The sequence below is a fragment of the Paenibacillus urinalis genome, from assembly GCF_028747985.1.
In the GTDB taxonomy this organism is placed as follows: domain Bacteria; phylum Bacillota; class Bacilli; order Paenibacillales; family Paenibacillaceae; genus Paenibacillus; species Paenibacillus urinalis.
The window spans coordinates 1,956,271-2,071,613 of the sequence record NZ_CP118108.1 but is presented as its reverse complement, the minus strand read 5'-3'; the positions used below and the strand labels follow the sequence as shown (position 1 = coordinate 2,071,613).

The window sequence follows — 115,343 nt, the reverse complement described above, 5'->3', positions numbered from 1 at the left end:
TAAGCTCTAACGGATTTAAGCTGACTTGACTTACTGATGGTGACATGCACAAACACCGCACCCTGCCCATCTGCAATGGACTGCGTTAATACAGACGCTTGAAATTCATCAAGTGATAACGCTGCTCCACTCGAAGATGCATCTGCACTGCTGATCTCTGATGCAGCATCAGACATACTTGCTTCTCCGCTTTCAATCGCCTGCAGCTTATCTACAATCGCGGACACGTCAGCCTTGCCTTCTCCACCTGCCATAATATCCTGAACCATGGACTCGAGTGCATCTAAGCTCTGGAACAGAACATCAAATATTGGCTCCTGCATCGTCAGCTTCTCGTTGCGGACCAGATCCAGTACATTTTCCATCTTATGAGTTAATGAGGCGAGATCCTCGAATCCCATTGTCGCAGCCATTCCTTTAAGTGTGTGGGCCGATCGAAAAATCACCTGAACGATGCTGATGTCCTCCGGATTATTTTCCAATTCGAGCATCTTTTCGTTCAATGATTGGAGATGATCATTAGACTCATCAATGAACATGGATAAATATTGATTCATATCCACTTTGTATTCCCTCCTTTTATGAATTAACCGTTTCTAGTCACCGCTTTAACCAGTCTATCGGCCAGCTCCTCAAGCGGGAGCAGCTGATTAACACAACCCAGCTCTGCTGCAGCACGCGGCATCCCGTATACGACGCAGGTCTCCTCATTCTCCGCAAAAGTAGAAGTAACGCCTGCTTCGTAGAGTCGTTTCATCATTCTTGCTCCATCACTGCCCATTCCCGTCAAGATGGCTATATGCCTTTCGAGAGCAACATAGGGGAGTAAAGATTCAAATAACGTATCGACTGAAGGCCTGTGTCCATTCACGGGGTCCTCGCTGCCAAGTACGATCTCATATTCCGCATTATGATTCTCCCTAACTCTCATATGATAGCCGCCTGGAGCGATATAAGCGGTTCCCGCCTTCAAACGCATTCCATGAGCCGCTTCAACCACATGAATCTCACTGAAGGAATCAAGCCGGGCTGCCAGCGATCTGGTGAAATCCGGCGGCATGTGCTGAACGATGACAATCGGAGCCTCAAAATCCCCGGGAAAATGAGACAGCAGCGTCTTTAGTGCACGTGGTCCCCCGGTCGAGCAGCCGACAGCTACCAATTTGCTGAACGTACCAGAAGATTGCAATGCTCCGGCTTTCTTAGATTTCTTCGTCTCGGCTGCTATAACAGGAGATAAGGCTTCCTGTTCTGTTTTAATTACATGGGATGGCCGTTTGGCAGATTCCCTCTCTGTCTTGCTTACTTTTGGACTTGCTTTCTTCTCTGTTTCTTTTTTGGCTGTCTCTAATTCTTGTGCCAGTCTCTGGGTAATGGACTTGATGTCATCCAGCTTGGTCTTCGCCGATCTCGGAGCAGGGATATTCTTGCTCGTTGTCTCTGGAGGCGCAGATTTAGGCTCTTGATCGATCGTCTTCTCAGGCAGTTTATGGTGGACAGCGGCATTTTCTCTATTCTTTTTCCTGGCAGATGAATCCGAAGCCTCAGAGGGTGGAGCCATCGCTGCTGCAGCCTCATCCTTCTCTGCAGCTCTTCGTGCTCTACGCTCCATCATCTGTACGGCTTCCTTCATCTGGTTACGAAGCTCAGCCCCCACCTCATAAATGTCCTGACGAAATTGAATGGAAGGCTTACGTATAAAATCAAACGCACCGGCTTCCAGCGCCTTGATGGTTTCTTTGAGACCGGTCTCATTAATGCCTGACAGCATGATAATCGGAATCGGCTGCTCGGCCATAATGATCTTCAAGGCATCCAGCCCGTTTAATTCCGGCATTTCAACATCCATCGTAATTAAATCAGGCCGGATTCTTCTGGCTTTCTCAACAGCTTCCACACCTGTCGCAGCCGTATCTGCTACTCGAAAAGAGGGATCCTGCTGAATTAAATCGGTTATAATCTTTCTCATAAATGCTGAATCATCAACCACTAGTACCTGATAGACTGACATGTAAGACACCTCTAAAGTAATTTCATCTTGTTTATTGGGCCGTTTTCCTCAGCCACTTGGCAACAAATCCTCTTAAGCCCTGCCCACCGTTCGATATCGTTCTGCCCATCTCCGTGTAGTTCAGCGAGATTCGTTCCATATCCTTAGCAGCTGTGCAGTTCGGATACAGGGTAGTAAATGGAGTTTGCTTCTTAACCGCACGCATCACATGACTATCCTCAGTGATATACCCGAGCAACGGAATATCAGCCCCCAAAAATCGTTTAGCAACCAGCTGTATCTTTGAGCTGACCTGGTCGGCCTCGCGCTTGTTCTCAGCCCGATTGACGATGATGCCGAATGGGCTGTGACCGTTAATTTTGTGCATCATTTTGATGAGTGCATAAGCATCCGTGATCGCCGTGGGCTCCGGGGTCGTCACAACAATACATTCATCTGCAGCCGCGATAAAGCTTCTGTTCTCCAGTGACAATCCCGCACCGGTATCAAAGAAAATATAGTCCATTTCCGAAGCCAGGCTCTCCAAATCAGTGGTGAATGCATCAATATCCTGTTCCGTTAGAGACAGAAGTTCTACGAATCCGGATCCTCCTGCGATATACGGAAGCCCCATCGGTCCGAGCTGTATAATCTCTGAGATCCTTTTCTCCCTAGTCAGCACATGATATAGACTGAATTTGGAGGAGACCCCCATGAGCACATCTATATTGGCCATTCCCATATCAGCGTCGAATACGAGTACCTTTTTACCGGCAGCATGAATTTTTAATGCAAGGTTTAAAGTGAAATTGGATTTCCCTACTCCACCCTTGCCGCTTGCTACCGCAATCAATTTAGCCTGTTTCTTAGCTGCTGGCTTCTTAACGCGGTTCTCTTCCGTAATCTTCGGAATGGGCCTTGCTGCCATCAGTTCTCTGAGAGATGCTGCCTGATCACTCATTCTCATCACTTCCCATTATGCAATCTGAAAGCGTCTTGGCATCCGGCACCATAAGATCGTCTGGCACATTCTGGCCATCCGCTATGTAAGACAGCGTCACAGGGTAACGATATAGAACATTGATGATGGAACCTAGACTGTCCGTTTCATCCATCTTGGTAAAAATGACTTTGGACAGGCCATATTTGGTGAAATGGTCCAAAATGACGAGCATGTCCTCTGTCTTCGAGGTGAGGCTCAGTACTAGCATCATCTCGCTGTTGGGTTCATCGAGAAGCAGGCTGTTCAGTTCGGATACCAGCATTTCATTACGGTAGTTACGTCCTGCGGTATCCATAAAAATAAGATCGCAATCTGCAAGGCGTTCTAGGGCACGCTTGGTATCAGCCGGTGACTGAACCACTTCAAGCGGAACTCCCAGAATTGCGGCATAGGTTCTCAGCTGTTCAACAGCAGAGATCCGGTACGTATCCGCAGTAACAAACCCGACCTTGCGCTTGTACTTAAACATTTGCTCAGCAGCCAGCTTGGCAATGGTCGTCGTCTTACCCACACCCGTAGGTCCCGCAACATAAACAATACGTGTGTCCTGCGCAATGCCAGCATCTATTCGCTCCACAAGGAACTCTCTTATCTCTTCCTTTACCAATGCGAAGCCGCTCTGCTCAGTCTGTTCTGACCACTGCTCCTGTGCTGCATCAATCCATTTGATCCATAATTCATCGATGACTCCCTGCTGAACCAGTCTCGTACGAGCCTCATTCAGATTACCCGGCAGCATGGCTTCATAGGCATCTCGCTTAGCAAAGGAAGTCATCATCTGCTTCAACTGCTGTATTTCAGTTAGCAGAGCTTGATCGGTAGAAGCGGAAAAATCCGCCCCTTCCGGGTGCGGCTCCTGAACAGGGATTGATGAAAGGACTGATGAACGTGGTCCTCTGTAGGACGGATTCTCTTGCTTCACATCCTCCTGTTTTTCCTTGGCCGCTGCTTGTTCTCCGTTATTCATACCATCTGCCACTTTGCGGTAAGCATCTGGGGCCATTGCTCTTGGTATGGGTCTTGGCTGAGCCTGAGCGGCCGGGGGACTTGCTTGCAGATTTACTGCTGACACTGAAGCTGCCGGCTCCTCAACCGCCGCTACAACCTCTATCTTTTGCTTGCGGAACAGTCCGGCAAAGCCGCCTGTCTTGATCGATTTGGTCGATAAGATGACTGCATCCGATCCCAGCTCACTGCGAATCAGGCTCATGGCCTCGGGCATGGTATCCACTATATATTTTTTCACTCTCATAGATTAACCACCCCGATACTTTGAATTTCAACATTAGGCTCCAGTTCGCTGTAGGATAACACCGGTATATCCTGCATCGTTCTTTCGATCAATTGCCGCAAATACATCCGGATTGTCGGTGAAGTAAGCACAATCGGTTGTTGACCCGTCTGAATCAATCGATTCACTTGCTCCATCAGCTTCTGATACAGCGTCTGACTGGATACCGGATCAAGCGCCAGATAGCTCCCTTGCTCCGTCTGCTGGACACTCTCGGCGATCTTTTTCTCCAGATTCGGTCCAACCGTAATAACCCGCATCGTCTCCCCTTTTTGGGTATACTGCTGTGTAATCTGTCTGGATAGAGCTTGTCTGACATACTCCGTAAGTACATCCGGATCCTTCGTATAGGTACCGTAATCTGCGAGCGTTTCAAAGATCGTCACCATATCTCGAATCGAGATTTTCTCACGCAGAAGTTTAGCCAATACTTTTTGAACATCTCCAATGGATAGAACAGATGGAATCAGCTCATCAACCAGTGCAGGATAATTCTCTTTCAAGTTATCCACAAGAGCCTTTGTTTCCTGACGACCCAGGAGCTCATGTGCATGCTTCTTAATCATTTCGGTCAAATGCGTTGCCACAACCGAAGGTGGATCTACAACGGTATAGCCGGACAATTCCGCCCGATCCTTGGTTGCTTCATCGATCCATAACGCGGGAAGGCCAAAAGCAGGCTCGGTTGTTTCAATCCCGGTTATAGAATCGTCATCATATCCGGGACTCATCGCCAGATAGTGATTGAGCAGAAGCTCGCCGCTCCCGACGATATTTCCTTTAATCTTGATCACATATTCACTTGGTCTTAATTGAATATTGTCTCTTATCCGAATCACTGGAACGACGAGTCCCAGCTCAAGAGCACATTGTCTTCGAATCATGATGATACGATCGAGCAAATCTCCACCCTGTCCTGTATCTGCTAAAGGAATGAGTCCATATCCAAATTCGAATTCGATCGGATCCACTTGCAGCAGGTTAATTACACTTTCCGGACTACGCACCTCTTCAATCTGCTGCTCTTCTTCCATCTGTTCATCACTAATCTGCTGTTTGTTCAAATTCTGCTGCATCTTCCAGCCTGCGAAGAAGAGAATTAACGCAAGCGGCAGTGTCGTAATCAACTCAATGGGTGTGAAGAACCCTAGAAATGCTACTGTCGCTCCTACAATATAGAGAAGCTTCGGATAGGAGAATAGCTGGGATGTAATATCGTCCGCCATTGTACCGTCAGAAGCTGCACGCGTAACGATAATCCCGGATGCGGTAGAGATGAGCAGTGCAGGGATCTGGCTGACCAATCCATCTCCAATCGTTAACAGTGAGTAAGTCGACAACGCATCAGCAAAGCTCATACCCATCATTACCATACCGATAATAAATCCGCCGACAAGGTTGATCAGCAGGATAACAATACTGGCAATCGCGTCTCCCTTAACAAACTTACTCGCACCATCCATCGCACCGTAAAAGTCCGCTTCGCGTTCAATTTTACTTCGGCGATCTTTTGCTTGATGCTCATTAATAAGTCCTGCGTTGAGATCCGCATCTATACTCATTTGCTTCCCGGGCATTGCGTCGAGCGTAAACCGAGCTCCGACCTCTGCTACGCGTTCCGAACCTTTCGTAATGACAATAAATTGAACGACGACCAGGATCAGAAACACGATAAAACCAATAACCGGCTGACCACCAGAGATCCAGCTTCCGAAAGTGGCCACAACCTGACCCGCATAAGCATCCTGTAAAATGTGCTTTGTCGTTGCAAGGTTAAGTGCTACACGAAATAGAGTCGTCACAAGCAGCAAGGAAGGGAATATGGAGAATTCCAGAGCTTCCTTCGTATTCATCGCTACCAGCAAAATAACCAAGGCTATAGCGATGTTGATAACCAATAATGCATCAAGTAGTCCAACAGGAATAGGGAGAATCATCATTAGCACGATGCCGATGATCCCGATCAGGATTGATAGGTCTTTAATTTTCACTAGTTTCCATGCCTCCGATTCCCCTTATGATTCGATCTTCCTTTTAATTTGTAAACATAGGCTAGAATTTCAGCGACAGCCTGGAAGAGATCTGCCGGAATGGAATCCCCGATCTCAGTCCTTTGGAACAAAGCTCTGGCAAGAGGCTTGCTCTCCATAAGCGCCACTCCATGCTCTTTGGCAATCTCCCGAATACGCAGCGCCATATGATCTGCGCCTTTCGCTATAACAGTAGGAGCCTCCATTTCATTGCCATCATATTTCAAAGCGACTGCAAAGTGAGTAGGATTCGTAATGATGACGTCCGCATTGGGAACTTCCTGCATCATCCGCTGCATCGCCATGCGTCTTTGCCGTTCGCGAATTTTCGCTTTAATGAGAGGGTCTCCCTCCATCTTCTTATACTCATCCTTGATGTCCTGTTTGGACATTCTAATGTTCTTCTCATGCTCATATCTCTGATACATGTAATCGAGAATAGATAGTACAAATAAGGCTGCGCCAATATTGATTCCAAGGTCCAGCGTCATTTCCGCGGCGAATTTCAAGATCCCATCGAGTGATAACAGGCTGAGGCCGGCGAATTCATCACGTGCACCCCACAGGATGTCGTAAACCAGATAGCCAATAATGACGAGCTTAAGAACGGATTTCAAAAGTTCCACGAGGGCTCGCATGGAAAAGATGTTCTTGAAGCCTTTGATCGGATCCAGCTTGCTGAATTTGGGTGTTACCCCTTCGCCTGTCAGCAAAAATCCAACCTGAATATAATTGGCCGCAAAACCGATGATCACCGCGATGGCAAAGATCGGAGCAAGGAGGATAAGAATCTCCATTCCAAACTGCCCGAACATAACCATTACGTTCTCGCTTGTTACTTCCATATTCAGCCTGTTAACAAAGATATCCCTAAAGGCGTCTGCGATGCGTTCTTTGTAAAATTCACCAAAGATGAGCAGACACATGAAACAGGAGAGTAAAATGGCCGCTCCGGATATTTCCATACTTTTGGCCACTTGGCCCTTTTTACGAGATTCCTGACGTTTTTTCGGGGTAGCCTTCTCCGTCTTCTCCCCTGAGAACATCTGCAGGTCCAGTTTAAATCTCATTGCTGCTACTACCCCCGCCCCGCAGATTCAAGCCTTAAGCTCCCTGTTTAATCACTTCCAGTACTCCCTGCATAGCTTCAAACATGACTGCGAACAAATTTTCAAATAAATATAACAGGCCTGGTATGGTGACCAGCATCATCGCAAGTCCTACCAGAATTTTTAACGGAACACCAATGACAAACACATTGAACTGCGGCGCAGTTCTTGCCAAGAAGCCGAGACCCACATCTGTCATAAACAGAGCGACAACAAGAGGTGCTGCCAGCTGAAATGCGAGCATAAACGCCTGAGCGAAAGCGGTTATGATTAATTCCGCGATATTCCCGCTTGCCATTGCAGCAAACAGATCATTACCTACCAGCGGTACCCACTCGTAGCTGTACACAATTGCATCCAGCATTCGATGATGACCGTTCATGGTCAGAAATAACAGAACAGCAAAGGCATACTTCACATTCCCTGTCAAAGGAGCGGCTGCGCCTGTCATCGGGTCGTAGACATTCGCCATCCCAAACCCGATCTGAATATCGATAAATGCACCTGCTGTTTGTATCGCTGTAATCATGAGTAGTGCGATGTAGCCGAGCAGCAGCCCCATCAGTATTTCTTTCACAATGAGCAGAATATATTGACCATCCATCGGAATCGACTGATCTAAGCCAAATGTGAGGTACACAATAACGGTAATAAAAAAAGATATTCCGATCTTAAATACCCCTGGAACCCCTGGCGTAGAAAATATAGGTGCTGCTACAAAAAATGCTGTAATTCGACAAAAAATAAGCAGAGCGACAGAAAAACCTTGAAGCATCATCTCCATGTTGTATATGCCTACCCGATATAAGTATGAAGATTATCCAAAATGTTAAATGTGAAATCGACCATTGTTGCAAGTATCCATGGCCCAAATAACAACAGCGCCACAAGCACCGCAATAATCTTGGGAACAAAAGCCAGTGTCTGCTCTTGGATCTGTGTCGTCGCTTGAAAAATACTGATAATAAGACCTACTACAAGCCCTAATACAAGCATTGGCGCACTGATTTCCAGTGCGATAAAAATCGCTTGCCCTGCCAGTTCAATGATAAAATCGGATGTCATGGCCGCTTGCCTCCAATGTCTAGATGCGCCCTAGTTTAAGGACTGAAACTTAATAACAGAGATTTTACGACCAAATACCAGCCATCCACCAGAACAAAGAGAAGAATCTTGAAGGGCAGTGATATCATGACCGGCGGGAGCATCATCATCCCCATCGCCATAAGTACACTCGACACGACAATATCAATGACTAGAAATGGAATAAATATCATAAAGCCCATCTGAAATGCAGTTTTTAATTCACTTATGGCATAGGCCGGAACAAGTACATGTAAGGGAATATCCTCATAGGACTCGGGCTGCTCCGCTCCGGTATATTCCATAAACAGCAGCAGATCCTTCTCTCTCGTATGAGAGAACATGAATTCCTTCATCGGCTCGGCTGCCTCCTCCAGTGCTTCCGTCTGAGTAAGCTCTCCTCTCAGATAAGGCTGGAGTGCGACTTCATTCATTTGTGATATGGTTGGAGACATAATAAACAAGGTCAGAAAAAGGGCCAGTCCGACGAGCACTTGGTTCGGCGGCATTTGGTTCGTACCGAGCGACGTTCTGACAAAGCTCAGGACGATAACGATCCTAGTAAAGCTTGTCATTAATACGAGAATTGCAGGTGCAATGCTTAATACCGTAATGAGTAAAATAATAGATAATGCGCTTGTGCTCGGTTCTTCGCCTTCCGTATTCCCGAACTCGATAGAGATATCAGGGATCGGCTGTGCCGCAAAGGCCTCTGTACCATTGAATACCGTCAGGCACACCCACAACAGACATGCAACTACAATCTTCTTATTCATGAATCCCTCGACCGATCTCTAGTATCTTCTTGAAGCCAGTCTTCCATCTGTTCCTTGCGATCTGGCATTTCTTGAAGTTTCTGTTCAAACAATTGCTTAAAGTCAGCTTCATCAACTTCTTGAGACTTGGCCCGATCTCGGTTAAGCCGGGTCTTCAGATTCTCAATTGTTGAGAGGATTGATGTTGTTTCCCTTCCTTCAAGCTCAAATTGCTTCATTAGCTGACTGATCTCCTCGGGATCAGCTAAGGTATCAATAACATTGATATCCTCACCAACCCCAAGGATATATAGTTTACTGCCTATCTCAACGATTTGAATGGATTTGCTCGGTCCAAGCCCGACTCCGCCAACAATTCTCATCGCTTTCTTCTGGAAAAAGTGTTGGTTCTTACGACCCAGCCAGCGTACGAGCAGCACGATGGCTGCAATGATCGCAATAAGGACTACAATTACCCATAGCAGCTGGCCATAATAACTGGTTTCCATCGGTTTCGATTAAATACCTAACGTCTTGTTAATCGCTTCGATGACACGATCGGATTGGAACGGCTTCACGATGAAGTCCTTCGCACCAGCCTGAATGGCGTCAATAACCATTGCCTGCTGTCCCATTGCAGAACACATGATAACTTTAGCATTAGGCTCGATTTTTTTAATTTCCTTCAATGCAGCAATACCGTCCATTTCTGGCATGGTAATATCCATGGTGATCAAGTCAGGACGAAGCTCCTTATACTTTTCAATAGCTTGTGCTCCATCTTGTGCTTCTCCAACAACCTCAAACCCGTTTTTTGTCAGAATGTCTCGAATCATCATTCTCATAAATGCTGCGTCGTCCACGATTAGAATTCGATTTGCCATGTTAGTTAAAATCCTCCCCAAAAATTGTGCTTATTGTATTTTCTGTAGTCGGTCCCATTCACTGATGATATCTGTTACACGTACACCAAAGTTCTCGTCAATAACAACGACCTCGCCCTTAGCGATCAGCTTCTGGTTTACAAGAATATCTACAGGTTCACCGGCAAGCTTGTCCAGTTCAATAATCGATCCCTGAGATAGTTCCAAAATATCCTTAATTTGCTTCTGGGTCCTTCCTAATTCTACGGTGACTTTAAGCGGTATGTCCATCAATAAATTCAAATTATTGTCGCTTTGCTGCCCAAAATTTCCATTGTGGAAGTTTGCGAACTGTACAGGTTGCACATTTACACCGCGAGCGTGCATATTTCCGTAATGTTGTGGTTCGTTATATTGCATATTCGGCATTTGCTGCGGCATCTGCTGCTGCATTGGCGGCATCGGCGCTTGTCCCTGCCAAGGGTCCTGGTATGGCATGCCTGGCATCTGCATCGGTTGAGATGGTGGAGAAGGCATACTATTCGGATGCTCCTGCACCGGAGTCTGCACCGGGGGCTGCGCTGCCTGAGCCGGTGGTGCCGGTTCAGTGATCTCCTCGACCGCTGCAACAACTTCAGTGGCTGCTTCTTCCACAGGATCAGATGAACCATGGATCAGCATATGAACCATATTTTTCGCAAAATCCACTCTTAACAGCTGCATAATGTTCGAATCGATCAAATCTCCAATGAGCAGCCTGAAGGATACTTTAATCAGCGTTTCGTCCATTGGAAAATTGTTAAGTCCTTCGCCGCTGGACATATTCAAAATGTCGATGCTTGGAGGCGAAATATTTACAAAACGATTAAACAAAGTGGACATGGAGGTAGCTGAAGATCCCATCATCTGGTTCATTGCTTCCTGAACCGCACTGATATGAATTTCATTCAGTTCCTCATCCTGCGGATTCCCTTCACCGCCAAGCATCAAGTCCGCGATCACCTGCGCGTCGCGCTTTTTGATCACCAGGGAATTAATTCCTTCAAATCCATCTACGTACGTAACATGTACGGTGACATGCGGCTTGGGGAACTCCTCTTCAAACTGCGACTTGTTAATTATCGAAATTTTAGGTGTTGTTATATCTACTTTATTCCCGAGCAAGGTGGACAGTGCTGTTGCCGCACTCCCGAAAGTGATGTTACCAATTTCGCCCAGCGCATCCTGCTCCAGCGGTGTGAGATAATCGTCAACCGTCTTGATTACAGGCTCTCCGCTGGAAATGGATTCAGATTGCTTCAATAGAGCATCTATTTCTTCCTGGGACAAATAATCTTTACTCGTCAAGCTCTTCAACTCCTTCAATCAGAATCTCATCGATCTGCACGGCCACTCGATCTCTTAGTGTACCGGGACTTCCCATAAATTTAGCCCGTTCCCCCACCTTGATCGTCAGCCCTTCCTCAACCGGCTTATTTAATGTAATGACATCTCCGACATTCAAGGATAGAAACTCTGCTATGGAAATATTTGATTCACCCAGTTCTGCGATGATCGGTAATTTCGCTTTTTTAACTCTTTCTTTAATCGCTACTACTTCCTCAGGTGCTCTCGATTTTTTCTCAGAAATGAACCACTGATGCGTCGACAGCTTGGACATGATCGGTTCAACTACCACATGCGGAATACATAAGTTAATCATTCCCGTGGTGTCACCGATCTTGGTACTGAGCGAAATAAGAGCAATGGTCTCATTCGGAGAAACAATCTGCATAAACTGCGGATTCGTCTCCAGTGCTTCCATTCTTGGTGTGATATCAAGTACCGTCTTCCACGCTTCTTGCAGGCTGTCAAATGCCTTGCTGAATATTCGTTCCATAATGGTAGTTTCAATCTCAGTCATCGAGCTTGTCTTGGCTGAAGAAGTTCCAGGCCCGCCTAATAAACGATCCAGCATCGCGTATGCAACGTTGGGGTGTACTTCAAGCACCATTCTGCCTTGGAGCGGCTCCGCTTCAAAAATGTTCAAGATCGTCATCTTCGGTATGGACCTGATAAACTCGTCATAAGGAAGCTGCTCAACCTGAACAACATTAATTTGAACAAAAGTTCGTAATTGTGCTGAAAAATAAGTGGTCAGATATCTCGCAAAGTTCTCATGTATACGTGTCAAGCTTCGAATATGATCCTTCGAAAAGCGTACAGCACGTTTGAAATCGTAGGATCTAATCTTTCGCGCGGTTTCTTCCTTCTTGAGCTCTTCAGCATCCATCTCCCCAGAGGAAAGAGCAGCGAGGAGGGCATCTATCTCATTCTGTGAAAGTACATCAACCATTTATCTCACCCCCTTGCAGAAATAAAAATGAACTTACCTAAGCTGCATTACAAGCCTGCTACCACGATAGAAGTGATTTTACTTTCCGTAACTCTGCCGCTTGGCAGTTCCTTATTAATCAGCTCCGTGAGCTCACTCAGGAACAAATCACGGTTCTTGCCGGACTCAAGCTGCTCAGGCTGAGTATCAGCCAGCTTCTGCAGGATGGCTGGCTTGATCTGAATTTCCTTAATTTTCTCAAAATCTTCTTTAGCTTCCTTGGAGTTCACCTGGAATGCGAGGTTCAATTGAACAATATTCGTATATCCTGCAAGGTTGGTCTTGATGTCTGTAATTTCTGAAGTCAGCTCTACGATTTCATCTGCGGATAAATGCTTCGTCGCTGTACTTTCAGCCACTTCCTGATTTGAGCTCTCATCTGCATTTGTCCGATCTACTAACAGAACCACAGCAAGCACGATCAGGGTAATACCAAGCATGATCGTAGAAAGCCAGGGTAACATCTTTTTCATATTAGGAATCCTCCGTTTGCTGCTGCACTTTTATCGTTGCTGCATGTATGCCTATTTCACCGTTATACTCTTTGATCTTGTTAATGATTTCGTCTGCCTTTTCTAATACAATCAACCGTTTACCTGTAACGAGAGTGATGTATGTATCCGGTGTTTCTTCTACAGTTTCTACGAGCAGCGCATTTAACCACATGGATGAACCATTTAATCTCGTCACTAATATCATGGGGTTCTCCTCCCGCTTAAGTGCCTAAGGGAAGCTGTCAGCCTCCCCTAAGCTATCAAATTATTAACGCTTGAGGTTTACTACTTCAGTAAGCACTTCATCAGAGGTTGTAATAATACGTGAATTCGCTTGGAATCCGCGCTGTGCCACGATCATTTCTGTAAATTCACCCGTAAGATCGACGTTAGACATTTCCAGCTGTCCTGTAACAATCGCTCCAGTACCTGCTTCAGCATCATTGGCAGTAACGATTTCAAGTTCTCCTTCGGGATTGGCATTCAAGGTCATACGGTACAGGTTGCCTCCCATTTTCTCAAGACCGCCAGGATTGGCGACAAGTCCGATCCCCAGCTGAACATCGGCAGCTATCGTTCCATCCGCAAGCTGTGTATTAATCATGCCATCCTGACCGATTGAAAAGGCCACCACTTCAGGGTCGATCACGATTGCCGCTCCATCGGAATCAAAAACAAACAATCCGTCAGATGTCAAAAGATTTCCATTTGCATCCACATGAAAATCACCAGCACGTGTAAGATAAGGTGGTTCTTGACCATCCGTAAGACCTACCAGAAAGAATCCATTGCCTTCGAGACGCAAATCCGTAGGATTGTTTGTCGTTTGAGCTGATCCTGCAAGGTGCATTGTGTCAATTGAGCCTACACTCACCCCAAGACCTACCTGCTTCGCATTCACTCCTCCACTCTCATCCGTTGGAGCAGTTGTTCCGGAAATCGTTTGGCTCATAATATCCTTGAACATAACCCGGCTGGATTTAAATCCGGTGGTATTCACATTCGCAATATTGTTACCAATCACATCAAGCTTGGTTTGGAATCCTCTCATTCCGGACACTCCGGAATACATAGACTTCAGCATCTCGCACTACCTTTCTATTGTTCAGTTTTTTTTGCCGCTTCAGTCGGTCCACGGCATGAAGGCTCTCCGTTTAGGGCCAGCCGGTTAAGATACAATTACTGCACTGTCAATCTGAGTAAAAACATTGTCACTCATGGAATCCCCGTTCACCGCGGTTACCACTGTGCGGTTCGGCACATTCACAATAAAGGCCGTATCCTGCATCAGCACCAGTGTTTCCTTTGCTCCTTTTGCAGCTGCCTTGTCAATTGCATCACCGAGCATCATCAGCTGCTCATTCCCGAGCTCGATTCCACGCTGTGCAAGCCTTTTGGAGGCATGATGACTGAGCTTGACCCATTCCTGATTTAACAGTTCTTGAAAAGAAGTTCCTGCCGCTGAGGAGCTCGTGCTCTTCTTGTTGACATCTCGAAGGCTTCCGGGTGAAACCGGTCCTGTATACAGCTGGCCTACTCTTAAAATGTCACTCATACCTGTGTACCGGATTGATCTTCAGATGATTCTTCATCGGCGAGCTCTGCATCTGGCTGCTGCACTTCTTCTCCCTCTGCTGGTGCTGGGTCACTGATTTGTATGATGTCTGTAAGGGCTACTTCTTCATCACCGATCATTGCATACTGAATTTGATCACGAATCATGATGGACTCTACCTGTCCAGTAAGCACACCCGATTCTCCTGTTTCCGCATTTTCTCCGATCCAGCTTACATTTTTGCCAATCAATCCGGATGCTGCACCAAGAGATTGTGCCAAGCTCTCCAGCTGGCCTGAAATATTGGTTAGCTGTTCAACTGAAGTAAACTGTGCCATTTGAGCGATAAATTCTTTATCCTCCATCGGCTGCATCGGGTTCTGATTCTGCAGCTGGGTAATAAGAATTTTGAGGAATTGATCCTTGCCCATCTCCTGCGTTGATTTTCTACTGGCTGCGGCCACATTGCCCGCCGAATAGTTCGGCCATATATTCGATGTTGAGATTATGTCTGCCACTCGTTACCACCTCACTTCCTATCAAGCTTTGGCTGTAAAGCCTTGGGTACCTTCTGCTGAAGGGAAGACCTCCAGTCCTTGCTGTTCTCTCATCCATGTTCGAAGCTCATCCTGCATCTCTACCGCCTGAATGGCATCTTCATCTCTTTGCTCACGTTCCCTGGATCTCCGTTCTCCACCGGACTGTCCGTTAGAACCTCCGCCATCCTGATACATATGAGAGGATAGTGATGTGTTCTGTGTGACTTCCAGTCTTTCGACTTGGATCCCCTGAGCCTGGAGTGTGGCTCTCAGCTGAGTGATCTGCTGCTCGAGCAAATCCTTGGCCATCACCTGTTCTGTCATAAACCGGGCAACGAGTTGTCCATTCTGCATGGACAGCTGAACATCAACCTGGCCTAGATGCTCCGGCCGCAGTGAAATTACCGCTTCCGCTACGCCGTTCTGTTTAACAAACTCAAACTTCTGAATGACAAACTCAGACATATCCTTCACAAACTGCCCTGCAGGTATTGCCAGCTCAGATTTTGCAACGGGTGTTTGCACATTACCACTGCGCAGTACGAGCTGACCCGCTGTCGTAGGCTCGTTATCCTTCCCTTGTTCACCATCTGAAGTTGGTGCAGAAGAGTCCGCCTCTTCAACGATGCCGGTCTTCGAAGCTTCGGTTGGAACAACCTTAACCGCTTCCTTGTCGGTGACCTGATTGGAGTCCTCTGCGTTGCTAACGGTACTCGAGCTGTCCTCACCTGCGGCTTTGAGCAGCTGCTCCATTAATGTAGAGCTGGCATTCTGGACCACAGCATCCTTATTGGAAGGCATATTCACGACATTTGCTATTTGCTCTGTTACGACCTGTAATTTCTCTAGAGGGTCTGTATTTATATCTGCTTTTTGTAATAGATTCTTGAGAGATGTAATCAGCTCTGTATGTAGGCTCTGCTGCTCCAGTGCTTGTCCATCTGAACTCATCTTCCCGCTTGCTTCAACCACTTGCTGCAATGCCTCTTGCACCGCATATTGGATCGTGTTCGGATCATTAGCCAGGATATTGACTATTTGCTGTGAAGTAGAATCCGTTGATTCACTACCTTCCTGAGCCGCTGGGTAATATGCATTCATGAATTGCGAGAGCCAAGCATTCAAATCGGCTAATAATTCTGAATCCTCTAGCAGAAGCTCCTCTTTGGATTCTTCCAGTGCTTTGATCAGGTTCTCAATCAGCTGTTCTGCTGCTGCGAAGAGCTCTGACTCATCCAGCATTGCCAGATTCATTTCCTCCTCGGAAGCCGTAATTCCGGCTGCGGCCATGAAAGCAAACAGTCCTGCTTGATTGACGTCAGATGTGCTGCTGCCAGAAGATGAAGTGGTCCCCATCATTCCCTGAAGCTGTTCCAAAAAGGACGGCTGCGTACTCGTTCCCGTTCCGCTGCTGCTTCCTGCAAGTGTACTGCTTGTTGTTGATTCGGTAGTCTGTGTCATCGCCATTTGCGGCAAGAAAGATATCATTTCTTTTTTCACCTCCTTTCAAGTCGCAAGCTAGGCTCTATTTCCCACCCATAAGCCTATTCAGAATTTTGGCAGATGCCTCTTTATCGATACCGGACATGCTGTCTAGGAGCTCTGCTCTCTTGGCATCATCAACCGTCTTAAGGATCGTAATGGCCCGATCAGAGCTGATCTTGTTCATTTCCAGAATGAGCGCTGCACCGCTTGCAGCCGACATGGACGAGAACGTTTGAGTAAGTTCAGTCTGGTCCAGATTTCGACTATTATTGGTCTGTGTCGTCTCCGCTGCAGGCTGGCTTGCTGCGAGCTGTGATTGCAATGCCGCGATCGCCTTCACCTCTGAGGTTGTTACTTCCTTGAGAGCTGAAGTCAATTCAGCAGCAGACTGTGGATTCATTTTCTCTAGAATGCCTATCTGCTCATCCGATTTCATCTCTGACAGAAGCTGAACCTGCTCTTCTTTTGTCATACTTTGAATAATTGGTGCTGCTTTACTAGGCTTCATCTCTCCGTACATCTTGGCTAGGTCCCTGATCTCCTGCACATAAGGATCGACCTGTTCCTCGCCATCTTCCGTACTGCTATCCTTCGCTTCCTCCAACTGCTTAATTTCTTCCTCTAACTGCTTTACTTTGTCATCTTGCTGTGTCTTTTGCGCTTCTGCCTCGGCCAGACCCTGCTCAGCAGCCTCAAGATCTGCCTTCAAAGTTGCGATTGTAGCCTGGTCGCTCTCCATTTGCTGCTCCAGCTTTCTCTCTTTGACCAATTCCGGATCGAGCGCATCTTCAGGAATCCATTCTTTCACAATCGGAACTTGGCTTAAGAAAGCAAATGCCTTATTCTTGAAGTCACCGTTCAGCACGATGAGAAGCACTGTAACGAGGACAGCTGTAAATACGATCGGGATTGCGATTACAAGGAATTTTTCCCATCCACTGCTGGACTCTCGCTCCAGCTCTTCCTTATCCTTGCCTACCAAAACTCATACCTCCTCCGGCGCATTTCCTCACGTCACTGTCATTAACGTGCTTTGACTGCAAAGCGCACCGTTGCCATTTCATCCAGTTCATTTTGTTCCCGAAGGAGCATTTCCTGTTGAAAATGCATTTTCGCTTTTTCTCTTGCTTCCATCCAAACCTTCTCGTCCAGCATCTTGTCATTCAGAAAATCCTGATTCTTCTTCACGTTCACTTGTGCATAAGCCACATCGTTGTTCTTACGGCTGATACATTCATCCAGATAATGAATATATCGGTTCATTTCCTGAAGATTCGCAGCGGATAATGACTGCTGAGATGACGATGAGATGCCCTGGAGCATATTTTCTTTATCTTGAACCAGCTCCATAAGATGCTGCTCCTCTGATTTCAGCTTGCCAATTGCGGAGGACAGCAGCCATTCAGCTTGTGTTTTTTCAGTGGATTTAAGATCGACAACCTTCTGAAAATGATACGTGAATCTCATAACTTACTTGTTCATCTCCTCGAAAATTCTGTAATCAATCTCTGCATAACCTCGTCCAAATTCGTCTTCTCATCTACTTTTTGCCGAGTGAAATCCCAAATATCTCCGATTCGGTCGATAGACTCGTCAATTTCCACATTAGAGCCTTTTTGATAAGCTCCTATGTTGATTAGATCCTCCGAGTTCTTGAACACGGACATCAGTCTTTTTATATTCTCGGCAGCCTCAATCTGATCGCGTGGGGCAATGTCCTTCATCACCCGGCTTATACTTGCCAGCACATCAATGGCTGGAAAATGACCCTTGTTTGCAATGCCCCGATTGAGCACGATGTGTCCATCGAGTATTCCCCTGACGGCATCGGCAATCGGTTCGTTCATATCGTCACCATCTACCAGCACGGTATAAAAAGCAGTGATCGAGCCCGTTGGTCCTGTACCCGCTCTTTCCAGCAATTTAGGGAGACTCGCGAATACAGACGGAGTATAACCTCTCATAGCGGGCGGTTCCCCAACGGCTAGACCAACCTCCCGCTGGGCCATCGCATATCTCGTGACAGAGTCCATCATCAACATCACGTTCATGCCTCGATCTCGAAAGTACTCTGCAATGGTTGTCGCTATGAGCGCACCCTTAATTCTCACCAGTGCAGGCTGATCCGAGGTCGCAACGATGACGACAGAGCGTTCTAAGCCTTCCGGTCCCAAGTCCCGTTCAATGAAGTCGAGCACCTCACGGCCGCGTTCTCCAATCAGTGCGATGACATTCACATCGGCTGATGTATTCCTTGCGATCATCCCCATGAGCGTGCTTTTCCCTACCCCGGATCCGGCAAAAATACCTACACGCTGGCCTTTGCCAATCGTAAGCAGGCCGTCGATGGCCCGAACACCAATGCTTATCGGCTCCTGCACTCTGGGCCTGTTGAGCGGATTAATAGGCGTACTAGAGGTGGAGTAATGCTGCATTCTCGCGGGTATTAACGATCCATCCAGCGGCTGACCTAATCCATCCAGTACTTTTCCTAACAGCTCAGAACCCACCTGTACATTCAGCGGCTTCCCCGTCCCTACGACATCACATCCAGGACCGATAGATTGCAAATCTCCAAGCGGCATCAGCAGCACTTTGTTGTCTCTAAACCCGACAACCTCAGCCTTCAAAGGTGCCGATGACTGGCTGGGATAGATGAGGCATACATCCCCTATGCTGGCGTCTGGACCTTCCGACTCCACCATCAGCCCGATCACCTGCGTTACTTTTCCATTAATACGAATCGGGTCCAAATGTTTGAGCTGATCTATATATCTGTGTGAGCTAAGCACCTTCATACTGTCCTCGCTCCTCCTGATCAAGTGCGACTCGGATCAATTCCTTCTTGATCTCTGTCAATTGGGTATCTATTCTTGCATCGACACTCCCGTATGCCGAACGGATAACACAGCCTCGATCCTTGACAGAAGCGTCAGGCAATATTTTCAGCTCGGCTTGAGAATCAATCGCGAAGGACAATTCCTCTCTCGCTGCTTGAACAAAGGAGAACTGGGATGGAGCGACACATAGAGTAATGACCCCTTGCTCTCGTTTCCGAGATAGATTCTTCTTGATCAGATCGAGCATGAGATCCGTATCCTCAGTCAGCTGTCTGTCAATGATTTTCTCCGCGATTGCACTGCTGAGCTCAACGAGGAAGGGCTCTGCTTCCTGTATGATCTGCTCCTTCGCTTGGTATGCTTCATTCAGCACTGCCTGAGCTTCAAGCATCTTAATCTCCACTTGCTCCTGAAGCTCCTTCTGTGCTTTGTCACACCCTTCGTCATATCCCTGTTTAAAACCCTCAGAGCGCAGCGCCTCAACCAAATGCTCATCCTGTAATCTTTTTTCTTCCCACCAGGCCTCGATCTGAGCTCTGCTCTCCTGCAGTATCCGTTCCGCTTCTTCTGCCGCTTCACGAATCTGTCTTTCTGCAAATTCTTTCGCATTATGAAGCATTTCTTCTTTTAGTTTCAGAGTCTCCTCATCAACACTCGGCTGTTGACCGATATTAGAAGTAACATCCAAATTGTCCGTAATTTGTTCCTCCTGCTGCTTATCGCCATACTCATGAACAGATCTCAGCTGTTTGTGAGTATCCACCGGGACGTATTGGAAGGACTTGATCAAATTAGACAACGATATCATCTCCTCCGCCGCGAGCTATAATAATCTCACCGGCTTCTTCCAGTCTTCTGATCGTTGCTACAATTCGAGTCTGTGCTTCTTCCACATCACGAAGCCTTACAGGACCCATGTACTCCATCTCTTCCTTGAACGTTTCGGACATGCGTTTCGACATGTTCGTGAATATCGCCTGACGCACTTCTTCACTCGCCACTTTAAGTGCAAGCTGCAGATCAGCATTGTCGATATCACGGATAATGCGCTGAATTGAACGGTTATCCACATTCACAATGTCTTCAAATACAAACATCCGTTTCTTAATTTCTTCTGCAAGCTCTGGATCTTGAATTTCGAGAGAATCGAGAATCGTACGCTCTGTTCCCCGATCGACACCATTTAGAATCTGAACAATGGATTCAATACCGCCGGCATTCGTGTAATCCTGTGTCACGGTTGCAGACAGCTTCTGTTCCAGAACCCGTTCAACCTGTGAAATGACTTCAGGTGAAGTGCTGTCCATAACGGCAACACGTCTTGCAACATCTGCCTGCTTGTCCTGCGGAAGCGAGGACAGGATAGCTGCTGCCTGCTCAAATTGCAGATAGGACAGTACTAGCGCAATGGTTTGCGGACTCTCGTTCTGAATGAAGTTAAGAATTTGATTCGGATCCGCTTTACGAGCAAAATCAAACGGTCTGACCTGAAGTGTAGCGGTTAGACGATTGATAACCTCGAGCGCTTTTTGCGATCCAAGCGCTTTTTCCAGTATCTCTTTGGCATAATTGATCCCGCCCTGAGAGATATATTCCTGTGCCAGGCAAATTTGATGAAACTCGGACATAATCAATTCCTTTTCTCCCGAATCCACCTTACGAACATTGGCAATTTCCAGCGTCAATTGTTCGATCTCTTCATCTCTCAAATGCTTGAAGATTTGCGCAGACACTTCCGGTCCTAATGTTATAAGCAATATGGCCGCTTTCTGCCGGCCTGTTAATCCGTTCCCCTGCTTAACCAACTCGTTCACCTCTATTCATCAGCTAGCCATGTACGAAGCAGGTTAACAAATTCATCTGGTTTCTTCTTGGCGAGTGTTTCCAGCTGTTTGCGCACTTGGCTTTCATTCGTGACTGTTTCCAGATTAATGGACGGGAACTCTGTAGGAACCTGGAGCGGAATATCTTCTTCGAACTCTTCTTCCTTGTTGCGCCGTCTTCTGTATATTAAATATCCACCGCCAGCGAGCAGTAATGCAGCGGCTGCAGCCAGACCCCAGATCATGCCTGATGTGAGCTGAATTCCGGTTTGTTCCGCTTCTTGCACTTGTGCTGGTTTCTCAGTGACAGATACTCTCTGAGTCACTTGGTCTTCAGTGTATTCAACCCCTGAGTTCGACAATGAGGATCTGACAATATTTTTAAGCACCTCTCTGATCTGTTCCGTGGTGTCTGATGTTCCATCGTCTTGATCATCATTTGGACTACCAGGTGATTCAACTGCTACATTAATGGTTAAATCTTTAACAACGTATGGACTTTGCACGATCTCTTTGGCAATACGGTTTACTTCGTAATTGATGACAGAAGAACTGTCTTCACCGCTTGAAGTGGAAGCATCAGCTGCCGGGTAATTAACAACATCTTCTTCTCCGGTGCCTGCAACTCCGCCATCAGCAGCACTGCCGCCAGTATAACTGCTTTGAATATCCTGAACGCTGATTTCGATTCCCCTCATATTTTCTTCATCCACAGGAGTAACGAGATTTTGCGTTTCATTGACTTTGTCAAAGTTCAGGTTAGAAGTTACAAGCACGTCAACATTGCTGCTGCCTGTAATACCCGTCAAAAATTCTCTGACTGTTTTCTCAATGTCTTCTTCATATTGCTTCTGCAGCTGCATGTTCTCCTGTACTTCACCGAGAACACTACCACCACCGCGCTCCGTAGGAACGAGCTCCTCGCCTTGATCTGTTGAAATCGTAATATTCTCAATGGGCAGATGTGGCACAGCTGTTTTCAGCAAATTGAAATATCCGTCAACGGCCGCCTGCGAAGGCTGATACCCTGGTTGAAATTTAAGCACCGCTGACGCGGATGCACTGTCCTGAGCTGATGATGCAAACAGGCTTTCTTTGGGAAGGTTAACTAGGACTTTAGCCTCAGATATCCCCTGCATACCTAATAGCATCTGCTCGATTTCACCATTAAAAGCATTGGCATACTTCACTTGGAATTCTTTGTCCGTCATACCCATTGCTGACGAGCCCTGCTCAAAGATGTCATATCCGATCGATCCATTCTGAATCAAGCCTTGAGAGCCGACATCGACCTTTACACGAGCCGCTTGGGTACTTGGGATCGAAATTTCAGAGCCATCTGCGTTCAATTGAAAAGGAATATTGCCTGATTCTAAATAGCTGATTACTCCAGCAGAATCTACGGCATCCAGCCCCGTAAACGCAACCTCATATTCCGTCTTGGAGAACTGCATCGTCAGAACCACAATGGCAATGATCAGGAATAAGACGGTAGAAATTAACATTATTTTTTGTTTTTTCGTAAATTTATTCCAATACGCGGATACCTTGTCCTTATATTGGGCAATTCTTTCGTTCACTGTGTCACCTCATCCGAAACTTTGCTATAAACATTAACTACATTTGGATCCGCATGATTTCCTGGTAGGCCTCGATTACCTTGTTTCGAACTTGGGTTGTCAGTTGCAGACTAAGGAGAGCCTGCTGTGATGCGACCATAACCTGATCAACATTTACGTTGCCAAGTACAAACTCAGTTGACATTTCGCTTGCATGTTTTTCTTGATCTGCCACTTGAGTGATTGCATCTTCAAGGTAGGAAGAGAATTGATTGATGGTTTCTGTTGGGGTTGACTTGCCCTGTGTCATGGTAACATTAGGGGTTTGTATAGCTGATGCTTTAAACATCGTATTTTCGATCACGATTTTCCCTCCCATTATCTTCACGATTATGTATCTACATCATTTTGCTCTAGCTTATTTCTAACGTCCGATCTCCAGTGCTTTCATCACCATTGCTTTAGAAGCATTTAGTGCAGTAACGTTTGCTTCGTAGGATCTGGATGCACCTATTAAATCTACCATTTCTTTGGTTGTATCCACGTTAGGCATGTACACGTACCCTTCTGCATTTGCATCCGGATGTGTCGGATTGTATACCGGCTTCAGTGGTGCCGTGTCCTCTTCTATCGCCGCTACTTTGACTCCCTGCGCCACATTTCCACCTTGCATTTCATTATCTATCATCTGTTTGAAGCTGGGCTGATTTGATTCCAGGACGACCATTTTCCGCTTATATGGAACGGCTTCCCCATTCTCGATCCTTGCTCTCGTCGTCTCACTGTTCGCAATGTTGGAGGAAATAACATCCATGCGAAGCCGCTGAGCCGTTAGTGCAGATGCACTGATATCAAAGCTCTTACTGATGTTCACTTATGATCTATCTCCCTTCGGTTGCAGTGCGCATAATCTTGATATGTTCATTTACCAGTTGAATATAAGAGTTATACCGCAGCTGATTCTCCGCCAAAAGGCTCATTTCCTTATCCACGTCAACATTGTTGTCATTATTACTCATTGCTGTACTGTTATCGGTTGTTGTGACAGCTGCTGGAATGGAAGAACTAGGACCAATGGGTATGTGTCTCTCATTCGTACGTCTTCCAGTTAAAGTAGGTGTTCCCTGCATTTCCTGTTCAAGCAGTTGCTCAAAGTGAACCTCTGAACGTTTGAAATACGGCGTGTCACTATTCGCTATATTATTAGTAATCGCAAGTTGTCTGACGTTAGCAGCATCAACCCCTGCCTGCAATGTTCGAAAGCTTACATCATTCAGAAGATTAATCCTCATTCTCTCCCTTCCAGAATCTTTAAACTATTACCATCTGAAAAATGAGACCTAGTTCAAATTATTTCGACAAATAAATCTGAACTTCTCTCTTTTCCTAGGTCTTTAGTAGAAATAATAAGTTATTTGTCGTATATTCTAAGTTTCTTAGAGTTGGGCATTTATTACAATAAGAAAAAAGCCCTATCTTTTGCCAAAAACAAGGACTTAATATGTATAATTTTCAAAATATGTACATTCTCATGAAAATATAGTCCCATTCATAGCTCTATATTTTCATAAAATATTCTTAATTTCAGATAGGTCGATCTTAAGACTTCACTAATATCGACATGATACTTTAGGAGGAAAAAGCGCGACAAACCGCATTTATTGTCATATTTGACTTGGGGACTGGCCGGTTTTTTACCATAAAGCAAGTATAGAATTGCACTAAGATGAAAATGCGCACAAAAAAAGACTCTTCACAGAGAAAATCTCTATAAAGAGTCTTATTTCTACAAAATATACTGGCTTAGATCACGGTCTTTCGCAATTCCACCTAGCTTCTCTCTTACATATTCCGGTGTGATCGTCATTTTATCTAAGGTCAGCTCCGGCGCTTCAAAGGACAGATCCTCCAGCAGCTTCTCCAAAATTGTATGTAGACGACGAGCACCAATATTCTCCGTATTCAGGTTGACGGATTCTGCGATGTTCGCGATCTCCCGAATGGCTTCTGGAGAGAATTCAATCTCGATGTCCTCGGTCTTTAGCAGATCAACATATTGTTTGGTCAGCGCATTTTTCGGTTCCGTCAAGATAGATACAAAATCATCCAAGGATAGACTGCTGAGTTCAACCCGAATAGGGAATCGCCCTTGAAGCTCTGGAATGAGATCTGACGGCTTCGACACATGGAAAGCACCTGCAGCTATAAACAGGATATAGTCCGTCTTTACAGGCCCGTATTTGGTCATTACGGTCGATCCTTCGACGATAGGAAGAATATCCCTCTGAACACCCTCACGGGACACATCCGGCCCTGATCCTTGTCCACGGCTTGCTACCTTATCGATCTCGTCTATAAAAATAATGCCGGACTGCTCTGCACGCCGAATCGACTCCTGTGTTACATCATCCATATCGATCAGCTTGCCTGCTTCTTCCTGAATAAGTACTTTACGTGCTTCCTTGATGGGAAGCTTGCGTTTCTTAGTACGTTTCGGGAGGAAGTTGCCAAACATCTCCTGCATATTCATGCCCATTTGATCATTGCCTTGGCCTGCAAACATATCAAACATGTTAGGTGCATTATCCTCAATATCAATTTCGATCGTATCATTCTCAAGCTGACCGGCCAGCAGTTCAAATTTCACTTTACGTCTGCGTTCATTGACAGAGGCATCTTGTGCCGGATCTTCCTCTTGCTGTGGCTGCTGATGATTGCCAAACAGCATTTCGAAAGGATTTTTTTGATTCTTCGATTTGTTAGCCGACGGGACAAGGATTTGCACAATACGCTCATTCGCATTTTCCTCAGCCTTGTCTTTGACCTTTTCCGTCTTCTCCAATTTGACAATCCGGATCGAAGTTTCAATTAAGTCACGAACCATCGATTCGACGTCACGTCCGACATAACCAACCTCGGTGAATTTAGTTGCTTCCACTTTTACAAATGGAGCACCGACCAGCTTGGCAAGCCGTCTAGCGATCTCCGTCTTACCTACCCCTGTCGGTCCAATCATCAGTATATTCTTAGGTACAATTTCATCCTGGGCATCTTCCGGCAGCCTGCTTCGACGATATCTGTTACGGAGGGCAACAGCGACGGACTTCTTGGCCTGCTTCTGACCAACGATGTACTTATCCAGCTCAGCGACAATTTGTCTGGGAGTAAAAGCTTCGTTCATGATTTACATACCTCCTTTTATTCCTGTTCCTATTCAGAGTTTACAGTTCTTCAACGATAATATTACTGTTCGTAAACACACAAATCTCGGAAGCTACAACCAAAGCCTCACGAGCCATATCCTTTGCTTCAAGCTCACCCGGATGCCGCTTCAGAGCTCTTGCAGCTGCAAGAGCATAGTTGCCGCCTGAACCGATGGCCAAAATATCATCATCAGGCTCAATAATCTCCCCGCCTCCAGATATCAGCAGCATGCCTGTTTTGTCCATCACGATCATTAATGCCTCCAGCTTACGCAGCACACGATCCTGACGCCAATCCTTGGCGAGTTCTACCGCAGCTCTTTGCAGATTGCCATGATGTTCCTCAAGCTTGCCTTCAAATTTCTCAAACAGAGTGATGGCATCCGCTACAGAACCAGCAAAGCCTGCAACAACCTGTCCGCGGTACAATCTCCGAACCTTCTTCGCCGTATTTTTCATTACCACGCTTTGCCCCATTGTAACCTGTCCATCACCTGCGATGGCCGCCTTGCCATGATGACGCACAGCACAGATCGTCGTCGCATGAAATGTAGTTTCCATAAATGCTACCTCCCTTGATTCGTATATGGTAAAAACCCGGCACGTCGCTGAGAGACTTACCGGGCTTTCCTCAAGATGTCGCTATTGCACTGTGGAGAGACCTTGCTCTTGCTTGAAACGTCTTATGCTGTCTAACGCACGATTCGCCAGCGCCTCATTTTTTTCCTTCTTATTCCGAATTTTTTGCTCCAGCTTCGGCAATAGGCCAAAGTTGGCGTTCATTGGCTGGAAGTGTTTGAAATCAGCCGTCGTAATATAGTTCGCCATACTTCCTAGCGTACTGTCTACAGGCAGCGTCGTCAGATCTTTGCCCAGTGCCAGATTCGCAGCATTCATACCCGCGATCAGTCCGGAGGCAGCAGACTCTACATAGCCCTCTACACCTGTCATTTGACCAGCAAAGAACAGGTTACTCCGATTCTTAAACTGATACGTAGGCTCAAGTAATTTGGGAGAGTTAATAAAGGTATTACGATGCATAACCCCATAACGCACAAATTCTGCATTCTCAAGACCTGGGATCATACCGAATACACGCTTCTGCTCTCCCCATTTCAGATGAGTTTGGAAGCCTACCAGATTATACAGCGTTCCTGCCGCGTTATCCTGACGCAGCTGGACAACGGCATAAGGCAGCTCTCCAGTATGCGGGTTAACTAGACCGACTGGCTTCATCGGCCCGAATAGCGCCGTCTGTTTGCCGCGCTTCATCATAACCTCAATCGGCATGCAGCCCTCAAAGTAGATTTCCTTCTCAAACTCTTTAAGCTCAGCAACCTCAGCTGCGATCAGAGCATCGTAGAAACGATCAAACTCTTCTTCATTCATGGGGCAATTGAGATAAGCCGCTTCTCCCTTATCATAACGTGATGCCAGATAGACTTTGTTCATATCAATGGATTCTTTCTCTACAATCGGTGCTGCCGCATCGTAGAAATAGAAGTATTCTTCACCCATCAGATCTTTAATCTGTGAGGACAATGCAGGCGAAGTCAGAGGACCTGTTGCAATAACGACAATGCCATCCGTCGGAATCTCCTGAATCTCCTCATTCACTACCGTAATAAGCGGATGCTCATGCAGTGTATTCGTGATCTCACCGGAAAATCCATCCCGATCAACCGCCAGTGCTCCACCAGCAGGAACTGCGTTACGATCGGCGGAGCCGATCACCAGTGAATCCAACATACGCATCTCTTCTTTTAATACACCTACAGCATTCGTCAGGCCATTTGCTCGAAGTGAGTTACTGCACACCAGCTCAGCAAATTTATTCGTATGATGAGCTGGCGTTTTTACGACCGGTCTCATTTCATACAGCTTTACCGGTACCCCTCTTTGTGCAATCTGCCAAGCAGCTTCACTTCCTGCCAGTCCTGCACCAATTACTGTTACTTGTTGTTTCTCGTTCATATTTACCCCCTCGCTGCATGTATCCAGTACTCTATAGCAAGAATCCTGGATACAGAAAGCTGCAGCCCGTACTACCGGTTAATCCATTATTTTTATGATTTAAATTTCGACCGCTTCGTCCGCTTCCTCGACCGGTTCTGTATGATCGCAAGAAGTACACTGCAGTCTTGTTCCTTGCTTGTTTCGCTTCTCTACCATCAATGAATCACATTTAGGACAAGGCTTAGGTGACGGCTTATCCCAGGAGACAAAATCACATTCAGGATATCGGTCACAGCCGTAGAAAATCCGTCCTTTTTTACTGCGGCGCTCGACGACCTGTCCTTCCTTACACGTCGGGCAGGTTACCCCGATATTTTTAATAATCGGCTTGGTATTGCGGCAATCCGGGAATCCAGAGCATGCCAAAAACTTACCGAATCGGCCAAATTTATATACCATCGGTTTACCGCATTTCTCACAGATCTCATCGGAGACCTCATCCTGGATTTCGATCTCACTCATTTCTTCTTCTGCGACATGCAGGCGCTTCTCAAAGGATTTATAGAACTCAGCCAATATTTTAACCCAGTCCTCAGATCCTTCTTCAACATGGTCCAAATCCTCTTCCATATGCGCGGTAAACTCAACATCGACAATTTCAGGGAAAAATTGCTCCATCTGCTCGTTAATAAGCTCACCAAGCTCTGTCGGAATAAATTTCTTCTCTTCTATTGCGACATAACCACGTTTCTGAATCGTCTCCAGCGTTGGAGCATACGTACTCGGTCTTCCGATGCCCAGCTCTTCCATTGTCTTGACGAGTCTTGCTTCAGTATATCGTGGCGGCGGCTGTGTAAAGTGCTGCTTCGGCTCAATTTCTTTATGAATAAGCTTATCCCCGCTCTTCAGTGGAGGCAGCAGCTTCTCTTCATCCGTTGTACCATCATCGTTACCTTCGACATACACCTTCATGAAGCCATGAAAGCGGACCTTGGAGCCTGTAGCACGAAAAGAAGCGTCTCCTGCTGCGATATCAACAGACAGGGTATCAAGAATAGCTGAGGCCATCTGACTCGCCACATATCGTTCCCATATCAGCTTGTATAGACGGAATTGATCACGACTTGTAAATGCTTTCACTGAATCCGGATCTCTCAATACGGAGGTTGGCCGAATCGCCTCATGCGCTTCCTGCGCATTCGCATTTTTCTTAGTATATTGTCGGAATGATTCCGGAACGAAGGATTCGCCGTACTTACCCGTAATATATTCTTTGGCTTCTTCCTGAGCAGACTGTGCAATACGCGTAGAGTCCGTTCTCATATAAGTGATCAAACCAACTGTGCCTTCCTTGCCGAGCTCGACTCCTTCATATAGCTGCTGAGCTACAGACATCGTCTTCGCTGCACGGAAATTCAATTTACGAGCCGCTTCCTGCTGTAAAGAACTTGTTGTAAAAGGAGCCGAAGGATTGCGCGTCCGCTCTTTCTCTTTGACCTCTGTTACGACATAATCCTTATCTTTAATTTCTTTAAGTATTTCTTTCACTTGCTCTTCATTACTGAGCTCCGTCTTCTCTCCGCGAAGCTGATGGAATTTTGCCTCAAACGGACTTCCGTCAGCTTCTAGTCTCGCCGTAATGCTCCAATATTCTTCCGGAACAAATTCGTTAATTTCGTCCTCACGATCCAGAATAATTTTGACAGCTACAGACTGAACTCGACCGGCAGATAGACCCTTCTTCACCTTTTTCCATAAAAGTGGACTGATCTTGTAGCCTACAAGCCGGTCCAAAATACGTCTAGCCTGCTGTGCGTTCACAAGATCCATGTTGATCTTGCGAGGCGTCTTGAAGGCATCCTTGACTGCTTGCTTCGTTATCTCATTAAATACGACCCGGCAGCTCTCGGTTTGGTCAAGCTCCAGAGCATGAGCCAAATGCCAAGCAATGGCTTCTCCCTCACGATCGGGGTCAGCTGCCAGATATACTTTTTTCACTTTTTTAGATGCGTCCTTAAGTTCTTTTAGCACAGAACCTTTTCCGCGGATTGTAATATATTTAGGATTAAAATCGTTCTCCACTTCTACGCCGGTCTGACTCTTCGGCAAATCGCGGACATGACCCATCGACGCTTTGACAATATACTTGCTGCCCAAATATTTACCAATTGTCTTTGCTTTCGATGGGGACTCCACGATGACAAGTGAATCCGCCATAGGTTCATCCTCCTCTCACAATATAGCCCTACATGTCACCTATGGCGGATGTAATTTAAAACGCCACAGGAATCTATATTAACTTATATATAGCACCAGGTAATTGCATGATTTGCTTTTTTATGATTAAAGATAACAGAACTGAATGCAAATGTCCAAAATCGAATGGGAGTTTGCCCACCAGTTCATCCAAAGTCAGTGGACCTGCCTCCAGCAAATCATATATCATTTGTTCCTCGGAACTCAAGCCTGGCATCATCTTCATAGCTGATTCGCTTCCCGTAGCAGCGATCCTCTCCTCGGTTCTCGGCTTAATTAGATGTGCGTATTCTTCATTAATATCCTCTGCGCAAGTAACCAGCTTGGCGCCTTGTTTGATCAGATTCAGTGTTCCCTGGCTCTTGGGTGAAGTAATCATACCCGGCACAGCAAACACATCTCTTCCCGCCTCAAGTGCAGCATCTGCCGTAATTAAGGAACCGCTCCGAATATCCGCTTCTACAACCAGCGTTCCATAGGTAAGTCCGGCAATAATTCGATTTCGTTGTGGAAAGAGCCCGGGACGAGGCTGCATATGGAGCGGATACTCGCTGACAAGCAAGCCTTGATTCTCTATTTGATTCGCGAGTGTATGATTCTCTGTCGGATAGATATGGGAGAAGCCTCCCCCTAATACAGCAATGGTCGTTCCTCCTGCCTTCAGGGCTGCTTCATGGCAGATACTGTCTATTCCTCGGGCAAGACCACTAACAATCGTGTAACCTGCATTGGAGAGCTCTGAAGCTAGAATCTCCCCTACCTTTTTGCCATAGCCTGAAGGCACCCGGGTTCCTACCATGGCAATCGAAGGATGATGCAGTAAGCTCACATTACCTTTTAGATATAGCACCAGAGGAGGGTCTGGCGTTTCCTTCATGAAAACAGGATAATCCTCATCCAGATAAGTTACAAATTGGGTACGTCCCTTCGATAAGGCATGAATTCTCTCCTCAATCCATACTTCAGAGAAGCGCTCGGTTATTTTGAGGGCCTGGTCTTTCGTCATTCCAGTCTGAATCCAGTCCTGAGTTTCGTATTTTAGCATGTCCTTATGTAAATTTCCACTTGAGAGCAGCTTATTTATCGTCTTTCTTCCAATCCCATCGATTTCATGCAGCCCAAGTAATAAATATCTAGATTCCAATAGACTAAACCTCCCGATTCATTAAACGAATGAGTAATTTTGTTATAAAAAGACAAAAAGCAACCCTTCTGTCGTCATTCGACAAAAAGGTTGCTTACCTTGATTCTGCAATATGCACCTTCCACTATTACAGCTATTATAATAGAAGGAAAATTATTTTAACAATTAGTGAGTCGTGCAGAGATTGAGAATACCGCGCTCTTCCAATACACTAACCAGCGTAGAGCCCATCTCCGAAGGTGTAGGAGCGACGCGGATTCCGCAGGCTTCGAGAGTCTCGATTTTTTCCTTCGCTGTTCCTTTGCCACCCGAAATAATCGCTCCTGCATGTCCCATCCGTTTACCTGGAGGTGCAGTCACACCGCCGATGAAGCCCACTACAGGTTTTGTCATATTATCGCGAATCCACTCTGCCGCTTCTTCCTCAGCCGTACCGCCAATCTCACCAATCATGATAACGGCATGTGTATCTGGATCCTCATTGAAACGAGAGAGAATGTCAATAAATTCAGAGCCCTTGACAGGGTCTCCACCGATACCAACCGCGGAGGATTGTCCGATACCGCGTGTAGTCAGCTGATGAACCGCCTCATAGGTTAACGTACCACTACGAGATACAACGCCAACATGACCCGGCATATGGATGTATCCTGGCATGATACCAATCTTGCACTCTCCCGGTGTAATGACACCTGGACAGTTAGGCCCGATCAGGACGGTCTTCTTGCCCTCCATATAACGGGAGACCTTAACCATATCAAGTACCGGAATACCCTCTGTAATACAAATAACGAGATCTAATTCCGCATCAACAGCTTCCATGATGGAATCTGCTGCAAAAGCCGGGGGAACATAAATAACACTTGCTGTAGCTCCGGTCGCTTCCTTAGCTTCTACCACGGTATTATAAACAGGCAGGCTAACGACATTGCCGTTCTCCAGTGTAATGTCAACGTTCGTACCACCCTTACCAGGAGTTACGCCGCCTACCATCTGAGTGCCGTAATCCAGCGCACCCTTAGCATGGAATTTGGCCGTGGCACCTGTGATTCCTTGTGTAATCACTTTTGTATCTTTATTTACCAAAATACTCACGATCGTTCACATCCCCTACGGTTATTTTTCAAATATTCGGGCAGCCCCGAAAAGGAATGAATTATTTAACGAGGGCAACGATTTTTTGTGCACCGTCTGCCATCGAATCCGCCGCTACGATGTTAAGACCGGATTCGGATAATATTTTTTTGCCGAGCTCGACGTTGGTTCCTTCAAGTCTAACGACAAGAGGTTTAGTGAGGCCAAGCTGCTTAGCTGCTTCAACAACGCCATCCGCAATAACATCACAGCGCATGATACCGCCAAAGATGTTAACGAAGATGCCTTCAACCTTAGCATCAGACAGAATGATCTTGAATGCTTCAGTTACTTTCTCGGTTGTAGCACCGCCCCCAACGTCAAGGAAGTTGGCCGGGTCGCCGCCGTAATACTTGATGATATCCATCGTTGCCATCGCAAGACCTGCACCGTTAACCATACAGCCGATGTTACCATCAAGCGCTATGTAGCTCAGGTCGAACTTCGATGCTTCGATCTCTTTCTCATCTTCTTCGTCTAGATCACGCAAAGCTTGAATGTCCTTGTGACGATATAAAGCATTGGAATCAAAATTGAGCTTCGCATCCAGCGCCATCACGTTGCCATCACCTGTAACAACGAGCGGATTGATCTCGGCAATAGAGCAGTCTTTATCAACGAATGCTTCATACAGCGCGAGCATGAACTTCACCGCTTTATTGACCAATTCACCTGGAATGTTAATTGCATAAGCTAGTCTCCGCGCCTGGAATACCTGGAAGCCAACCGCAGGATCAATAACTTCTTTGAAAATCTTCTCTGGTGTTGCTGCCGCTACCTCTTCGATCTCGGTACCGCCTTCTTCAGAAGCCATCATGACAACTCGTCCGGTTCCGCGGTCTACGACAACACCTACGTAATACTCCTTGCGAATATCGCATCCTTCTTCGATAAGAAGACGTTTTACTTCTTTACCTTCAGGACCCGTTTGATGAGTGACCAGCACTTTACCGAGAATTTCGGAAGCATATGCGCGTACTTCATCTGAATTTTTGGCTACTTTTACGCCGCCTGCTTTACCGCGTCCACCTGCGTGGATTTGCGCTTTTACTACAGTCACCTGGCTTCCCAGCGACTCTGCGGCCTCTACCGCTTCCTCTACCGTGTAAGCTACTTTCCCGTTCGGAACGGTAACTCCGTACTGTTTCAGCACTTCTTTTCCTTGATATTCATGGATATTCATTCTCGAATCCTCCTATCAACATGACTGCAACAAGGCGGGTTAAATGACATGTTTCCTTATAAACCCACATCATTGTAACATGTTTTTAAAACGCTTACCTTAAAAATTCATCTCCGAACGAGTGTATTTTGATATCGGTATCATTCCAAATATCGAATACTTGGCAATAATTGTAAACAAAAAACCTTCGTGATTAAAAGATTCTTTTAACCAGAAGGCTATTATTCAAAACCACTATATTCAGTTCGCCTGCTTATTCATATTCAGCTACTGCTGTTTGCTCTCCACGTTTGCATCGTGAACTTTGGCCAACAGACCTTTAAATTGATTAAGCATTACGGTAAACTGCTCATCATCATCGCTCGTTCCTGAGCGCATCGCCAGTGGAATATGGAGCGCTTCATCATGAAGCTTCGCACCTTCCTCTGTCAACGTAATCATAACCTTTCGCTCGTCGTTAGCAGAACGCTCCCTATTGATAAGACCCGCAGACTGCATTCGCTTCAGCAGCGGAGTCAGCGTGCCTGAGTCCAGGTACAGCTTCTCTCCGATATCCTTAACCGTGCATTCCTTATGCTCCCATAGCACCATGAGCACCAGATACTGCGAGTAAGTCACGCCAAGCTTGTCGAGAAAGGGCTGATACAGCTTCGTAATCTCTCTAGAGCATGCATATATAGCAAAGCAAAGCTGGTTCTCCAGCTTCAATTCTTCATGAATCGACATAGTACCTCCACCCGCCAATCAGATTATGTTCTAAACAAGTTGTCTTCAATGCTACTTTAGCAGGATCATTCACATTTTCTTCTTATTTTAGCACAGCAATCATAAAAATCTACATTTAATTTATAAAAATTATTTACAAATTTATTTTATAATGATAAATTTAATTGTACACAATATATATTTACGGCATTCATACATTATCGTCACTGTGTTCTTATGACTCGTTATTCATCCGTATATACAATTCTCTTGCAGACTACAGGTTATTCATTAGTAATATCAAGCTTGGTACATTTGTAGTGATGTTTCCATTACCCTATAAATTGTTGTATGCTGCTGAGAATTTTTATATAGATTATATAGATGTAGTTTCTTGGACATCCAGAATGACTTGAAAATGAGGAAGCACCTCTTCGCGCCCATACTCTCAAGAACTACGAGAGCAGCGTAGAATAGGTGCTTTCTTTTTTTGTATGGATAGATACGCCGTATTTGCAGAGAGGCAAAATTACAAATATATTCAGATCATTGATCTGGACTCTTTGTGTATGCTTACTTTATTCAACTAACTCTATTTGCTTAGCAGCTGCTTGTGCGGGAAAAGAAGTGTTTACTCCTCCATCTATTATAACTCTCACTTTTTCACCGATACTAAAGTCATTCACTCTATCATCGTCAATGGTAATCCAAATCGCATTGGGGTCAGCAATTTTTAAAATTTCTTCAACGGACTGCTGATTTATATCAAATTCTAATTCATCTAAACCCTCAACAACAAGCAGACGCTCTTTTTCTTTGTCAATGATGTATCCTGTGATAAAGTTTTCATTGGGATGATTACCGGCCTGCTCTTTGGTTGACCCAGCATCATTTCCTGCATTGCTCGGTCCCTCATTAAGCGAACACCCGCTTAATATTTGAGCTAATAGTATTAAAATAACAGTTAGCTTCTTCAAGTTTCAATCCTCCCGCCTTCTTTGTCTATCTAATCTGACGAACTTAAAGTGTTCCAGACAATCTGGTCAGAATGTTCTGCGATCAAATCATCAGAACGGGATGCATGCCAGAAATAAATAAAAGTCACCAAAAATGGCAACTTGTCAAGCAGCTAAATAAGCTAATTCAAATTATTATAAGAATAGGGAATGTGACAAAATATCAATTTTAAAAATTCTTATTATAAGTTCATATGCCATGTATATGAATAAAATCCCATGTAATAAGTATAACTGTATTCCCGTCCGTTCAACAAAATGTTTTAAATATTTGCCAAGGGTATCATCAAATCTTATGCAAAATAGATATACCAAATATACCAAGAACTGAGTAATAAATGTACGACCATTAAAAATAAGTTCCAGAAATTCTTTTATTGCATTGGTCTCAGCTAGTGCAAAATAAGTAGTAAATAAAAGAAAAAAGAAATTGGTGTAATGATCAGAGAAAATCTGTTTCAATTCATCTAATTTCTGGTTGATTAATGACATTTAAGTTAACCTCTCCAGCTCAATGATGATCTGCTCCGTCAGTTTAACAATCCTACTCTTGTATTTTTTCACAATTATACTACGAAATTTTACTTTCATGTAAATTTGTAGTCAATTCTAATCATTTGTATTTATATAACATGGCAAGCTTGACATTGTTAAGCACTCTTATATACAATTCTTTTAAATTACAGATTCAAATATTTAGAGGCCAATTAAATTAAAGCTCTGTAATCTTTCATCTTATGGATCGATTGATGCAAATCCATATATACTATGAAAATAAGGAAGCACCTTTTTTCACGTTCATTACGTCCATGATTTGTTCTGAGACGAATACGTAAAAGGGGTGCTTTTTGGTGTACGGAAAATTATACGGTGCGTGCTTATACGGCATAGATGGAGTATTAATTGAGGTGGAAACCGATCTGTCGAACGGACTGCCTCAGACATCGATCATCGGTCTTCCGGATTCGGCTATCCGAGAAGCGGTGGAGCGTGTTCGCGCAGCGATTAAGAACTGTGGCTTTCAGTATCCAATGCAGCGGGTCACGATCAATCTGGCGCCAGCTGATCTGAAGAAGGAGGGGTCCTCTTTCGACTTGGCCATTGCCCTCGCCATTCTGTCGACTAGTGAGCAGCTGCTCCTTCCTCCTGACAAAAAAACGCTCTTCCTCGGCGAGCTTGCGCTGGACGGGAGTCTGAGGCCGGTACCTGGTGTACTTAGTATGGTGGATCTAGCCCGCAGGCAGGGTTTTGATTCCGTCATTCTGCCTCATGAGAACGCTACGGAAGGGGCGATTATTGGTGGAATTGAAGTATTTGGCCTCTCTCATTTGAAAGAGATCATTCCGGACAAACCCACTTCACCAGACGGAAGAGTTGTGATAGAAAACTACAACCATCTGATTAGTCATCGTCCGGCTATCGTGACTGCTCATCAAGTCAATCCCCTTCTTCCTGAAGATTATCTGGATGTTCTCGGGCAGCAGCATGTCAAGCGGGCGCTAACCATTGCCGCAGCCGGTATGCATAACATTCTGCTCGTAGGACCACCTGGTACGGGGAAAACGATGCTGATCAAACGACTTCCGACCATTCTCCCCCCGCTGTCTGAATCGGAGGCACTGGAAGTCACCAAAATATTAAGTGCTTCAGGAAAGCTTAAAGAAGGAGTTAGCGGGCTTGCAACGAGACGGCCCTTCCGTTCCCCTCATCATACGATCTCTGCCGGTGGACTGATTGGGGGTGGAACTGTTCCGAAGCCCGGAGAAGTTAGCCTTGCTCATAGAGGAATCTTATTTCTTGACGAGCTGCCGGAATTCAGCAGACAAGTCCTGGAGGTGCTGAGACAACCTTTGGAGGATCGCCAGGTTACGGTTAGTCGTGCACGAGCCGCCTTTACCTTCCCTGCTCATTTTATGCTCTCTGCATCGATGAATCCGTGTCCATGTGGATTTGCTGGAGGTGATCCTCAGCTGCAGCGCTGTACCTGCAGTCCTGCCAAGGTTGCTAGTTACCGTGCGAAAATATCCGGTCCCTTAATTGACCGTATTGATCTACAGGTTGAGGTTCCGAGGCCTAAGGAAGGATTAGAGGCTACGCTGACTTCCTCTTCGGAAACGATGCTTCAAATGGTTCTCTCCGCTCATAAAATTCAAGCTTCACGCTACAGGCATCACCCTATTTCCTGGAACAGTGAACTGTCCGGGAGGCTCCTGAGGCGTTATGTTAACCTGGAGCCAGATGCATCTGAAATGCTGGTTCAAACAATTGATGCCCTCGGACTCAGTATGAGATCCTATGATCGGATCCTGAAGATGGCAAGAACTATCGCTGATTTGGAAGGACAGGATTTAATTCAGATCGAACATGTTGCTGAAGCGATACAATATCGTAACCTGGATTTAAAATCTGTGGCGATGCCCGAGTATGATTAAGACTCTTAAGTGATTAGTCTTGCCTTTGAAATGGGACTGAAAACTTCAATTTTATAATAGAAGCAGGAGTGAGGATAAGTTCGTGTTCAATTGTTACCTGAACGGAATTGGAGTGAAGATTCAATAGAAAGTCTCTGAGTTACATAATTGGCATATTGATTTCGAACTGACGAACTGAATGCTAGATACATCATGATACGAACAACCTACGTTCAACCATAATCAATCAGTAACCATATCTTCTCGCCTTAGATAACATTCTTGCTGCATGGTCTAGATCATAATTATTCTCAAGCCAATCGACATCGACGTATTCCATACTTCCGAATCGCGCTTTATAGAAGGCCAGCCTCCGAATGGGATACGGCTCTCCTTCAATCTTGTTTAAAAGATAATATCCAAGCAGCTCTGCAGCTTCCTTCCAGGCATAGCCGGCCTTTTTACTCGTCTTCATCTCATATAAGGTACCGTCGACAATGACATCAGCTTGAGCACCGCCTACCAGACGGCGTCTGTGATCAAAGGCCGGATAGTATACTGTCTGGCCTTGTATCGTGGTGAAATGCTTCTTAAAAATCTCAATTAAACGAAGCAAATCCTCCATCACATCTGACGTAGGGAGACTTGTAAATTGTTTGACGAATTGTTCTGTACTGGTATAGGTAGACCTGACGCCTACTCGATATATCGTATCTAGCTTGCTGCACATAAATGCTCCTGCGATCAGCTCAGCTGGATCCATCTGTTCCCCGTGAATGAAGCTCGTCCATTTTGATTTAAAATCGGCATACAGCTCATTCAGCACGACTATCTCAGGAACATCCTCGAAAAATTCATTTATGACTTCATGTCCTTTTACAATATAGGGATTAAACGCTGCATCAGGAGAATCTCCATTCTCTCTCGCAATCATGGCGCAGGCCAGATATTGAAATGAATTTCGAATAAGGCCCGAGACGTAACTAGTGAACTGGGCTTCAGCCAATATGTTTTTATTTTTGAATGGGGCTGCCGCTGTGTTGGAATAAAATTCACCTGCCAGAGGTGTCACTTCTCGAATCGCTTTTTGCAAAGTAGAATTGGTATTCAATAACGAAGCCAAGCTCATAGATAAATCACCCTATCATGAAATGAATGGACTAGTACCATCCATTATAAATTTCATAAGACGAATTTACAAAAACCAAAAAAGCTCTTTCTGATCCGATCAGAAGAGCTTCGTCTTATCATGGCTTTATCTTACTATAGCTTACTCAAAAACCGTTAATTTGTCTGCTGCAGCCGTGCGTTCTTGCGGCTTCGGCACCACATCGGGGTACCCCACATAGATCATGCCAAGAATTTTTTCGCCGGGAACAATATTCAGAGTTTCTCTGAATTTAGGTCCGTACAGAAACGGCTTGGTTACCCAGAAGGTCCCGATCTCTTCACCCCATGCTGCGAGCATGAAATTTTGTATAAGTGCGCTGGTTGCGGCAAAATCCTCATCCCAAATTGCTTGGCGTGGATCTTCCTTCATGACGACCAGCAGCGTTGTTGGATTCGTAAGCACGGCATTGACAAATTTATTATCCTCGCCCATTTCATTCGATACCGCCTCAGCCAACTTCTGGCGACCTTCGCCCGTAAATAATAGAAATCTCCAAGGCTCACGAAGCTTATGATTCGGTGCCCACACCGCTGTATCCAGCAGCTCGGTAATTTTCTCAACCGGCACTGCCTCCTGCTTAAATTTCTTGATCGTCCGTCGTTCGCGAATGACATCCTTCACATGGACAGATGAAGCTATTTGTGATTCATTCATGTTATATAATCCTCCTTAACAGGTATGAAGTTGTTTTCTTCTCACAGATAATGATAATCTTTATCATTTAGATACTGGTGTTAGCATACCTCGGTTCTTCATCTAAAGTCAAATGATTACCCTAATGAGCTACCCTAGGAGTTCTACAACAAGCCTGCTCTTGCTCTAATAAAACAGAATATGATCGGTCATATCCCAACATTCGTGCGGCATCCCTTAAAGCACTTGTCATCATGTTAAATGATTGTAACAAACATCATCCAACCGTTCGAGCTGCACTTAAGAATTTCTGAATAAGTTGTTAGCTCCAACGATTGGATTAGAATGCATTCATAATGTGATCGATATGTAACGGTTCCTCTGTCCAGTCTGCTGGATTCAGCAGAACGCCTATGACATCAAAGCGAATTAGACTATTGTATAATTTGCGTTCTTGAATATATACAGCTGCGGTACGGCGTACCTGAGCTATTTTTCGTGGATTGACCGATTCCAGATGAGTTCCGAAGCGATCCAGGCTAGTCCTGCTTCTAACTTCTGCAAAAATGGTGGTTTCGCCCTTCTGAGCTATAATATCGAGCTCACCGCTCTTACATCTCCAGTTCGTATTCATAATGTTGTATCCCTGCTGCTTAAGATACTGAACTGCCGCCTGTTCCCCGGCTCCACCTTTCTCTTTGCGAGAATCTTTTCTCTTCCTCGGTGCAGCCGGTTTGGAATTATTATCGTCCTTCATGGATGCCTACACCTCTTTTCTCTGGCCGGCGGATACAATCGCCTTCTGCTCGGCCTGATATACAAAGGTAAGCACCTCGGCTACAAGCTGATACAATTCAGGAGGAATTTGTTGATCCAGATCCAGCTTGGACAGCACCTCAACAAGCGCGGGGTCTTCTTGAATTGGGACGCCATTCTCCAGTGCCTTCTCCAGAATGGATTCGGCCAGCCTTCCGTCCCCTTTGGCGACTACAACGGGGGCTTCTGCTTCGCCCGGTACGTATTTGAGCGCAACTGCCTTCTTGCGTACAACACTTTCTTCTTCCTGCTTCATACTCGCATATCCACTCCTTTATATGATTCCGGGACATACGAAGCCATCTTACTTACAGCTGAGGATGAGGAACCTTGTACCTGCTCTGTTTGCTCAGGACGGTTCTCTACCACTTCCGACTTATATACGGATAACTGATAGCCGGTATTCCGCAGCGCACTGTCCACTTGTTCACGACCCAGCTCAAAAATTTGTGCAGCCATCTCATTATCTGTACGAATATGCAGACTGATCACCTTGCCTGATACCTGCATGTCGATCAGCGTGGGACCGAGCTGCTTCATGTTCAGGTCAAACCAGATCCGGCAATGGGAGGCATCCATTTCGCCGCGCGGTCCGCGGCGGGACTGGATCTGGACATTTGCCGTCGTCTGACCGTCCGCTCCGCTCAGAGGGATGAACCAGTTCATCTGGGCAAAAGGAGCGGTCCGGTCGGTGTTCATGAGCAGCTGATGCCCTGTGAGCAAGTGCACGAGCTGACCTGCGGTCTCTTTGAGACCGGCAGGAAGCTCTGGACTTGCTTCCATCTGCATCAGCACGCTCTTGAGCGTGTCCGCCTGCTCTGCCGCGGACACCTCTGCCTGCGCGGGTGCCAGCATCCCGCGCACCACCTGCTGCTCGTGCTCCGCACCGAGCAGCTTCAGCACACGCGCCACCCACGAGTCATCCCTCGTGGTGGCAGGCGTGTGCACTGCCGGTGCTGGCGCTGCATCAGCACCGTCCTGCTGCGGCTCGCCCTGCGCTGCCGCAGTCACACCGCTGCCGGCCGGCTCTGCTCCGGCCGGCCCCTGCGGCGCTGCTCGTAGCTGGGCAAGCAGTGCTGCGGCACGCAGCACAAGCTCGCCCCCGCCTGCTGCTGCGCCTCTCGCCTGGACAGGAGCTTCGCCACTGTCCCCCAAACTGCGATTGGCTGAAGTCGCCGTCCTCGGCTCTTCAGCCTCCCCCACAGGCAGGCTCGTTCCCCCGCCTGCCGCACCCCGGTCCGCTGCAGCCACCTGCACCTGGCTGCCCGTACGTACCCGGTGATCCTGGGCTGCCGGATCACTACCACCCAATTCTGCCTGCGGCATCCCGGCTACAGTAGAACCCGTAACCCCTGAACCCGCAGTGCGAATCGTATTGGACCCAGCGGCTGCAGGACCGGGTGCTGCCGTTGTCTTTCCATCTACTCCGTTTCCTTGAGTAGCCCTGGAATCTGCAGCCCCTGTCTTCATAGTCTCCATGAGCTCCGGTCCATCAGCTCCATCATTTGTACCTGTTAATCCGGCAGTACCCGCTGCTTTGTGAACATCTGCTGCCTGCTGGGCCATTCCGGTACTGGTTAGCCTGCTCCCCTCGCTTCCAGCATGTGTCCGGGCTTGTCTAAGCTCTTGTGAGCCCTCCATTTCTGCAGCCGTATCTGAAATGCTCCCTGGTACCTTACCACTCAATCCATCGCTTTTAGCTGCTTCAGTTAGTCTTGTATCCAGCTGACCGAGCATCTCATCAAATGCGGGCCCAAACATCGCATAATATAGTCCCGAGAGGGTAGAGCCTGACACGGGCAGTCCCCTCTGTATGGCAAGACTTGCCGAGGTGATCCACTCGATATCCCCTGCTGCAGCCGGCTTCATATTCATAAGGGATTGAACAAGCTTCACATTATCCTTCGTCAGCGGAATTCCACTCTGCTGCATTGCACTCAGGAGTGTTCTGTTTTCCTTCGTATCCAGCAGCTGAAGATTTGTCAGCAGATCTGCAAGTGTTGTAGTCGATACAGATCCAAGTGTACCTTGAAAAGGCTTCATCACCATCATTCCGTCCTTATTCTGTCCACCCACCTGAAGCAGCGCATTCTGCCCAGCTACAAGTGGAGTATCTAATGCCGCCCTCACCTGCACCCCTTTGATCTGAAGCACAGCTTCCTTCTGATCCGGTGATACCTGTATGACCTCAGCACGCACCACCATGCCTTCCTTCAGCTCGAGCGTCTTAGCACCGCTTTGAGGCTTGGGATCCCCAAGCATGCCCCTGATTGCTTGACCTATATTCAAATACCATCCACTCCTTTCCACAAACAATGAGATGCTATCTATATCAACACATATTTAATGAAATTGATTCACCTTATAATCTATTCATTTTATCGGTATAACGGGTGGGACACTGAAGAAGTCGTTGCTATTAAAAAAGCAGCACTGCTATTAAACACAGTACTGCACGAAAATAACTTAATTTACAATGCATATTCATCCCTCATATTGAACGAATAACATAAATCAAGACAGGTACATCAACAACGATTTTCTGCGATCTAGCATCCTATCAAGTTTATCTGCTAGAGTAAGCCACTACGATTAGATATAAACATTACTCAGACTCTGTACGTCTGCTGCCTCTTGCTGCACTGGACCCTGTCTGTTAGAACAAAGTAGGCTGCTCCTGCTCTCCTAATATTTTTCCGAGAAAGCTTCTGCGATGCAGCGGTGTAGGCCCCAGTGCGAGCAACTGCTCTCTGTGCAGCTTTGTTGCATATCCTTTATGTATAGCAATACCGTACTCAGGATACAGAGCATCCCACTCGCCTTTACACATCCGGTCTCTTGTTACCTTGGCAATGATAGATGCTGCACCAATCGATTGGCTGTTCGCGTCCCCTTTAATAATTGATAGTTGCGGCAGAGGTATATCTACGGTTTCTGCGTCCACGAGCAGATGATCCGGAGATGGAGTAAGTGCATGAACCGCCTGTTTCATCGCAAGCCGAGAAGCCTGCCTAATGTTAATCCGGTCAATAGTCTCCACATCGACGATCCCGATACCTACTGCGACAGCTTCCTTCATAATGATGTCAAATAACAATTCACGCTTCTTGTCGCTTAGCTTCTTGGAATCATTGACCCCTTCGAGCACTAACCCTTTTGGCAAAATGACGGCTGCGGCAACGACATCACCGAACAAGCAGCCTCTTCCTACTTCATCAATGCCTGTAATATATTCAGCTCCGCTGTCCCATGCTTCTCTTTCATATTTAAGCATATCCATCTCAGGCTCTTCGAACGTATCCGTCTCCTGTATGTTCAGATCCAATTCTTTCATTTGTTTTTTCCCCCTAACGGCACATCCCATAACCAATATCATAACATATGTATCAATAGGGTAGAAACATATAGAAGCTGGATAACACAGCAATCCCCTGCAGTACGCTGCAGGGGATTGGATTGCTTGCGATATTCTTATCTTGATGAGTTATAACATACCTTCATTTAAAAAGGAGATTCCAGACTGAATCGACCAAGCTTGCCGCCTCTCAGCTCTCTAAGCATCAAGGAGGATGCCTTCTCCAGATCAATTCGTCCCCCGCTCATGACAGCGCCGCGCTTGCGCCCGATCTCTTCCATAACGGCAACGATTTGATCTGGATCTTCCGAATCCTTTGGAGCTTCAGACAAGCCGTAACGCTCCTGCATTGCCGGCCAGTAATACTGAGCAAGATACTTGATCGCGAAGAAGGCGATGTCCTCCACGTTCAGTATCTCTTCCTTGATCGCACCGGTCACGGCCAGACGATAGCCCACATTCTGATCTTCGAACTTAGGCCACAGAATACCTGGGGTATCCAGGAGTTCAATTTCCTTACCTACTCTGATCCATTGCTGACCTTTGGTTACGCCTGGTCGATCACCGGTAGCCGCGATATTTCTGCCAGCCAAACGGTTGATCAATGTCGATTTGCCGACATTCGGAATGCCAACGATCAGTGCGCGAATCGCTCTCGGATTCATGCCTTTGGCAATTTGCCGATCGATCTTTTCCTTCAACAAGATCTTAGCAGTTGAGGGGATATCCTTAACCCCGGTACCTGTATTGGCATCGACTGCAAGTGCAGTATGCCCCTCTTCTTTAAAATATTTAATCCATTCTTCCGTTACCTTCGGATCAGCCAAATCTGACTTGTTCAGCAGAATCATTCTTGGCTTGTCCTGCAATATTTCATCAATCATCGGGTTACGGCTGGATAATGGAAGCCGTGCATCCACCAGTTCAATGACGACATCAATCAATTTCAGCTTCTCCTGAATTTGTCGACGGGCTCTCGTCATATGTCCTGGAAACCATTGTATGGTCATCGCAATTCACCTTCTTTTTCACAAACAGTTGGATCCATTTATATAATACCCTGAGGTGCTTCTATCATGAGTATCTACAGATCAAACCGGTATAGTTTGTCCTCAAAATTTCAAAATCAGTGATTAATCCATTCGATATCCTTCAGCGGCCAGAAAATAACGTCGGCACGTCCTACAATATCCTCAAGCGGCACATATCCAATCATGCGGCTGTCTGTACTGTTCCCACGGTTATCACCAAGGGCAAAAATATGACCTTCCGGCACTGTGCCGTCTGGGAAATACTCATTCGGGAAGTTATAAGTGTTATACTGTCCGCCATTCGCCTGTGCCTCTGCAATCGCTTCTTGCAGATAAGGCTCCTCTACAACTTCGCCGTTTACTCGCAAGGTATCTCCAGTGACTTCAACGGTGTCCCCTTCTACAGCAATGACCCGCTTAATGAAATCCCGGTTCTCAGAAGGGACATGGAAGACAACGACCTCTCCGCGTTCAGGCTGCCTGATATCATACAGAATCTGGTTCACAATGACTCTTTCCCCTGTATGAAAATTCGGCTGCATCGATGGTCCGTCAACAATAAAAGGCTTGAACAAGAAGAATCGGATAATAAACACAAGCACTAATGCAATTGCAATGGCTTTGATCCATTCCCAAATCTCGTTCTTTACTTTCTTTGACTTAGAATTCCCATTCTCCGGTGTATTCAATCGTTCATTCTGTACATCCTGCTCCATCGCTTGTCCTCACTTCCTCATCCATGTCATCGAAACGATGCATCTAGACATATTCTATGTATGAAATCTGGTTAGAGACATACCATCTGTTGTCAAGATCGTTTCCTCTGAAAATATTGTAAGAGAAATCTTAGCAGGATACAACTTCATCTCTCCGATCGGAGGGCGAGCGCTCCTCTATATCACATCAATAGATTATATTCTATATTGTTCATATTCACATGAGCTATGTTATTCCTGAATATAAGAACGTAAACCATCTTGAACGAACAATCATTTTTACATAAAAAAAGCGAAAAGGGCTTGTTTCCAAGCCCTTTCCGTTATTCGTTATATTAACGAATTTCTTTAATTCTCGCTGCTTTACCGCGAAGTTCACGAAGATAATAAAGCTTCGCACGACGCACTTTACCACGGCGAGCCACTTCGAGTTTATCGATTTTTGGGGAATGAAGCGGGAAAGTTCTTTCCACACCTACACCGTAAGAAATTTTACGAACTGTAAAAGTCTCACTGATTCCACCACCACGGCGTTTGATTACTACACCTTCGAACAACTGGATACGTTCGCGAGTTCCCTCGATAACCTTAACGTGCACTTTTACAGTGTCACCAGGACGAAAGTTCGGCAAATCTTTACGCAATTGTTCTTGTGTAATCGCTTGGACGATATTCATCTATGACTCCCTCCTTCCGTACAGGTGTTCATGTCTCTTCCGGATAACCTTCTGTTACCCATCATCATCCACAGCGGACCACCGTATTCCACACAACAGAAAAATTATAACATGTTATTACGAAGTAATGCAAGCATTAAGAACTTTTTTTCTCATAAAACCACTGGCGCATGGAGAATCATGTTATTTGGTATCTGATTCAGCACCCTTGTTGTACTCAAAATGTAAGAATCTAGCATATCCCCGGGCTTCTTCATCTATTCATCCCGTTTATGCTGATCCAGCCATGCTTTCTCCTTCTTCGTCAGCTCCACCTGCTCCAGCAGATCGGGGCGTCTGGTGAGTGTCCGAAGCAAGGACTGCTCTCTGCGCCAAGCATCAATGTTTTTGTGATGACCTGAGAGCAGGATATCCGGTACCTTGTGGCCTCTAAACTCCGCAGGTCTGGTATAGTGAGGGTACTCTAGCAAACCGGTGCTGAATGAATCTGTAACTGCACTTGTCTCGTTGCCCAGCACCCCTGGAAGCAGTCTTACCACACTGTCTATAACGACCATTGCAGGCAGCTCTCCACCTGTCAGCACATAATCTCCGGTCGAGATCTCGTCCGTGACGAGATGCTCTCGAATTCGCTCATCATAGCCTTCATAGTGACCACATATAAAGATGAGATGCTCTTCCTTGGACAGCTCCTCTGCCTTCTTCTGCGTAAAGGTCTCGCCTTGAGGGCACATCAGAATGATGCGCGGCTGCTTGGCAGAAGAAGCCTCTGGCTGTGTCTCTTCAGCTGATTTTGCAGCAGCACTCGATTGGGCATCCTGATCCGCTTCGTTCAGCAAATCTTCTACTGCTGCAAAAATCGGCTCTGGCTTCAGCACCATTCCGCCGCCGCCGCCGTATGGCATGTCGTCTACTTGTCCATGCTTGTTCCCCGCATATTCACGAAAATTCAGCGCATTCAAAGAAACAATTCCTTTGGCTTGGGCTTTCCCTAATATGCTGGTACCAAATACACCATAAAACATTTCCGGAAACAGGGTTAATACATCAACCTTCATTACACTAATCCTTCCATCAGGTGCACAGTTACCTTTTGATTCACAACATCAACATGCAATATGACATCGTCAATATAAGGAAGCAGAATCTCTTTGCCTTTGTTTGCTTTGACCACCCAAACGTCATTCGCTCCTGGAGTCAGGATCTCTTTGATCGTGCCAAGTGCCTCGCCTTCATCAGTTACCACTTCGCAGCCGACAATTTGATGGAAGTAGAACTCGTCTTCGCTCAGCTCAGTTTGATACTCAGAAGACACTTTCAGCATCATACCTTTATATTTTTCTACTTCATTGATGTTTGTGAAATCGTTTAAACGCACGACATACATATTTTTGTGAAGTCTTGCTGACTCTACCGTTACAGGCAGTTGTCCCTCTCCCGTTTCGATAACCAGCTTGCTCCCTTTAGCAAAGCGCTCCTCCGGGAAATCGGTCAGTGGAAGTACTTTTAGCTCACCACGAATTCCGTGGGTATTTACGATTTTTCCAACATTAAAAAATTGTGACATAGGTCCTCCTGTATTTCAATTAGACAAGGCTAAGTTATATAAGCATGTACGAAAAAGGGCTAGGACATGCATCCTAACCCCCTTTCGTATATCTTTAAGATATGATATCGACGGTAACCCGTTTATCCATCTTAACTGCTGCAGATGTGACGACCGTACGGAGTGCTTTCGCGATCCTCCCCTGCTTGCCGATCACTTTCCCCACATCCTCAGGATGCACGGTCAATTCATAGACAACAAGGCGATCCTTCTCCAGTGTCCGGACCGACACATCTTCCGGATGATCTACCAAAGCCTTCGCAATAACGCCGACTAATTGTTCCATAGATACCCTCCGTTATCAGCACCTAATTATTTCTGTTGTTTAAGCTCATGGAATTTCTTCATTACACCCGCTTTGCTAAGCAAGTTGCGAACTGTATCAGATGCTTGCGCACCATTTTGAAGCCATTTGAGTGCTTTATCTTCATCGATCTTAACCACTGCTGGTTGTTCAACCGGATTGTAGTAACCGATTTCCTCGATAAAACGGCCATCACGCGGGGAACGGGAATCCGATACAACCACACGATAGAAAGGCGCTTTATGAGCTCCCATACGTTTCAGACGAATACGAACTGCCACGAAAATTCACCTCCTTCAATAAAATATATATAATAAGCTCGGCTTAACGGAAAGGAAATTTCATTCCCTTACCAAGTCCTTTAAGCTGCTTCATTGCTTTCTTGTTGCCCTTCGGCCCCATCATACCGCTGAATTGCTTCATTACTTTACGCATTTCATCGAACTGCTTAATCAGACGATTAACTTCCGCAACGGTAGTACCGCTGCCTGCTGCAATCCGTTTACGGCGAGATGGATTGATGATCTCTGGATTCTGCTTCTCTTCTCTAGTCATGGAGAATACGATAGCTTCGATCCGGTTCATCTGCTTGTCATCGACTTTAAGATCCTTGGTCTGCTTCATATTGCTCATCCCAGGAATCATGTCCATGAGCTGATCAAGTGGTCCAAGCTTCTTGATCTGGTCCATTTGCTCGAGGAAATCTTCGAACGTGAACGATGCGGTCCGCATCTTCTGTTCCATTTCCTTCGCTTTGGCCGTATCAATGTTCGACTGGGCCTTCTCGATCAAGGACAGCATATCACCCATACCCAAAATTCGGGAGGACATGCGTTCTGGATGGAAAGGTTCAAGTGCATCGAGCTTCTCACCCAGGGTGATAAATTTGATCGGGCACCCGGTCACTGCTTTGACGGAGAGGGCAGCACCACCGCGCGTATCTCCATCCAGCTTCGTAAGCACGACGCCGGTAAGCGATAGCTGCGTGTTAAAATGCTCTGCTACGTTCACTGCATCCTGACCTGTCATTGCATCAACGACGAGAAGCACTTCATCCGGATTCACATTGCTGTGAATTAACCGAAGCTCCTCCATCAGCTCTTCATCCACATGGAGACGACCAGCCGTATCGATAATAACATAATCGTGACCGTTGTCCTTGGCATGCTGTAAGCCTTGCTTCGCAATCTCTACCGGGCTTGTCTTGTCACCTAAAGTGAATACCGGTGCCTTGAGCTGCTCTCCAAGCACCTGCAGCTGCTTGATCGCTGCCGGGCGGTAAATGTCGCCTGCCACAAGCAGCGGCTTTGCATTTTGCTTCTGTAACAGCTTCGCAAGCTTACCCGTGGTTGTCGTCTTACCAGCACCCTGCAACCCGACCATCATAATGACTGTCGGCGGTTTGTTTGCCTTAGCCAGCTTAGACTGGCTTCCGCCCATCAGATCGGTCAGCTCTTTATTTACGATGTCAATGATGACCATGCCAGGCGTGAAGCTCTCCATCACTTCTTTACCGACGGCCTTCTCTTTGACTTTCGAAATAAATTGCTTGACGACCTTGAAGTTAACATCGGCTTCAAGCAAGGCAAGACGCACCTCTCGCATCGCTTCGTTAACGTCTTCCTCACTTACTTTCCCTTTACCGCGAAGCTTGCTGAATACATTGGTAAGTCGAGCTGTTAATCCTTCAAATGGCATAAACACACCTCCTAAAGTTCATATTGCGAAGGGTAATCCCTATTCCAGAACCTCCAGGTGGTTCATCATTTCATTCATTCTATGTTTGTCTTCACTCGTCATCCCGCTTGATTCAATCATGTCCTTAAGCTTCTCAAGATTCATAAGCCGTCGTTCATGCTTCGCAAGCAAGCCGAGTTTATCCTCATACATTTCAAGTACCTGCTCTGCACGCTTAATGTGCTCGTAAACCGCTTGTCGACTAATCTCAAATTCGGAGGCAATCTCTCCCAAGGAGAAATCATCATGAAAATAATACTTCAGAAAAGTCTGCTGCTTCTCAGTTAACAGGTTTTCATAAAAATCAAACAGTAAGTTGATTCGATTCGTCTTCTCAAGCCGATTCTCCTGACTCATCTTGAGGGACACTCCCTTCGTCAAGGAAAAACACTTTACACTCATTAACGTTCTCTATCTTACAAAAAACAAAAGAAGATGTCAAGCATAAATCCTTGTCATCTTCTCAATGATTTTATTTTTGAGATCTACAGCCACATATTAGATTACTTAGCATCTATAATCTGATTGGTGTCAGATAAATAATGACGGCAAAGAAATGCAGCACACTGCCTGCCAGAACGAATAAATGCCAAATGGCATGATGAAACGGAAAGCCGCGCCATACATAGAAGATCGTACCCAGCGTATAGCAAAGTCCTCCGGCAACAAGAAGAGCTATTCCTCCAGAAGGAATTGCGGCGGTTAATGGAGCCCACGCAATGATGATCAGCCAGCCCATCGCGATGTAGAACAAGGTAGACATGAACAGAAACCGCTTAGTGAAGAACGCCTTGAACGCTACACCGAACAAGGCAATTCCCCATATGATTCCAAACAGGGTCCAGCCGAGTGTACCGCGAATCGCGACCAGCAAGAATGGAGTATATGTTCCTGCTATAAATAAGTAGATGGAGGAGTGATCAAAAATTTCAAATAGATCCTTCGCTCTGCCATCCTTCAGAGCATGTACGAAGGTAGAGCTGATGTACAAGAGCAGCATGGACACTCCATAAACCGTAAAGCTGACAACATGCCAAGCTGTTCCATTCACACTTGCGGCAATAATAAGAAGTACGAGCGCTGCAACACTGAGGAGAGCCCCTATTCCATGGGTGATGGCATTTGCGACTTCCTCTCTCCGAGTATAGGTATAGGTGTTAGCCATAGAATCCATCCTTTCAACATCCGCTGCCTGCTATTTTTGCAGAACCGAAATCTTTCTACATATTATACTACGTTCACGGCTAATGTTCATCTTTAGCGTCAATCTGCAAAATACTTCAATATAATGGATGCAATTCGATCTGAAGCATGACCATCACCATAAGGATTGGCAGCCCTTGTCATGCGCTGATATCTTTTTCCTCCTGACAACAGCAGCTCGATCTCCTTCTTGACCTTTTCATACTCTGTCCCTACACAGCGAAGCGTACCTGCCTTGACACCTTCCGGCCGCTCCGTCTTGTCACGAAGGACGAGTACGGGCTTGCCGAGCGAAGGTGCCTCCTCCTGGATCCCCCCTGAATCGGTCAGAATAACATAAGCATGATTCATCATATTATGCATGTCGCTCACATCAAGCGGCTCAATCAAATGAATGCGTTCCGTTCCGCCGAGCATCTCGAACGCCAGGTCCTTTACGGCCGGATTCGGATGTACCGGATAAATCAGCTCAAGTGTCCGATCCTGCTCAATGATCTCTCTAACCGCCTGAAACACCTGTTTCATCGGACTGCCCCAGTTCTCTCTCCGATGCATGGTCATGAATATCTTTCTAGTTCCAGGATGCAGCTTCGATAACAGTGGATGGTCGAACTCTTTCTTGATCGTCCAGCGCAGAGCATCAATGGATGTGTTGCCTGTCACGTAAACATGCTCTTTCCGGTGCTCGCTTGCGAGCCTTTTGGCAGCTGTAGTGGTAGGTGCAAAGTGCAGATCTGCAACACGGCCTATGAATTCCCTATTCATTTCTTCCGGAAAGGGCGCATATTTGTCATACGTCCGCAGTCCAGCTTCGACATGACCAATCGGGATTTGAGCATAGTATGCACAGAGTGCAGCTGAAAAAGCCGTAGACGTATCACCATGGACGAGCACAAGGTCGTATTTCTCGGCCTTCATGACAGGCTCAAGCGATTCTATTAAACGGGCGGTCAAGCCGTACAATGTCTGGGCCTCCCGCATCACTTTCAATTCAATATGCGGTACGATATCAAATGCTTTCAATACTTGAGCCAACATCTCCTCATGCTGCCCGGTAACACACACAATAGGCTCGATGTCAGGTGCCGCCTCTAGTGTTTTTACTATGGGCGCCATTTTGATAGCTTCAGGTCTCGTTCCGAACACAACAAGCACCCTGATTCGATGTTCCTCCATGTGATCAGGACTCCCCCTCTATTCACTTATTGGATAAGTTGAACAATTGCTTCAACCCTTATCTATATATGAGAGAATCTCTCCATCTCGTAACGGCACTCTATGAAAAAGGACCTTAAACTATTTATTTCTGTAAGGGACAACTGCCGGTTTCTATTAATCTATCAATGCATAACCTGTAATTAGAGTGACGACTAAGGAGGTTATCCATCACATGGCAGTTATCATCTATCCTAAGACGATGAACTGGAAGTTTATGCGGCAGCGACCGCAGCAGCTGATGACGGAGCTTGGAGCTAGAGGACACCATGTGTTCTTCGAGAACCTTGCACCTATGAACAGTCAGCTGGATGAAGTAGAGCCTGGCGTACATTTATTTACGGACCACCATTCGTTTGTTAAGAGACATCTGGACAAATTAAGAAAAGAGCATCCCGTTGTTGTCTGGACGACCTGGGCTAAGCAGAGAACAAGACTTGCATCGATCTATCGGCCGGATGCCGTTATCTATGATTGCTGTGACGAGTTTCCGCATTGGGCAAAATACGAGCATCGGATGGTTGAATCTGCCGATCATCTGGTCGCAACCGCTGAAACGATCCGAACACGTCTGTCACTAGCCTACCCCGACAAACCCATTACCCTCATCCCTAATGCGGCTGATGCCAGCATGTTTGATACGCCTGCCGTTCAGAGACCTCATGATCTTCCTGCAGGTCCAACGGTCGCCTATATTGGCGCCTGGGCTTATTGGGTCGATCATGCATTGTTTGCGAAGGCGGCAGAGCAATATCCGAATGTACAGTTTGTCTCTATTGGTGCGCCCTACGGAGACATCCCGGGCTATGGTACCCTGCCGAACGTACACATTCTGGGAGAGAAGCCGCATAGTGAGCTGAAAAAGTATTTGCAGCATATCGATGTTGCTGTCATTCCTTTCCTATATCACCCGATCACCCTTGCCACTAATCCCGTGAAGGCGTACGAATACATGGCTACTGGAGTCAAGGTCCTCTCTACCGCACTACCGGAATGTATTCGGATGGAGCCGTATGTTACTACGGCAACGACTCACGAGGATTTTATTGGCAAGCTGGGTCAAATGCTATTTGAACAGGAGGATCCTGCAGCAAAATTAGCACGAATTGCCTATGCAAGAGAGAATACTTGGGTTCAGCGCGGAGAAGCAGCAGATGAAGTGATACGCAAAACCCTTCAGCGCAAAGGATTACATGAATAGCGAATATACCGTCTACCTTACGGGCGCAGCCTTCAGCAAACGAACAGCCGCATATAACAACAACGCTTTCTATTTATATCAATCAATTCGTGACCAGCTATTACATTGCTCTGCACATTGGCTCGTATGGTCTCCCACTGCTCTTCATTTATCCGATTATGCCAAGCAGCGGCTTGAAGCCGAGCTGCATGCTCTATCTCCCGATACCCATTGTGTCGTTTGCCCAGGGGACCGCTTTATTTTCCGGAAGGAATGCTTCAATTTATCAAATACAGGTCATGTACGATCTTTGCCCTCCGCCTTCTGGCTGGGCTGGGAACTGCACGCCCGCTGCTCGTCGTTGAATCGTATAACCTGCCTATCTGAAGCACTTCAGCCTCTGTTCCTGCCTTCCAAGCAGCAGCATAGGAATTATGTTCTCGCCACTCCTCCTGAGGTTAGCAACTGCAGCGATAAAAGTTCCCGTCATCCCATCCTTTCGGTATTACGACGCTCCACCGTTCCCGCTTCTCATTCAATGACCTCGCTCGATCAATCACCTCTCATAACCGTCATGCTTAGTGTATTCAACATGGGCAAAACCGTAGAGTGGGCAATCCGTTCCGTGCTTGCACAGACCTACCTGAACTGGGAGCTCCTCATCGGTAACGACGCTTCAACGGACAATACTGCCGAGCTTATTGAACATTTCACGATGGATTCACGTGTTCGCGTCATCCACTCTTATACAAATAAAGGCAAGGCAGTGATGATGAATCTTCTGCTGGAGCAAGCAAACGGAAAATATGTGCTGGAGCTGGATGGTGACGACTGGCTTGCGACAAACGCTCTTGAAGCACTGCTAACCGTCAGTTCACTCCATCCAGACTCAGGACTCGCAACAGGTGGATGCGGGGTATGGCGGCGCAGTAAACATGGTGATTTGTATTACCGGAGTACGGACTATTTTGACGGAAATTTGGAATCTGCCAATCATGCTCACCCTCCTGTTCCCCGCATGTATAACATGCAGGCACTTCAGCGAGTTGGCGGATGGACTGTGCTGCCCGGGCTTTATGGAAGAATATTCGAGGATATTGCTCTCTGCCAAAAAATACTCAAGCAGTATTCGTTTGTACTGACAGACGATATCGTATATCACCGGGTCATTCATCCGAGAAGCATCAGTCAGCAGCATTTGCCGCTCTATCCTGAGTGGAAGGAACATTTGGAGAAGGAGGTGAAATGATATGAAAATTGCAGCTAGCGGATATTACGGCATGGGCAATTTTGGAGACGATCTGTTTCTCAAAACGTTGCAGCAGGCTTTTAGCAAGCATACCCTTTTTCCTTGGAGTGGCTACATGGATCCTGCAAAGGTGGATGCTGTTATCATCGGCGGCGGAGATCTGATTACTCCCTACAAATTTAGCAGCTACTATTTCCCAGCTGCCTTAGCCGAGCATCCCATGTGGCTGTATGGGGTCGGGATCGTGGATTCGTATCCTCCTGAAACGTGGCCGGCGGATCAAGTTGAGCTCCACAAGCAGTACATTCAGAAGGCAAGACGCGCCATTTTCAGAGATCAAAAATCACAAGAGCTGGCCACGATCGCGAGGCTTCATTCGAAGCCTGAAACGGCACAGGACATGGTCTTCGCCTACCAACAGCACCCTTTTCCCGTGAAACGATTCTCTGTTCGCAAAACGATCGGAGTGTGTCTGTTCTCCTACCCTTCTTTTCCAATGGAAGCCATGGTTCAACTGCTGCTTAAGCTAAGCACAGAGGGCTTCCATATCGTACTCATCCCTGTCATCAACCATCCTTCGAACAGCTTCTCGGATTACAGCACTTGCAAGCTGCTTGAACAAAAAATGAAGGAGATTGACAGTGCTGCCTCGGTTCAGACGCTATCTCTCTTACTGGAAACAGACATCACCTATAACGTGCTTCAGTCCATGGATTACCTGATCAGCTACAAGCTGCATCCCACTCTCGTGGCACTACGGGCAGGTGTACCTGTACTTGCCTTCAGTAAGATGGGAAAGGTGAAGCATCTGCTGTCACGCTTCCATCTGAATCATTACTATTGCGATTACGCACAGCCCTTTGAAGTCTATGAGGATATCATTAACCGATTTATTAAGAACGGTCCTGAGGAAGTTAGAGCTGCACTGCCGCTTATTCGTCAGGCCGAGCATGAGAGCTATTCCGAGCTGACCCAGCTCGTGTCGGAAATAGAGTCACTAGAATAGATAACATCAAGGAGGTCATGCAGCGATGTGTTTCTTTTTTCACTCCCGTCTATGGGCAAAAATCAAGCAGTTGGAAGTCCAGCAGGCATTATTGATGGAAAGAGTTGATATGTTAAATGCCCGCATCGAACAATTGGAAACCGAGGTCCGGTCTGGAATTGTCGTGAATCCACAGCTCCAGCAATTTCTGGAGAGTAAAATCGGGCAAAACATCAGCATCAGCACCAGCAGCGTTACTGTTCTTGGTACAGTGCTTGCGGTTGGTGAGGATGCGGTTGAGATTCGCGAAACGAGCGGTGACATCGTCATCATTCCATTTTCCCAAATATCGGTTGCTCAATAAAATAGCGGCTCTAAGCTTCAATATGTCACTAAGTCTAAGGAGGTACTTGATATGAATTTTAGAGATATGATTCGCGGCTTCTTGGGAAGCGAGGTAGAGGTACTGACGGCTAACGATTATCTGGACGGAACACTGATCTCAATTGATGAGACCACGCTTGTCCTGCAAATACCACCTATTATTTATGGGCCGCCTGGAGATGTGGCTGTCGTCCCATTGTCTTCAGTTGAGCTTGTGCGGGTTCTCGCCGTATAGGATATGTGCTAAGAACGATATAGAAGCTATATAGCAGCACTATGAAAAAGAAGACCGAATCCTTTAATGGAAACGGTCTTCTTCTTATGATTACAGCTCACGCCGCATTATTTCACTTCACTGTCTGCTTGTTCAGTCTCGGCTTCCTGAATCAATCCTGCAAACAAGGCGTGTACAAACTGCTCCGAATCAAACGGCTGCAGATCGTCTGCCTTCTCTCCGAGTCCGACAAGCTTAACAGGAATATCCATCTCTTGGCGAATCGCGATAACGATACCACCCTTAGCAGTGCCGTCCAGCTTAGTCAATACAAGACCTGTAACTCCGCTCTTCTCTCCAAACAGCTTGGCCTGACTAAGTGCATTCTGTCCTGTAGTTGCATCAAGCACCATAAGCACTTCATGCGGAGCACCTGGAATTTCACGCTGAATGACACGAAAGATTTTGTTGAGCTCTTCCATCAGATTGGTTTTATTCTGGAGTCTTCCTGCCGTATCGCAGAGAAGAACGTCAGCGCCGCGCTGTTTCGCCGCCTGAACCGCATCAAACATAACGGCCGCCGGATCAGATCCAGCTTGCTGTTTGATCACATCCACGCCTGCACGCTGTCCCCATACTTCCAGCTGCTCAATGGCGCCTGCTCTAAATGTATCTCCTGCAGCAAGAAGAACCTTCTTGCCTTCATTCTTAAAGCGATGGGCCAGCTTGCCAATCGTCGTTGTTTTGCCTACACCGTTCACACCGACAAAGAGGATTACGGTGATACCGTCCTTGTTCATGTTAAGACTGTTATTTTGCTCAGAACGGAGAAGCCCCGTTAATTTCTCAGACAACACCGGCTGCAGCTCAGCCGCATCCTGAATCTTCCGTTTCTTCACTTCGGCACGCAGATCATCAATCAGATCCATAACCGTGTTGACACCTACGTCAGCACCGATCAGGATCTCCTCAAGCTCCTCGTAGAATTCCTCATCTATCTTTTTACGGCGGATAACGAGATCAGACACCTTTTCAACGAAGCCTTTACGTGTTTTCTCGAGACCATCTTTAAAAATATTCGTTACTGATTCTGTTTTTGTTGATATACTTTCTTTCAGCTTTTTAAAGAAACTCATAGGTTCCCTCCAACTTAGTATTACAATACTTATTAAGCGATTTCTGCTTCCTCATTCTCCAGCTTCACCGAGACCAGCTTCGATACGCCGCCCTCTTCCATGGTAACACCATACAGCACATCCGCTTCCTCCATCGTTCCTTTGCGATGCGTTACAACGATAAACTGGGTCTGCTCCGAGAATTCACGCAAGTACTGAGCGAAACGAACGACGTTAGCTTCATCCAGCGCTGCTTCGACTTCATCCAGAACACAGAATGGCACCGGGCGAACATGGAGAATCGCAAACAGCAATGCCATGGCGGTCAAGGCTCGTTCGCCACCAGAGAGAAGCTGCAGGTTCTGGAGCTTCTTGCCCGGCGGCTGTGCGACAATCTCAATTCCTGTCGTAAGCAGCTTGTCCGGTTCATTCAGAATCAGATCTGCTCTACCTCCGCCAAACAGCTTCGAGAACACCGTGCCAAATTCACGCTTAATTGCATCAAATGTCGTCTTGAAGCGTTTAGACATTTCATCTTCCATTTCCTTAATGACCTGATAAAGTGTCGTCTTGGCTTCAACCAGATCATCCTTTTGCTCACTGAGGAAGAGATAACGTTCATTAACACGTTCATATTCCTCAATCGCACCAAGATTCACTTCTCCCAGCGCAGAAATGCTTCGTTTCAGCTTCTGCACTTCCGCCTTGCTGCCTTCAATATCTTCCGGAATGGAGTAGTGCTGCTTCGCAAGCTCATAAGACAGCTCGTATTCGTCATTCAGCTTTTTCAAAATATTTTCAAGCTCCACATCCAGACGATTGACACTGATCTCCGTCTGACGAAGCTCGTCTTCACAGGCCTTCAGACTGATCCGCTGCTCTTTGGTTTCATTCTCTTCAAGCTCAAGCTTCTTCGTAAGCTGTGCTCTAGCTGCACGCTTGAAATCCAGCTCTTTGGAAGCTTCCTCCTTCTTGAGGCGATAGCGGTTCAGGTCCTCCGTCTGCTTCACGCTCTCCTCTGCATTCGTCTTGAGGTCTGCTTCCACAGAGGCCAGCATCGTACGATTCCGGTATCTTTCCTTGTCCGAATTCTCGTATTCGCGTTCCATTCTGCGAACCTGCTCTTCTACAGAGAAGCGCTCCTGATCCAGCTTGCCCTCACGAACCTTCAATATCGTCAACGAGTTCTGGAGCTCCTCCTTGGCAGATTCATTGGCTTTGCGCGCAAATTCGGCAGCGTGAATCGCTTGATGTGTCGCCTTCTCCTCTTCCTCCAGCTTCACCAGCGACTGCTCAGCAGCTGCACGGGTATCTTCAAGTGCTTTAATTTCATCCTTGAAGCCTGATTTCTCCGCACCTGCAGCTTCAACCTGGGTAAGCACATGCGCCAGCTCATGTTCAAGCTGTTTGAGCGACAGTGAGGCCTGCTGCTCTTCTGCCCGTTTCTCATCGCCATCCTGACGAAGCGTGTCCAGACTGATCTGACACTGCTCCATCTGAGCCTTCACTTCTTCCAGACTTCGATGCAGCTTCGTGATCTGATTCTCGGTCTCCATAATATCGTGATCCAGCTGATCGAGCTGGCGTTTACGGGACAAGAGACTTGAATTCTTACGGTACTGGCTGCCCCCGGTCATGGAGCCGCCTGCATTGACCACATCACCCTCAAGTGTAACAACACGATAACGATACTGACAGCGTGCCGCAATTCGGTTCGCATCTTCCAGATTCTCCGAAATAATTACGTTACCAAGCAAGCTTCCCACAATTGCTTCATATTTGGAATCAAACTGCACAAGCTCGGCACCTATGCCGACAAACCCCTGCAATTCAGAGATCATGCTTCGATCTGAAGCACCAATTGCACGTGGCCTGATTACGTCCAGCGGCAGGAAAGTCGCTCTGCCAAGCTGACGCTGCTTCAGGAAGGAGATCGCCTGGCGGGAGACAGCTTCATTCTCCATGACCACATGCTGGAGCGATGCTCCAAGCGCGGTTTCAACAGCCATCTCTACTCGCTCAGGTACTTTGATCAGTTCTGCAACCGCACCATGGACACCATGAAGCACATTCTTTCTGGATGCCTTGAGAACTTCCTTGACACCCGTGTTAAACCCGTCAAAGTCATCCTGCATTTCCTTCATTGTATCGCGTCTTGAAACTTGTGCCTCACGCTTCTGCTCCCACTTCCGTACCGTGCTCTGACTCTCGGATAAGAGCTTCTGCAGCGATTGAAGCCGTTCACTTTCCGTAATATATCCATTGCGCAATGAGCTGATCTCCGCACCCATCTTCTCAATCTGCTGAGTCAGCTCTCCCTTGCGTTTAAGAAGATCTGTCTTCTGAAGCTCCCACTTGTCGGACTCTTCACCAGCACGGTTCAGTCTCCGCTCGATCGCTTCCTTCTGCTGATCGGCATATCGAATCTCATTCCGTGCCTGAGCCATTTGGTTCATCAGCTCCAAGAGATTACCTTTGAGGCTCTCCTCCTGCTCCTGACTGATTCCTCCAGTTACGCCAACCAGCTTCGCCTCTTCGGCAGACAGCTGTTCACGCAGCTCATCAAGCTCCTGCTGTAGTCCAGCCAGCTTGCTCTTAAGGCCGTCCAGCTCAGCCTCACGCTCCGCATAACGCTCCTCACTTCCGTTCAAGGAATTGAGCAGCTGCTCCCGGTTCGCTTCGAGATTCTTCAGCCGTTCCTTGAGCAGCTCACGGTACCCTTCACTCTTCTCGGTAGCTTCACTGTAGTGCAGCAGCTCACCTTGAAGGCGCTCCACGGCCTCTTCTACCTGACGAAGCTCTGTCCGATCCTGTTCTAGTATGGCATCATGTCTAGATACGATCGTAGATAATTCCAGCTGCTGTTCCTTAAGCTCTTGCAGCTTCTCCGTCGCCTCGCTCCAGGCCGTATGAATCTGCTCAATCTGGTACACGTATAAAGACAGCTCCTGCTGCTTCAATTCTGCTCTGAGCTCTTTATAATGCTTCGCCTTCTCAGACTGCTCCTTGAGCGGTCCAATCTGATCCTCCAGTTCCGTAACCAGATCATGTATCCGCAGCAAATTTTGCTCCGTATCATCCAGCTTCCGCACCGCATCTTTCTTACGTGATTTATATTTAACAATACCGGAAGCCTCTTCAAAGATACCTCTGCGATCCTCGGAGCGCGTACTTAAAATCTCCTCAATCCGCCCTTGTCCGATAATTGAATAAGCCTCTTTACCAATTCCGGTATCCATAAACAGCTCCGTTATATCCTTGAGCCGGCAGGACTGTTTGTTAATAAAATATTCACTATCTCCGCTGCGATGAACACGGCGTGTTACCGTGACTTCACCAAAATCCAGAGATAAGGCATGATCTTCATTATCCAAGGTCAGTGACACCTCGGCAAAATTTACTGGCTTACGAGTATCACTGCCGGCAAAAATAATGTCCTCCATCTTGCCGCCGCGCAGTGACTTTGCACTCTGTTCTCCAAGAACCCAACGGATGCCGTCGGAAATATTACTCTTCCCACTCCCGTTGGGGCCTACAACAGAGGTTATGCCGCGAACGAATTCCATTTCTGTTCGATCGGCAAACGATTTAAAGCCTGACAGCTCTATACGTTTTAAATACATCTTGTCTTCGACACCTCCAAGCTTCTTGCCACGGTCCTACACGGGTATGTACATCCGTTATTATTGTAGGGGAAACGTCTCTTGAAGTCCATTTCTTCTACATCTTACGAGCATAACATATCTTCATTCGGAATGAATCCACCATCCTCAAGCAACAAAAAGAAGAGCAAAAAGCAGTCCTTCCCATTCATCATTAGCCTGACAACTAAAGCGGGCTGCTCTTTGCTCTTCGTTTGTAAGAAAAGACAGGCCGCCAAATTAAACGGCTGATTTCTTGTTCTTAAGATATAAGAAGATCTCACTGCTCCGTTAGATTTTCTTATACCTTAAGAATCCGCTAAAACGGTCTGCCGATCAATTCCTAAGGCAGCTTCAGTGTACTTAATGCAATTTGTGCCGCCTTCTGCTCAGCTTCCTTTTTCGAGCGTCCGTTACCACGGCCTAATCTCTGACTGCCCATATAAACTTCGGAGACAAACTCCCTCTCGTGAGCAGGGCCTTTTTCCTCAACAATTCGATATTCGAGCACACCCATATTATGATGCTGAGTCAATTCCTGTAATTCAGTCTTGAAATCGGTAAGCACGAGTTCACCTTCCACAATAAGGCCGGCAAAAATGTGCTTGTCCAAAAATTTCTTCACTGCAGCAAGGCCTTGGTCCAAATAAAGAGCACCGATAAATGATTCGAAGACATCTGCCAGGAGAGCAGGACGATTCCTGCCCCCTGTCAGTTCTTCCCCTTTGCCCAGAAGTACATATTTGCCGAATTCCAGAGCCTCAGCAAATTTCACGAGCGAGGGCTCGCGTACAAGTGCTGCCCTCATCTTCGTGAGTTCTCCTTCCGGACGATTAGGATGTTCATTGTATAGATACTCTGATACCGTCAGCTCAAGTACAGCGTCCCCGAGGAACTCGAGTCGTTCATTATCCTGGCTTTGACTGAATCTGTGCTCATTCACATATGAAGCATGAGTAAAGGCCTGCTTTAACAATTTGCGATTGTTAAACTCGATTTGAAGTTTGCGCTCTAATTGTTTCAGATCTGCATTCAATCGAATCGGACCCCTTATGATTCATATTTTTTGAGAATTACAGTTGCATTGTGTCCGCCGAATCCGAAGGAATTGGAAAGCGTGTATTCCAGTTCAGCTTCACGCGGAACATTCGGTACATAATCCAAATCACAAGCCGGATCAGGATTCTCCAAATTAATGGTTGGAGGAATCTTCTGATTCTGAAGTGCCAGTGCACAAATGATCGCTTCAACACCACCCGCTGCTCCGAGCATATGACCTGTCATCGATTTGGTAGAGCTCACTGCCACCTTATAGGCGTGTTCACCGAGAGCAAGCTTAATGCCTTCTGTTTCGGATTTGTCGCCAACCGGCGTTGATGTTCCATGAGCGTTGATATAATCAACATCCTCAGGGCTGATGCCAGCGTCCTTGATCGCCATCTTCATGCTGCGTGCGCCGCCTTCCGGATCTGGATCCGTCATATGCTTCGCATCCGCAGACAGACCATAACCGACTACCTCACCGTAAATACGAGCACCTCGTGCAAGCGCATGCTCTAGGGATTCAAGAATCAGAATTCCAGCGCCTTCTCCCATGACAAAGCCATCGCGATCCGAGTCAAATGGACGGCTTGCTTTTTCCGGCTCATCATTACGGGTTGACATCGCACGCATGGAATTAAATCCTGCCATACCTGTTGGACGAATGGTAGCTTCTGCTCCGCCGCAGATCATGGCGTCGGCATCTCCACGCTGGATCATTCGCATGGAATCTCCAATGGAATGGCTGCCAGTAGCACAAGCTGTGACTTGTGTTGTATTAGGACCCTTTGCACCAAAGCTGATAGACAGCTGACCTGATGCCATATTCGCAATCATCATCGGAATGAAGAACGGGCTTACCCGCTTCGGACCTTTTTCCAAAAGGATATTGTGCTGGTCCTCCCAAGTACCGAGACCCCCGATCCCCGAGCCTACAGATACACCAATTCGTTCAGCATCTATATTCTCGCCGATTTGTAGTCCACTGTCTTGAATTGCCTGACCTCCGGCTGCAACAGCAAACTGAACAAAACGGTCCATCTTGCGTGCATCCTTACGCTCCATATAATCTTCTGGATTAAAATCCTTAATTGAAGCTGCAATCTTGGAGTTGTAGTCGCTCACATCAAAGGCTTCGACAAGCGATACTCCAGATTTACCTTCCATCAGACTGTTCCATAGTGTATCCAGGTCCTTACCAATCGGGGTCATGACACCCATGCCTGTAATAACAACTCTTTGTTTCAAATCCATTTCACCTCTATATCGACTGCATATTGCTATGCAATTAACAGATTTTAATGTAATGAAACCCATTCTATACATGTCGTTAAGATAACAAACACCTATAAAATGGGCCTTCATAAGGGCTCTATGCCTTTGGCTTGCAAAATTGGAGGGGAAGCTCCATATGAGATAAGAACTGCTTAACTCACGGAGCTTCCTCTATATGACTTAGGTATGAGATTGTATGTAGTTTACAACTTCACCTACGGTCGTGATTTTCTCTGCATCTTCATCAGAGATCTCCATATCAAACTCGTCTTCGAGTTCCATAACCAATTCAACAACATCTAGAGAGTCAGCACCCAAATCATCTTTGAATGATGCTTCCAATGTTACTTCAGCTTCGTCAGCGCCTAAACGATCTACTACGATACGTTTTACGCGTTCCAATACGTCGGACATCCGGTTCACCTCCCTTTCCGTATTATACGAGAATCAATCGTAAAATGCCATAGAGCCTACATCACCTCCAAATGGAAGGCGAACGAACACTCTAACTATGCATCAATTACGGTCGAAAAAATCACATGTACATACCGCCATCCACATGCAGAGTTTGACCTGTCATATAGGATGCAGACTCGGAAGCAAGGAATAGAGCAACTCCTGCCACTTCTTCAGGGCGTCCAAGCCTTGAGAGCGGAATTCCTGACAACATACCTTCTACGAGCTCAGAAGACAAGCCCTGTGTCATCTCGGTTTCAATAAATCCAGGAGCGATGCAGTTCACCGTAATTCCACGGGAAGCCAGCTCCCGGCTTGAGGATTTAGTAAGACCAATGACTCCTGCCTTGGCAGCTACATAGTTGGCTTGACCTGGATTACCCAGCACACCCACTACAGATGAAATATTGATAATTCGACCATAGCGCTGTTTCATCATGGGACGAGTCACTGCTTTGAGGCAATTAAAGACGCCCTTCAAATTGGTTTCGATCACTTGATCGAATTCCTCTTCCTTCATACGCATGATTAAATTATCTCTAGTAATACCTGCATTATTCACCAGAATATCAATTCTGCCCAGCTGGTCCATGGTTTCTTTCACCAATTGATCTGCTTCAGCGGTAATGCCTACATTCGCTTTAATCGCGATGGCTCTAACCCCTTTGGCTTCTATGAGCTGTACAACCTCGGCCGCAGCGGCTTCGTTGCCCGCATAGTTCACCGCAACGTCAGCACCTGCATCTGCCAGCGCAAGAGCGATACTGCGCCCTATTCCGCGGGATGCACCTGTTACAAGAGCAACCTGACCTTGTAGTGTAGTCGTCATCTTGTTGTTCCTCCTTTCCCCAAATATACCTGCTTAGAATGATGTAGTCGTAACTATTTCAGCTCATCAGCAAGAGCGTTCAAACTATCCAAGCTGTTTACGTTGTATACTGTAACGGTTCTGCTTACCTTCTTGATCAGTCCACTAAGTACGCTGCCAGGGCCAATTTCCACGAAAGTGTCTACACCCTGATCAATCAGCCATACCACGGTATCTTCCCATTTGACAGAAGAATATACCTGCTGAACTAGAAGATCACGAATGACTACACCCTCCGTTACGGGCTCAGCCGTCACATTCGCCACCACAGGTATGCCAGCATCACGAAGCTCTACTGAGGAGAGCTGATCGCCAAGTCTAGCAGCTGCCTCCTTCATCAGCGAGGTATGAAAAGGACCGCTGACTTCAAGAGGAATGGCCCGTTTCGCTCCAGCTTCCTTCACACGATCTATCAGCTGTGCCACGCCGTCTTTAAGACCGGATACCACAATCTGTCCCGGTGAATTAAGGTTCGCCAACTCTACGAGATAGTCCTTCCCTTGAGCGGAAATTTTCTCACATAGCTGCGCCAGTTGATCACGATCAGCTCCGAGCACAGCAGCCATAGCTCCACGTCCGCCCGGAACAGCTTCTTCCATGAAAGTCCCTCTCGCCCTAACAACAGCAACCGCATCCTCGAAGGACATTACACCTGCTGCGACCAGGGCACTGTATTCACCCAAGCTGTGACCTGCTGCATAGTCAGCGGTAATTCCTTTCTCACGCAGAGCCTCATACAGAGCAATACTTGCTGTCAATAACGCAGGCTGTGTGTTTTTTGTTTGTTTAAGTTCGGTATCCGGGCCATCAAAGATCAGCGAGCTCAGCGAAAAACCAAGCTTCTCGTCCGCGGTCTCAAAGACATGGCGGGAGGACGATACATTCTCATATACGTCTTTCGCCATCCCAACGGTCTGTGAGCCCTGACCCGGAAATACAAAAGCGATCTTCCCCATCTATACATTGCTCCTTTATCGATCTAGAGTAAAAAAACTTGCAGTGAGCACCATCAAATGCACCGATAGTATGCTATTACCACACTAGCACGGATGCTCCCCAAGTCAGACCGCCGCCGAATCCAACCATTAGTATGGTGTCTCCTGCCTTCATCCGGCCCTCTTCAGCCGCTTCAACCAGCGCTAATGGAATGGAAGCAGCGGAAGTATTCGCATATTTGTCAACGTTAATGACAACTTTATCTTCAGGAAGCTCAAGGCGCTGCATCGCAGACTGAATAATACGGATATTGGCTTGATGCGGAATGAACAAGTCGACGTCTTCTTTTGTTAGACCTGCCTTGTCCAGCACATCAATCGTTGCTGTTCCCATTACGCGTACGGCAAATTTGAATACTTCTCTACCGTTCATATAAATGTAGTGCTGCTTGTTAGCCAGCGTAGTCTCAGATGCAGGCAGTCTGGAGCCACCTGCTTGGATATTAAGCAGTGGTCCGCCGGCACCTTCAGCACCTAGATCGAAAGATTTGAAGCCACGGCCTTCAGGCACCTCTCCTAAGATGACGGCACCTGCTCCGTCTCCAAACAGAACAGCCGTATTACGATCTGAATAATCTGTAATGCGAGACAGGCAGTCTACACCAATAACAAGTGCATTGTTATACATCCCTGATTGTATAAAGCTCGTTGCCGTAGCCAGGCCATATACAAAGCCGGAGCAGGCTGCAGACAAATCGAACGCAGCAGCACCCTTCGCTCCCAGCTTATCCTGCAAAATGCAAGCCGTTGAAGGAAATGCACTATCCGGAGTTATAGTTGCAACAATGATCAGCTCAATATCACTCGGCGAAATGCCTGCAGAGGCAGCTGCTGCTTTGGCCGCTTCATATGCAAGATCCGAAGTCGCTTCATCAGGGGCCGCTATATGACGCTCGCGAATTCCCGTACGGGAGACAATCCACTCGTCATTGGTATCCATCATTTTTTCCATATCATGATTCGTCAGAATCTTTTCCGGTACGTATTTGCCTGTACCAATGACACCGACTGGACGCAATTGTGTATTCATCATGTCACTCAACTCTCCCGCTTATTTCCTTAGATATACTTTCGACCAACTGGTTGGAAATGGCCAGTCTTGCCTGACGCACCGCATTCTTAATTGCATTCGCATCGGCAGAGCCGTGGCTCTTCACGACTAGACGACTAAGACCAAGCAGAGGCGCACCTCCATGCTCCTTGTAATCAAGCTTGCCCTTGAGCGCCCGCAGCTCTGGCATCAGCATTGCAGCTGCCAGCTTGCTCTTAAGCGATGAGGAGAACTGCTCCTTAAGCAAAGAAAAAATGCCCGCAGCCGTGCCTTCAAGCGTCTTCAGCATGATATTGCCGGCAAAGCCGTCACATACCAGTACATCACATCCGCCCATCAGCACCTCTCTTGATTCTACATTACCAACAAAATGTATAGGCAGCTCCTTCAGCAGCGGAAACGTATGCTTGGTGAGCTCATTTCCTTTGCCTTCTTCGGTACCTACATTGAGGAGTCCTACTCTAGGCTGATCAATTCCATGCACCTTCTGCCGATACAAGCTGCCCATAAGTGCATACTGGGCCAAATGCTCAGGCTTGGCATCCATGTTCGCGCCAAGATCCAGAGCGAGCATTCCGCGATCGTCGATCGTAGGAATCATCGGGGCCAGTGCCGGGCGCTCGATGCCCTCCATTCTGCCGACGACAAGAAGCCCTGTCGTCATCAGCGCGCCCGTATTGCCTGCAGAGATCATTGCATCTGCCTGTCCTTCTCGAAGCATACGCCCGGCAACAACCATAGATGCGTCCTTCTTCCGCCGAACCGCCTTCACGGGCTCATCATCTGAGCCGATAACCTCTGAAGCATGTATTACAGTAATACCTGATGGGCGATCTGCGCCCAGCAACGGGTTGATCTTCGCTTCATCGCCGACCAGTACGATCTCCGTATCGTTCCATTCCTTTGCAGCAAGCACTGCACCTTGGACGGTTGCCTCCGGTGCATGATCGCCTCCCATCGCATCAATGACGATCTTCATGATGAACTCCCCCCTCGTCACTATCTTGCCCGGCGGATCGGTAAATGACGAAGTTTCCTTGAAACACCATTTCCTCTCCGACATAAGCAAACACTTCTACCTTGGCCTTGCCCTTCTGCTCAGGAGTGGAGCGCACATATGCCTTCGCAATACATTTTTCCCCCAGATGCACCGGTCTTACAAACCGGATGTCCGCAGAAGCGGTCAGCGCAATCTCATCGTTAATAACAGCAACAGCAAGTGAGTTCGCTTGTGCAAAAACATAATGGCCACGAGCTATTCCTGTTCTTGAAAATACATGCTCTTCTCTAATTTCAAAAATAGAAATCCCGCTCTTATCCAGCTGAAGGTCTACTATATCCCCGATAATTTCATGCAAAGGCAATGAGCGCACTTGATCATACGATCTCTCAGCCATCAGCTTCATCCGCTCACGAAGTTCAGGTATGCCAAGCTCCATCCGATCCAGTCGAATCGTCTGAATGCTCACCTTAAGTAATCTTGTCAGCTCTTGATCTGTGATAAAAGGGTTATCCTCAATCATCTGAGTTAGCTGCTGCTGTCTTTGTCGCTTAGGTATTCGTTCTATGATCAAGCACCCCCTGCTTATGTGACTTCAAAAAGACCCGTTAACTCTATATTAGTCATCTATATGACACCAGCGTACAGCTCTTTATCCTCTGGCAGTGAACAATGCTTAATATAACGTCCTTAGGTCGTAATTAAGCAACCGAATTGTTCATCAACCATCACTGTTCGTATGTACGCAAACTTTTACTGATTAAAAATCAATTTGAAAATAATTAAAAAGGCACACTGGTTAGAACCAGGTACTAATGCTTAGTATAAAACATGTAGCACCAAAAAGAAAGGGGCGGTCACTTTTTCGCAAAAAAATAGCACTTCATCCGCTATAGATGAAGCGCTACTTTTGAACAAAAATATTATTGAGAGATGATCTCTCTAGATTTGTACGTTCCGCACACTTTGCATACGTGATGAGCAAGCTTCAATTCTCCGCATTGTTCACATTTCACCATGCCTGGCACAGCCAATTTAAAGTGAGTACGACGTTTGTCACGACGAGTTTTGGATGTTCTCCGTTGAGGTACTGCCACAATTCCCACCTCCTTATCAAAGTCAAACCTTAAGAAAAAGAAATAATCTTGTTCTTATTTAAAGAAATCCTTAAGCCCTGCAAGCCGCGGATCGATTGGCGTATTGTCACAATCGCAGCTGCTCGTGTTCAAGTCGGTTCCACAGCTCGGGCACAGCCCTTTGCAATCCGACTTGCACAGCGGGGCAAACGGAAGATGAAGCAGGAAATATTCTTCCAGGAAAGGAACCAAATTCACTGTATCCTCTTCCACGTACAAGGTATCATCCTCTTCTTCAACTTCCTCCGGCTCGGTTCCTTGCTTGAACTGCTCGGCGAATTTCATATTTAAATGCTCATGGACATTTCCTAGACAACGAGAGCAGAGCATATCTGCTTCGGCTGATAACGTTCCTTGAACATCTACCACGCCTTCCGGCAATGCAGTAAATGTGAGTTCCACCTGCATCGGGGATACGGCTGTGATTTCCTTGTTGTTTCGAATTAGATGGCTGATATCCAGCGACTCTGTAAACTTCATCGGTCCAGCAGCCGAGGCCATCTTGCGAAATGACATTTCCACGTTGATCACTCCAGACGATAAACCATTTTAACAACATTTGTAGTATGCTTCAAATACAGCGCTAGTTATGTTGAAAAACAGTCTAACAAACAAAAATCATTATACCGATTTTGAAAGAGGTTTGTCAACACTTTAAACTTTACACCTGTATATCCATTTATCCAGGCTAAATGCACCGCACCCGTCACCCATTATGCAATTCATTCATCATACCTGCTGCAACTTGGATATAATAGACTCTATAAACCTATCAGATAAGCCTTACCGAATGCAACAGGGAGTGTGAAATATATTATGAGTAGAACCGTGGGCCTGATCGTAGAATATAATCCGATGCATAACGGACATGTATACCATCTGGAAGCTTCCAAAAAAATAACCGAAGCCGATACAAGCGTCGCCGTCATGAGCGGCCACTTTCTGCAGCGGGGCGAGCCTGCAATGCTGAGCAAATGGGCCCGGGCCGAGATGGCGCTCGCCATGGGCGTCGATCTTGTGCTTGAGCTGCCGGTCTCCTATGCGGTAGGACCGGCAGAGTGGTTTGCCCATGGTGCCGTGGCAACCCTGCACCATACAGGAGTTGTCGATTCGCTGTGCTTCGGCAGCGAATCTGGAGAGCTTGCGCCGCTTGCTGCCATGGCAGACCTCCTCGCCAGCGAGCCGAAGGCGCTGTCGGAGGCTATCCAGCGGCAGCTGCAGCAAGGCGCAAGCTACCCCGCAGCCTACGCAGCGGCTGCGGCGGAGCTGGCCCCCGGCGGTGACGCTGCGGGGGCCCTGGCACTGCTCAAGCAGCCCAACAATACACTTGGGCTGCATTATATGATCGCGCTGAAGCGGCTCAGCAGCGCGATCCGGCCCTTCACGGCGCAGCGTACCGGCGCCGGTTATCACGATGCGATGCCGGGACCCGGCAGCATCGCCAGTGCCACGGCCGTGCGCCGGCTGCTCCTCGGCGCAGGACCCGAAGCAGCGGCCCCTTACGTGCCGGCTGCAACGCTTGCCATTCTGCAGCGCGAATGGCAGGAAGGACGCGCTCCGGTTCACCTGGAGCGCTTCAAGGATGCCTTGCTTGCCCAGCTGGTGACCTCTAGCGCAGCAGAGCTGGCCCAATATGCCGAGGTAACCGAAGGACTCGAGCACCGCATACTAAACCAGCTCCCCAAGCTCACGGAGCTGTCCGTCGACTCACTCCTTGAAGCGTTAAAAACAAAACGATATACACGCACCAAGCTCCAGCGCATGCTGATTCATATTTTGCTGCACCATAAAAAGGATGAATTATCGCCCTCTGTGCTGGCCGAGGGACCTCATTATATCCGGGTTCTTGGCTTTAACAACAGAGGACAGGAGTTGCTAAAAGAAATGAAGAAAAAAGCAACCTTACCGGTTGTCATCAAGCCTTCAGCCTTCAGCCACCCTCAGCTGACCCGAGACATTCAGGCGACCGCTCTATATGGTCTTGGCATGGGAGCGGCTGACAGCCAATTCATATACAGAGATTATTATCAGTCCCCTGTGCGAGTCTAATGTACTTAGAGCCAAGACTCTATTTCAGAATTGAACACTGCTGCATATAAGCATAGGAGCCTGTGCATGATCATTCTCATTCACAGGCTCCTATGCTATACATTGCTTCCATTTATTAAATGCCAATAATACAACTACACCTCGGTTTTAACATTAAGCTTCTCAATGTAATCCAGTGCATCCTCGGCCGTTTCCACAGGGACGAGCAGCATGTCCGTCTTGATGGATTCCGCCTTCTTCTTCGCTTCCTCATAATTCGCCTCTGGTACGAAGAAGATCTCGGCATCCTCGCGATCTGCGGCAACGATCTTGTGTACGACCCCGCCGATCGGTCCGACGGTTCCTTCTTTATTGATGGTCCCTGTACCTGCAATAATATGGCCTTTGGTCAAATCTCCAGGTGTCAGCTGATTGTATATTTCCAGCGTAAACATTAGGCCTGCTGACGGTCCGCCGATTTCTGTATTGGTAAAAGTAATTTGATGTGCAGAATCCTTGGGCTGAACGGTTTGAAGAGTACCAATCATTACACCGAGTCCAGGCCTTGTCTTACCTGTTTCACTGTCCTTGATAGGGACGAGCTTCAATTCACTTGTAATGGTCTCTCCTTTGCGATCCAGCTGAAGCTCAACCATATCCCCTACCTGCTTGTTCTCCAGCTGCTGCGCCAGTACCGTATTGTCGGGAGTAGGCACTCCATTAATCGACAGAATTTTATCCTGAGGCTTAATATCTCCTTCTGGCAGTGAATCCTTTGATAGACCGAGCACAAAGATATATTCTGGAACAATATCATACGCAATGTCTGCCTGCTCATAAGCAGCCTCCATCGCAGCTGACTGTGAATCACTCATAAACCATACTTGCTCTGCCGAATATTCCTCCTGGGTCCTGCCCGCGAGACGCTCTTCCTTCTTGCCGATCTGGGCATGTTCATTAAATGCGGATATAAACAAGAGCGAGAGATTCGCATAGCTGGCTGATACGGTTGTCATTAGAAACTTGCCGTCTTCCTCCTCATCACCGTTCTTCACGGATACCATGGGTTTAACCGATTCTGCTGTTCCCGGCTGAGTGACAATATAAGGTGTCGGCATATATACGAGCACATATACAACAATAGCCAAACTTAAGATATATACGGCGGTACGAAATCCACTCTTTTGGGTGATATTACTCAATCTCTGGCCTCCTCCCTGCTTGACTGCTTGTTCTTCTTTCCCTTCTCATCACATATAAATGCATATGTACAGGCTGTTTCTGATGTCTTTCCAGCCATCTAAGCTATTGATCGGGGTGATGATCCAATGAATTCAGAAATAACGAGGAAAAATAACGTTCCATCTTATATAAAAACGATGCTTCTCGGTATCAGCGCCCTACTGGTCGTGGCTGCTGTTGTCACTTCCCCAAGTGAAGCATTTGACGCCTCGATGCAAGGCCTTCAAATATGGTGGAAGATGGTCTTTCCTGCTCTCCTGCCCTTCATTATGCTGTCGCAAATGCTGACTGCCTTCGGGTTCACCCATGGTCTCGGCGTGCTCTTAGAGCCTTTAATGCGTATAGGCTTTCGTCTGCCGGGAATAACGGGGCTTGGTCTCGCTGTTGGGATGACAGGCGGTTTTCCGTCCGGTGCAGATACTGCAGCCAGACTGTACCAGCAGAAGCTTATCACGGGGAAGGAAGCGGCCATTCTAGCCTCTATCACCCATTTTGCAAGTCCCATGACGTTATTCGTTGTCATTGGGGCAGCATTCTATGAAGCGCCAGCTGTCGGATATATTTTAGCATGCATTCACGGTATAAGCGGGATCATGGCAGGTATTTTGCTCGGACGCGTCAACCTCTACTCGAAAAAGACCACAAAAACGACCGAGCTGCATGAACAGCCCGAATCTGTTTCTGCACTCGAAGCGATGATGAAGGCCAAGGAAAAGGATGGCAGAAGCTTTGGCAGACTGCTGGGAGATACAGTAAGTCATGCCGTTCAAGTATTGATGATGACCGGAGGCTACATGATCATGTTCTCCGTGTTCATCCGGCTGCTGGGTAAATATGTAACGCCTTTTCTCCCTGAATGGATCTGGGCCTCTTTTTTCGAGCTTCACCTTGGAGCTTATTCGATGCGTTCCCTTGATATTACCGCACATGCAGTCGGATTTGCACTTCTTGCCGCCGCCATTGGCTGGGGTGGACTCAGCTCCCATTTACAGGCAACTGCGCTTCTTGCTCCATACGGAATAAACATGCGTATTTTTACAATAGGTCGTATACTGCATGCTGGTATTTCCTATGGGCTTGTCCTGCTGCTATGGCCGCCAATCCAGAGCTGGCTGAATCATTCCAAAGCCGTCTTTCTTCATATTGGACAAAACCCTTCAACGCAAGCGCAATACTCTCCCGGAGGTCTTCAAGCAGCGGTTACCCTAGGCCTCTTCCATGTAGTACTGTTAACATCACTAATCGTCATCTCCGTGTGTATCGGCAAATGGCATTCTAGACGCCATTCTTCTTCTCGATAACTTTACGTCTGAGCGCATCCTCTACCTCGGCAGGCACCAGCTCGGAGACATCCCCTTCGAAGCTTGCAATCTCCTTCACTACACTGGAGCTCAGATACGAATATTTGGGATCCGTCATCATAAAGATGGTTTCTGCATCCTTGTTAAGCTTCTTGTTAAGGGATGCCAGCTGCAGCTCATATTCAAAGTCAGTTACCGAACGAATTCCGCGCATAATGACCTGTGCACCCTTGATCCTCACATAATTGGCCGTTAAATCACGGAAGCTGTCCACTTCAACATTTGGCAGGTCCGCCGTAACCAACTGCAGCAGCTCTACACGTTCCTCCACCGTGAACAGCGGATTCTTGCTCTTATTATTAAGTACCGCCACCACGAGCCGATCAAATTGTTTGGAGGCTCGCGTAATAATATCCAGGTGTCCCAATGTCACAGGGTCGAAGCTCCCGGGGTATACGGCTACTCTCTCCGTCTTATGTGCTGATTCACTCATTGCCTTGATCCTCCCGAATGTTGTCATCCATGTTTAAATTCGTGTTCGTATCATCCTGCACATCTATATTAGAAGAATACTCGTATATCGTAATTGCCGTATCCCCATATGTAGATTTGCGTATTTGCTCAAAGGAGCCTATTCTCTCTCCGTATTCATGATCGGCATCATGTTCTACAACAACGATGGCGTCATCATTGACCATATTGTGTTCTTCAAGCCAGGATAGATACTCTTCCACATTCTTCATCCGATATGGGGGATCCAGAAAGACGAGATCGAATGTATATTTTCGTTTGGAGAGCAGCTTCAGGGCTCGGCCTGCTTCATTTCGGAACACTTCAGCCTTGCTATCCAGACCCGTTGCCTTCAGATTCGCGCGAATCATTTCGATGCTCTTCGGTTCCAGGTCGATAAATACAGCCTTGTCCGAACCTCTGCTGAGTGATTCTATGCCGAGACCGCCGCTTCCCGCAAACAGATCCAGCACGACGCCCCCATCAAAATAAGGACCAATCATACTAAAGACCGCTTCCTTAACCTTGTCGGTTGTTGGACGGGTTCCGGTTCCGGGAACAGCCTTAAGCGGTCTACCTTTTGCAGTGCCTGATATTACTCTCACTTTTGATTTCACCCTGTTTCATTCATTGTAAGTATGCTATACATCGATATCGTACCACAATCCATGTAAGATGTGAAAATATCGAAAGCGTAATTAGTCCGAAGGAAAAAATATTAACCAAGCGATGTATAAACTGGAGGGCAGGCGGTCATGATGTAATTATCGGCATCAAAAGTGCCGTAGACAACCGCGGAGAAGACTTACGTTTCCCCATAAGCTCTTCGTCCGGTTTCTCCTCTCCCATGATAGGACGTCTCGAAAGAGGCGTCCGAATAAAAGCCTGCCAGGACTCCTGGCAGGCTTTTATTTTTCACTTGGTTGATATTAGCTCAAAAATTACTGCATCTTCGCCGTTCCAATCTTACTTTAAAGGAGATCAAAGAATACGGCTTAATAATACAATGACACCAATGACGGCCAAGAGAATCAGAAGATTAGACACTTCTCTCCATAGTAACGGATAACCTTTTTCGTGCAGTTCCTGTTGTTTAATCTCAAAATTGGCCTTATCACTATAGGGATCAGCCGGCTCCGTATAGGGCCTGTTCTGTTCCTGAAGCGGATCATTCATAGGTCTCCACCTCCATTAGGTTTTGAACCACATATCAATCAATACGCACCTATATGGAAACCGTTTCTATTTTATACCCTTATAACGGTAAGTGGGCTGTCCTTTTACGCCAGGCTTCACTCGAAATACACCGCCAGCATGCGGAGTCTCAAGCAGCTGCTCCTCACTAAGACCATTACGAGCCGTCGTGATGTACAGCTCATCCAGTTCTTCTCCTCCAAAACAGCAGGAGGTCACATTTGAAGCCGGCACTTCAATATGCTGAATCAGGCTGCCTGTGTCCGGATTCCAGCGAGATACCTGGGAACCGCCATAGTGTGCCACCCATATCATCCCTTCTGCATCTACCGTCAACCCATCAGGGAAGCCGGTTCCTTCCGGCAGAGAGAACAAGGTTATACGATTCGAAATTTCACCGCTATCGAGATCAAAATCAAACTGATCAATCCGGCCTGTCGGCGTATCAATATAGTACATCTTCTTATGATCCGGGTGAAACCCCAGACCATTAGACAGAGAAACGTCCGTAAGCACGGTTTTGACTTGACCATCATTCATTAGACAGTACAATGCGCCTTGATTCTTCTTGTCAGTCAGACTCATCGTTCCCGCCCAAAACCGGCCCTTCGGATCACATTTTCCATCATTAAACCGGTTATCATCCCTATGACTTTCCGGATTATGAAGCAGGGTAAGTTTGCCCGAAGCCAGATCATACCTATGGAACCCACTTTTTAAGGCAACCATGACACGATCTTGATCATAGGGGACAACCGCTCCAATATGCTGTCCCACCTCATGCACCGTGTCCCTTCCTGAACTTGGATCATAAATATGAAGCTTGAAGCCTTCGATATCAACCCAGTACAGGCGTTTCTCATCTGCATCCCAGCTTGGCCCCTCTGCCAGTCTTGCCTTTGCGTCAATGACCAGTTCTAGTTCTGTCATCCAATCCCTCCTTATTTATTCCAATCAAAGCCGATGCTGTTCAAGAAGGCGCGTGCCAGAACCATATGTCCCGTGTGGTTGGGATGTACGCGGTCCCATGCAATAGCTCCTGGGTACAGCTGCTTCCAGAGGGGTTCATATGCAGCCTGTGTATCTACAAATACGGCATCATATTCCTCAGCAACACGTTTGACAGCAGCACCGTACAGATCCATCGTCGAGCGCATGGGATCTTCTATACTTGGCTCCAGGTAATAAGGTGTCATTAGGACAAGACCCTTCACCTGAGGACGCACCGAAGCAACCAGCTCACGCAGAGTAGCCTCATACTCATCCAGAAACACATGAAGCTCTCTTCGCTGCGGACTGTCAAACTGACGCCATACGTCATTGATCCCAATCATTACAGACAGCCAGTCCGGCTGAAGATCAAGTACATCCTCCTGCCAGCGATTTTTCAGATCCCTAACATTGTTTCCGCCTATCCCTACATTAATTACACGAGTATTCAATTCTGGATATACGCTTTGGAGCAAAGCATCCACATGATATACATACCCATTGCCAAGCCCCATGCTTCCTTCACCTACGGGACGTGTTCTTCCGCAATCGGTTACCGAATCCCCAATAAAAACCAATTTATCATTCTGAGCCAGCTTCATACCTTCCCTCTCCCTATCCAATATTAAATCGCAGCTTATGTAAATCACTTATAGTAAGGCAAGTAGACTAAGGCAGCGTTTACAGTAATGCGTTTCAGATGAAGATTACCAGCCCTGCTGCTTAAGCCAGGATATACATAAGCCCTTCCAGCGGCCTGTCGTTCCTTCCAGCTCCTCTGCCAGCCCAAGGCCATGACGTCCTGCTTCAAGTACATGCAGCTCATGAGGCACTCCCGCCTTGGTCAAGGACAATGACATCTCCAGACTATTCTGCAGCGGTACCGCCGCATCCTCGTGGGTATGCCATATGAAGGCAGGCGGCGTCTGGCTCGTTACCTGACGTTCAGCACTGTATTGTCTGACCAATTCCTCATCCGGCTTCTCGCCAAGCAGTGCATCCTTTGAACCTTGATGACCATAATCCTCCATCGTAATGACAGGATAACACAGCACAATGCGATCCGGCCTTGAACTAACCCGCTCAAGCGGATCAACGCTCTCTGGATCTCCTTCCACCCACATCGTTCCTGCACTTGCCGTCAAATGACCTCCAGCGGAAAAACCGAGCATCGCAATCTTGTTCGGATTAATCCCATACTTATCGCTGCTCGCTCTCACATATTGAACGGCTCTCCTTGCATCAGACAATGCAGCGGGCTGACGATGAGGAGTGATTCGATATTTAAGGAAAAAAGCCGAAATGCCTGCTTGATTCAGCCACTCCGCAACCGGTCCGCCTTCATGATCAGCTAAGTGACAATATCCGCCTCCGGGACACACGATAACGCAGCTGTCAGCTCCCTCGACCAGATAAGGAGTCAAGGTGGGAGAATCATCTTCCAATCCAGCGGCCGCATACGGCGGCACTCCAGACCATAATTTTATTGACTGCACAGCCAGCCCTCCTAAGCTATAAATAGAATAATTTTAATCCATCATCCTACATTAAATCGTTTTCATCAATCATTATTTTAGGCCTAGTAGAGCGTTCGGAAATGCTCGGGGGTAATTCCCTCTATTCTCCGAAATGTAGCGACAAAATGACTCGCATCACGGAAGCCTACTCTGCCAGCCGTCTCCTTCACTGTAAGATGAGGCTCTGATGTCATGATCTCCTTGGATTTACGTATTCTTTTCAGAATAAAATAGCTGTACGCCGTAATGCCAAATGTCTGCTTGAACATCATATTCAGATATCTGGGGGAGACCGAGAGCACCTCCGCCATTTCCATGAGCCCCACACCAGGATCGCTTATCTTCTCTTCCATAAATGACAGCAAGGGTGCTAATCGATCCATAGCATGTGAGAGGGAGAGCGTATTGCCGGTTGTCCCATGCTTTTTGAGCAGCAGTAAGAACCGATAAATATCTCCTGACGCGTCCAGCCCCGTTAGATCAAAATCGCTGCCGATGGAATCAAGAACCTTTTTGCTATAAATCTGAAGCTCCGAGCTCACTTTCCACTGATAATAAGCAGATTCCTGCAAGTCCAGTGAGGATAGGATCGCTGCTGCCTGCGGACCGCTGAATGTAATATATATCGTTGACCAGCCTTCACCTCTCCCGCTGTAATGATGCGGCACATTAGGAGCAAGCAGGATGCCCGTCCCTTTAGGAAGTGGATAGGTTCTGCCCTCAAATGAAAATGTCCCCTCACCATCTACCGTTTGCAGCCAGTGATAACAGGGATAGCCAGCGGACCGCTCAATCGGCTCCTGATTGTTGTTCTCTCCTATGCTCTCTATAAACAGGGGCAGAGGATGCTCCTTCCCTGTCATAAAAAAACGCTGATGGTCTTTGCTCAGCCACATATCCTTCGTTCCTCTACTTCCATATTATTATATAGTCCATAACAATTCTTATATTTTAAAAATATAATTCATATTATATGATTGAATTATTCTTATACAAGAGGTGAGTTCACTTGATTAGTACGAAGCTTCCTAAAATGTTCTACGGCGGAGACTACAATCCTGAGCAATGGGATCAGGCTACACATCAAGAAGATCTGCGCATGTTCAAGCTCGCAGGGATTGATATTGCGACAATTAACGTTTTTTCCTGGGCCAAGAATCAGCCTGATGAGATCACATATAATTTTGGATGGCTCGATGAGCTGATCGACAGTCTTTATGAAAGCGGTGTCTATGTATGCCTTGCAACGAGCACCGGCGCTCATCCCGCATGGATGGCAACGAAATATCCTGACGTACTGCGGGTAGATAAGGACGGACGTAAACGCAAATTTGGAGGCCGTCATAACTCCTGCCCGAACAGTCCGACTTACCGGCTCTACTCCGAGCGTATTGCGGACAAGCTGGCAGAACGCTACAAGGATCATCCTGCGGTTCTCGTTTGGCATGTGTCGAACGAATATGGGGGCGACTGCTACTGTGACAACTGTGAACGTGCATTCCGTGTCTGGCTGAAGGAGAAATATCAGACACTTGATCAGCTGAACAGAGCCTGGAATACGGCATTCTGGGGACATACGTTCTATGATTGGGATGAAATTGTGCTGCCAAGCAACCTGAGCGAGGAATGGGGAGATCGTTCCACGAACTTCCAAGGAATCTCTCTGGATTACTCCAGATTTAATTCTGACAGCATGCTGAACTGCTACAAGCTGGAGTACGACGCAATTAAGAGGCATGTGCCTGAATCTGTTGTGACTACCAATCTGATGGGCTTCTTCAAGCAGCTGGATTACTTTAAATGGGCCAAATACATGGACATTATTTCATGGGACAGCTATCCAAGCCTAACGACTCCGCCAAGCGAAACTGCCATGGCGAATGATCTCATGCGCGGACTCAAGGACGGAATGCCGTTCATGCTGATGGAGCAAACGCCAAGCCAGCAGAACTGGCAGCCGTACAACTCACTTAAGCGTCCGGGTGTCATGCGCCTGCAGAGCTATCAGACTGTAGCCCATGGCGCAGATACGGTCATGTTCTTCCAGCTCCGAAGATCCATCGGTGCCTGTGAGAAGTACCACGGCGCTGTTATTGAGCACGTCGGGCATGAGAATACACGCGTATTCCGTGAAGTAGCTCAGCTTGGTAAGGAGCTGCAGCGCATCGGAGATCGCCTCTTAGATTCGCGCGCTGATGCCAAAGCCGCCATTGTATTCGATTGGGACAACTGGTGGGCGATTGAGAAATCGAGCGGTCCAACGATCGCTCTGAATTACGTGCAACAGATTCACAAATATTACGCGTCCTTCTACAACCGAAATGTTCAGGTCGACATGGTAAGTGTGGATACCGATCTAAGCGCATATGATCTTGTTGTTGCTCCGGTTCTGTACATGGTTAAGCCTGGATTCGCTGAGAAATTGGAAGCCTTCGTAGAGAATGGCGGAACGTTCCTGACGACATTCTTCAGCGGTATTGTAAATGAAAATGATCTGGTCACGGTCGGCGGATATCCTGGAGAGCTGCGGAAAATGCTGGGCATTTGGGTTGAGGAGATTGATGCTCTGTTCCCGGATCAGAAGAATAAGATTGTTCTGAAAGATAAGTTCGGCAAGCTTCAAGGCAGCTACGAATGCGGCATGCTATGTGATCTACTGCATACGGAAGGTGCTGAGGTTATTGCGGAATACGGCGAAGATTTCTACAAGGGAATGCCTGCGGTGACTCGCAATACGTTTGGCAAAGGCGAAGCATATTACGTAGCAACCGATCCAGAACAAGGCTTCCTCGATGAACTGATTGAGAAGATTACAACGGACAAAGGAATTCACCCTAACCTCTCAGCTCCATCCGGTGTTGAGGTCAGCCGCCGTGTCAAGGATGGCATCTCCTATCTGTTCGTGCTTAATCACAATACGGAGGCCGTATCCTATGATCTAGGCCAATTAGAGGCTGAAGATCTAATCAGTGGCAGTCAGCTCAGCGGCATGGTATCCATTGAAGGCCGTGACGTTCAAATTTTGGAAGTCAAATAATCTGGCAAGAAACAAGCGTTATCCCGTATCCATTATGGATACGGGATATTTCTACTTCCTATGAATCTGGGAGGAAAATCAGAATGCAGTAAGGAATACATCTGGAAGCTAAAATATTTCTAGTTCTATAGCCTGCTATATGCAACCCGTTTCCTTAATTCAAATATACTAAGGAGTTGATTCTGTGATGAAAAAGTATCCTCTGCTGGATATCTCTCACCCTATCGTACAGCAAGCAAGTGACTTTATTTATAAGAACGCCCGTCTCTTGGATCGTCTCCGATTCGCACATCTCAGTGGACAGGGATCACCTGAAGCGGTCTTGCAAGCATTAGCTGCATATCAGAACAAGGACGGTGGATTCGGTCATGCTCTTGAACCTGACATCCGTAGTCCGTACAGCCAGCCGCAGGGAGCAGAATTTGCACTGCATTTGATGGACGAAACAGGGGTTTTCCCTGAGAGCTTAATGACAGGACTAGGACAATTCCTTGAACAACATTCGAATCCTCATACAGGGGGATGGCCCTACGCCTTCCGCAGTGTAAACGAGCATCCTCATGCTCCTTGGTGGACCACGGAATCGGATGATACGGCTTCCATTAATCCTACCGGCTCGATTGTAGCCCTCCTGCTGAAATCAAGAGACTGGCATCCATTCCTCAAAGAGAAATGGTTGAACCGAGCTATTCAATATACATGGGATACGGTAGAGAGTGCCGATCTAACAGGATTCCACAACTGCATCCACGCTGTTCACTTTCTCGAACAGCAGACAGGGGATCCCCGTGCTGCAGCGGTGAAGAGCAGAGTAGATCAGCACTTATCCGAGCCGGGTGTCATTGAACTTGATCCTAGGGCTGAAGGGTATGTGCAAAAAGTGCTCGACTGGGCACCAAATTCAACCAGTTATGCTGCCCAGTTCGTCCCTGAGGAGATTCTCTCACTCCATCTCGATCATCTAGTCTCGGAACAACAGGCTGATGGCGGGTGGCCCATCTCATGGGAACCACTGAGCTCAGCAGCCGAGAATGAATGGCGGGGACATCTCACGATCGAGCGGCTGAAGACACTTTCGAGCTACGGCCGATTATAACCAAAAGAAATAAGCTTCCGGCAGCTCAGAAACAGCCGGAAGCTTATTTTTGATGAATCCACCGATGTGCTACAGGATTACGCCGTCCTTAAATATGGCAATTTCACGGAAACCGTGCTGCTCACTGTTTGTCTCTGCACGACCGGATGCAATATCCACGAGCTGGCTTAACAGCTGAACAGCTGCATCATCCATGCTGATCCCTTCGAGCAGCTGCCCTGCATTATAATCAATCCAGTGCTTCTTCCTGCGAGCCAGGTCGGAATTGGTTGCGATCTTCACCGTAGGTACAGGTCCGCCAAACGGCGTCCCTCTGCCTGTCGTGAATAAAACGATGTGCGCACCCGCTGCGGATAGTGCCGTAACGGAGACCAGGTCGTTGCCGGGAGCTTCAACAATGTTAAGCCCTGGCTTAGTCGTCCTGTTTCCATAAGACAGAATATCTACCACTTCTGAGCGCCCGCCTTTTTGAGTACAACCAAGTGATTTCTCCTCCAGAGTAGTAATACCCCCTGCTTTATTACCTGGAGAGGGATTCTCATAAATGTTCTGACCGTGGTTTACAAAATACTGCTTGAACCCATTGATCAGCTTAACGAGCTCATCATATACCCCTTGGTTTGCAGCACGGTTCATCAGGATGGTCTCCGCTCCGAACATTTCAGGAACCTCTGTTAGAATAGCCGTGCCTCCTGCTGCTACAAGCAGATCAGATACGACACCAACGAGGGGATTGGCCGTAATACCGGAGAAGCCATCCGAGCCACCGCATTTGAGACCGATCTTCAACTTGGATAACGGCAGCGGCTCACGACGTGTATGCTCGGCCTGCTCGACCAGCTCTTCAATTAATCTCATGCCTTCGCTCAGCTCATCATCCGTTTCCTGTGCTTTGAGAAAACGCACTTTATGATGATACTCCGCAGGAATAAACGACTTGAAATCATCGACCTGATTGTTCTCACAGCCTAGACCAATAACGAGCACCCCTCCAGCATTCGGGTGTACAACGAGTGAAGCAAGGAGCTGCTGTGTATACTTCAAGTCATCGCCAAGCTGTGAGCAGCCAAAGGGGTGAGGAAAATGATATACTCCGTCAACACGTCCCTTGAATTCGCCTTCTCCCATCCGGGCCAATGCTTCACATACCTTGTTAATGCAGCCGACCGTATTAATAATCCAGATCTCATTTCGAATTCCGGCTTCGCCGTTCGGACGCAGATAACCGTCGAACGTCAGGAGATGAGCAGGCGGTGCGGGAAGCGCTTCTGGCTCGGTTTTTTCGTATTCATATTCGAGGAGTCCAGATAGACCGGTTGCGAGATTATGAGTATGAATCCAGCTGCCTGGCAAGATTTGTTCTTTGGCCACGCCGATAGAGTAGCCGTATTTGAGTACATTCTCCCCTGCCAGGATCTGCCGGGCAGCAATTTTGTGACCCTTCGGAATGTCTTCAGTCAAAGTTATGGTTGAGGAAGAATTCCGTTCAATCACTTCTCCCTTTTTATAATCACGAAGAGCAATAATTACATCATCTTTCTCCCGAATGATGGTGAAGTCCTGTGTTCGATGAATGGTGCTCATACCTGTTCCCCTTCCCATTCTCTTATCGATTCACATATACTCTCGGTAAGTCCAGGCAGCAAGGATAAATCCTGTCCCCAGATCGTTTCCTCTGCCAGGATCTGAGTGATCACACGATCAAGAGTTTTACCCTGCCCTAGCTCTGCCCAATGTCTCTCCAGTACCTCAAGATGCGCTTCATTGTCTTTAAGCAGTACAGACTCACCGCTATAGGTTACCGTCTTGAATCCTTCCTCTGTCTTCACTGTCTGGTACAATCGAAGCAAAGCGGCAAAGCCTGTCACAATCCGTTTTGGAAGCACGCCGTTCTTGCGGTAGTAATCCAGCATCGTTGGCATCAAGCGAACTTTAAACTTGCTCAAGCTGCCCAGCATAATGTCCTGCAGTCGATGATCAATGTATGGATTCATAAATCGTTCAAACACTTCACCCGCATAAACATGCAGCTCCTCTAGCGGAAGATCCAGCGCTTGCGTGACCTCCTCATACACGGCTGTCCGCACCCATTCACCAAGCTGAGTATCCTCCATCGTTTCCCGAACGAAGCGCTTGCCCTGCAAAATACCGAGCGGTGTCATGAGCGTATGAGCACCATTCAGGATACGGACTTTTCTAAGCTGATACGGCTTCAAATCATCGGTAAAGTGCACATTAAGTCCTGCCTGTGCCAGCGGAAGCTTGTCGGCAAGCGAGCGGTCTCCTTGGATTGCCCACAAGTGATAAGGCTCCGCACTGTTAATCAGCGAATCCTTATACCCTAACCGCTCTTCGATATCATCAATTTCAGACTTTGAGGGTGCACCTGTAACGATACGATCAACGAGATTGTTCAGAAAATGATTGCTGCTCTTGACCCAATCGCGAAACTCCTCCGAATATCCGAAATCTTCACTATGCATCAGTACGTAGGATTTCAACAAATCACCGTTGCCTTCAACCAGCTCGCACGGGAGATGAATTAATCCTTTGGCGGGATCCCCTTGAAAATGTTGAAAGCGATGATGCAGGAATACGGTTAGTTTCCCGGGAAATGAATTCACTGGCGTACCTTCATAGTACTCTGACTTCTCATACACAAGACCCGCTTCCGTCGTGTTGGACACAACGATATCCAGTTCTGGTCCTTCAGCCACAGCCAGGAATTCATTCCATTCCTCGTAAGGATCGATCATATGTGACAGCACAGGAATGATAACTTCCCGCTCTACCGCTGCTCCGTTCTCTATACCTCGGGTCAGCAGCGTATATAAACCATCCTGCTCTCTGATGTTCAGCAGCTTGTGACGACCCGATCTTCTCGGCTGTGTTACGGCAACACTGCCTTCAAACCACCCTTGTGCAGCGCTTTCATAAATCATCCAATCAAAAAATCCCCGCAAAAAATTTCCTTCCCCGATCTGAAGCACCTTCACCGGCATCTCTTGAAATTTAGCCAGCTTCGCGCTGTCGGTTATTCCTTCCAGCTTCCGTCCCAGTCTAGGGAGATCATTGCTTACCGCCATGCTTCATTTCTCCTCTAATCAATGACATATTGTTTCCTGATACTGTTCATTGTATCATCAATATAAAGAAGTGAAATTGCCGATTTTGATAAAAAAGTACTCTCATTTGATATTTACGAAAAAGAGGCGATCCCCTATGCGTAACTCACTGAACGCACCTGTTGATACTCGCATTCCCTCTGATATCGAGCTGCCCTTCCGAATGCTCTATTATGAGACCAAGCCCTATGAGCACGAACTTCCCGACCATCTCCATGATTGGCATGAAATGATCTGTGTTCATCAAGGACGGGGCAAAATATTTATCGATCATATGAGCCTAGATATGGAGCCAGGTGACCTGATTATGATTCCAGGAAATACCATTCATCGAATTTTTCCTGATCCGGATAATCTTCTAACTTCCACCGCCTTCTATATCAGCCCTGCATTGTTTCAAGGCATGGGAAATGAAGCTATCTCAACTCTGCTGCTATTTGAGAGGCACCGCCAATCCAAAATTTATAAGCGGCAATTCAGCAGGCAGGAGCTGGACGATGTAGGTCAAATCATCGATCACATCTATACCGAAATGAACAGTCGTAAGCCCATGCGTTCTTACTCCACGCTCCTTCATTTGCAGCTTCTGCTCATCTACTTAACCCGGCTCAGCTTCGTAACGGATCAATCACCAGCGATCATGTCGGGCCCTGAATGGCTTACCCAATCTTTATCCATTATAGAGCACAAGCTGCGTGACAAGGTCTCGCTTGCCCATTTGGCTAAAGAGGCTTCGGTGTCGCCCGCTCATTTCAGCCGCGTATTTAAGCAATTTACGGGAATGACGCCGACAGACTACATCTGTGCAAGACGGATTATCCTGTCCAAGGAACAGCTGATGCATAGCGATCATACGATGGCCGTTATTGCCGAGAGCTGCGGGTTTGACAGTCTTCCTCACTTTTACCGCATGTTCAAAAAGCATACAGGAATGACGCCTGCGAACTATCGTAAAAGTGTACGGATGTAGATACTCGTGACGTTGTTGTCACAACGATTTAACCAACTCGTACCTTTGCGAGAGGAGGCAGTTTATAAAGAAAAAGTCCGGAGGAAGCAAAACTCTACTTCTCCTGGACTTTTTATCAGAACGACTTTCATCACATGCAATCAGTTTTTTGTGAATATGCAGCCTATTCAGGGCAATAAGTATCCTTTTTCTACTGCCTGCTCAAGCAGGCTCGCTGCATATTCAGCAAGTACAGGAGAGGCTTCTGCTATGACTGCAACACGTGCTTTAACTGCGCTGACGGATACCTGATGTGCTCTCCATGCTTTGCCTTCCGTATAGAAGTTATGCAGCACCGGATGAAGACGATCCATAGCCGCAGCATATTTGGCTTCATTCGTCAGCCCTTCTTCAAATTCAAGCCACAGATTCATCCACTCGCTTGCTTGTTCGGCAGGAAGTAAACCAAAGATCCGCTTGGCTGCCGCTACCTCTCTGTCCCATTTATCCTCATAGCCTTTGACATCATAAGCGAAGGTATCTCCTGCATCAATCTCTACCAGATCATGAATCAGCAGCATATGAACTACTTTCTTCAGATCCAGTTGATCATCGATTGCGTGCTCTTTCAAGAGAAGAGCCATGACAGCGATATGCCAGGTATGCTCTGCATCATTCTCCCGCCGTGACCCGTTCATCAGATAGGACTGGCGAAGCACATGCTTAAGCTCATCAATCTCGCGAATAAATTCAATCTGTTTGGCAACTCGTTCTATACTCACTGTTCCATTCTCCTTATCCAGCTCATCATTCGTATTTCATCGATATCCTGCCCTTAAGCATACCACTTCGGGTTTATTGAAGCCAAGTCCTGAGCACATGAAAGGTTGTCTGCAAGATTAGAGCCTCTCATTGTCAAACTGCTGTGGTATAATTACGTTTATAAAAATAGCTGATGCATTAGGGCTGAAATACTGAGGGGTTTAATCGTGGCTAAACATCATCGTAATGTTGGTATTTTCGCGCACGTCGACGCAGGTAAAACGACGACAACCGAGCAAATATTGTATCAAAGCGGAGTTATCCGTGCGCTGGGCAGTGTAAATGAAGGAACAGCATTCACCGATTCGCTGGACATCGAAAAGCAAAGAGGAATATCTGTCAAGGCTGCGGCTACCTCTTTTGTATGGAAGAATTGTACAGTGAATTTAGTAGATACGCCTGGTCATATAGACTTTATATCTGAGGTGGAACGCAGTCTCCGGGTTATGGATGGTGCCACCCTGATCATATCCGCTGCAGACGGGGTACAAGCACAGACGGAAACCATATGGAAAGCACTTCGCAAGCTACATATACCTACTATCATTTATGTAAACAAAATGGATCGGCCGGATATTTCTGTAACGGATATCATGAACAATATAACTTCACTCTTATCTCCCGCGGCCTTGCCTGTTCAGCAGATTCAGTTCGATCAAGAGGTGCTGAGTGATGCGGTATCCATCTTCACTGCAGATGGAATTGACGCTCGTGAGGAGCATAACATCATTGCTGAATGGCTGGCTGATCAGGATGAGGAATTTCTAGAACGATTCATTGAAGGTGAAGATATTTCCCGGAATGAGCTCCACGACCGGATCGCAGCGGAAGCAAGACATGGGAATGCTTTTCCTGTCTGTTTTGGCTCGTCTCAAAAAGGAATCGGAATTCAAGAATTAATGGAAGCCATCATCGATTATCTGCCTGGACCAGCCGGCAATGCGGATGGCCCTCTCTCGGGTGTTGTCTTCAAAGTAGAACGGGATAAATCAATGGGAAGAGCCGTCTATATTCGACTCTATAATGGGAAATTACATACCCGGGATACCGTCACCATTATGAATCGGGGTCTGGAGGAGAAAGTAACCCAAATCCGCAAACTCGAAGGACGAAAAGCGATCGACCTCGGCCAATTTGAAGCAGGGGATATAGCAGCGGTCTACGGTCTTCATGAAGCGCAGATTGGAGACATCATTGGGAGTGAGGCATACGTTCCTCCACTGCCAGGAATGGCGGTCCCATTGCTCACTGTTCAAGTGCACTGCAAGGATGCTGCACAGTATCCCTCCCTCATCGCAGCCCTCCAGGAATTAACGGATGAGGACCCGCTGCTCGGCCTGACATGGCTCAAGGATGAACGGGAGCTGCATCTGAAAGTAATGGGATCGATACAGCTCGAGATCCTGGAGAGCATTTTGCTGAGCAGATTCGGGCTTGCTGTCACATTTGATCCACCATCTGTTATCTATAAAGAAACGCCAGCAGCTGAAGGCGAAGGCTACATCGCCTATACCATGCCTAAGCCTTGCTGGGCTGTACTTCGGTTTGCCATTCGGCCTCTTCCCCGAGGCAGTGGTCTAGTCTATCGCTCAGAGGTTCGTTATGACCATCTATTGGAGCGCTATCAGAATGAAGTGGCACGCCGTGTGCCAGAAGCGCTTGAGCAAGGATTGTATGGCTGGGAAGTAACCGATCTTGAGGTCGTATTGACCTATGGAGAGCATCATGTGTGGCACACGCATCCGCTCGATTTTGTAGTCGCAACTCCCATGGGCATTATGGATGGATTAGATCAAGTGAGAACGACGCTGCTTGAGCCGATGCAGCACTTTCGAATTATCGTGCCGGAAGAGAACGGCGGTAAGGTCCTTAGTGAACTGGTTCATATGCGGGCCGTGTTTGAAGCTCCTTATATTGCACACGGACGATGCACCGTAGAAGGTATTATCCCTGTAGCTACATCCCTGAATTATCCGGTGCAGCTTCGATCAGAGACGAAGGGCAGCGGAATCATGACGACGAGCTATGCAGGTTATCAGGCATGCCCCGAAGGTATCTCGGCCACTCGGAAAAGACGGGGGGTTGATCCACGAGATCAGTCACGTTACATCCTTGCGGTTCGCAATGCCATCAGTTCGTCATAACAGTAGATTAGATAGAAATTATACGGAGGAGATTTATGAGCAAAATCTTAGGTTTTGGACTTCTGCTTTACCTTTTCGGCAACCCATTCGTTGCTATTATTGTATTGCTGCTCATCATTTACTTTCTAGATCGCAGATTTGTCGGTGTGTTCCCAAGCCTGACCAAGCCGTATAAACGAATGCGGAATATATCCAAAAACCGCCAGCAAATCGCGATGAACCCAAATGATGTGACGGCAAAGCTTGATCTGGCGAGACTACTCATTGAACGCAAAAAGTTTAAAGAGGCGAATGAGCTGCTGCGATCCATCGAAGGCGCCTATGAGCATTCGGCTGAATATTGGGATGCACTAGGAACGACCGAGCTTCATCTCGGGCAGCTTGAATCTGGAGAACAGAATATTCTTAGAGCCCTTGAGATCAACCCAAGAGTAAAATACGGGCAGCCTTATCTGCGGCTTGCATCTGCCTATAGAGACAGAGACCACAGCAAGGCCCTTCGCTATGTAGAACAATTCCAGGAAATCTCCTCTTCTTCCAGCGAATCGTATTACTATCTTGGCCTGGTCTATCGTGCGCTAGGGCAGCCAGCTGAAGCCAAGGAGGCCTTCAATCAGTCCATTCTGGTCTATCGATCCCTGCCGAAGTACAAGAAGCGCCAAGAACGCCGCTGGGCGGTACGCAGCCTGTTCCGCAAAATGATGAACTAATTCATTGCACTTTATAGGTAAATGTTCTATACCCTACACAAACAGCTGTACTCCATAATCGTGGAATACAGCTGTTTTATTATCTATTTGGATGGATTCAAAATGCTTGCCAGTTGATCTCTGTGCTTGTCCATCCATTTCATACGTACAAACAGCTCCTCCAATTGCCGTTCAACTACAGAAGGTGGGTCTATGCCCTTTCGCCACCTGGATATGAAGTGCATTACAACATCGAGCCGGCGAAGCAGAATCAGCAGCGGTATAACCGCTCTCTCGTCCTTCTCTAACTCAATCACTGAAGTGAAGCCAGATATGAGTGCAATACATTTCTCCCACATCTTCTCCTCTTCATGGCTCAACATATCCGATAGTGGAACAGCCAGCTCCATCACTCTCACATCACGCGTCGCAAATTCAAAATCCAGAATCGCATAAATTTGACCTTGAGCATTCTCCAGTACGTTAGAAGCATTCATATCACCATGAACGATTTGATGCGGCAGCTGATCGATGGAACGAAGGGCTTCAAATAGCTGTGCAACAGGCTCTGCCATCTCCTTCATTTGTCGAGCTTGATGCTGAAAGACCGGATCAGGCTGATTGAGAAAAGAGAGCAGATATGCTGGCGGGCATTCCGGATAGGAAATATCAAGCCTATAGTAAGGCGGGTATATGGGGGCCTGGGGCAATTCTACTCTCGATAAGGCAGCAGAGAGCTGCCCCACCTGTTTACCGAGCTGTTCATACTGCTGAGGTTCGTTAAGCTCTGGATTCCGGCCCTCTTTATATCGAAATAGAGCGGCGATTCTACCATTACAATAAGTCATCGTATTCCCTTGCAGGGTATGTACTAATTCAGGAATCTCAAATCCTCTCTCCGTTCGTAATAGTGAATCCAGCACCGCATGCTCATACAGCACCTTATCCTGATCCTGATGTGATTCATACAGCCTGAGCACATACCCTTGGTTCCGGATTCGTAACTGATAGGATGAATTGTTCATTCCACCACGAAGTCGGCTTATGCTTAGCTCTGCTGCTTCATAGGGTCCTGGAAAATAGCTATTCCTGATGTCCTGAAGGATATACACCTCATCATCCTGTGTATACTCGTCAACACTCATGCATCCATCTCTCCTTATGTTCAGACGCTTCTAAAGGGAGGAACACAAGCTGTAATACCTGTATTCCCCTTTTCTGTTATTATTTTCTTCGAACACTTGCATTTCCTATCGATGCTAAAGGTTCATAGCCCAGTCTAGCAAGCTGGTCATCGATTACACGGTAGCCCTTGCTGCTCGGATGCACCTGATCAATAAACAGCAGCTCGCGCTCTCTTCCCTGAAAAGCATGTAATAACGGAGCTGCGGCGATATTCTTGCTCGTAAATCCTAGTAAAAATTCATTATACTGCTTCACAAATTGATAAGCTGCTTCACTTCGCGGCATTGGATTATACAGTCCGATCAGACGAATAAAGTAGGGATGCGATTTCTTTTTGAGCTGTCGAATCTCAGAAATAATTTCAGAGACATACTTCTCACAAGACTCAAGCGTTTCAATTAGCACAGGAGAGAGCAAATTCCCCTTAGCATAACGCGCTGCCCGAATCAGATCGTTGCCGCCTATCGAAATCGTAATCACATCTGCCTCTTTAATCAGATAGCGCACGTGCTCATTATATTTTACCATGGACAACAGTCCCTGTGAGGTTAATCCGTTCACGCCTCTATTGCTGACAAGCACCATGCTGCCTAAATGATATTCTAGTCTTTTTCGATAGAGAGGTACAAATCCGCTGCCAAACAATGCACCGATTCCAACAGTGAGTGAATCTCCTAGGGCTAAATATCGGTACACCATATGATTTCCCTCCTTTTATTTTGCTGCCGATCTATTTTAGTTTATGGAGGAATTCAGGCATTTGGCACGGCAAGTTGTCCTTGAGAAGGCTCCCTTCTCACAAAAAAACACATACTACGAATCGAATGAAGGCTCCGAAACGTTCAGTATGTGTTCTCTTATTATGAAACGGATTGATGAATATAGAACTTAAATAAAATAAGCAGCAATACTTCCGATCAGCATGCCCCCGATAAAATAAACACCGCTCTGAGGAAATTTTACTTTGCGCAATTCAGCATACACAATGGCAAGAAAGAGTACGAACATAATAAGCTTCAGCCACAATATTAAAAATGGAACAGCTAGACCTAGCAACAAACCTATGATTCTGTACACTGTTGTTGACAATATACTCTGCTCCTCGCTTGTGAGTTATCCTTCAGCACTGCTCACGCTTCTGCCAGCAAGCAGTCTTATTCCTCTTCCTCTGTCTCAAAGACACAGCGGAAGCGTTCAACCCCAGGATACTGCTCTCCCAGACTGTACACAACAAAGCCCACATTGCGATAAAAATCTACCGCTTCTTCGTCCGTTTCCGCAATAACCGTCTCAGGCTGATATCTGCTGATCATTTCTGAGATGATACCGCGGCCGTACCCTTTTTCCCGGTTCTCGGGTAGTACAGCCAAATGCTTGATCATCACTTTGCTCCCATCCTGCTCAATTCCGATGAGTGCAACGAGCTGACCTTCATCTTCAAATCCGAGCAGCTCCGTGGAATCATTATTTTTATACATCGCAAGTGCTGCTTGAATATGAGCTTCTTCTGGGAGTGTCGAATACCCGATTAACTCCTCTACGATGACATCATTTATACGATCTTTAATAGAAACTAGCAAAATGAAAATCCTCCTGTCCTAATATCCTTAACTATACGTACTTTAGGACTTTTGGCGTCAGATTTCAAGTTCATAGAAATTATATTGCTGTCCAAGCCTCTTCATCATGGACTCTGTTGTTATTTTGCCGGCTGCTTCATAGGCCATCATGACAGCACCTATATCACTCGGGAGTCTCTGTTCAACGTATACAAAAACAGGCTCAGTCTCGTTCTTTGTAGTGCTATTTAATTGTGACAATACGGCCTTCTTTAGATAAGATGAAGTAATGCAGCTCCCGCTGAAGGACACGAGAATTTCAGAAGCACGGAAGGTAGCAGCGATCAGGCGAATGCCGACGGCTGTTTGTCTAGCTGCCTCACTGCATATGTTGACAGCCAGCGGGCTCCCGGTGTCAGCGGCTTCTGTAATGAAATGTGCCATATCCCCAAGCATTCGGTTCTGGCTGCGTTTGTCCACTCCATATCCGCGGAGAGCCAGCTCAGCCAGCTCATGTGTTGATGAGCATCCTAAATGTTGCAGAACTAGATCGACCAATGGCAGGTCAGCCTCTTCATAATAGCCGGAGATGATTGCATAGACCGTTTCATAGGTTATGAATCGGGCTGCGACACGGGCGTAGTGGGCAAAGTCATCATTTCGCACCATTCTGCCTTCTTCATTAATACCGAAAATAAGGGAGCCTGTTCCACCGATGGCTACAATTCCCGGACGACCTAAAAAAATGGAACGATGAGCAGCCAGCGTATCATTAACTACCTGACCATGAGTGGAGATACCTAGCTCCTGAAGAACCTCCATTGCCCACTTCTCGTCTCCAGGCTGATCTATCCCAGCGAGTGCGGCCGTAATCGAAGCGACATGATCCAGCTGTCTTCCTGCTGCTTCTAAGGCATCTAGAATACCGGTGCGAAGATTCTCTTCCGCCTGTATATTATGCAAGCGATTCGTGCCGCCTAAGCGCACCTGTGCCAGAATCTGTCCTGTAAAATCAGCAACCGTCACTCTTGTATAGCTTCCTCCTCCATCGATCCCGATCACGATGTCAGCTCTATTATTCATGTATTACCTCCTGATAAGCATGTTGATCATATTCAGTCTGCGCTTGCCAGGAGGGGAGCAGCCAGCTCAGTTCCTCAGCCGTATCCTGAATAAACTGCTCCACACGCTCCACATCCATGAACCGAAGGGAACGGGGCTTAACAGGTTCCTCCAGCTTCCTTAATATCTCAAACCTGTAATCATCGACTTCGTCCATGCTAACGAGAGCGCCCATAGACAACGCCGGAGCGATCTCCAGCGCCTCCAGTAAATCCTTAGTTTCTGGATGTATATCCATTAGTATGTATTCCAGCTGCAGTACATCACGCTGGTATAAGCTCTGAAAAGATCTAATTTGACTGTACCAGCGGTAAACAATAAATCGCTGTACGTAATTCTCTATCCCTTTGTATACCGTTTCTGCCCACCTTACATCTGCATACAAGTGCGCGGCATATCCCAATAAATATTCGTTGTATTCTTCTCCCAAGCTTCGGTCTGCATGAGCCGAATGGAACAGCTGAATATCTCTAACTCTGGGCAGCACACCTTCAGATGGACAAGAATGACTTGCCCATTTCATCTGTTCATTCGCGCCCTGTCGTACTCGAAAAGCGTTAGGTGCGATACTGCCAAGTACAAAAGACGGTGAGGGCCGCCCTTGCTTTACCAGATGGGCAATCGTTAAATGAACCATTGGCCAAGGCATAATAATTCCCCACTTTTCCCCTTTTTTAATATTGCTATTTCTCTCTAGTCTTTCTTATAGGTGGGTTTGCTTTTGCTATATTGCATCTACTCAGCCGTGCAAAATTAATAAAGGCCAGTGATCCAGCCACTCCTTCTCAAACACTCGCTGCTTAAACAGCCCGGTATGGAGGAAATAGGGACTTTGCCTGACGTTCATTTCAAACAGATCTTGAAGACCAAATGGGCTGACTATCTCCATCTCATCCTGATCATTCAGTCTGATCGCCACGGCAGTTGCGGTTTCAGGCCAATACCTCATAGCATCCTCTACTGATTGGTATGGAGTCGTCCGATTGTTATATTCATGCATGTAGGCTTGATTCTTGACCTGCCAGTTGCGCCTGATCTGGCCGGATTCAAGCTGCTTCTCATACTGCTTGTCTATCCAATCATCTGTCTGATCAGGGTCGTAGTAGATGACGTCAATATCATGAAGAGGTGTATATTGTTTGTATTCATGCAGTACATCCCAAACACGATTGCGGATATATCCTGCAGCGATACATCCCTCGGGAAGCCTTAATTCACGAACACGCTTTAGATCATCCATCACCTGGACATCCTTCATGATCTGATATAGCTGCTCTTCATAGCTTATATTCATAATTCCCTCCTTGCTCTATAAATTATAGTCTATATGTTCATAGGCATTCAATGAATAGTTTGCACTTTTTTTACAATTCAGAATAGGATTTATTCTGACCGCTTCTGGGCTGCAAAACGGATCAGTTGACAGCGAAATTCAGTGGGCTCATCATATTTCTGTTCAGGAATGGCTTGTGTTACACGCTCAGTGAACAATATCTCCCAATCCTTATATTGATCTGCAAGCAATTCTTCTGCATGCAAAGTAGGCAGGTTTAGTTCAATCAAAGGTTCTCTCGGCTTATGATCCTGCAATGACACTTCCTCTACATTCGTACTCATCGTAATGAGATTAATCCCGCCGAGCTTCGTGCCTTCCTTCATTCTCTGAATCACGGTGCGCAGCGCCTCCTCGGAAGACACATGCTCAAGACAGGAACACGCCGCAATATAATCGTACCGATTGTACGCAATATCATAATGCTCTATATCTGCTTGCTCTGCCGATATCATATGGTCTACCTTATATTCCTTGGCATGATCAACGAGACTATGAATAGCCTCTTCCAGTAAATCAACAGCGATCAGCTCACTATTCGTTCCCTTGAGCTGTTCCGCCATCGCAATCGTATTTCTTCCCGCACCAGCTCCAAGGTCAAGTATGGTCACATCCTGCTTCACACGCATTAAGCGCGCAAGACTTTCCATTACAATTGGCATCGGACCGGCCATCCAAGTTCCCTCTTCATAAATATCATGCTCTTGATAAAATTGTTTATGGTAATTCTCTTCCATTTTACGAGCTTCTTCAAATTGTCTATTCATCGAGTAGATACCTCCGTTAATCATTCATTGTAGGATGTATTTACTCTTTAACCCATTCAAAGACTTCTCATTCAGCATGGAAAAATATCCACCCTACGAAAGCCAGCCAAAATAAACGATAGCCCAAACCACAGTAGCGATCAGTCCTCCGGTTACCATCATCTGGCCTACGTCCCGGCGATATTCATCGTCATGGAACAAGAGAAACGTGCCGATTAGGATGGCAATTGGTGACAAGAAAAACGTTATTATAACGAGCAGAACAGCCGAATATTTGTCCACATAGAATAAATCTTCTCCGGGCAGCTCATTCATATCCAGTGACCGTTGTTTCTTGACGGCCAGTTCACCGCAATTCCTGCACTTAAAGACATGGTCGCCAAGTGGCTCCCCGCATCCCGGACAACTCCGATTTTGATTCATCGTAATCCCTCTCTGTTTATCCAGCCTGTTCATTTATCTCCAAATACTTTGTCAAGAACTCACGTACGGCCTGCTTGTAACCATCCGGGTCTATAACAAATGCGGTTCCATGCGCGGCATGGGGAACGGTGAACAAATACTTGTCTCCACCGCTATGTTCATATAGCTCATACACCATGGAGGTAGGTACGAAATCATCCTCTTCCCCATGAATATATAGTACAGGCAGTTGAGTTTTTTTCACTTGCTCCAGAGCAGACGCCTCTTTAAAGCCGTAGCCTGATTTCAGCTTAGTGTATAAGCTTGTCAGCGGAATAAATGGAAATGGAGGCAGCTTAAACATTTGCTTCAATTGATAAGTTAATTCCGCATGAACAGAGGTATATCCACAATCCGCTATAATCGCCTTTATTTGCGGAGGCAGCTTCTCCCCACTTGCCATCAGTACGGTTGCTGCACCCATGGATATGCCATGCAGGATGACCTCGCTGTCTACACCTGTCCGCATAATAACTACCTGCATCCAGTCGATATAGTCCAGTCGGTCATGCCATCCAAAGCTGATATAGTTCCCCTCACTCGCCCCATGTCCACGATCATCCGGCATCAGCACATTATAGCCGAGTTCTTCCACATAGAATTTGGCAAAGGCAGACATGTCATAGCCTCTCCCTGTATAGCCATGAGCCAAGATGACCGTTGTATTCGTCTTAATTTCCGGTTCAATCCATGTGGCCCTAAGCTTCAATCCGTCGAAGGAGGTCAGCTCAAGCTCCTCCCTTTTCTGTGAACGGATCCAGGCATAATCGGGTCCAGAGGATACCACTTGATCACCGGCTGCCTGATCTGCATTTCCCGCCAAGAAAGCTTTTGGGGCACGTGATACAGCCATTTTATAAAAGTGTGACACAATTACCGCCATGATCGCAATGACAACTAGAGCAACAATAACAATCCACCACATTCTAGACTCTCCCCTTCCTATCCATACCATCTTTCTTTCTGTATGATTACTCTATAACGACTTTTCTTTTTATACAACCTATGTCTGTTGATATAGTAAGCGCATTCTGCTGTGCATACTGTGGCGTATCAAAAAAGAGGCATTCTGCTAAAGAATACCTCCTTCATTGATTCAGCTATGAAATTTCCATCACAAGTGCTTCTCCATAGCAGTGCACGCTTCCAGATAAGCAGGCATCAGTGCCTCTAGCAAGCAATCTATTGAATCCAAACGGCCTGATTTAGCTGCCTCCTCTATGGCTGCAAACAAGGTAGATAAATAATGGATACCCAGACTTAAACTGCTGGATTTCAAATCATGCGATACCTCGATTGTACTGCTATAATTTCTGTCCTTCACATATTGGATCAGCCGATTAATTTTGTCAGGTGTATCATTTTGATACATTTCGAGAAGTGTCGATAACAGCTCACTATCCTGATCATCCCCGAGGTCCATCAGCTCAGCCATCGTTTCTTGATTTAAGATTTGATCATCTCTGCCTGTAACCCAGCGCTGTATAATCTCCTTCAGCGCATCCAGAGAGATCGGTTTAGCGATGTAATCGTCCATACCTGCCTGTATGCACTTGTCTCTCTCGCCCGGAAACACATTGCCAGTAAGAGCGATAATCGGCGTATGACGCTTCATCTCATCACGCTCGATTTGGCGTATTTTCTCCGTTGCCTCAATCCCGCCGAGCTTCGGCATGAGGTTATCCATCAAAATAAGCGAGTACGGCTTACTTAAATATGCTGATACGGCTGCTTCTCCGTTCTCTACCGTCTCCACATTGGTAATGCCCAGCTTTTTTAGCTGCACGAGCACGACTTTGCGGTTGATTCCATTATCCTCTGCCAGAAGAATCGGATGTTGTATTTTAGATTGTTCTGCTCTATGCAGCGAATTCGTACGCCGCATACTATATGTCGCAGCATCGCTTGCCTCTCCTGTTACCTTCGCTGATGGGAAGCTGACTTCAATCCAAAATGTTGAGCCTGCATCCTGTTCACTTATTACACCAATCTTACCGCCCATAAGCTCAACAAAGGATTTGCAAATGGACAGCCCAAGTCCTGTTCCACCATGCTCTGACTTCTGCCCTTCTCTTGTTTGCGAGTAAGGCTTAAACAGCATGTCCTGCTCCGCTTGGGATATTCCTATACCATTATCCGTGACCTCGATACGTAATTTCTGCTCATATTCCGTTTGAGACAAGACGATGATACGGATACGAATCAAACCATTATTGGTAAATTTGTTTGCATTGCCCGCTAGGTTCGTAAGTATTTGAGTCATCCGTGCTGAATCACCAGCAAACCGTTCGAATAAAGAGCTGTCAATATCGGCAACAATCCGATTACCTTTGTCAGATACTTTTTGGGATAGTAGAAGTGTTACATGCTTAACGATGGCTCTTAGATCCATTGAAGAAGGGTTAAGCTTCATTTCGCCAGCCTCTAATTTAGATAGATCCAGCAAGTCATTAATAAGATGGAGTAGTATATGGGAAGATTCCTGAATAACCGACACAGACTGTCTCTGCTCCTCCGATAGCTCCGATAGAGAAAGCACTTCAGCCATGCCTAAAATTCCATTAAGCGGGGTTCTGAACTCATGACTCAGAAGAGCAAGAAATTCCGTCTTTGCTTCATTGGCATGCACAGCATCCTCTCTTGCCTCCGTTAATTTCATATTGTTCTTTGTCAGCTCACGCTGGAGTGTAACCAGCTCGTTGTTCATGCTCGAAAATTGTTCGAGCAACCGCTGTTCCTGTTCCTTGCTGCGGATGATTTCTTTATTCAGGTCCTCAATAAGGTGCCGCAGTTTAGTCAACTCTAAATCGTGATAAGAATTCATCATATCCCTCCTTTATCCGTTCATCGTGACACGAAGGGTTCTTGTATTACTTGGCAGATATAAGCTTGTTAGCTAGAGCGATGGCTCCTTTCGCATCTTCTGCATATCCGTCTGCTCCTACTTCCTTCCACAGCATTGAAGCTGTATTAAAAGGCATACCTCCGACCAACACTTTTACTGCTGCCGTCTTCGGATGATTTCGAACCTGTATGATCAGCTCTCTAACAAGATGCACATGATATGTCATGGTTGCAGATAAAGCCAAAACATCGGCTTTATATTTGAGAAGCGAATCGATGAGACTATTATTGGGTACATTTGCTCCCAAATAATATGTATCCCACCCCTCCATTTCAAATTGATCCGTTAGCAGTCGAAGACCAATCTCATGCTGCTCGTTCCCAACACAAGCCGAAACAATACGATGTCCTTTTGCAGATTTCGTGAGCCAATACGGATACAGCCTCGAAATATTTGCCTGTGTAGCTGCTGTGCAAAAATGTTCTTGCGCGACCGTGATTTCACCTGTTTGCCATAGCCTGCCGATTTCATGCTGTGTCATTTGAAAAATATATGTGTATATATCTTTAATAGGTATATGATCCTTAGCCATTTCTTCAACAATCGCAGCAGCGGCGAGTCGATTACCGGACAACAGCTGATCCAGGTAGAGCTTGGCTTCCATGTAATAAGGAAGCTCCTCCCTTACAAACCGCGGAGCAGGCTCTGCTAATCCCACCTCTACCATCCCCAGCTCCAAGTATTCCAGAACAAGCTCCTTGTCTGAGTATTCAAAATATTCTTCAATCATTTCCTTAATTAGCAAAAGATTAATTCTGATGTCTTCATCCGTAACTCGGTAACCTTTAAGCAATGTCTTAAGCCAGGACACGTAATTCGTAAACAGAACAGGGCTTCTCATCATCACACTCTCAGCCAAGAAATTCAAGCTGTATAATGAATCCTGCTTCGTTCTGATCCGTCCAGATTGTCCAAACTTTTGGTCTAGCTCAGGCTGCAGCTCATACTGTCTATCGGTTATTCGCTCAGCCAGCTTATCAGCATCCTTTAATAACGCCTCACCAGCTGCATATTGCATTGAATTCACAACCCATGCAGCTCCTTCCGTGCTTCTACATAAAATAGATTATTCTATCTGAATTATTCTATGATATATGAATCAATTTCAAAATACTTTTAGCTGCTTCAATCAAGGGTATATATAGATCAAAATGATTTTGTTTGTCTATATATAGTTTCAATTACACCATTTTAATGATTTATGAAATTGATTCAAATGATTACTATTCTGCTCGTACCGTATATCTTTTTACGGTCGGCTTAATGTTAGCCAATTCTTGATCCGGATACTTCCGCTCCAAGTCGTGAATGCGCTTGAAGTCGGAGCTTGTCACCCATGCAAGATAATCCTTCTTATCCTGCCAAGTCATATGAACGGTAAGCTCTCCTGGCTTAAATTCGTTCTGCAGCAGCTGAAATGAGATAAATCCAGATGCCTTGTCCACGGAGCGGCTTCGGTTTTGATAGAGACCGACGACCTCCTCTACTTTATCAACTGGAACCTCGACAATCGATTGAACAATGTACAAATGAATGCACTCCTTTTACTCCAAAAATTCATGCACTTCATGATTACTCGATTGTCCCATAAGATGATTACACATGCAAGCATCACCATATATAACAAAAAGGACAGACCCTATGAACAGGGTCCATCCTACTATAGGCTATCGTTTACTTCTGACAGCTTACCGCTTGCTGATAAACCAAGCTTCTTGAGAAGACGAATAGCTTCTCTTTTCTCATCCTCCGAGAGTCCTTGCTCCGCTCTGATAATGACTTCGTGATGTTGAGGGAAGATCTGCTCGAAGAACGCAGTCCCCTCCTCCGTTAGCTCCGCATAAATCACTCTTCGATCCTCCAGAGAGGCTCTGCGTATAAGCAGCTTCTTATTCTGAAGCTTGTCCACCACATAAGTAATGTTGCCGCTGGACATTAAGACCTTTTCCCCAATTTTTTGAAGCGGCTGGGGACCTTTATGATACAAAAGATCAAGAACACCAAATTCAGTCGTATTTAAGCCATGGCTTTGAATATCACGATTGGATCTTGCAGTGACTGAGTTGTATGCTCTTGCAAGCACCACAAATAGTTGAAGCGACAAATCCTTGTCATCGCTAATATTAGACATAACCTTGCCTCCAGTAACTATAATCCACATGAAGTTTGATAAACTCCATTGCTACAATGAAGTTATCACCCCCTGTCTATGGATTTCCTTCCTGTCTTGAATCTATTTCATTTGAAATGGATTCACTTGCGTTTAATTTCTATCGTTCCATCTGCATGTGCAACAACGATCGTATCTGCCATATCTACAAATAAACCGTTATCAACGACACCGGGAATCATGTTGAGCTTCTGGTTCAATGCCTCAGCATCAGAGATGCGGCCCAGCTTGCAATCTGCAATGTAATTTCCGTTGTCTGTCATGTATTTCTCCGAACCGTTCATCCGCCATGCAGGATGGCAGCCCATTTGATCCAGTGCATGGTAGGTCCATTCACAAGCAAACGGAACGATCTCTACAGGCAGTGGGAATTTCCCGAGTGTATGTATTACTTTACTTTCGTCAACGACAATAACGAGACGCCGGCTGTTCATTGCAACAATCTTCTCGCGCAATAGCGCACCGCCGCCGCCTTTGATCAGATTCAGACGTCCATCAACTTCATCTGCTCCATCAATGGTAATATCCAGCCTTCCGATTTCGGAGAACGGGACGAGCGGAATGCCTAGCTCTCTAGCCTGATCCTCCGATGCTTGTGAAGTAGCTACTGTTTCAATTTGCAGTCCTTCGTTCTTTACCCGCTCGCCAAGGCGTTGAATTGCCCAATAAGCCGTTGAGCCTGTGCCTAGTCCAACCTTCATTCCGTCTTTAACATACTCTACTGCTCTCTCTGCAGCTAAACGTTTCAAATCCACCCTGAGCTCAACTCCCAATCTTGTTCGCATTTATATACTATTGTAACCGATTCATGTCACGTATGGAATATATGTTCTTACGTTTATATAAGTCTTGAGATTTGACATTTTGCATTATTATACAGGAATAACTCGGTTTGTTCCATCTGCTTACCAGCATGATCGTCCTTATCTTAGATAAATTCGGACAATTCCTATGATCGCAAGATGCAGAGGATAGAAGATCGTCCATAACCAGCGTGGAACGGAAGATCTGAATGATGCCCCCCTGTACACGGCGAAGGCAATAAATATAGTAGATATCGTGCTCCATATCTGAATTTGTGACTGCAGCATATCTATAATATTCAAGAACAGATGTGCAAACACCATCACGAAGCCTTCAGTGTACCTATAGATCAGCACGAGCAACAAACCATAGATCCCATAATCCATTGTCGATATTTCCATCATGAATCCTGCTGAAATAACAATAAAAATCGCTGCAATTTCATTCTTCACTTTATCCAGCGCCTGTAGTACAAGGAGTGAAGCCAGCAAGGTCCACACGACATTTAATGTGGATTGGTTGAATGCAGCCATAAACGGAATCTGGGATACAACTGCAATAATAAACAAACGGAAGGTATAACGCTTCACATTACGTGTATGTTTATAACCAAGAAATATAGAAAATGCATATACCGGAAAAGCAATCCTTCCTATAATACGCAGAATGCTGTGTTCTGGAAAAAACACAGCTCCTATATGATCAATCAGCATTGTGATCATGGCTATCCAGTGCACTTATCTGCCCCCTTTATGTACACAAAAAGATCAAAATAGATAGATAGAAATGTGTTAACTCCCCCAGGCTAGACTCCTGCCAGCTCAATGAACAACTGGAGCAAAGTCGTCTTGGATACCCTCCCAATGACTTCATGCTCACCTAATTCTCTTACTTCTCCTTCACCACGTATGACGGGTAGACAATTGACCTGATAGCGAATCAGCATCTGGGCAGCGAGAATAGCCGGATCATTAGGCGTGAGTGCAACGGTTTGCGCCCGCCTGGTCATCGTCAGGCTGACAGGAATGCTCTTTAAATCTGCATGACCGAGTGTTACTTTGAGCAAATCCTTACGAGATACAATCCCTACAAAATCATGGCTTTCATTCTCTACAAACAGTGTTCCTGTATTCTCCTGAAATAACATGGCAACTGCATCATATGCCGAACGATGCTCCTGAATCAGAAGCGGCGGTGTCAACACATCGTTAATCGTTAGTCTGGATATCTGTTCATTCATCTGACTGAGCTCATTTACTGCCGTTCCCAGAGTATATCCAACCTTAGGCTTAGCATCCAACAATCCAAGCATCACGAGTATAGACAAATCGGACCTGATGGTAGGACGGCTTAAACCGAGCTGCTCTGCAATATGATCACCTGCGATTGGGGCGTAACGTGCGACCAGATCGATAATTTCCTGTTGTCTGCTCGATAATTCCATAACCGCACCTCCTGTAATTCCCTCGTGTTCACTATTTTAAATATATCATTTCTTCGTCACGCTGACATATAAAGGATCTCTTTTCGTTAAAAGATTGGAATAGCAATTGACAGAAATTATTACATTCAATAATATTAGTATGACAAGCAAATTGACTAAAACGGTTTTTACATTGAAAGGAGTACTATTCGATTGAACACATCCCTGTCTGATCGCTCCATCGGCTTCATGCTCGGTGTTATTCATAGACGTGCAGTTAGTGTAATGACACAGCGTCTCAAAGCCTATGACATCACAACAGAGCAGTGGTCTGTGCTGCTGCAAATTTACATGAACGAGGGCCTGAATCAGCGCGAAATCGCTGTAAAAGCCTATAAAGATCAACCCACCACCACAAGAATACTGGATATGCTGGAAAAGAAGAAGCTGATCATACGCAAGCCTAGCCAAAAGGACCGCCGAGCCTTCGAGCTGTTTCTGACGGATCTCGGCAGAGATCTCTCCGGCACCTTAGTGCCACTAGAGAACCAATTTAATGAAGACATTGCTCAGATTATACCAAAGGAAGACATGGATGTTTTCTGGAAGGTGCTATCCGAGATGGGATCTTATCTTGATACGGTTCTAGAGAAGGAATCGCAAACAAAGTAATGATAGCTACCGCATTTTATTATTGAACACAGAAGGAGTATTAAAAAAACACATGCAGCATGAACAAACGAAATTATGGACGAAGGAATTCGTTATTTTAACACTGTGTAATTTTCTGCTGTTTCTACAGCTACATATGATCATTTCTACCCTGCCGGCTTATGTGCAGGGCGAATTCAACGCAAATTCCTTTCAAGTCAGCCTGTTTACCACCCTGTTTGCCCTCAGCGCGATTATCGCGAGAATCTTCGCTGCCAAGCAGTTAGAAAAAGGAAAGCGCAACTCGATGATCTACTTTGGGATTCTCGTAGCTTTGCTCGCTACTCTTGGCTATCATTTTGCAGCCATCATGGGAACTCTGCTCGTATTGCGCATGGTGTTCGGCGTTGGCTTCGGTATGAGCAGCACCGCCTTCCCTACGATGGCCTCGGATATTATTCCTGTAAAACGGATGGGAGAGGGAATGGGTTACTTCGGTCTGTCTACGAGTCTCGCGATGTCCATCGGGCCCATTGTCGGCTTGTCACTGCTTAACTCTTACGGATTTGGACTGCTGACCTGGTCCACTGCAATTATTATTGTTGTCATTGTCCCGCTTAGTTATATGCTCACCTCCAAAAAAGTGAAAAAGCCGCAGCCGGTAAGCAATCCATTCGCTGTGCCTGAGAAGAAAGGCTTCAACTCCGCACTTGTCATTCCGTCTATACTTAACGGACTCATGGCCGTATCCTATGGAGGCTTGGTCGGCTTCATTGCGATCTTCGGGGCAGAGCAAGGGATTGCTAACCCGGCGCTGTTCTTTTTATTTAACGCCATAGCAATCTTGTTGATTCGACCGATTGCAGGCCGAATATATGATTCAAAAGGACATGGTGCTCTCATTATTCCCGGTTCTATACTCATTATTGTCGGACTCGTTATTCTATCATTTACAAGCTCTACGCTCAGTCTATTCTTTGCCGCTTTCTTGTTTGGATTAGGCTATGGCTCACTTCAGCCAACCTTCCAGACCTGGATGATTCAAGTCGTACATCCTTCGCAGCGCGGCTTGGCCAATGGCATGTTTTTGAACACGCTGGATTTCGGGATTGCCATCGGAGCTCTCTTGCTTGGCATTATCGCCTCTGTTACCAGCTATGCGGATATGTATCGGTACTCCTCACTATTTATAGTGTTGATGCTGGTCATCTACGTCATTTACTCGCGTCTCGCCAAACAGCGTGCAGCTGTACAAGAAGGATAAAACGACAAAACAGCCTGCATTTGATGCAGGCTGTTTTATGCTATTTAAACTTTTCTTTTCACTCTGACCATGCTTTTTCCGCCTAAACGGTAATGCACATTTTTGGACTTTTTGCTATTGCCATTCGTATCGCCCTTATCCTCTGAGGGCCTGATGGCAAACAAGGTAAGCAGAATACCTGCTGCGCCCACAGCGGCAAGCGTCATAAATAGGATAAAATGCGATGTATTCAGCAGAATCGAGATAACGGGCGGACCTAAGGACACCCCGATAAACCGCATACTGCTGAACAATGCCGTGATCGTCCCTCGCTGCTCCTCTTCGATCCCTTCGGTAATCAGCGCATCCAAGCAGGGAAGCGCAGCCCCTATGCCGATTCCACCGGCAGTAAATACACCGATGACATAATATATCTGGCTTGAGAAGCCCATGACAACAAGAGATGCCGTCATTAGGATCAATCCGAAGCAGCCGATCCATTTCATGCGCTTTTTATGCTTACCGATCATCTTCCCACTCCAATAAGAAGACAGGCACAGAGCGGCTAACGGAATTGCCAGGATAAAGCCTTTGGTTACTCCATGGATATCGTATCGGGATTCAAGCACCTCGGACAGATAAAACAGCACCCCAAATATAACAAACATACAAATGCAGCCTACAGCAAAAATGGCATAAAGCCAGCGCCCCTTCTCAGCGAGAATGTCTTTTAAAGATCCGATAAACTCCCGGAAAGAAGGCGCTTCCTTTTTGGTGCCCGGACTTTTTACCAAGAAGATGACAAGGAGCACTGAGATTAGGCACAGAACGGGAATCATCAAAAATGGTGCATACCAGAGCCATACCCCAAGAGCTGCACCAATGATAGGACTAAGCACTTTCCCTAACGTATTAGAAGTTTCAATAATACCCAGGCTCTTGCTTACCTGTTCTTCATCCTCGAACATGTCTCCGACCAGCGGTATCACAATGGGAAAAGCTCCGGCAGCTCCGACGCCCTGTAATAGCCTGCCGCCAAGGATGACCCAATACGCTGCACCATTCGTCAGCCACCAGGCAGCACCAGCTGATACAGCCCCTCCGAGAGCAGCGATGATAAGGCTCGGAATAATGACCGCCTTACGGCCAAACCGATCCGACAAATACCCTGCAATGGGAATTAATATAATGGCCACGACTGCATAGACAGTGATGAGCATGCTAACCATAAAGGTCGACACTTTAAGCTCTCTGGATATTTGCGGCAGGATCGGGATTAATGCTGAATTACCCAAAGTCATAATCAGAGGAATGGATGAAAGTGCTGCCAGATCAAGCTTCTTGTTTTCCATCGGATGTTTACCCACCTTTATTAAGTTTGAAAATGCAATAAGTGCCTGCCAAGAAGCACAGCATCATGTGAGGTTTATCTAATTGCGACTATGTTAATGTGGCTGTTTCATAATAAAATTATACGTGCTCTAAAACCAGGAACCAGTAAACATGAAGTGTATTGAAGGAGTATCTGAAGTACAAAAAAAAGACGGTGCCAGTGGCACCGCCGTATTCTTGAAATGATTATAGTGTAATTGTCAGTTTGCCAGTAAATGCGTCAGGAGTCACGATAACACCATGCTCTCCGTTTGCAGCCGTTCCGCCTTGTACGGCAGATACTTCATGGATACCGCGAAGAACGAGTGTCCAGGCTTTGCCTGTTCCTTCTGTCGTTATTTCAATACTGTCTCCAGAACGAACGGCCTTCACATTCAGCTCTTGTTCAGAACGCGTGCTTACTACATTCGCCTCTGCCTGATTTCCTTCGCCAAGCTCAAACAAATGCAAGGAAACATTCTCAGCATAGTCATACTCGATTACATCATTTACCGCGCCCACTGCGATCAGGCTGTTCGGCTTGATCATCATTGGCAATGTGCGGAAGCTATGATTCTCGCGTACGAAACGTCCACCTTGAATCTTCTCTCCTGTAAGGAAGTTAGTCCAGGTTCCTTCAGGGAGATAGTAAGTGACATCGCCTTCTTTGTTAAAGATCGGTGCAACCAGTACGGAGTCGCCAAACATATATTGAGTGTCCAGGCTGTAGGTTGTAGGATCCTCTGGGAACTCAAGCATCATGGCACGCATCATCGGAATGCCTCGTGCAGTCGATTCTTGGGCAGAATTGTACAGATAAGGCATCAGGCTGATCTTAAGCTTCGTGAAGTCGCGTACAACATCCACAGATTCTTCGTCAAAGAGCCAAGGTACACGATAGGATGTGCTGCCGTGCAGGCGGCTGTGGGAGGACAGAAGTCCAAATTGAACCCAGCGCTTGTACACATCTGGAGTTGCTGTGTTCTCGAAGCCGCTGATGTCATGGCTCCAGAAACCGAACCCGGACAATCCAAGCGACAATCCTCCACGAAGTGATTCGGCCATGGATTCATAAGTCGAGGAGCAATCACCGCCCCAGTGAACAGGGAACTGTTGACCGCCTGCTGTTGCAGAACGAGCGAATAATGCAGCTTCATTCTTGCCAAGCTTCTCTTCCAGCAGCTCGAATACTGCTTTGTTATACAGCTGAGTATAGTAGTTATGCATTTTGACCGGATCCGAACCATCAAAGTAAACGACATCTGTCGGAATTCTTTCACCGAAATCTGTCTTGAAGGAGTCTACACCTTGGTCAAGCAGCACTTCCAGCTTGCTCTTATACCATTTAACGGCATCTGGATTTGTGAAGTCAACAAGAGCCATACCAGCTTGCCACATATCCCATTGCCATACGCTTCCGTCCGCTGTTTTGACCAAATATCCGTTTTCCATACCTTCATCAAACAAATAGGATTTTTCTGCGATATATGGATTAATCCAAGCACAGATTTTAAGTCCTTTATCTTTGAGACGCTTAATCATGCCTTCCGGATCCGGGAACATCTCCTCATCCCATACGAAATCAGACCATTGATATTCCTTCATCCAGAAGCAGTCAAAGTGGAATACGGAGAGAGGTAGATCACGCTCAGCCATACCGTCCACAAAGTGATTTACCGTTCCTTCATCATAATCTGTTGTAAAGGAAGTCGTCAGCCACAGACCAAATGTCCATGCTGGTGGAAGTGCAGGCTTACCTGTCAATTTCGTATAGTTGTCAAGCACATCCTTCGGATTGTCACCGCCGATGATGAAGTATTCCAAAGTCTCTCCCTCAACACTGAATTGAACCTTGGATACGTTCTCTGACGCAATCTCATAAGATACACGTTCAGGATGGTTTACAAACACACCATAGCCTTTGTTGGATAGATAGAATGGAATGTTCTTGTAGGATTGCTCACTGCTTGTACCGCCATCTTCATTCCATGTCTCAACGATTTGTCCATTCTTAACGAATGGAGTAAAGCGCTCTCCAAGACCATAAATGTATTCACCAACGCCCAGATCCAGCTGCTCACGGAAGTATGCTTCCTTGTTCGGCCCTGTAATATAACCAGCTTGTCTATGACCGCTGCCTGTAATCCGCTTGCCGCCATATAGGAAGCTGATGTCCCAGCCGTTTGTTTTGTCAATCTGAACTTCCAGATTACCGCTCTTCAGTACAGCGCCTTGCTCGTTCTTAGAGATTTCAACATTTGTATCCTGATTCAAAAGCTCGAATTCAGGACCTTTTTTCACTCTGCCCTTATGGTGGTTCAATGTTACACGGATTACGTTAGGCATAGGAGAACTGTAAGTTGCTTTCAGCAATGTACCGTTCAAAGTGTTACCCTTGGTGCGAATATATTTAGTAGCCGCATGAACGGTTAGAGAATTATCTTTTTGTACAATATCACGAATATCAGTTGGGTTTTGAATATGATACCCTTCACGAGTCATCCAGAATCCATCAGTAAATTTCATGTTTTCTTTCCCCCTTCGGTTATACTATAATAATATTGATATTTTATTTGATTTTCTTACGTTATTTTGATGAATAGTATCAATATTTTGATATACTCTCATCTTAGTTGTCACTTTATATTAACATAACGCACATATTATGGAAGCGATTTCAATCAGAGAAGCTTTTTTCTCCTATTATATAGAAGAAGAATGCACAAGGAGCTTGGTGAAATGAATAAAGAATTATTGAGAGAGAATCGCGTACATGGCAACCCTATGTTCCCTGTTAGTGTCTATCCGTCAGTAGACCAGCTCAATGGAGACAGCATTCTTGATTGTCATTGGCATGATGAAATGGAGCTGATTCTTATTGAAAGCGGTTCTGCTGTCTTCCATATTGATATGAATATTTACGAAGCACAAGCAGGAGATGCGATCTTCGTAGGCAGCGGCGAAATTCATGCGGGATATTTGCAGGGGGAGGAGCGCTGTGTCTTCTCAGCCATCGTATTTGACCCAGCCTGGCTGTCGAGCGCCTCGTTTGATTCCCTGCAGGAGAAAATGATGGACCCTATATTGAAGCGGAAATTGCTCCCTCCCCGCCATATTTCACGTCATACGGATTGGGGCAAATCGGTCCTTACACATATCGATCTGATTCTGCAAGAGCATGAGCAAATGAAGCCGACGATGGAAATATCGACCAAGGCACATCTGTATCTGATTCTTGCAGAAATGTTCGCTTATATGCAGCAGGCAGCAGATTTAGGGAATAACATTGCCGCCGGCAGTCCAGATAAGATCGAACGTCTGAAGACAGCTCTCGGCTATATCCATGATCACTATAGTGAGCCCATTAAGCTGAAGGACTTGTCCGAACACATTAATATGAGCGAGGGACATTTCTGCCGCTTCTTTAAACAAATGGTCCAGAAGAGCCCAATCGATTATATTAATCATTACCGCATCCAAAGAGCATGCAAGCTGCTGGAAAATACAAATTATAAAGTTGTTGATATTGCGATGGAAGTTGGTTATGACAATCTAAGCTACTTTATTACCCTGTTCAAAAAACAAAAAAAGATGACGCCTTCCCAATACCGCAAGCAATTTTTTGAACAAATTTCACTGGAGCCGGTTTCTGTATAATTGCAGCAAAAAAAGGGTGACTTGGTGAGAACTCTTAGCTCTTACCAGATCACCCTTGTTTACAATTAACGACTCGCTAGTTTAGACCAGTTTCCATAATCGTGAACCGAAATCCCGATATAAGAATCATGCTCATTTGCCATCTGCTCAAGCTCTTGCAGTTCTGCTCGCATGTATTCACAGCCTTCTTCGTAGAAGGTAATAAAATTCCCCTCGCTGCTTCGATTCGTCTCAACGGCGATGGATACTTTCTTACCCAGCTCAGACGCTTCCTTCAGTTCACTGGCTGCGGCATTGTATATAGCACTTGCTGTATCCCGATATGCCATAACAGCGACAGCATCGAACTGGCGAATCATCCAGCTGCTAATCTTCATGTCCCCGCCAGGCACGGTATAGTTATCAAGCCAAAAAGGGATATCTGCTGTGATCTTCATCTCCATACGTTTTGCTTCATTCGTTAGATACGTTACATTAGACTGCCACTGAGTAACAACGCTGTCACGATCTGACTTCCATTCTGCAAGCACATGGGGCTCAATATCCACATGTATTCCCGAGAACCGCTCATTCTCTTCGGCTCCATTCTGATAGGCTTCGATCCACTCCACGAAGCTCATTAATCCTTCACGACCTGATAATAGCCCCCAGGCAGGTCTGCCGTCCAAGATTTGGACCTCAATTCCTTCCGCGTAAGCCTTGCTGATAAAATCTTTATAATACGGTACAGCCACATCTCTGTTTATTTGCAAATAGATGGCATTGATCCCCTGCGCTTCTGCAAAATCCAGTATCTTGTCGGGCTCACTTTTGATTTGAGTTGTATCCCATAGCCATGTTCCTGTTTGTTTACTTGAGTAGGCTGTAGCTTCTACATCCACTGCTCCCCCTGTAATTGATCCCGCCATAATTGCTGCAGCCAGCAGTACCGCCGCTGCTCTCCCTGTTTTCTTCCACATCTCTTATGTACACTCCTTCGATTTTAGGAACGGTGCCTTATATCCTGCCCGTTCTCCATTAATAAATCGGCAACCGGCTGTCATCATAAGTCATTAGACTTACCTTAGACCCATGGCTTTGCGTCTTTGCTTTTCAACAAATTTGCCTCCAATTCGTATACAACCCCGTCCATTTGTCTCATTGTTCGATTACCTTAGTCTTACTTTTCGACAATTTTTGAAGGACGAAAGTATTACTTTATTATTTTCGGAGAAATATGAAAGGAATTTATAGGACTTTATGCTCATTTAATGATTTTGGACCATTTTTGTTTCACTCAAACGAAAAAATAGGCAAGTAGACAGATGTCCACTTACCTATTTCAGATATTCTCAATGTAGTTAGGGTATATCCATTATTGTTCGAACAATGGAACGAGCTCAATTCCGTTTGCAGAGATACGAACAAGTCCCTTGTCGGACAGCCGAAGCTCAGGTATAACGACCAGTGCCAATAATGACAAAGTCATGAACGCATTGTTCAAGCAGCACCCAGCGGCCTTTAGTGCCTGGCTGATGGATTCAGACTGCGAGGCTACGATCTCAAAAGGCTCCGGAGACATTAGACCTGCAATCGGCAGCGGAAATTCTGTCGTTCCCTCATGTGTTACCACCGCGACCCCGCCTTGCATATTCACGACTCGGTTAGCCGCATCAGCCATTAGATGATCATCTGTTCCGATCACCATCAGATTATGGCTGTCATGTGCGACCGTCATGGCAATCGCAGCAGGCCGGTTAAAGCCTACTCCACTAACAAGCGCTACTGCCTTGTTGCCTGTTCTATGATGCCTTTCAATCACAGCGATTTTGCATACATCCTGATCCTGACTTAATATCACTTGGCCTGATTCTGCTTGGACGGTCTTGAACACTTCCTTCGTCTCTACATGATTTTCTGTCACTTGTATAATGCGAGCTTTAAGCTCACCCTCATTAACAGGTGTATTAATTACAAAATGATCTGCCTGAATATCAGCCTCTAAATGAACGGTCCCCAGTGCATCTTGAGGATACTGATACTTATCCCAGGCAGCCGCCATTTTCCCTTCCCTCGCAACGACTTGACCTGCCGCAATGGTTGTATGCACATTCACATCAGCGAGTCTTCCATCCAATAGAATGATATCTGCGATCGAGCCCGGTGTGATTGAACCCACATCTCTCTGGACGCCGAACCGCTCTGCCGTATTAATCGTCGCCATTTGAAAAGCCGTCACCGGCTTGACGCCCTGGGAAATAGCAAGACGCACAACGTAATTCATATGCCCTTCATTCAGCAGGGATTCTGAGCTCCGATCATCCGTCACGAGCATCATCCGTCTTGTATCAAGCCCGAGCTCGGTTGAGGCCTTAATCGTTTCTGCTACATCATGCCAGGCTGAGCCTTGCCGCATTTTGGCGTACATGCCCAGGCGGATTCTTTCCTGTACATCCTCTTTGGTTACACATTCATGATCTCCGGTTACACCTGCCGCAGCATATACAGGCAGTCTCCAATCATCCGCTGCCCAGGTAAAATGACCGTCCACCGCTTTACCCGCGCGCAGTGTAGCTTCTATTTCTCCAAGCATCTTTTCCTCGCCGTATACGACACCCGGAAAATTCATTACTTCCCCTAAGCCAATCATGTCATTGCCCCAGCTTAACGCTTCTGCCACCTCGTCAGGTCCGATATAGGCTCCCGTCGTTTCGAGTTCAGGGCTCGTGGATGGCACACAGGAGGGTGCCTGCATATAAGCAGCGAGCGGAGTCGTTCTCGCCTCTTCGAGCATATATTTAAGACCGTTCAGGCCAAGCACATTGGATATTTCATGCGCATCAAAGAATCCACCCGTCGTTCCTAATGGAAGGACGGCTCTAGCAAATTCTGCCACAGTTAATTGCGTACTCTCAATATGGCAATGACCATCAAGCAGTCCTGGTGCAATATACTGCCCGCTGGCGTCAATAACTTCTGTGTCCGGTCCAATGGTATGGGAAGCATCCTTGCCTACGTATGCAATGCGAGAGCCCTGTACAGCAACAGACATGCCCTGCAATATTTCGCCTGAAACAACGTTGACCAAAGACCCGTTTTGAATCACAAGAGAAGCCTTTAGATCCCCTCGAGCTGTCTCCACCAGTTCTTTCACGCAATCAGCCAATGCTGGTCTTGCAAATTGTTTTATTATCATTCGAACTTCCCCCATTCACCGTAAAAAAAGTAGATTGTTTATGATTATAGTAGCCTGAACGTCACATGTAAACATAATTGACTTAAGAGTTCAAGATTCAACAGGAAATGATCTGGAAAACCACCGTTTCCTTACATCGCCCTCCCTATAATCTTTCATTATATGTAATCCTATTCAATTTGATCCTTGTTCTAAAAAAAACAACAGCACCTCTCACTTATGAGAATGTGCTGCCGGATTAGTACATTGACCATGCTAATTTGATATCTTATTAAAAGGTTACTTTGAATACTCCAATTCATGCTGATACAGCTGAGAATCTACCTTTGATACAAACGGACTGACTGCACCTTTGGAGTAAATGTACAGTAAGTGCATCGCACGCGTGCACGCTGTATAGAATAGCTTTCGTTCACTTTCTCTTGAATAAGCTTTGGCCGAACCGTCATAAATGATGACTGCATCAAATTCAACGCCCTTTGCCAGGTATGCCGGAATGACCTGTACTCCTTTTTCGAAACCAAGCGTCGTTTTCTTAATCAGTTTTGGCACTGTGCTGAGCTTGCCGTGAAGACGTTCATATACCTTAAGGCTTTGACCTGCAGACTTACAAATAACGGCGATGGACTCGTATCCTTGCGACTGAAGCTCCTCAAGCTTCAATACCATGGCTTCCTCCATCTCATCTCGCTTTCCGAATTCATATACGTAAGGCTTCTCTCCCTCACGATTGAATGGAACGATGGCCTCTCCGTCAGGAAGCAATGACTTTGTAAATTCTACGATTTCCTTCGTTGAACGATAGCTGCGCGTGAGCCTTATCACTTCCGCCTTGTCCGTGCTATAGATATCTCTCAGCTCACTTGTCCCACTAAGTACGGATGAATGAGCATAGATCGCCTGATTAAAATCTCCTAGCGCGGTCATCTTCGCACGTGGGAACATTTGTTTGAAGAAGGCAAGCTGGAATGGGGAATAATCCTGAGCTTCATCCACAATGACATGGCGTATATTCGTAAACACACGAAATCCTAATAATGAATCTTTTAGATATAAGAACGGAGTCGTATCCTCATATGCAAGCTCCTGGGCGTTTATTTTATCAATCGTAAATTTGCAAATATCATCCCATGCGGCCGGAAGACGTGAACGGTCAACTCCACAAGACACCCCTGCTTCCTTAAATATGGCTTGGTACAGTCCCTTCATATCAACAAACCGCGTTGCTTTGACCCATTTGCGAAGGGGCTTAAGACGATCGGAGACCACCATTTTGGCCAATATATCTCTTTCCACGTCAAAATCATTAAATGTATCCTGCTTGCCTCGCTGCTTCCGCCGTAATCTTTGATAGGCCCGGTGATAGTCCTCTGTGCCAAGCAGCTGAATCTGTTCGTCTACCCACGCCGCGGTAAGTTCGCCTTTACCAAAGGCAGCAAGCTCCTTCAGCATCCATTCTTTGAGAAGCTCTAGCCGGCTCGCAATTCGAATCCCCTTGTCAAATTCATAAAATTTCTGCGTGATCTGCTGTGTCGAAATGACCTCTTTCCCAAGAAAACGAAGGGGCTTGAACATCATTCCTGTCTGTGCCAGCCGATTCTTATAGCTTAGAATCAAATCGAGAAACTCAGGTGAGGACTTGAACTGAATGCCTTGAATTCGAGCTTCATAACCAGGATCGTCAGGTTGGGATAAGACATACTCCAGCTGCACAAAGGGATCCTCAAGCTGGTATTCTTTGCCGATTCTTCGTTCCAAATACTCCTGAAATGTCGTCTGCAGCATATTCTCTTCGCCAAGCTCAGGCAATACGGTGGATACATAGCTGTTAAACATCGGATTCGGAGAGAACAGAATCATTTGATCCGCCTTCAGAAATTCCCGATCTTTATAGAGCAGATAGGCGACACGCTGCAGCGCTGCCGATGTTTTTCCGCTGCCCGCTGCACCTTGAACGATTAACAAACGGCTTGTATCATTTCGAATAATCTGGTTCTGCTCTCTCTGAATGGTGGCC

The 115,343-nt window shown here is 46.5% G+C and carries 115 protein-coding genes and 1 riboswitch (2 of these 116 only partly in view); of the genes, 16 read left to right on the top strand and 99 right to left on the bottom strand.

Annotated features, from left to right (window positions below; translation table 11 throughout):
• From PUW25_RS09655 to PUW25_RS09475, 37 genes are all read right to left on the bottom strand, one after another.
• Positions 1–563, bottom strand: the 5' end (the start) of a protein-coding gene (locus PUW25_RS09655) for a chemotaxis protein CheA (protein WP_047909701.1). It extends 1,507 nt beyond the left edge of the window; the window shows 563 of its 2,070 coding nt (coding positions 1–563); the start codon lies at positions 561–563; its stop codon lies off the left edge, out of view.
• A gap of 23 nt (positions 564–586) precedes the next feature.
• Entirely contained in the window at positions 587–2,011 is a 1,425-nt protein-coding gene (locus PUW25_RS09650) for a protein-glutamate methylesterase/protein-glutamine glutaminase (RefSeq protein WP_047909702.1), read from the bottom strand.
• 31 nt (positions 2,012–2,042) lie between these two features.
• On the bottom strand, positions 2,043–2,951 hold the full coding sequence (locus PUW25_RS09645) for a MinD/ParA family protein (protein WP_047909703.1): 909 nt from the start codon (positions 2,949–2,951) through the stop codon (positions 2,043–2,045).
• Entirely contained in the window at positions 2,944–4,245 is a 1,302-nt protein-coding gene (gene flhF / locus PUW25_RS09640) for a flagellar biosynthesis GTPase FlhF (RefSeq protein WP_047909704.1), read from the bottom strand. Before flhF ends, PUW25_RS09645 begins: the two co-directional genes overlap by 8 nt.
• On the bottom strand, positions 4,242–6,275 hold the full coding sequence (gene flhA / locus PUW25_RS09635) for a flagellar biosynthesis protein FlhA (RefSeq protein WP_047909705.1): 2,034 nt from the start codon (positions 6,273–6,275) through the stop codon (positions 4,242–4,244). Before flhA ends, flhF begins: the two co-directional genes overlap by 4 nt.
• Entirely contained in the window at positions 6,275–7,384 is a 1,110-nt protein-coding gene (flhB, locus tag PUW25_RS09630) for a flagellar biosynthesis protein FlhB (protein ID WP_047909706.1), read from the bottom strand. Before flhB ends, flhA begins: the two co-directional genes overlap by 1 nt.
• Positions 7,385–7,418: 34 nt before the next feature.
• Positions 7,419–8,207 carry a flagellar biosynthetic protein FliR gene (gene fliR, locus PUW25_RS09625; protein WP_205053362.1) on the bottom strand — a complete coding sequence of 263 codons (789 nt, stop codon included), beginning with the start codon at positions 8,205–8,207 and terminating at the stop codon, positions 7,419–7,421.
• Between the two features lie 11 nt (positions 8,208–8,218).
• Positions 8,219–8,488 (bottom strand): flagellar biosynthesis protein FliQ, encoded by a 270-nt coding sequence (fliQ, locus tag PUW25_RS09620; RefSeq protein ID WP_047909707.1) that lies wholly within the window; start codon positions 8,486–8,488, stop codon positions 8,219–8,221.
• Positions 8,489–8,523: 35 nt separating this feature from the next.
• Positions 8,524–9,282: a flagellar type III secretion system pore protein FliP gene (gene fliP / locus PUW25_RS09615; RefSeq protein ID WP_047909708.1), complete on the bottom strand. Its 759-nt coding sequence runs from the start codon at positions 9,280–9,282 to the stop codon at positions 8,524–8,526.
• Positions 9,279–9,770 carry a FliO/MopB family protein gene (locus PUW25_RS09610; protein ID WP_047909709.1) on the bottom strand — a complete coding sequence of 164 codons (492 nt, stop codon included), beginning with the start codon at positions 9,768–9,770 and terminating at the stop codon, positions 9,279–9,281. The genes fliP and PUW25_RS09610 overlap by 4 nt, the downstream gene beginning before the upstream one ends.
• A 9-nt stretch (positions 9,771–9,779) precedes the next feature.
• Entirely contained in the window at positions 9,780–10,145 is a 366-nt protein-coding gene (locus PUW25_RS09605) for a response regulator (protein ID WP_047909710.1), read from the bottom strand.
• A 30-nt stretch (positions 10,146–10,175) separates the two neighbouring features.
• Positions 10,176–11,471, bottom strand: a complete 1,296-nt coding sequence (fliY, locus tag PUW25_RS09600; RefSeq protein WP_274338602.1) for a flagellar motor switch phosphatase FliY — start codon at positions 11,469–11,471, stop codon at positions 10,176–10,178.
• Positions 11,461–12,459 carry a flagellar motor switch protein FliM gene (gene fliM / locus PUW25_RS09595; protein ID WP_047909712.1) on the bottom strand — a complete coding sequence of 333 codons (999 nt, stop codon included), beginning with the start codon at positions 12,457–12,459 and terminating at the stop codon, positions 11,461–11,463. Before fliM ends, fliY begins: the two co-directional genes overlap by 11 nt.
• A gap of 47 nt (positions 12,460–12,506) precedes the next feature.
• Positions 12,507–12,971: a flagellar basal body-associated FliL family protein gene (locus PUW25_RS09590; protein WP_047909713.1), complete on the bottom strand. Its 465-nt coding sequence runs from the start codon at positions 12,969–12,971 to the stop codon at positions 12,507–12,509.
• Position 12,972: 1 nt separating this feature from the next.
• The gene (locus tag PUW25_RS09585) at positions 12,973–13,197 is read right to left on the bottom strand and encodes a flagellar FlbD family protein (RefSeq protein ID WP_274336954.1); all 225 of its coding nucleotides are present in this window, start codon (positions 13,195–13,197) and stop codon (positions 12,973–12,975) included.
• 63 nt (positions 13,198–13,260) lie between these two features.
• Positions 13,261–14,076 carry a flagellar basal body rod protein FlgG gene (gene flgG, locus PUW25_RS09580; protein ID WP_047909715.1) on the bottom strand — a complete coding sequence of 272 codons (816 nt, stop codon included), beginning with the start codon at positions 14,074–14,076 and terminating at the stop codon, positions 13,261–13,263.
• A gap of 84 nt (positions 14,077–14,160) precedes the next feature.
• Positions 14,161–14,547 carry a TIGR02530 family flagellar biosynthesis protein gene (locus PUW25_RS09575; RefSeq protein ID WP_274336953.1) on the bottom strand — a complete coding sequence of 129 codons (387 nt, stop codon included), beginning with the start codon at positions 14,545–14,547 and terminating at the stop codon, positions 14,161–14,163.
• Positions 14,544–15,065: a flagellar hook capping FlgD N-terminal domain-containing protein gene (locus PUW25_RS09570; protein ID WP_274336952.1), complete on the bottom strand. Its 522-nt coding sequence runs from the start codon at positions 15,063–15,065 to the stop codon at positions 14,544–14,546. Before PUW25_RS09570 ends, PUW25_RS09575 begins: the two co-directional genes overlap by 4 nt.
• 21 nt (positions 15,066–15,086) lie before the next feature.
• Entirely contained in the window at positions 15,087–16,574 is a 1,488-nt protein-coding gene (locus tag PUW25_RS09565) for a flagellar hook-length control protein FliK (protein ID WP_274336951.1), read from the bottom strand.
• A 37-nt stretch (positions 16,575–16,611) separates the two neighbouring features.
• A complete protein-coding gene (locus PUW25_RS09560) occupies positions 16,612–17,553 on the bottom strand; it encodes a MotE family protein (protein WP_274336950.1) in 942 nt (313 codons plus the stop codon).
• A gap of 41 nt (positions 17,554–17,594) precedes the next feature.
• Positions 17,595–18,038, bottom strand: a complete 444-nt coding sequence (fliJ, locus tag PUW25_RS09555; RefSeq protein WP_047909720.1) for a flagellar export protein FliJ — start codon at positions 18,036–18,038, stop codon at positions 17,595–17,597.
• Positions 18,039–18,049: 11 nt separating this feature from the next.
• A complete protein-coding gene (fliI, locus tag PUW25_RS09550) occupies positions 18,050–19,369 on the bottom strand; it encodes a flagellar protein export ATPase FliI (protein ID WP_205053365.1) in 1,320 nt (439 codons plus the stop codon).
• A complete protein-coding gene (locus tag PUW25_RS09545; protein WP_047909722.1) occupies positions 19,356–20,210 on the bottom strand; it encodes a FliH/SctL family protein in 855 nt (284 codons plus the stop codon). Before PUW25_RS09545 ends, fliI begins: the two co-directional genes overlap by 14 nt.
• The gene (gene fliG, locus PUW25_RS09540) at positions 20,203–21,216 is read right to left on the bottom strand and encodes a flagellar motor switch protein FliG (RefSeq protein WP_047909723.1); all 1,014 of its coding nucleotides are present in this window, start codon (positions 21,214–21,216) and stop codon (positions 20,203–20,205) included. The genes PUW25_RS09545 and fliG overlap by 8 nt, the downstream gene beginning before the upstream one ends.
• A gap of 11 nt (positions 21,217–21,227) precedes the next feature.
• Positions 21,228–22,814, bottom strand: a complete 1,587-nt coding sequence (gene fliF / locus PUW25_RS09535; protein ID WP_205053366.1) for a flagellar basal-body MS-ring/collar protein FliF — start codon at positions 22,812–22,814, stop codon at positions 21,228–21,230.
• 37 nt (positions 22,815–22,851) lie between these two features.
• Positions 22,852–23,157, bottom strand: a complete 306-nt coding sequence (gene fliE / locus PUW25_RS09530; protein ID WP_274520925.1) for a flagellar hook-basal body complex protein FliE — start codon at positions 23,155–23,157, stop codon at positions 22,852–22,854.
• 60 nt (positions 23,158–23,217) lie between these two features.
• Complete coding sequence (flgC, locus tag PUW25_RS09525) at positions 23,218–23,667, bottom strand: flagellar basal body rod protein FlgC (RefSeq protein WP_047909725.1); 450 nt, start codon at positions 23,665–23,667, stop codon at positions 23,218–23,220.
• 7 nt (positions 23,668–23,674) lie between these two features.
• Positions 23,675–24,079: a flagellar basal body rod protein FlgB gene (gene flgB, locus PUW25_RS09520; RefSeq protein WP_047910201.1), complete on the bottom strand. Its 405-nt coding sequence runs from the start codon at positions 24,077–24,079 to the stop codon at positions 23,675–23,677.
• A 500-nt stretch (positions 24,080–24,579) separates the two neighbouring features.
• A complete protein-coding gene (gene hslU / locus PUW25_RS09515; protein ID WP_047909726.1) occupies positions 24,580–25,974 on the bottom strand; it encodes an ATP-dependent protease ATPase subunit HslU in 1,395 nt (464 codons plus the stop codon).
• 40 nt (positions 25,975–26,014) lie between these two features.
• The gene (gene hslV, locus PUW25_RS09510) at positions 26,015–26,557 is read right to left on the bottom strand and encodes an ATP-dependent protease subunit HslV (RefSeq protein ID WP_047909727.1); all 543 of its coding nucleotides are present in this window, start codon (positions 26,555–26,557) and stop codon (positions 26,015–26,017) included.
• 81 nt (positions 26,558–26,638) lie between these two features.
• Positions 26,639–27,970, bottom strand: a complete 1,332-nt coding sequence (gene trmFO / locus PUW25_RS09505; protein WP_047909728.1) for an FADH(2)-oxidizing methylenetetrahydrofolate--tRNA-(uracil(54)-C(5))-methyltransferase TrmFO — start codon at positions 27,968–27,970, stop codon at positions 26,639–26,641.
• Positions 27,971–28,069: 99 nt separating this feature from the next.
• Positions 28,070–30,169 (bottom strand): type I DNA topoisomerase, encoded by a 2,100-nt coding sequence (gene topA, locus PUW25_RS09500; RefSeq protein WP_274336949.1) that lies wholly within the window; start codon positions 30,167–30,169, stop codon positions 28,070–28,072.
• 73 nt (positions 30,170–30,242) lie between these two features.
• Positions 30,243–31,352, bottom strand: coding sequence for a DNA-processing protein DprA (gene dprA / locus PUW25_RS09495; RefSeq protein WP_047909730.1), 1,110 nt, complete (start codon positions 31,350–31,352; stop codon positions 30,243–30,245).
• A gap of 165 nt (positions 31,353–31,517) precedes the next feature.
• Positions 31,518–32,447 (bottom strand): succinate--CoA ligase subunit alpha, encoded by a 930-nt coding sequence (gene sucD / locus PUW25_RS09490; RefSeq protein ID WP_047909731.1) that lies wholly within the window; start codon positions 32,445–32,447, stop codon positions 31,518–31,520.
• Between the two features lie 61 nt (positions 32,448–32,508).
• Positions 32,509–33,669, bottom strand: coding sequence for an ADP-forming succinate--CoA ligase subunit beta (gene sucC, locus PUW25_RS09485; protein ID WP_047909732.1), 1,161 nt, complete (start codon positions 33,667–33,669; stop codon positions 32,509–32,511).
• A gap of 267 nt (positions 33,670–33,936) precedes the next feature.
• Positions 33,937–34,395 (bottom strand): MarR family winged helix-turn-helix transcriptional regulator, encoded by a 459-nt coding sequence (locus tag PUW25_RS09480; protein ID WP_047909733.1) that lies wholly within the window; start codon positions 34,393–34,395, stop codon positions 33,937–33,939.
• Positions 34,396–34,952: 557 nt separating this feature from the next.
• Positions 34,953–35,351 carry a YobA family protein gene (locus PUW25_RS09475; protein ID WP_047909734.1) on the bottom strand — a complete coding sequence of 133 codons (399 nt, stop codon included), beginning with the start codon at positions 35,349–35,351 and terminating at the stop codon, positions 34,953–34,955.
• Between the two features lie 890 nt (positions 35,352–36,241).
• On the opposite strand from PUW25_RS09475, the gene PUW25_RS09470 reads away from it, so the two are divergent.
• The gene (locus tag PUW25_RS09470) at positions 36,242–37,822 is read left to right on the top strand and encodes a YifB family Mg chelatase-like AAA ATPase (protein WP_047909736.1); all 1,581 of its coding nucleotides are present in this window, start codon (positions 36,242–36,244) and stop codon (positions 37,820–37,822) included.
• A 226-nt stretch (positions 37,823–38,048) separates the two neighbouring features.
• Here PUW25_RS09470 and PUW25_RS09465 read toward each other — a convergent pair whose 3' ends face one another.
• From PUW25_RS09465 to wecB, 17 genes are all read right to left on the bottom strand, one after another.
• Positions 38,049–38,930, bottom strand: a complete 882-nt coding sequence (locus PUW25_RS09465; RefSeq protein WP_205053369.1) for a hypothetical protein — start codon at positions 38,928–38,930, stop codon at positions 38,049–38,051.
• Positions 38,931–39,071: 141 nt separating this feature from the next.
• A complete protein-coding gene (locus PUW25_RS09460) occupies positions 39,072–39,626 on the bottom strand; it encodes a nitroreductase family protein (protein ID WP_047909739.1) in 555 nt (184 codons plus the stop codon).
• A gap of 319 nt (positions 39,627–39,945) precedes the next feature.
• A complete protein-coding gene (locus tag PUW25_RS09455; protein WP_047909740.1) occupies positions 39,946–40,362 on the bottom strand; it encodes a YraN family protein in 417 nt (138 codons plus the stop codon).
• 6 nt (positions 40,363–40,368) lie between these two features.
• Positions 40,369–40,677: an EscU/YscU/HrcU family type III secretion system export apparatus switch protein gene (locus tag PUW25_RS09450; RefSeq protein ID WP_047909741.1), complete on the bottom strand. Its 309-nt coding sequence runs from the start codon at positions 40,675–40,677 to the stop codon at positions 40,369–40,371.
• Positions 40,674–42,710 carry a flagellar hook-length control protein FliK gene (fliK, locus tag PUW25_RS09445; RefSeq protein ID WP_274336948.1) on the bottom strand — a complete coding sequence of 679 codons (2,037 nt, stop codon included), beginning with the start codon at positions 42,708–42,710 and terminating at the stop codon, positions 40,674–40,676. The genes PUW25_RS09450 and fliK overlap by 4 nt, the downstream gene beginning before the upstream one ends.
• A gap of 367 nt (positions 42,711–43,077) precedes the next feature.
• Entirely contained in the window at positions 43,078–43,755 is a 678-nt protein-coding gene (locus tag PUW25_RS09440; RefSeq protein WP_274336947.1) for a ribonuclease HII, read from the bottom strand.
• Between the two features lie 167 nt (positions 43,756–43,922).
• A complete protein-coding gene (ylqF, locus tag PUW25_RS09435; protein WP_047909743.1) occupies positions 43,923–44,786 on the bottom strand; it encodes a ribosome biogenesis GTPase YlqF in 864 nt (287 codons plus the stop codon).
• A gap of 116 nt (positions 44,787–44,902) precedes the next feature.
• Positions 44,903–45,523 (bottom strand): signal peptidase I, encoded by a 621-nt coding sequence (gene lepB / locus PUW25_RS09430; protein WP_047909744.1) that lies wholly within the window; start codon positions 45,521–45,523, stop codon positions 44,903–44,905.
• A 335-nt stretch (positions 45,524–45,858) separates the two neighbouring features.
• Positions 45,859–46,200: a 50S ribosomal protein L19 gene (rplS, locus tag PUW25_RS09425; RefSeq protein ID WP_047909745.1), complete on the bottom strand. Its 342-nt coding sequence runs from the start codon at positions 46,198–46,200 to the stop codon at positions 45,859–45,861.
• A gap of 257 nt (positions 46,201–46,457) precedes the next feature.
• The gene (gene trmD, locus PUW25_RS09420) at positions 46,458–47,258 is read right to left on the bottom strand and encodes a tRNA (guanosine(37)-N1)-methyltransferase TrmD (RefSeq protein WP_274336946.1); all 801 of its coding nucleotides are present in this window, start codon (positions 47,256–47,258) and stop codon (positions 46,458–46,460) included.
• A complete protein-coding gene (gene rimM, locus PUW25_RS09415) occupies positions 47,258–47,767 on the bottom strand; it encodes a ribosome maturation factor RimM (protein WP_274336945.1) in 510 nt (169 codons plus the stop codon). Before rimM ends, trmD begins: the two co-directional genes overlap by 1 nt.
• A 94-nt stretch (positions 47,768–47,861) precedes the next feature.
• A complete protein-coding gene (locus PUW25_RS09410; RefSeq protein ID WP_047909748.1) occupies positions 47,862–48,092 on the bottom strand; it encodes a KH domain-containing protein in 231 nt (76 codons plus the stop codon).
• Between the two features lie 26 nt (positions 48,093–48,118).
• Positions 48,119–48,391: a 30S ribosomal protein S16 gene (gene rpsP, locus PUW25_RS09405; RefSeq protein WP_047909749.1), complete on the bottom strand. Its 273-nt coding sequence runs from the start codon at positions 48,389–48,391 to the stop codon at positions 48,119–48,121.
• A gap of 43 nt (positions 48,392–48,434) precedes the next feature.
• Complete coding sequence (gene ffh, locus PUW25_RS09400; protein ID WP_274336944.1) at positions 48,435–49,808, bottom strand: signal recognition particle protein; 1,374 nt, start codon at positions 49,806–49,808, stop codon at positions 48,435–48,437.
• Between the two features lie 39 nt (positions 49,809–49,847).
• Positions 49,848–50,204 carry a putative DNA-binding protein gene (locus tag PUW25_RS09395; RefSeq protein WP_047909751.1) on the bottom strand — a complete coding sequence of 119 codons (357 nt, stop codon included), beginning with the start codon at positions 50,202–50,204 and terminating at the stop codon, positions 49,848–49,850.
• A gap of 157 nt (positions 50,205–50,361) precedes the next feature.
• Positions 50,362–51,012, bottom strand: coding sequence for a PAQR family membrane homeostasis protein TrhA (gene trhA, locus PUW25_RS09390; protein WP_274336943.1), 651 nt, complete (start codon positions 51,010–51,012; stop codon positions 50,362–50,364).
• 98 nt (positions 51,013–51,110) lie between these two features.
• Positions 51,111–52,226 (bottom strand): non-hydrolyzing UDP-N-acetylglucosamine 2-epimerase, encoded by a 1,116-nt coding sequence (gene wecB / locus PUW25_RS09385; RefSeq protein WP_274336942.1) that lies wholly within the window; start codon positions 52,224–52,226, stop codon positions 51,111–51,113.
• 214 nt (positions 52,227–52,440) lie between these two features.
• On the opposite strand from wecB, the gene PUW25_RS09380 reads away from it, so the two are divergent.
• The 5 genes from PUW25_RS09380 to PUW25_RS09360 are packed head-to-tail and all read left to right on the top strand — an operon-like array spanning position 52,441 to position 56,298.
• Positions 52,441–53,466, top strand: a complete 1,026-nt coding sequence (locus tag PUW25_RS09380) for a glycosyltransferase (RefSeq protein ID WP_047909754.1) — start codon at positions 52,441–52,443, stop codon at positions 53,464–53,466.
• Positions 53,459–54,694 (top strand): glycosyltransferase family 2 protein, encoded by a 1,236-nt coding sequence (locus PUW25_RS09375; RefSeq protein ID WP_274338601.1) that lies wholly within the window; start codon positions 53,459–53,461, stop codon positions 54,692–54,694. The genes PUW25_RS09380 and PUW25_RS09375 overlap by 8 nt, the downstream gene beginning before the upstream one ends.
• 1 nt (position 54,695) lies before the next feature.
• Positions 54,696–55,700: a polysaccharide pyruvyl transferase family protein gene (locus PUW25_RS09370; RefSeq protein ID WP_274336938.1), complete on the top strand. Its 1,005-nt coding sequence runs from the start codon at positions 54,696–54,698 to the stop codon at positions 55,698–55,700.
• 25 nt (positions 55,701–55,725) lie between these two features.
• On the top strand, positions 55,726–56,043 hold the full coding sequence (locus tag PUW25_RS09365) for an LSm family protein (RefSeq protein WP_274336937.1): 318 nt from the start codon (positions 55,726–55,728) through the stop codon (positions 56,041–56,043).
• Positions 56,044–56,094: 51 nt separating this feature from the next.
• Positions 56,095–56,298 (top strand): hypothetical protein, encoded by a 204-nt coding sequence (locus tag PUW25_RS09360; RefSeq protein ID WP_047909757.1) that lies wholly within the window; start codon positions 56,095–56,097, stop codon positions 56,296–56,298.
• Between the two features lie 107 nt (positions 56,299–56,405).
• Here PUW25_RS09360 and ftsY read toward each other — a convergent pair whose 3' ends face one another.
• The 12 genes from ftsY to PUW25_RS09300 all read right to left on the bottom strand — a co-directional run bounded on the left by ftsY (position 56,406) and on the right by PUW25_RS09300 (position 69,371).
• The gene (ftsY, locus tag PUW25_RS09355; protein WP_047909758.1) at positions 56,406–57,413 is read right to left on the bottom strand and encodes a signal recognition particle-docking protein FtsY; all 1,008 of its coding nucleotides are present in this window, start codon (positions 57,411–57,413) and stop codon (positions 56,406–56,408) included.
• A 32-nt stretch (positions 57,414–57,445) separates the two neighbouring features.
• Positions 57,446–61,015, bottom strand: coding sequence for a chromosome segregation protein SMC (smc, locus tag PUW25_RS09350; protein WP_047909759.1), 3,570 nt, complete (start codon positions 61,013–61,015; stop codon positions 57,446–57,448).
• 361 nt (positions 61,016–61,376) lie between these two features.
• Complete coding sequence (gene rnc, locus PUW25_RS09345; RefSeq protein ID WP_047909760.1) at positions 61,377–62,069, bottom strand: ribonuclease III; 693 nt, start codon at positions 62,067–62,069, stop codon at positions 61,377–61,379.
• Between the two features lie 14 nt (positions 62,070–62,083).
• The gene (gene fabF / locus PUW25_RS09340; RefSeq protein ID WP_076311185.1) at positions 62,084–63,322 is read right to left on the bottom strand and encodes a beta-ketoacyl-ACP synthase II; all 1,239 of its coding nucleotides are present in this window, start codon (positions 63,320–63,322) and stop codon (positions 62,084–62,086) included.
• A gap of 207 nt (positions 63,323–63,529) precedes the next feature.
• Positions 63,530–63,763 carry an acyl carrier protein gene (acpP, locus tag PUW25_RS09335; RefSeq protein WP_025334828.1) on the bottom strand — a complete coding sequence of 78 codons (234 nt, stop codon included), beginning with the start codon at positions 63,761–63,763 and terminating at the stop codon, positions 63,530–63,532.
• Between the two features lie 121 nt (positions 63,764–63,884).
• A complete protein-coding gene (gene fabG / locus PUW25_RS09330) occupies positions 63,885–64,634 on the bottom strand; it encodes a 3-oxoacyl-[acyl-carrier-protein] reductase (protein ID WP_047909761.1) in 750 nt (249 codons plus the stop codon).
• Between the two features lie 53 nt (positions 64,635–64,687).
• On the bottom strand, positions 64,688–65,629 hold the full coding sequence (gene fabD / locus PUW25_RS09325) for an ACP S-malonyltransferase (protein WP_047909762.1): 942 nt from the start codon (positions 65,627–65,629) through the stop codon (positions 64,688–64,690).
• 76 nt (positions 65,630–65,705) lie between these two features.
• Positions 65,706–66,701 carry a beta-ketoacyl-ACP synthase III gene (locus tag PUW25_RS09320; RefSeq protein ID WP_370510304.1) on the bottom strand — a complete coding sequence of 332 codons (996 nt, stop codon included), beginning with the start codon at positions 66,699–66,701 and terminating at the stop codon, positions 65,706–65,708.
• A gap of 1 nt (position 66,702) precedes the next feature.
• On the bottom strand, positions 66,703–67,698 hold the full coding sequence (plsX, locus tag PUW25_RS09315; protein ID WP_047909763.1) for a phosphate acyltransferase PlsX: 996 nt from the start codon (positions 67,696–67,698) through the stop codon (positions 66,703–66,705).
• Positions 67,682–68,278: a transcription factor FapR gene (gene fapR / locus PUW25_RS09310; protein ID WP_170862471.1), complete on the bottom strand. Its 597-nt coding sequence runs from the start codon at positions 68,276–68,278 to the stop codon at positions 67,682–67,684. Before fapR ends, plsX begins: the two co-directional genes overlap by 17 nt.
• Positions 68,279–68,642: 364 nt before the next feature.
• A complete protein-coding gene (gene rpmF / locus PUW25_RS09305) occupies positions 68,643–68,816 on the bottom strand; it encodes a 50S ribosomal protein L32 (RefSeq protein ID WP_036645943.1) in 174 nt (57 codons plus the stop codon).
• A 54-nt stretch (positions 68,817–68,870) separates the two neighbouring features.
• The gene (locus PUW25_RS09300) at positions 68,871–69,371 is read right to left on the bottom strand and encodes a YceD family protein (protein WP_337999946.1); all 501 of its coding nucleotides are present in this window, start codon (positions 69,369–69,371) and stop codon (positions 68,871–68,873) included.
• A 300-nt stretch (positions 69,372–69,671) separates the two neighbouring features.
• Here PUW25_RS09300 and PUW25_RS09295 point away from each other — a divergent pair, with 300 nt between their 5' ends.
• Complete coding sequence (locus PUW25_RS09295) at positions 69,672–70,904, top strand: nucleotidyltransferase (protein ID WP_047909766.1); 1,233 nt, start codon at positions 69,672–69,674, stop codon at positions 70,902–70,904.
• Between the two features lie 134 nt (positions 70,905–71,038).
• On the opposite strand, the gene PUW25_RS09290 is transcribed toward PUW25_RS09295, so the two are convergent.
• A complete protein-coding gene (locus PUW25_RS09290) occupies positions 71,039–72,085 on the bottom strand; it encodes a SepM family pheromone-processing serine protease (protein WP_047909767.1) in 1,047 nt (348 codons plus the stop codon).
• 126 nt (positions 72,086–72,211) lie between these two features.
• Here PUW25_RS09290 and PUW25_RS09285 point away from each other — a divergent pair, with 126 nt between their 5' ends.
• Positions 72,212–73,426, top strand: coding sequence for a nucleoside recognition domain-containing protein (locus PUW25_RS09285; protein WP_052511652.1), 1,215 nt, complete (start codon positions 72,212–72,214; stop codon positions 73,424–73,426).
• Here the strand turns inward: PUW25_RS09285 and coaD are convergent.
• The 7 genes from coaD to PUW25_RS09250 all read right to left on the bottom strand — a co-directional run bounded on the left by coaD (position 73,401) and on the right by PUW25_RS09250 (position 78,533).
• On the bottom strand, positions 73,401–73,919 hold the full coding sequence (gene coaD / locus PUW25_RS09280; RefSeq protein WP_047909768.1) for a pantetheine-phosphate adenylyltransferase: 519 nt from the start codon (positions 73,917–73,919) through the stop codon (positions 73,401–73,403). The genes PUW25_RS09285 and coaD overlap by 26 nt on opposite strands.
• A complete protein-coding gene (gene rsmD / locus PUW25_RS09275) occupies positions 73,912–74,541 on the bottom strand; it encodes a 16S rRNA (guanine(966)-N(2))-methyltransferase RsmD (protein ID WP_047909769.1) in 630 nt (209 codons plus the stop codon). The genes coaD and rsmD overlap by 8 nt, the downstream gene beginning before the upstream one ends.
• A 376-nt stretch (positions 74,542–74,917) precedes the next feature.
• Positions 74,918–75,112, bottom strand: a complete 195-nt coding sequence (locus PUW25_RS09270; protein ID WP_047909770.1) for a hypothetical protein — start codon at positions 75,110–75,112, stop codon at positions 74,918–74,920.
• A 66-nt stretch (positions 75,113–75,178) separates the two neighbouring features.
• Entirely contained in the window at positions 75,179–76,060 is an 882-nt protein-coding gene (locus tag PUW25_RS09265) for an SMP-30/gluconolactonase/LRE family protein (RefSeq protein WP_047909771.1), read from the bottom strand.
• A gap of 11 nt (positions 76,061–76,071) precedes the next feature.
• Positions 76,072–76,722, bottom strand: coding sequence for an SGNH/GDSL hydrolase family protein (locus PUW25_RS09260; RefSeq protein ID WP_047909772.1), 651 nt, complete (start codon positions 76,720–76,722; stop codon positions 76,072–76,074).
• Between the two features lie 105 nt (positions 76,723–76,827).
• Positions 76,828–77,616, bottom strand: a complete 789-nt coding sequence (locus PUW25_RS09255; RefSeq protein ID WP_338000048.1) for an alpha/beta hydrolase — start codon at positions 77,614–77,616, stop codon at positions 76,828–76,830.
• A gap of 83 nt (positions 77,617–77,699) precedes the next feature.
• A complete protein-coding gene (locus PUW25_RS09250) occupies positions 77,700–78,533 on the bottom strand; it encodes an AraC family transcriptional regulator (protein ID WP_047909773.1) in 834 nt (277 codons plus the stop codon).
• Between the two features lie 113 nt (positions 78,534–78,646).
• Between PUW25_RS09250 and PUW25_RS09245 the strand changes: the two genes are divergently transcribed.
• Both PUW25_RS09245 and PUW25_RS09240 read left to right on the top strand, forming a co-directional pair.
• Positions 78,647–80,674, top strand: coding sequence for a beta-galactosidase (locus PUW25_RS09245; protein ID WP_047909774.1), 2,028 nt, complete (start codon positions 78,647–78,649; stop codon positions 80,672–80,674).
• Positions 80,675–80,861: 187 nt separating this feature from the next.
• Positions 80,862–81,770, top strand: coding sequence for a hypothetical protein (locus PUW25_RS09240; protein ID WP_047909775.1), 909 nt, complete (start codon positions 80,862–80,864; stop codon positions 81,768–81,770).
• 69 nt (positions 81,771–81,839) lie between these two features.
• Here PUW25_RS09240 and PUW25_RS09235 read toward each other — a convergent pair whose 3' ends face one another.
• Together PUW25_RS09235 and PUW25_RS09230 are read right to left on the bottom strand one after the other, a co-directional pair.
• Entirely contained in the window at positions 81,840–83,354 is a 1,515-nt protein-coding gene (locus tag PUW25_RS09235; protein ID WP_047909776.1) for a UxaA family hydrolase, read from the bottom strand.
• A complete protein-coding gene (locus PUW25_RS09230) occupies positions 83,351–84,856 on the bottom strand; it encodes a tagaturonate reductase (RefSeq protein ID WP_047909777.1) in 1,506 nt (501 codons plus the stop codon). Before PUW25_RS09230 ends, PUW25_RS09235 begins: the two co-directional genes overlap by 4 nt.
• Before the next feature lie 136 nt (positions 84,857–84,992).
• Between PUW25_RS09230 and PUW25_RS09225 the strand changes: the two genes are divergently transcribed.
• Positions 84,993–85,865 (top strand): helix-turn-helix transcriptional regulator, encoded by an 873-nt coding sequence (locus PUW25_RS09225; protein WP_052511654.1) that lies wholly within the window; start codon positions 84,993–84,995, stop codon positions 85,863–85,865.
• 167 nt (positions 85,866–86,032) lie between these two features.
• Here PUW25_RS09225 and PUW25_RS09220 read toward each other — a convergent pair whose 3' ends face one another.
• On the bottom strand, positions 86,033–86,626 hold the full coding sequence (locus tag PUW25_RS09220; RefSeq protein WP_047909778.1) for an HD domain-containing protein: 594 nt from the start codon (positions 86,624–86,626) through the stop codon (positions 86,033–86,035).
• A gap of 207 nt (positions 86,627–86,833) precedes the next feature.
• On the opposite strand from PUW25_RS09220, the gene PUW25_RS09215 reads away from it, so the two are divergent.
• Both PUW25_RS09215 and PUW25_RS09210 read left to right on the top strand, forming a co-directional pair.
• Positions 86,834–88,810, top strand: a complete 1,977-nt coding sequence (locus PUW25_RS09215) for an elongation factor G (protein ID WP_274338600.1) — start codon at positions 86,834–86,836, stop codon at positions 88,808–88,810.
• Between the two features lie 35 nt (positions 88,811–88,845).
• Positions 88,846–89,520: a tetratricopeptide repeat protein gene (locus tag PUW25_RS09210; RefSeq protein WP_274338599.1), complete on the top strand. Its 675-nt coding sequence runs from the start codon at positions 88,846–88,848 to the stop codon at positions 89,518–89,520.
• Between the two features lie 83 nt (positions 89,521–89,603).
• Here the strand turns inward: PUW25_RS09210 and PUW25_RS09205 are convergent, their stop codons facing one another.
• From PUW25_RS09205 to PUW25_RS09125, 17 genes are all read right to left on the bottom strand, one after another.
• On the bottom strand, positions 89,604–90,644 hold the full coding sequence (locus tag PUW25_RS09205) for a phosphotransferase (RefSeq protein ID WP_274338598.1): 1,041 nt from the start codon (positions 90,642–90,644) through the stop codon (positions 89,604–89,606).
• A gap of 79 nt (positions 90,645–90,723) precedes the next feature.
• A complete protein-coding gene (locus PUW25_RS09200) occupies positions 90,724–91,383 on the bottom strand; it encodes a GDSL-type esterase/lipase family protein (RefSeq protein ID WP_274338597.1) in 660 nt (219 codons plus the stop codon).
• Positions 91,384–91,572: 189 nt separating this feature from the next.
• Positions 91,573–91,773: a hypothetical protein gene (locus PUW25_RS09195; protein WP_274338596.1), complete on the bottom strand. Its 201-nt coding sequence runs from the start codon at positions 91,771–91,773 to the stop codon at positions 91,573–91,575.
• Positions 91,774–91,838: 65 nt separating this feature from the next.
• Positions 91,839–92,264, bottom strand: a complete 426-nt coding sequence (locus PUW25_RS09190; protein WP_047909784.1) for a GNAT family N-acetyltransferase — start codon at positions 92,262–92,264, stop codon at positions 91,839–91,841.
• Between the two features lie 57 nt (positions 92,265–92,321).
• Entirely contained in the window at positions 92,322–93,326 is a 1,005-nt protein-coding gene (locus PUW25_RS09185; protein ID WP_274338595.1) for a BadF/BadG/BcrA/BcrD ATPase family protein, read from the bottom strand.
• Positions 93,319–94,014, bottom strand: a complete 696-nt coding sequence (locus tag PUW25_RS09180; RefSeq protein WP_047909786.1) for a hypothetical protein — start codon at positions 94,012–94,014, stop codon at positions 93,319–93,321. The genes PUW25_RS09185 and PUW25_RS09180 overlap by 8 nt, the downstream gene beginning before the upstream one ends.
• A 90-nt stretch (positions 94,015–94,104) precedes the next feature.
• Positions 94,105–94,659, bottom strand: coding sequence for a nucleotidyltransferase family protein (locus PUW25_RS09175; RefSeq protein WP_274338594.1), 555 nt, complete (start codon positions 94,657–94,659; stop codon positions 94,105–94,107).
• Between the two features lie 89 nt (positions 94,660–94,748).
• A complete protein-coding gene (locus PUW25_RS09170; protein ID WP_205053384.1) occupies positions 94,749–95,465 on the bottom strand; it encodes a class I SAM-dependent methyltransferase in 717 nt (238 codons plus the stop codon).
• Positions 95,466–95,558: 93 nt separating this feature from the next.
• Positions 95,559–95,888: a hypothetical protein gene (locus PUW25_RS09165; RefSeq protein ID WP_152557587.1), complete on the bottom strand. Its 330-nt coding sequence runs from the start codon at positions 95,886–95,888 to the stop codon at positions 95,559–95,561.
• Between the two features lie 16 nt (positions 95,889–95,904).
• Entirely contained in the window at positions 95,905–96,852 is a 948-nt protein-coding gene (locus tag PUW25_RS09160; RefSeq protein ID WP_047909790.1) for an alpha/beta hydrolase, read from the bottom strand.
• 189 nt (positions 96,853–97,041) lie between these two features.
• Positions 97,042–98,751, bottom strand: a complete 1,710-nt coding sequence (locus tag PUW25_RS09155; RefSeq protein WP_274338593.1) for an ATP-binding protein — start codon at positions 98,749–98,751, stop codon at positions 97,042–97,044.
• Between the two features lie 46 nt (positions 98,752–98,797).
• Entirely contained in the window at positions 98,798–99,850 is a 1,053-nt protein-coding gene (locus tag PUW25_RS09150) for a cobalamin B12-binding domain-containing protein (RefSeq protein WP_047910209.1), read from the bottom strand.
• Positions 99,851–100,055: 205 nt separating this feature from the next.
• Positions 100,056–100,361: an antibiotic biosynthesis monooxygenase family protein gene (locus PUW25_RS09145; RefSeq protein WP_047909792.1), complete on the bottom strand. Its 306-nt coding sequence runs from the start codon at positions 100,359–100,361 to the stop codon at positions 100,056–100,058.
• A 131-nt stretch (positions 100,362–100,492) separates the two neighbouring features.
• Positions 100,493–100,963 (bottom strand): MarR family winged helix-turn-helix transcriptional regulator, encoded by a 471-nt coding sequence (locus tag PUW25_RS09140; protein WP_047909793.1) that lies wholly within the window; start codon positions 100,961–100,963, stop codon positions 100,493–100,495.
• Positions 100,964–101,085: 122 nt separating this feature from the next.
• Complete coding sequence (gene rpiA / locus PUW25_RS09135; RefSeq protein ID WP_047909794.1) at positions 101,086–101,757, bottom strand: ribose-5-phosphate isomerase RpiA; 672 nt, start codon at positions 101,755–101,757, stop codon at positions 101,086–101,088.
• Positions 101,758–101,925: 168 nt separating this feature from the next.
• On the bottom strand, positions 101,926–102,543 hold the full coding sequence (locus PUW25_RS09130; RefSeq protein WP_047909795.1) for a TraX family protein: 618 nt from the start codon (positions 102,541–102,543) through the stop codon (positions 101,926–101,928).
• 68 nt (positions 102,544–102,611) lie between these two features.
• Complete coding sequence (locus PUW25_RS09125; RefSeq protein WP_052511662.1) at positions 102,612–103,250, bottom strand: CBS domain-containing protein; 639 nt, start codon at positions 103,248–103,250, stop codon at positions 102,612–102,614.
• A 192-nt stretch (positions 103,251–103,442) separates the two neighbouring features.
• Between PUW25_RS09125 and PUW25_RS09120 the strand changes: the two genes are divergently transcribed.
• The gene (locus tag PUW25_RS09120; RefSeq protein WP_052511664.1) at positions 103,443–103,901 is read left to right on the top strand and encodes a MarR family winged helix-turn-helix transcriptional regulator; all 459 of its coding nucleotides are present in this window, start codon (positions 103,443–103,445) and stop codon (positions 103,899–103,901) included.
• Between the two features lie 52 nt (positions 103,902–103,953).
• Complete coding sequence (locus tag PUW25_RS09115) at positions 103,954–105,144, top strand: MFS transporter (protein ID WP_047909797.1); 1,191 nt, start codon at positions 103,954–103,956, stop codon at positions 105,142–105,144.
• Between the two features lie 44 nt (positions 105,145–105,188).
• Here the strand turns inward: PUW25_RS09115 and PUW25_RS09110 are convergent, their stop codons facing one another.
• Positions 105,189–106,475, bottom strand: a complete 1,287-nt coding sequence (locus tag PUW25_RS09110) for a bacillibactin exporter BcbE (protein ID WP_047909798.1) — start codon at positions 106,473–106,475, stop codon at positions 105,189–105,191.
• Between the two features lie 226 nt (positions 106,476–106,701).
• Positions 106,702–109,020 (bottom strand): alpha-xylosidase, encoded by a 2,319-nt coding sequence (yicI, locus tag PUW25_RS09105; RefSeq protein ID WP_047909799.1) that lies wholly within the window; start codon positions 109,018–109,020, stop codon positions 106,702–106,704.
• Positions 109,021–109,233: 213 nt separating this feature from the next.
• Between yicI and PUW25_RS09100 the strand changes: the two genes are divergently transcribed.
• Positions 109,234–110,151, top strand: coding sequence for a helix-turn-helix transcriptional regulator (locus PUW25_RS09100; RefSeq protein WP_205053390.1), 918 nt, complete (start codon positions 109,234–109,236; stop codon positions 110,149–110,151).
• A 65-nt stretch (positions 110,152–110,216) separates the two neighbouring features.
• Here the strand turns inward: PUW25_RS09100 and PUW25_RS09095 are convergent, their stop codons facing one another.
• From PUW25_RS09095 to helD, 3 genes are all read right to left on the bottom strand, one after another.
• Entirely contained in the window at positions 110,217–111,110 is an 894-nt protein-coding gene (locus PUW25_RS09095; RefSeq protein WP_047909800.1) for a hypothetical protein, read from the bottom strand.
• Between the two features lie 65 nt (positions 111,111–111,175).
• Positions 111,176–111,267: riboswitch (cyclic di-GMP riboswitch) on the bottom strand.
• A 238-nt stretch (positions 111,268–111,505) separates the two neighbouring features.
• Positions 111,506–113,326, bottom strand: a complete 1,821-nt coding sequence (gene ade / locus PUW25_RS09090; RefSeq protein ID WP_047909801.1) for an adenine deaminase — start codon at positions 113,324–113,326, stop codon at positions 111,506–111,508.
• Positions 113,327–113,605: 279 nt separating this feature from the next.
• Positions 113,606–115,343 carry the 3' portion of an RNA polymerase recycling motor HelD gene (gene helD / locus PUW25_RS09085; protein ID WP_047909802.1) on the bottom strand. Its footprint extends 626 nt past the window's final position, so only the last 1,738 of its 2,364 coding nucleotides appear in the window; the start codon falls outside the window, past its right edge; it ends in the stop codon at positions 113,606–113,608.

Bases quoted from the DNA above. Each gene is read 5' to 3' on its own strand.
- PUW25_RS09650 (WP_047909702.1), bottom strand. From the start codon at position 2,011: ATGTCAGTCTATCAGGTACTAGTGGTTGATGATTCAGCATTTATGAGA.
- PUW25_RS09645 (WP_047909703.1), bottom strand. From the start codon at position 2,951: ATGAGTGATCAGGCAGCATCTCTCAGAGAACTGATGGCAGCAAGGCCC.
- flhF (WP_047909704.1), bottom strand. From the start codon at position 4,245: ATGAGAGTGAAAAAATATATAGTGGATACCATGCCCGAGGCCATGAGC.
- flhB (WP_047909706.1), bottom strand. From the start codon at position 7,384: ATGAGATTTAAACTGGACCTGCAGATGTTCTCAGGGGAGAAGACGGAG.
- fliR (WP_205053362.1), bottom strand. From the start codon at position 8,207: ATGGAGATGATGCTTCAAGGTTTTTCTGTCGCTCTGCTTATTTTTTGT.
- fliQ (WP_047909707.1), bottom strand. From the start codon at position 8,488: ATGACATCCGATTTTATCATTGAACTGGCAGGGCAAGCGATTTTTATC.
- fliP (WP_047909708.1), bottom strand. From the start codon at position 9,282: ATGAATAAGAAGATTGTAGTTGCATGTCTGTTGTGGGTGTGCCTGACG.
- PUW25_RS09610 (WP_047909709.1), bottom strand. From the start codon at position 9,770: ATGGAAACCAGTTATTATGGCCAGCTGCTATGGGTAATTGTAGTCCTT.
- PUW25_RS09605 (WP_047909710.1), bottom strand. From the start codon at position 10,145: ATGGCAAATCGAATTCTAATCGTGGACGACGCAGCATTTATGAGAATG.
- fliM (WP_047909712.1), bottom strand. From the start codon at position 12,459: ATGGTTGATGTACTTTCACAGAATGAGATAGATGCCCTCCTCGCTGCT.
- PUW25_RS09590 (WP_047909713.1), bottom strand. From the start codon at position 12,971: ATGAAAAAGATGTTACCCTGGCTTTCTACGATCATGCTTGGTATTACC.
- PUW25_RS09585 (WP_274336954.1), bottom strand. From the start codon at position 13,197: ATGATATTAGTGACGAGATTAAATGGTTCATCCATGTGGTTAAATGCG.
- flgG (WP_047909715.1), bottom strand. From the start codon at position 14,076: ATGCTGAAGTCTATGTATTCCGGAGTGTCCGGAATGAGAGGATTCCAA.
- PUW25_RS09575 (WP_274336953.1), bottom strand. From the start codon at position 14,547: ATGAGTGACATTTTAAGAGTAGGCCAGCTGTATACAGGACCGGTTTCA.
- PUW25_RS09565 (WP_274336951.1), bottom strand. From the start codon at position 16,574: ATGATATCTTTCTTGCCGCAAATGGCGATGACACAGACTACCGAATCA.
- fliJ (WP_047909720.1), bottom strand. From the start codon at position 18,038: ATGAGATTCACGTATCATTTTCAGAAGGTTGTCGATCTTAAATCCACT.
- fliI (WP_205053365.1), bottom strand. From the start codon at position 19,369: ATGAAGGTGCTTAGCTCACACAGATATATAGATCAGCTCAAACATTTG.
- hslU (WP_047909726.1), bottom strand. From the start codon at position 25,974: ATGAACGAAGCTTTTACTCCCAGACAAATTGTCGCTGAGCTGGATAAG.
- hslV (WP_047909727.1), bottom strand. From the start codon at position 26,557: ATGGAAACTACATTTCATGCGACGACGATCTGTGCTGTGCGTCATCAT.
- trmFO (WP_047909728.1), bottom strand. From the start codon at position 27,970: ATGAACGAGAAACAACAAGTAACAGTAATTGGTGCAGGACTGGCAGGA.
- topA (WP_274336949.1), bottom strand. From the start codon at position 30,169: ATGGCGGATTCACTTGTCATCGTGGAGTCCCCATCGAAAGCAAAGACA.
- sucC (WP_047909732.1), bottom strand. From the start codon at position 33,669: ATGAATATCCATGAATATCAAGGAAAAGAAGTGCTGAAACAGTACGGA.
- PUW25_RS09480 (WP_047909733.1), bottom strand. From the start codon at position 34,395: ATGTCGATTCATGAAGAATTGAAGCTGGAGAACCAGCTTTGCTTTGCT.
- PUW25_RS09465 (WP_205053369.1), bottom strand. From the start codon at position 38,930: ATGAGCTTGGCTTCGTTATTGAATACCAATTCTACTTTGCAAAAAGCG.
- PUW25_RS09460 (WP_047909739.1), bottom strand. From the start codon at position 39,626: ATGAATGAATCACAAATAGCTTCATCTGTCCATGTGAAGGATGTCATT.
- PUW25_RS09455 (WP_047909740.1), bottom strand. From the start codon at position 40,362: ATGAAGGACGATAATAATTCCAAACCGGCTGCACCGAGGAAGAGAAAA.
- PUW25_RS09450 (WP_047909741.1), bottom strand. From the start codon at position 40,677: ATGAAGCAGGAAGAAGAAAGTGTTGTACGCAAGAAGGCAGTTGCGCTC.
- PUW25_RS09440 (WP_274336947.1), bottom strand. From the start codon at position 43,755: ATGAAAGAATTGGATCTGAACATACAGGAGACGGATACGTTCGAAGAG.
- ylqF (WP_047909743.1), bottom strand. From the start codon at position 44,786: ATGACCATACAATGGTTTCCAGGACATATGACGAGAGCCCGTCGACAA.
- lepB (WP_047909744.1), bottom strand. From the start codon at position 45,523: ATGGAGCAGGATGTACAGAATGAACGATTGAATACACCGGAGAATGGG.
- rplS (WP_047909745.1), bottom strand. From the start codon at position 46,200: ATGAATATCGTCCAAGCGATTACACAAGAACAATTGCGTAAAGATTTG.
- trmD (WP_274336946.1), bottom strand. From the start codon at position 47,258: ATGAAGGTTGATGTATTAACCCTGTTTCCGGAAATGTTTTATGGTGTA.
- rimM (WP_274336945.1), bottom strand. From the start codon at position 47,767: ATGTCACAATTTTTTAATGTTGGAAAAATCGTAAATACCCACGGAATT.
- PUW25_RS09410 (WP_047909748.1), bottom strand. From the start codon at position 48,092: ATGGAACAATTAGTCGGCGTTATTGCGAAGGCTTTGGTAGATCATCCG.
- ffh (WP_274336944.1), bottom strand. From the start codon at position 49,808: ATGCCATTTGAAGGATTAACAGCTCGACTTACCAATGTATTCAGCAAG.
- PUW25_RS09395 (WP_047909751.1), bottom strand. From the start codon at position 50,204: ATGAGTCAGGAGAATCGGCTTGAGAAGACGAATCGAATCAACTTACTG.
- trhA (WP_274336943.1), bottom strand. From the start codon at position 51,012: ATGGCTAACACCTATACCTATACTCGGAGAGAGGAAGTCGCAAATGCC.
- wecB (WP_274336942.1), bottom strand. From the start codon at position 52,226: ATGGAGGAACATCGAATCAGGGTGCTTGTTGTGTTCGGAACGAGACCT.
- PUW25_RS09380 (WP_047909754.1), top strand. From the start codon at position 52,441: ATGGCAGTTATCATCTATCCTAAGACGATGAACTGGAAGTTTATGCGG.
- PUW25_RS09375 (WP_274338601.1), top strand. From the start codon at position 53,459: ATGAATAGCGAATATACCGTCTACCTTACGGGCGCAGCCTTCAGCAAA.
- PUW25_RS09370 (WP_274336938.1), top strand. From the start codon at position 54,696: ATGAAAATTGCAGCTAGCGGATATTACGGCATGGGCAATTTTGGAGAC.
- PUW25_RS09365 (WP_274336937.1), top strand. From the start codon at position 55,726: ATGTGTTTCTTTTTTCACTCCCGTCTATGGGCAAAAATCAAGCAGTTG.
- PUW25_RS09360 (WP_047909757.1), top strand. From the start codon at position 56,095: ATGAATTTTAGAGATATGATTCGCGGCTTCTTGGGAAGCGAGGTAGAG.
- ftsY (WP_047909758.1), bottom strand. From the start codon at position 57,413: ATGAGTTTCTTTAAAAAGCTGAAAGAAAGTATATCAACAAAAACAGAA.
- smc (WP_047909759.1), bottom strand. From the start codon at position 61,015: ATGTATTTAAAACGTATAGAGCTGTCAGGCTTTAAATCGTTTGCCGAT.
- acpP (WP_025334828.1), bottom strand. From the start codon at position 63,763: ATGTCCGACGTATTGGAACGCGTAAAACGTATCGTAGTAGATCGTTTA.
- fabG (WP_047909761.1), bottom strand. From the start codon at position 64,634: ATGACGACTACACTACAAGGTCAGGTTGCTCTTGTAACAGGTGCATCC.
- fabD (WP_047909762.1), bottom strand. From the start codon at position 65,629: ATGGGGAAGATCGCTTTTGTATTTCCGGGTCAGGGCTCACAGACCGTT.
- PUW25_RS09320 (WP_370510304.1), bottom strand. From the start codon at position 66,701: ATGATGAATACACAATTGCGTCCAGTCGGTGTCATTGGTACAGGCAAA.
- plsX (WP_047909763.1), bottom strand. From the start codon at position 67,698: ATGAAGATCGTCATTGATGCGATGGGAGGCGATCATGCACCGGAGGCA.
- PUW25_RS09300 (WP_337999946.1), bottom strand. From the start codon at position 69,371: ATGTCATTTCGCAAGATGGCCTCGGCTGCTGGACCGATGAAGTTTACA.
- PUW25_RS09295 (WP_047909766.1), top strand. From the start codon at position 69,672: ATGAGTAGAACCGTGGGCCTGATCGTAGAATATAATCCGATGCATAAC.
- PUW25_RS09285 (WP_052511652.1), top strand. From the start codon at position 72,212: ATGAATTCAGAAATAACGAGGAAAAATAACGTTCCATCTTATATAAAA.
- coaD (WP_047909768.1), bottom strand. From the start codon at position 73,919: ATGAGTGAATCAGCACATAAGACGGAGAGAGTAGCCGTATACCCCGGG.
- PUW25_RS09270 (WP_047909770.1), bottom strand. From the start codon at position 75,112: ATGAATGATCCGCTTCAGGAACAGAACAGGCCCTATACGGAGCCGGCT.
- PUW25_RS09265 (WP_047909771.1), bottom strand. From the start codon at position 76,060: ATGACAGAACTAGAACTGGTCATTGACGCAAAGGCAAGACTGGCAGAG.
- PUW25_RS09260 (WP_047909772.1), bottom strand. From the start codon at position 76,722: ATGAAGCTGGCTCAGAATGATAAATTGGTTTTTATTGGGGATTCGGTA.
- PUW25_RS09250 (WP_047909773.1), bottom strand. From the start codon at position 78,533: ATGTGGCTGAGCAAAGACCATCAGCGTTTTTTTATGACAGGGAAGGAG.
- PUW25_RS09240 (WP_047909775.1), top strand. From the start codon at position 80,862: ATGAAAAAGTATCCTCTGCTGGATATCTCTCACCCTATCGTACAGCAA.
- PUW25_RS09235 (WP_047909776.1), bottom strand. From the start codon at position 83,354: ATGAGCACCATTCATCGAACACAGGACTTCACCATCATTCGGGAGAAA.
- PUW25_RS09230 (WP_047909777.1), bottom strand. From the start codon at position 84,856: ATGGCGGTAAGCAATGATCTCCCTAGACTGGGACGGAAGCTGGAAGGA.
- PUW25_RS09225 (WP_052511654.1), top strand. From the start codon at position 84,993: ATGCGTAACTCACTGAACGCACCTGTTGATACTCGCATTCCCTCTGAT.
- PUW25_RS09210 (WP_274338599.1), top strand. From the start codon at position 88,846: ATGAGCAAAATCTTAGGTTTTGGACTTCTGCTTTACCTTTTCGGCAAC.
- PUW25_RS09205 (WP_274338598.1), bottom strand. From the start codon at position 90,644: ATGAGTGTTGACGAGTATACACAGGATGATGAGGTGTATATCCTTCAG.
- PUW25_RS09200 (WP_274338597.1), bottom strand. From the start codon at position 91,383: ATGGTGTACCGATATTTAGCCCTAGGAGATTCACTCACTGTTGGAATC.
- PUW25_RS09185 (WP_274338595.1), bottom strand. From the start codon at position 93,326: ATGAATAATAGAGCTGACATCGTGATCGGGATCGATGGAGGAGGAAGC.
- PUW25_RS09180 (WP_047909786.1), bottom strand. From the start codon at position 94,014: ATGCCTTGGCCAATGGTTCATTTAACGATTGCCCATCTGGTAAAGCAA.
- PUW25_RS09175 (WP_274338594.1), bottom strand. From the start codon at position 94,659: ATGAATATAAGCTATGAAGAGCAGCTATATCAGATCATGAAGGATGTC.
- PUW25_RS09170 (WP_205053384.1), bottom strand. From the start codon at position 95,465: ATGAATAGACAATTTGAAGAAGCTCGTAAAATGGAAGAGAATTACCAT.
- PUW25_RS09165 (WP_152557587.1), bottom strand. From the start codon at position 95,888: ATGAATCAAAATCGGAGTTGTCCGGGATGCGGGGAGCCACTTGGCGAC.
- PUW25_RS09160 (WP_047909790.1), bottom strand. From the start codon at position 96,852: ATGTGGTGGATTGTTATTGTTGCTCTAGTTGTCATTGCGATCATGGCG.
- PUW25_RS09155 (WP_274338593.1), bottom strand. From the start codon at position 98,751: ATGAATTCTTATCACGATTTAGAGTTGACTAAACTGCGGCACCTTATT.
- PUW25_RS09150 (WP_047910209.1), bottom strand. From the start codon at position 99,850: ATGCAATATGCAGCTGGTGAGGCGTTATTAAAGGATGCTGATAAGCTG.
- PUW25_RS09140 (WP_047909793.1), bottom strand. From the start codon at position 100,963: ATGTCTAATATTAGCGATGACAAGGATTTGTCGCTTCAACTATTTGTG.
- PUW25_RS09125 (WP_052511662.1), bottom strand. From the start codon at position 103,250: ATGGAATTATCGAGCAGACAACAGGAAATTATCGATCTGGTCGCACGT.
- PUW25_RS09115 (WP_047909797.1), top strand. From the start codon at position 103,954: ATGCAGCATGAACAAACGAAATTATGGACGAAGGAATTCGTTATTTTA.
- PUW25_RS09110 (WP_047909798.1), bottom strand. From the start codon at position 106,475: ATGGAAAACAAGAAGCTTGATCTGGCAGCACTTTCATCCATTCCTCTG.
- yicI (WP_047909799.1), bottom strand. From the start codon at position 109,020: ATGAAATTTACTGATGGATTCTGGATGACTCGTGAAGGGTATCATATT.
- PUW25_RS09100 (WP_205053390.1), top strand. From the start codon at position 109,234: ATGAATAAAGAATTATTGAGAGAGAATCGCGTACATGGCAACCCTATG.
- PUW25_RS09095 (WP_047909800.1), bottom strand. From the start codon at position 111,110: ATGTGGAAGAAAACAGGGAGAGCAGCGGCGGTACTGCTGGCTGCAGCA.
- ade (WP_047909801.1), bottom strand. From the start codon at position 113,326: ATGATAATAAAACAATTTGCAAGACCAGCATTGGCTGATTGCGTGAAA.